The sequence below is a fragment of the Paracidovorax sp. genome, assembly GCF_057642795.1.
The window spans coordinates 57,672-169,906 of the sequence record NZ_JBXYZY010000027.1; the positions used below are offsets into that span (position 1 = coordinate 57,672).

The window sequence follows — 112,235 nt, forward strand, 5'->3', positions numbered from 1 at the left end:
ACGGCGCGCGCCAGAGGCTCGGCCAGCGATAGATTGGAAAAGGAACTTGTCATTTGAGCCTTCTATTGTCGCACCAGGGCGTGACACGGCAGTTTTTTACTGCAAAAGGCAGTGTCAAGCTGTGGCGAGGACGATGCAAAGGGGTTGACGTCCTGCGCCATCAGCTATCAAATCAAGAGCATCTACCTGTTGACCCACAAGGACTACAGGATGATGGGCATACCCCACCTTGATGCGATGCGAGCGCTGATCCCACTACAGGGTGCGCGTCGAGAAGGTGTCGCAGCTCTTGACGGCGCCGGTCTGCAGGCCGGCCTGGAACCAACGCTGGCGCTGGGCGCTGGTCCCGTGGGTAAAGCTGTCGGGCACCACGGCTCCGCCGCTGGCGCGCTGCAGTGCGTCGTCGCCAATCTTGGCGGCGGCATTCATCGCCTCTTCGACATCGCCCTGCTCCAGGATCTGGCGGGCGTTCTGCGCATGGTGCGCCCAAACGCCAGCGAAGCAGTCCGCCTGCAGTTCGAGGCGCACCGACAGGTGGTTGTATTCGACCTGGCTGACGCGCCCGCGCATCTGGTCCACCTTCTCGCTGATACCCAGCAGGTTCTGCACATGGTGCCCCACCTCATGGGCGATGACGTAGGCCTGGGCGAAGTCGCCCGGGGCACCCAACTGGTTCTTCAGGGTTTGATAGAAGGCCAGGTCGATATAGACCTTGTGGTCCGCCGGGCAGTAAAACGGCCCCATGGCCGCTTGCCCCTGGCCGCAGGCCGTGGGAGTGCGGCCCCGGAACAGCACGAGCCGCGGCTGCTCGTAGGCGCCACCGCCCTTGCGGAAGATGTCGCCCCAGACGTCCTCCGTGTCCGCAAGCACGGTGGAGACAAAGCGCGCCATGGTGTCGTCTGCCGGAGGCTTGTGGGCCGGCGCCTGCGGCTGTTGCGGCTGCACCTGAGCGGGCGAACCGCCGCTCAGCAAATTCAGAAGCGTGATCGGGTTGATGCCCAAGACCCACCCGCCCAGGAGCGCCACCACGATGGTGCCGATGCCGATGGTGCGTCCTCCGAAAACGGGCGAGCCACCGCCGCCGCCCCCGTCGCGCCGGTCTTCCACGTTGTCCGATTCCCGATTGCCTTCCCACCGCATGCCGTCGCTCCGTTCATTCGCTGATGGTGCGGATATTAAGCCCGCCGGCGCAACGGCCATCCCATACCACTTGACGCCCTGACACTGAACCAGCGGCGCCTTATTGCGCGAGATTGCCAGGACGCAAGTCGGACGTTGAAGTCACCTGGATGGACGGGGACTTGGCGGAGGCCAGAGCCGCCTGACGTGCGCCGGCCTGCTCCACCTGACCATTCAGCACCGAACCCAGCACGGCGAGTTGTACCGCGATGATGATGCCCCCGATCGCCATGACCCATTTGCGGGCTGTGGAGGGAGCCTGAGACTGCTCGATGGATTCGGAGGACGTGTCGATCGTCGGCATGAAAGGCTCCTCGTGAGCTGTGTTGTGACGAGGAGAATGCTAGACGCCGCTTGTTACACGATCTTGCGGCCCCGATCCCATGCGTTCGTAGGATGAGGGCGCAGACGCCACGCAGCCCACTCCTGCAGATCGCCCCGCCGCATCCCGTTGCGGGTCCCCGCCGGCATTCAGCAATGGCATCGGTGTGAAATACGAAGACAACTGCGAGACCAGCGCCTGCAGCGCCATATCCCCAGGAATTGCCTTCGCCCGCTCAAGCTGCAGCGCCGCATAGCTGCAGTCACCCAGCATCATGGCGGCGCTGACACACCGGCCGTGAGAAGCCATGCGAAGAAGGAACTCATTCAAGGCGTGAGCCGGCCAGTAGGCTCGCGTACATCGGGCATGGCCCCATCCCGCATCGGCAACGCTGGCTGCCTGCGCCTGCAAGGCATAAGACGAATCAGACCGAGGAGGAGACTCCAGGGGGGCGAGCATGGCGACGACCTCGAAAAAATCTGGAAACGGGCTGCTTTCAGATGGTGTGTGCAACCCTTGGACGCGTCATGTTATGCCGCATGCTGGTCGCAGCTGATCCGGCGGGACCCCGTCGCGATGTAGGACGCCGGAGGCCTTCAGGCCCTTTAGGCCTTGGGCAACGTGACGCCGACCTGGCCCTGGTACTTGCCGCCACGGTCCTTGTAGCTGACCTCGCAGACTTCGTCGCTTTCGAAGAACAGCACCTGGGCGCAGCCTTCGCCCGCATAGATGCGCGCAGGCAGCGGCGTGGTGTTGCTGAATTCGAGCGTCACATAGCCCTCCCACTCAGGCTCGAACGGCGTGACGTTCACGATGATGCCGCAGCGCGCATAGGTGCTCTTGCCCAGGCAGATGGTCAGCACGTTGCGCGGAATGCGGAAGTACTCCACCGTGCGCGCCAGCGCGAAGCTGTTGGGCGGAATGATGCAGCTGTCGCCATGGAAATCGACGAAGCTCTTTTCGTCGAAATGCTTGGGGTCCACCACCGTGCTGTGGATATTCGTGAACACCTTGAATTCCGGCGCGCAGCGGATGTCGTAGCCGTAGCTGCTGGTGCCGTAGCTGATGATCTTGCGGCCCTCGCGCTCACGGATCTGGCCGGGCTCGAAGGGCTCGATCATCCCGTGCTGCTCCGCCATGCGGCGGATCCACTTGTCGCTTTTAATGGTCATTGCTTTACTCCTGCAGCCTATTCTAGGGTGGGGGCTTGCGCCGGCCCCCACCGCCCATACCCTCAAGATGCTATTACAAAAATAGCATCAGGCCCTTGATTCACCTACGCTGCGGGGACAATCAGGCAATGACCGTGCGCTCGATGACCCGGTCGTCGCCCAGCACGATCAGCGCAAACAGCAGCTCTTTCAGGCTGGCAGCCTGCGAGGTCTTGCGTGCCAGCAAGGGCGTGGCCTGCGGGTTCAGCACGACGAAGTCGGCTTCGGTGCCGGGCTGCAGCGTGCCGACCACGCCCTCCAGCCCCAGTGCCCGTGCGGCCCCGCCGGTGTGGCGCCACCACAGCTGCTGAGGGCTCAGGCTCACGCCGGGCTTGGTCTGGCCCTCACGCCCCACGTAATAGGCCGCCAGCATGGTATGGAACGGGCTGAAGCTCGTGCCGCCGCCCACGTCGCTGGCCAGGCCATGCTCGAAACCGATGCGGGCCGCGCCCTCGTAATCGAAGAAGCCGCTGCCCAGAAACAGGTTGCTGGTGGGGCTCACGGCCGCAGCCGTACCTGTATCGCGCATCAAGGCCCTGTCTTCATCGTCGAAGTGGATGCAATGGGCATAGACGGCACGCTGGCGCATCAGCCCAAAATCGTCATAGACCGACAGATAGCTGCGCGCCGCCGGGAACAGCTCGCGCACCCAGCGCACCTCGTCCAGGTTCTCGGCTACGTGCGACTGGATCCACACATCGGGATACTGCGCCGCCAGCCCCCCCGCACCGCGCAGTTGCGCCTCACTGCAGGTGGGCACGAAACGCGGCGTGATGGCGTAGCCCAGCCGGCCTTGCCCATGCCAGCGCTGGATGAGCGCCTCGGTATCCCTCAGTGATTGCCGCGTCTCGTCGCGCACACCGTCGGGCGAATGCTGATCCTGCAACACCTTGCCGGCGATGAGCCGCATTCCGCGCCGCTGCGCCCCGGCCATGAGGGCATCGACGGAGGCGGGGTGCGAGGTAGCGAAGGTCAGCGCGGTGGTCACGCCATTGCGAAGCAACTCGTCCAGGAAGACCTCTGCAACCTCCGTCGCGTAGGACGGATCAGCGAAGCGCGACTCGTGCGGGAAGGTGTAGTTCTCCAGCCAGGGCAGCAATCCGTCCGCCGGCGATCCGATGACGTCGGTCTGCGGGAAGTGGATGTGCATGTCGATGAAACCGGGGGCGATGATGCGGCCGGGCCAGTGGGTGCAAGCTTCGGCCTCGAGGCCAAACTGAGGTGCCAACGCGTGCCAGGGCCCAGCCGCCTTTACGCAGGACACCCCGCGAGGGCCTTGGTGAACCGCCAGCAATGCGTCTTCGTCGTACAGCGCGCGACCATCGGGCGTAAATCTCAGCAACGCGGAGCGGTATATCGGCATGGCGAGAGCTTACAAGCTTCTGAGTGGTTCCAAAGGCAGGATGGACGGCAGTGTGGTTACAGCCCGATGCACTTACCATAAGACAGAAACTCCGCCCCCCTCCATGCCTACCCTGCAGTCACAAAGAGGCTTTTCCCTCATCGAGATACTGATCTCAATCGTCGTACTGTGCTTCGGCGTCCTCGGTATGGTCGGCCTACAGGCCGCCTCGCTGCAGGCCAATCGAGAGGCTCGGCTCCAATCCACAGCCGTCCGGCTGGCCGAGGAAATGGCAGAGCTGATGCGCGGCAACAAGGACACCGCACTGAAAACCACGAACAATCCATATCTTTTCGACGTGAACAGCAGTTCCTCAATAACCGCGGTCACCTGCGGGCTACCCGGGGACTCCTCCGATTGCACCACCGGCGATTTGGTCGGCCAGCGCGATGTCTACGAGTGGCTGATCCGCACGGTCACGGGCACGAAGAATTCCTCTGGTGCCTGGCTCACCCGCCCGGAGCTACCCGGTGCGCGGGTGGTAATCTGCCAGGACAGCACTCCTTACGACGCGTCCGGGCTGCCGCAATGGGCGTGCAGCGGAACCGGCGGCACGCTGGTGCTGAAGATGGGGTGGACCCGGGCCAACACTTTGCGCGGCGCGACGGGCACGGACGCCAGCGATACCTCGTCGGCCAACACCGGCGCGTTCGACAAAGCGTTGCGGCCTGCGGTCACCTTCACCGTCACGCCAGGGAGCACGTCGTGATGGCCCAGCTCCATTGCCCCAAAGCCTCACGGCAGCACGGACTGACGCTGGTCGAACTCATGGTCGCGCTTGCGCTCGGCCTCCTGATTACCTTGGCAGCGATAGCAGCACTGACAGTATCGCGGCAAGGCTTTGCCACCGTGGATGCATCAGCGCAGTTACGGGACAACGCCCGCTTCGCCACCACCATGATTCGCAGGCTGGTGGTTCAGGCAGGCTACCTGGACACCCAATACGGAGCCAACACGGCAGCCCCATCCTTCAAGATGGGGGATGCATCCGCGTCACTCGCAGAACCCAACATCAAGGGATTCAACAACGCGACCTTCGACGCAGCCTTGGTCACGGGAACCACCAACACGGTCAGTTCAAGCAAGCAAGGCTTGAACAACAGCGATCTGCTGGTGATCCGCTATCAGGTAGGCACCATCACGAAAGCTGATGGCTCGCAAATGAGCGACCAATCCATGATCGACTGCAGAGGCAACAGGCCCTCGGATGCACCGATCAAACCTACGGACCGTATCGTGAGCGTTTTCTATGTTGACAACAGCATGGGGGAGCCTTCCTTGATGTGCGGCTGGGGCACAACCGACGGAATCGTCGGCCAGCAGCCTATCGTGGAGGGGGTAGAGAGCCTGCAAATCCTGTACGGCATGACCACTGGTGCTATTCCCACGACATCGAAGGAAGGAGTCCCGGAGCGCTACATGCGGGCCGATCAGCTGGTCGCGAGCACCGAAGCAGCGACCAACGCCAACTGGGAAAATGTACGGTCCATCCGCATCGGCATGGTGCTCAGGGGCCCGCCGGGATCGGCACCCGAAAGAAACGTCCCCGCGCAGTACCCCTTAGGCGCCAAGGACCTAATGAACTTGACCGCAGACGCCGGCAGCACTTTCGCAGAGCGGTCCGATGGCAGGCTTCGCCATACGGTCACATTCACCATCCACCTTCGCAACCGGCAGAAGCTCCTGTGATGCGTCACCGCCCCCCTCGTTTCCCGCGTCCCGCTGATCGCCTGCGCTCGCCCTGCTTCGGGCATGCCCGGCAACAGCGCGGGGTATCCCTTATCGTGGTGCTGATCTTGCTGGTCATCATTTCGCTCCTGGGCATCAGCGCCGCTCAGCTCTCGATGATGAGCGAACGGGGCTCACGCAATGAACGTGATCTGCAAATTGCATGGCAAGGGGCTGAGGCAGGACTGATGGATGCAGAGTTCGACATACGCGGTCCCGGAACGTCGAGCCGCATGGGCGTCTTCACGAAGAACGACTCCTCGGCCTTCGTCACGGGCAGCTGCGGCGCCAGCGAGAGCGGCAACAGCGTTGGACTGTGCGATCCATCCACCGTGACCGGCAAACCTCTGTGGCTGAGCACGGACCTGGCCGCCGACACCCCTGCAGCCACACTCTACGGAACGTTCACGAACCGCGCCTTCACCGCAGGAGCTTCCGGACTGCAGCCGGCTAAGCAGCCCCGTTACATCATCGAGGTTCTGCCTGACAAAAATGCGTTTGGAGACGCCAGTGGACAGGCAGAAAAAAAATTCGTCTATCGCGTCACGGCCATGGGCTTTGGTCCGCGCGCCGACATCCAGGCCGTCACGCAAATGCTCTTTCGCAAAGAATGACCGAACCCGGACCGACCATGAAGTTCCTGCCGCACTCCCGGGCCGCCCGCTGGCTCATCGCCATCCTTGCACCTTCCGTTCTCACCTACGGGCTGTACTCGCTGAGCCAAAGTGCCCCGGCCACACCGCCCAATATCACACCCGTACAACTCAGCGCAGACCCACTCTACGCCCAGGGCTCCGGCCAAAAGCCGACCCTTACCCTGGCTTTGTCGGTGGAGTTTCCGACCGTAGGTGCGCAATATCGCCAGAACTACGATATTTCCACCACCTACCCGGGCTATTTCAACCCGGCCATGTGCTATCAGTACGTGAATAACGTCACCACCAAGCACTTCGCCATATCGGGCGCCGCCACTGGCAATAGCTGCAACGGAGCAGGTTTCAGCGGCAATTTCATGAATTGGGCCACCGGTTCCGCCATCGACATCTTGCGCTTGGGGCTGACGGGCGGAGACCGCATTGAAGACACGGCCACCAGCAGCATCCTGCAACGCGCAGTGATTCCCAGCAACTTCTACGACAACGGCTCCTATTTCCCGCAGAAAAATGTAGCGAACGATATCGCGAAGCAGTCCTTGCCGAGCAGCCTTTTCGCTGCGAACGACACCACGGGCGTTCGGATCAGCAATTGCCTGAACAAGGTCCACATCTTTACCAACGGCATCGTGCCCCAATACAGCGGAAGCGATGCATGCGACAACCCTGACATTCTGATGGGCCCGATTCTCGAACAACGCAATGGCACGAACCGCCCGAGCGGCTACAGCGACTGCGCAGGCGAGAACGGCACTTGCAGCTTCACCGGCTACCGCGAAATGGTGTTCGGAACGACCACCAAGTGGCAGCGACGTCTGGTCAAGAGCGGCGTCAATTGCGATTACCGCGTGCTGGGTGATCCTGCCCCCAACGAGGGGAAGAGGTGCTACATCAAAACGACCACACTGACTTTTCCTGCAGATCAGAATGCGTTGGCGGGTGATTCGTTCTTCTATGCCCGTGCCAAAGTTTGCAACTCCAGCGGGGGGAACCTGCAGGACACACGGGATATGTGCCAACGATACCCGAACGGCAATTTCAAGCCCGTGGGCAACATGCAGCGCTACAGCGACCGGCTGCGCCTGGCCGCCTTCGGCTACCTGATGGACAACAGCCGATCGAGGTACGGTGGCGTGCTGCGTGCGCCTATGACATACGTGGGCACCACGTCATATGACGCCAACGGCAACCTGGTGAGCGGAACGAACCCCTATGCAGAATGGGATGCGAATACAGGGGTTTTCAACCAGAACCCACGCAATGCTAGCGAGGGAATCAGCGGGGTGATCAATTACCTCAACCGGTTTGGTCGCACGGGAACCCCAGGCACTTACAAGGGTCTGGATCCGATCAGTGAGCTCTATTACGAGAGCCTGCGCTACCTGCAGGGGCTGCAACCGACGGCAGGAGCCGTGATCAACCTGACAACCGCCAACAAGGATGGCTATCCGGTGTACAGCAGCTGGACGGACCCGTTTGCAGGTAGCTCCAGCACGAAGAGCTACGCCTGCCTGCGCAACAGCATTCTGACCATCGGCGACAAGAACACCCACTCGGACAAGTCGCTTCCGGGCAATACGCGCACAGCCAATGAAGACTACGACCGCAGCAGCGACGTGAACGTGGCTGCCGATGTTCCGAACTTCGTGGATTGGACACGTGTCGTGGGTGGATTTGAGTCCAACAACAGCGTCACCTATACGGATGGTCGCGGCGCCTCTCGGACCACCAGCAATCCGACCAGCACGACGAATACGGCCCTTTGGGGCATGGAAAACCAGGACACGGGCGCGGGCGGCACCTCCGCCTACTACATGGCGGGCGCAGCCTACTGGGCGCACACCCACGACATCCGCACCGCAGAGGACCGGCGGCGCCCCGGTATGCGCGTCACCACCTATGTGCTGGATGTCAACGAAGGTGGAGCCAGCAGCGACGCCAATACCCGCCGCCGCACGCAGTTGTTTCTGACAGCCAAGTATGGCGGATTCAGCGATCCTGACAACGACGGCAACCCCTTCACGCCTGCGAATGAGCAAGGTGCGTTCAACAGCCGCTACTGGGAAAAGGACACCGAACCAGGGGAAGCCAAGACCTACTTCCTGGCCAGCGATGCCACAGCGGTATTGCGCGCCCTGGATGGCATCTTCGCTTCCGCAGCCAAGGTCAGCAGCACCATCTCTGCGCCGGCCGCCTCGACCAACACATTGTCCACCAGCGATGGGTTCTACTACACCGCCAGTTTCAATCCGGAATACTGGTCGGGCGATCTGAAGCGCAACACCATACGGATCAGCGCCAGTGGCGCCGTCCAGCTGGGAAATATCCAGAACGCTGTTTCTGCCGCGGCGCGACTCGATCAGCTGACGGACGCGCAAACCGACAACCGCAACATCATCGTGGGGCTGGAGGGCTCCAGCAGCACGGGCGGCACAGCCGCGGCCTTCACCTGGGCTGCCATCAACGATACGCTTCGCAGCAACCTCAATAAAGCGAATCCCACGGCAACAGCGGACAACGACGGCACGAACCGCCTGAATTTCATTCGCGGATACCGCGCCCGGGAGGGGGTTTCCTATCGCCAGCGAGCTTCACGACTGGGAGACATTGTGAATTCCGGCGCCGCCTATTCCGGCGCACCCACCACCCGCTACAACGGCATCAGCGCTTACAAGACCTTCTACAACGCCAATGTGAACCGGACCAAGGCGGTTTTCATCGGCGCCAACGACGGCATGCTCCACGCCTTCAATGCGGACACGATGGAGGAGCTGTTTGCCTATATCCCCAGTTGGCTGGGCACCAAGCTGTCCCAGCTGTCCAATAGCAACTACAACTCGTCGGGCCACACCAGCTACGTGGACGCCCAGCCCGTGGTGGCGGAGGCCCAGGTAGGTTCAGACTGGAAGACCGTGCTGGTCTCCGGCACGGGGGGCGGTGGACAGGGCGTGTTCGCCCTGGACGTGTCCAATCCCGGCAGCTTCGCTGCCAACAAGGTACTGTGGGAGTTCACGGACCAGAACGACCCAGACCTGGGCAATGTCATAGGACAGCCCCGCATCGTGAAGCTGCGGACCAGCGCTCCTACCGCGACCACGCCGACCTATAAATGGTTCGCGGCCGTGGCCAGTGGCGTCAACAACTACGTGAACGACGGAAGTGACCGGTTCAGCACCACAGGCAGCCCCGCACTGTTCCTGCTGGATCTGTCAAAGCCGTCGCGCGATGCCTGGTCGCTGGGCACCAACTATTTCAAGATCAGCCTCCCCATCAGCAATGATTTGACGACGGGAACGCAGGAGGTCAACACGTCGGGCCAGGGCACCGGAGTGGGCAAGGCCACCGGCTTGCTGAACGTCAACTTCACTGCAAATTCGGTTGATGCCGTGGAATTCTTCTATCTCGGCGATCTTCACGGACAGTTCTGGAAGCTCGACATGAGCAAGGCGAACTTCTCCAGTTCGACGAATACCTCCTGGAACCTGGCCAAGGTCTCGGGGTACGTCAACAGCAGCAGTGCACCCATCCCCATGTACATCGCGAAAGACAGCGCGGGCAAGGTCCAGCCCATCACGATGGTGCCGACCATAGCCTTCGGCCCCTCATCGGGCAGCTACATCGTGGCTTTCGGCACGGGCAAGTATCTGGAGGCACGTGACAACAACATAGACAGCAGCACGCAGACGCAGTCGTTCTACGTTCTCTACGACAGCGGAAGCTCGTACACCGTGGATGTGCAGCCAGACACTGGCAGCCTGGCCCGCTTCAACGGCAGAGCGCGACTTCAGCAGGGCAGTATCACTTCCGGTGTGATCTCCGTCCCCAGTTTCTACTGGAACGTGCCGCGCAACACCAATGACACCGACAAGAAAGCGGGTTGGTTCATCGATTTCCCCCTCGGCGGAAGCTCGGGTGGCGAGCGCCAGATCACCTCCGCGACCCTGTTCGGGCAGGACATCCTGTTCACCAGCCTGTTGCCTCCCAGTGCATCCACTGACGCCTGCGGCGGCGGTTCCAGCTACGCCTACCAGGCCAATCTGGCCTCAGGTCAGGGCACAGCCGTGGCCTTATCCAGCGGGGCCCAGGGTGCTCCCATGGTGTTCAACACAGGATCAACGCTCTCTGGTAGTGACTCCGTAGGCTCTCGCACCAGAACGGACAGGGCCGTGATCATGCGCCCAGGGGCGACCGCCAACGAGGGGGTGACCATCTCGGACACGATAACAACGCCCCCGACGGATGTTGGACGGCTGAGCTGGCGACAGCTTAACAATTACCGCGAACTCCGAAACAAGACATGGGACTGAGCATGGCAGCAGGAAAGCAATCGAGGGGTTTCACCCTCATCGAACTCATGATCGTGGTCGCAGTGGTCGGGATTCTCGCCACCATCGCGTACCCCTCATACCAGGAGTACATGCGCAAGGCCAAGCGGGCCGAAGGGCGCACCGCGCTGATGGAGCTACTGCAGCAGCAGGAGCGCTACATGACGCAAAACAACACGTATCTGGCGGTCGCGACTGCGGGAGCCACCTCTACGCCGTTCAAGACCTTTTCAGGCGACAGACGCGACGTCGCCGCCTATTGGCTGGGCGCACGGGCTTGCACAGGGCAGACCATCGACAACTGTGTCCAAGTCTTCGGAGTCCCCAAGTACACCGATCCTGCCATCACCGAGCTGAACATCACCAGCACGGGCGTGAAGAGTTGCACGGGCAGCAATACCTCGGTCTGCTGGAAATGAAGCTGCGCTCCCGCCCTCACGAAGGCAGATTGAACGCCGCAAAGGGGTTCACCCTCATCGAGCTCATGGTGACCATCGCACTGATGGCCATCATGCTGGGTATGGCCGCTCCCAACTTCGTGAGCTTCAAGCGCAATTCCGAACTGACGAGCATCTCCAACAATTTCCTGGCTGCGTTGAACACCGCGCGCACCGAAGCCATGAAGCGGAACATGTTTGCCATGGTGATGCCAGCCAACAACGACAGCGACTGGTCCAAGGGGTGGACCGTATTCGTCGACGCGAACGACAACGGACGATTCGACAGCACCGATATCTTGGTCATGCAGCAAGAAGCCCCCCCGTCCTACATCACGCTGACGGGCAACAACAGCACGGCCGCCAACCCCAGCTACGTACGGTACGACGGCTCTGGCTTCTCCCGCCCTCTGAACAGCGACTTGGCCAACACCACGTTGAGCATCGCACGCAGCGACGCGGGCTCCGATCCGCGGCAGATCCGCCGCATCAAGATCAGCATTACGGGACGCGCTCGGATCTGCACCCCACAATCCAGCTCCGATACCAACTGCCCCGCCTCCGGCTGACTTGAAATGACCGCTAAGCAGATGCAGCGCGCACTCGCGCTTGCAGCACAGGCGCTGCGCCTGTCCAATCCCAACCCCCGCGTCGGCTGCGTGATCACGTCAGCGGGAGGCGAGGTGCTGGGGGAGGGATTCACCCAGCAGGCTGGTGGACCGCATGCCGAGGTCATGGCACTGCGCCAGGCAGCGGAAAGGGGCATCGACGTCAGCGGCGCAACAGCCTACGTTACCCTCGAGCCCTGCTCGCACCACGGACGCACGGGACCGTGCTGCGATGCGCTGATCCAGGCGGGCATCCGGCGGGTTGTGGCCTCGCTCGCCGATCCTAATCCACTGGTAGCAGGCCAGGGCTTCGCGCGCCTGCAGGCGGCAGGCATGCAAGTCGAGGTAGGCCCGGGCGCCGAGGCGTCGCGGGAGCTCAACATCGGTTTCTTCAGCCGCATGCAGCGCGGCCGCCCCTGGGTGCGCATGAAAGCGGCCACGTCGCTGGACGGGTTCACTGCACTGCCCAACGGTGCCAGCCAGTGGATTACCTCGCCCGAAGCGCGTGCCGACGGACACGCCTGGCGCGCCCGCGCCTGTGCCGTGCTCACCGGCATCGGCACCATACTCGCGGACGATCCGCATCTGAACGTGCGGCACATCGCAACACGGCGCCAGCCCCATCTGGCCATCGTCGACAGTCAGTTGCAGACACCACCAAGCGCCCGCCTCTTCGAAGTGCGCCAGCGCCAGGTGCTGATCTACACGGCCAGCGGCGACGCAACGAAGGCTGCTGCGCTACGGGACCGAGGCGCTCAGGTCATCGCCACGCCGACCGCCGACAACGGGCACGTCAACCTGCGCTGGGTGCTACAGGATCTGGCTTGCCAGCGCAGCGTGAACGAAGTGCATGTGGAAGCAGGCGCCCGACTCAACGGTGCCCTCGTGCGCGACCAACTGGTGGACGAGGTTCTTCTATACATGGCTCCCACGCTGCTCGGAGCTGGCCTTGGCATGGCGCAGTGGGGCCCGCTAAGCACGCTGGACGGCGCCCATACGATGGCATGGCACGCCGTAGACCAAGTCGGCGTTGATCTTCGCATCGTCGCGCGAGGCGTCGGGCGAGACGTTTTTTGAGAGCCTTCTAAGGTTTTGAATGGCGACCCGGTAGCGGAGCGAGTCGGCCTCGGCGTCCATTAATCTCGCACCTTTGTCCGACGTGAGAAGCGTGCATGGTCGGATATACCCATATCGCCATGCACACCGCCCACCATTCCGACCGCCCCCGCACCCCGCCTCCATGATTGCCGCATCCGCCCACAAGCCGCTGCGGCATCTCCAGCAGACCGGAAACGCTGCCTACCGTTGGCTGCTGCTCATCGCCCTGTCCTGGGGACTGACAGCCTGCGGCGGCCTGCCGCAGCACGTGGAGCGTCCCACGTCTTTCGCCCTGCCGGCGGGCGTGCCCACCACGCTGCGCCAAATCACGCTGGACCATGCCAACAGCCACTCGCGGCCGCCAGGCGCATCCAGCTTTATGCTGCTGAGCAGCCCTCAGGACGCCTTCACCAGCCGCCTCGCGCTCGTCCAGCAAGCCCAGAAGACCCTCGACCTGCAGTACTACGCCATCCACGCCGACGCGAGCAGCGAGCGGCTGCTGCGCGGGATCGTGGCAGCCGCGCGGCGAGGCGTACGGGTGCGCATCCTGCTGGACGACTTCCACAGCACCGGGCGCAATGCGCTGGTGATGCGTATGGCGTTCGAGCCCCGCATCGAGATGCGCATGTTCAACCCTGTGGCGGGCTCGCGGGCCTCGCCCATCGGACGGCTCTGGAGCTCGCTCACCGACTTCGCCCGGGTGCAGCAACGCATGCACAACAAGCTCTTCCTGGCGGACAACGTGATGGGTGTGACGGGCGGACGCAATCTGGGTGATGCCTATTTCGGCTTCTCCGATGCCGCCAATTTCGTGGACACCGACGTGCTGGTCGCCGGCCCCATCGTGCAGGACATGTCGCGCAGCTTCGACAGCTACTGGAATAACGAGCGGGCCTATCCGGTGCAATCGCTGATCACCCGGGAGGAATTGAACCGCCTTCGCGCACAGGTGCTGCAGGACGACGGAAGCCGTGACGATTCCGGCGCAGAGGACGTTCAAACCGACTCCACCACGCCGGCCCGCAGCAGCGAAAGCCGGGATGTGTGGAGTGCCAGCACTGCCCGCGGCACCGCCGATGACAGGAATGACGGCGCAGGCAGCCGCCCGATGCCGCCCGACGGAGAACCCCGCCCCGCCGCAGGCGGGCCCACGCAGGAGCAGCGCGAGCGCGTGTGGCGCGCCCAGCCGATGGATCTGGCGCAGGCCGCTTTTGTGTGGGCGCCAGCCGTGCTGATGGCGGACAAGCCGACGAAGATTCCGCTGGACGAGCCTGCGCCCCCCTCAAGCGGCGAGGTGCCAGCGCAATCCCCTGCGACGCCCGACTCGGCCACTGCGCCCTCCATGCAGAAGGCGTCGGCTATTCCCAGCGCATCGGATGGCGACACGGTGGTGGATGGCCTGCTCAAGCTGATTGGCCTCACACGCAGCGAGCTGCTCATCATCTCCCCGTACTTCGTTCCCGGCGACGACATGAAGGCCGCCTTCGCGAAGGTGCGGGCCCGGGGCGTGCGGGTACGCATCCTGACGAACTCGCTGGCGTCCAACGATGCGCCCATCGCCCACGTGGGCTATGCGCGGCACCGCGAGGCGCTGCTCGACATGGGCATCGAGCTGTATGAGATGCGCAGCGACGCGGCGGGCCTGCGCTCGGCCTTCGGCAGCAGCGCGGGCGCAGCGAGCAGCGAGCCCGCGCAGGATTCGCGCGCCATGCTGCACTCCAAGGTCATGGTCATCGACCGCCGGCTGCTGGTGATCGGCTCGATGAACCTGGACCTGCGCTCGCAGCTGCAGAACACCGAGATCGCGCTGCTGATCCGCAGCGCCCAACTCTCGGGCCAGGCCAGCGCGCAGATCGAATCGGCGATGCTTCACAACGCCTGGCGGCTGGAGCGCGACGCGCAGGGCGGCCTGCGCTGGATCGCGCCCGAAGGCAGCGGCCTGCCCGATGCCACGACCGACCCGAATACCAGCCTGGGCCTGCGGCTGATCCTCAAGCTGCTGGGCCCGCTGGCGCCTGACCAGCTGCTGTGAGCTGCTGCGCCACCCACTGCGTGATCGCCTGCTGATCGGTCATCGTGCGCACGTGCTGGTAGGCGGCTTCTGCCTCGGGATAGCGGCGGCGCAGCAGGTTGAGCCACTGCTTGAGGCGGCCGGCGCGCTGGCGCGGCTCCAGGTCCTCGCACACCAGCTGCCAGAAATCGGCGATGTGCGGCAGCAGCGCGGCCCAGGGCAGCGCTTCGGCATGCGGCGGGCCTCCCGCGTCGGCTGCGCGAATGGCCAGGGCCAGTCCGGGGTCAGCGACGATGCCGCGCCCCAGCATCAGCGCCTGTCCGCCCGAGACCTCGCGGCAGCGCTGCGCGTCGGCCACCGTCCAGATCTCGCCATTGGCCACCACCGGAATAGCGACGGCGGCCCGGATGGCCGGAATGCGCTCCCAGTAAGCGGGCGGGCGGTAGCCGTCCATCTTGGTCCGCGCATGCACGACCAGCTCGCAGGCACCGCCGTCGGCCATGGCCTGGGCACATTCCAGCGTCAGGCTCGTGTCGTCATAGCCCAGACGCATCTTGGCCGACACCGGCAGGTGCGCCGGGACCGCGCGCCGCACGGCCGACACCAAGGCTGCGATGCGCTCGGGCTCGCGTAGCAGGGCCGCGCCGCCCCCATGGCGGTTCACCACCTTGGCGGGGCAGCCGAAGTTCAGGTCGATGCCTTCGGGGCCCAGCTCGGCCAGTCGGGCCGCGTTCTCGGCCATGCTCACCGGGTCGGAGCCCAGCAGCTGGGCGCGCACCGGCACACCGGCCAGGGTGCGCCCGCCGTGGTTCAGCTCGGGGATGTAACGCAGGAAGACCTTGTCCGGCAGCAGCGAGTCGGTGATGCGGATGAATTCCGACACGCAGCGATCCACGCCCCCCACACGGGTGAGCACGTCGCGCAGAACGAAGTCGAGCAGGCCCTCCATGGGTGCCAGCAGCAACGTCATGGGCTGCCTCTGCGGCACCGGGCCCGCTCGGCCCGCAGCGTTCGCGCCGGAAACCGGCCATCAAAAGAAAACATGGATGAAATTTGCCTTGAGCGCTTGATTATCCTTCGCATCCCGCTATTAAATATGTAGCAAATCCATACCCAGGGAGATCCGACGTCATGCCCGCGTCACGGCTGCCGTGTCCAATAGGCCACAAGCCTCGTTGCAGGCTACCGCTCCATGCTGCTGCAGAAAACCGACAAAGCCCGACTCGAACTCTCCCCCGGCGTTCGCACGCTCAGCCTGCGCGAGCGTTCGCTCCTGTTGCTGGCCGACGGCCGGCCCAAAGTGGAGCTGGACGCGATGTACAACGGCTTGGGCGCCGAGATGGTTCGCGAACTCCTGCGCCAGGGCTATCTGACCGAACTCTCGCTGCCCGGCACGCCAGCGGATGCAGATGCAGATGCAGGCGCAGGTGAAGCGCCGGCCCCGTCGAACGCGCTGCGGTCGCTGGCCGGTGCCCGCATGTACCTCTTCGACATGTGCGAGCGCATGTTCGCACGGCGCGACCCAGAGCTGGCCGAGCAGTTCCGCGAAGCCCTGCGCGCCGCGCGCGACCGCGACAGCATGCTGGAAGTGGGCGAAGGCCTGCTGGCCGAGATCACCGTGCAGGCCGGTGCAGAGCGGGCGGCCTCGGTGCGGGAACGCATGCAGCAACTGCTGCCGGCCTGACGAGGCCGCGCCACGCAGGCACGGGCATCGGCACCGGCCTCGCATCACCTCAGGCCGCAGCGGCCAGCCGCCAGAGCGAAGTCACTTCAGCCGAACGCGCCGCGTGCAGCGGGTCGGACGGGTCCGCCGCCTTGCCGTGGCGCGGGCGCACGTCGTGCCGCTGCAGCACGCGCAGGCCGCCGGCGGCGATCCACTCCAGCAGCTGCGCACGCGGGCGCAGGCCCAGATGCTCGGCCAGATCCGACAGGATCAGCCAGCCCTCCCCGCCAGGCGCCAGATGCTCCGCCAGGCCCGCGAGAAAGCCGCGCAGCATGCGGCTGTCTTCGTCGTACACGGCACGCTCGATGGGCGCATTGGCGCGCGCCGGCACCCAGGGCGGATTGCACACCACCAGCGGCGCGCGGCCTGCGGGAAAGAGGTCCGCCGTCTGCAGTTCCACCTTGCGATGCAGCCCCAGGCGCTGCAGGTTGTCGGCCGCACAGGCCAGCGCGCGCGAGTCCTGGTCGGTCGCCACCACGCGGGCCACGCCGCGCCGGGCCAGCACCGCCGCCAGCACGCCGGTGCCGGTGCCGATGTCGAACGCCAGCGCCTGGGCGCCGGCCGGCAGCGGCGCGGCGGCCACCAGATCGATGTATTCGCCACGCACGGGCGAATACACGCCGTAGTGCGGATGGATGCGCGCGTCCTCGCCCAGGGCGGCGATGGGCACGCCCTTCTTGCGCCACTCGTGCGCGCCGACCAGGCCCAGCACTTCGCGCAGCGACACCACGGCGGGCTCGCCGGAGGGCGGGCCCCAGGCCTCGATCAGCGCCGCGCGCAGGTCGGGCGCGCGCCGCAGCGGAATGCCGTAGTCGGCATCCACCGGCACCAGCACCTGGGCCAACGTGCGCGCACGCTGCGCCTGCGCCTGGCGGTGCAGATGGAAGGCCTGGCCGGGCGCGGTTGTGGCGACGGCCACGGCATCGCTGGCCGGCCTAGCCGCCTTGCGGCCCCGCGAAGGCGCCTTGCGGCTGCGCGCATCGGCGCGGCGCGCCAGCGCCTGCAGCAGCTGCCGGGCGTTGTGGAAGTCCCCCGCCCAGAGCAGCCCGGTGCCTTCGCAGGCCAGGCGATACGCCGTGTCGGCTGCCAGCGTGTCGTCGGCCAGCTGTACGCGGCGCGGCGCGGGCGCACCGTTTTCCGCGCGCCAGGGCGCGCTGCGCTCCTGGCCGGTGGCGTCTTGCCAATGGATGGTGTTCATGCGCGCTCTGCCCGAAAAATGGGGGTTCTGAAAGGCAACATGCGCGCAACCTGAGCGGATGCGCGCATGCCAGAGAGGGAATGCGGCCCGGCCGTGCACCCCACGAAGGGCGCCGGGCCACTGGCCCGGGGATCAGTTCAGCGGGCGCTTCAGACGCACTTCCTCGATCTTCACGCCGCCGACGACGGCCGTCTTGGCGGTGGACATCTCGCGCTTGAAGCCGGCCATTTCATGGAACCGCAGCGCGCGCTCGTTGCGCAGCGGCACCCAGGCGGTGACGTTGGTGCAGCCTTCTTCCTGGAGGCCGTCGCGGGCGGCGTCCCACAGGGCCACGCCCACGCCCTGGTTCCAGTGCGTGGGGGCGGCGTAGATGGCCCAGATCTCACCGGTGGTGGGACGGGACTTCTCATCGCGGGAACGATCGAAACCGACGAAGCCGACGATCTTGTCGCCGTCCACGGCAACCTGCACTTGCGGCTCGCAGTACTCGATGGCCTCGCGCCAGTAAGCCTGGCGCTTCTCGACGGAAGACATGGACTTCAGCTGGTCGTCTGGCAGCAGGCCGCGGTAGGCCTCGGTGGCGGATTGCGTGTGGATCTGGGCAATGGCTTTGGCGTCGCGGAGGGTGGCGGGACGGACCTGGATACTGGACATGGGAACGGAACGGGAACGGGTGGAAAAACGAAAAAGAGCGGCATTGTCGCCGCAAATGGTTTTTCGACTCAATCCTTCAGTTATAGGAGGCCCTCTGCGGCCTGCCCCGCAACCCTTGCACGCAGCCCGCGCGCCCTTCAACCCAAGCGTTTGATCCAGCCCAGGACCTGGTCGAAGCGCGCGCCATAGGGCGGATAGAGCAGACTGCCAAGCGACCAGCGCGACTGCGCCAGCACCGACTTCTGGTGGCAAAAGCGCAGAAAGCCCTGCTCGCCGTGATAGGCGCCCCATCCGCTGTCTCCCACGCCGCCGAAGGGCAGGTTGTCGTGCGCCACGTGCAGGAGCGTGTCGTTCAGCGTCACCCCGCCGCTCACCGTGCCCCGCAGCACGGCGTTGCGCGCCGCCTCGCTGCGGCCAAACCAATAGAGCGCCAGCGGGCGCGGGCCGGCGTTGATATGGGCGATGACGTCGTCCGGGCGCTCATAGGCCAGCACGGGCAGCACGGGGCCGAAGATCTCCTCCTGCATGAGCTGCATGGCCTGCGTGGCCCCGAAGACGAGCACCGGCGGCATCTGCCGGCCCACGCCGTCGCCGATGCTCTGCGGGGGCGGCGGGGGCGAGCCGGGCACCGGCTCCAGCACATGCACTTCGGCGCCCAGCGTCTGCGCCTGCTGCAGCATGGTGCGCAGCCGCGCCAGGTGCCGGGCGTTGATGACCGCCGCGTAGTCGGGATTGCCCTCGAAGTACGGGAACAGGCGCGCCACGGCGGCCCGGTAAGCCTCGGCGAAGGCGGCTTCGCTGCCGCGCGGCAGCAGCACATAGTCGGGCGCGATACAGGTCTGGCCGGCGTTGAGCAGCTTGCCGTGCGCGATCTTCAGCGCGGCCTCGTGCAGGTCGCAGTCGGCATCGATGATGCAGGGCGACTTGCCGCCCAGCTCCAGCGTGGTGGGCGTCAGGTTGGCCGCTGCGGCCAGCGCGACCTTGCGGCCGATGGCGGTGGAGCCGGTGAAGAAGAGGTGATCGAACGGCAGCGAGGCCACCAGCGCCGCCACTGCGGCATCGCCCTGCACCACGCAGAACTCGTCGGGCGAGAAGAACTGCGCCACCAGCAACGCGAGCTGAGCGGAGGTGTGCGGCGTGAGCTCGCTGGGCTTGAGCATGACGCGGTTGCCCGCTGCCAGGGCGGCGATCACCGGGCCCAACGCCAGCTGTACCGGGTAATTCCAGGGTGCGATCACGCCCACCACGCCCAGCGGCTGGCGCTCGATCCAGCCCTGCGCGGGCTGCAGCATGAGCGGCGTGCGCACCTTCTGCGGGCGCGACCAGCGCGCCAGATGCCGCAGCGTATGCCGCAACTGCGAATGCAGCATGAGCAGGTCGGCCACCTCGGTCACGCGCGTGGAGCGCATGCCGAAATCCGCCTGGACGGCCGCCGCCAGCACGGGGCCGTTTTCCTGCAGCAGCTTGCTCAGGCGCAGCAGGCGTTCACGCCGCACCATCAGTGGGACATCGGGCTGCGCGCGGCTGGCCTGGCGCTGGACTTCGAACTGGTGGCGGATATCGGCAGGCGTCATGGGAACATCATAGGCACCGGGCGTGCAACGGGCTGTAAAGCCGGCAAGCGCTGGCGCAGCGCGGCGCGCCGATGCGAGAGCCGCTCAAAAAAGAAAGCGCATGGCAGCCAATGCGGCCCCGGCTGTGCCCGGGCTGCAGTGACCGCCATGCGCTGCGGTGGCGTCAAGCCGGTGGATGCGGCGCTCAGCGGACTTCGCGTGGTTCGACCACGTCCACCACCACGTCGCGCGCACCAGGCAACTCGCGTGCTCGGGCGCCAGGTGTGGCCGGCTCCTCCGCACGGTCGCCACGCGCCGTCCAGCGCGCGGTGCTGCGATAGACCGTGCTCCAGCCTTCGCGGGGGTCCATGCGCATGGTCCAGGGCGTGACGGGCCGGCCGGTGAGCTGGGCCCAGAGGGCGCGCACGCCCCATGCGAGGGCCAGCACGGCGGCGGCGGCGACCAGGCTCAGGAAGAACACCAGCCCCACGACCACCACGAACAAGCGCAGCGTCCACCGGATCAATCCAGCTACGAAATCATTCAAAACCTTGCTCCTTTCTGGCGGTTGCGCGGTGCACATACGCGCCGCGCAACCCATATTGGAACCGGAGCTTCAAGCCCCCACGGGCTGCGGGGTGCCGAACCGGAACACGCCCGGCTCCAGTACCGGATCCACATCGACCGGAATCACGCTCTTGGGCGGGAAACGCCCTTCCAGCAAGAGCTTGGACAGCGGATTTTCGATGCGTTGCTGAATGGCGCGCTTGAGGGGACGCGCCCCGAACACCGGATCGAAACCGACCTTGGCCAGCTCGGCCACGGCGGCAGGCGAGACCTGCAGCGCGAGGTCCATCCTGGCCAGCCGGGCCTCCAGCAATTGCAGCTGAATGCGGGCGATGGCTTCGATGTTCTTCGCGTCGAGCGCGTGGAACACCACGGTCTCGTCGATGCGGTTGAGGAATTCGGGTCGGAAATGGTTCTTGAGTTCCCCCCAGACCGCCTCTTTGATGTCCTGCGAGTCCTGGCCGACCATGGCCTGGATCAGATGCGAGCCGATGTTGCTCGTCATCACGATCACGGTGTTCTTGAAGTCCACGGTGCGGCCCTGGCCGTCGGTCAGGCGGCCGTCGTCCAGCACCTGCAGCAGCACGTTGAACACGTCGGGGTGGGCCTTTTCCACCTCGTCGAGCAGCAGCACGCTGTAGGGCTTGCGGCGCACGGCCTCGGTCAGATAGCCGCCTTCCTCATAGCCCACGTAGCCGGGCGGCGCGCCGATCAGGCGGGCCACGGAATGCTTTTCCATGAACTCGCTCATGTCGATGCGCACCAGGTGGTCTTCGCTGTCAAAGAGAAAGCCCGCGAGCGCCTTGCACAGCTCGGTCTTGCCCACGCCCGTAGGGCCGAGGAACAGGAACGAGCCCGTGGGCCGGTTCGGGTCCGACAGGCCCGAGCGCGAGCGGCGGATGGCGTTGGCCACGGCCGCGATCGCCTCGTCCTGGCCCACCACGCGCTCGTGCAGCTTGTCTTCCATCAGCAGCAGCTTGTCCTTCTCGCCCTGCATCATCTTGGACACGGGAATGCCCGTGGCGCGGCTGACCACCTCGGCAATCTCCTCGGCGCCCACCTGGGTGCGCAGCAGGCGGTTGGGCGTGGCGGCGCCGTCCGTGCCCTCTTCCTTGGCCTGCGCTTCCTTGAGCTGACGCTCCAGGTCAGGCAGCTGGCCGTACTGCAGCTCGGCGACCTTGTTGAAGTCGCCCTTGCGCTTGAGGTCCTCGATCTGCAGCTTCACCTTCTCGACCTGCTCGCGCACGTGCTGGCTGCCCTGGGCCTGGGCCTTCTCGGCGGTCCAGATGTCTTCCAGGTCGGCGATGTCCTTCTGCAGCTTTTCGATCTCTTCTTCGAGCAGCGCCAGGCGCTTCTGCGAAGCCTCGTCCTTTTCCTTCTTCACCGCTTCGCGTTCGATCTGCAACTGGATCAGCCGGCGATCGAGCTTGTCGATGGCTTCGGGCTTGGAGTCGATCTCAATCTTGATCTTGGCCGCGGCCTCGTCGATCAGGTCGATGGCCTTGTCGGGCAGGAAGCGGTCCGTGATGTAGCGGTTCGACAGCTCGGCCGCAGCCACGATGGCCGGGTCGGTGATCTCGACGCCGTGGTGCAGCTCGTACTTTTCCTGCAGGCCGCGCAGGATGGCGATGGTGGCCTCCACCGTGGGCTCGCCCACCAGGATCTTCTGGAAGCGCCGCTCCAGCGCCGCATCTTTTTCGATGTACTTACGGTATTCGTCGAGCGTGGTCGCGCCCACGCAGTGCAGCTCGCCGCGCGCCAGGGCGGGCTTCAGCATGTTGCCCGCATCCATGGCGCCTTCGGCCTTGCCGGCGCCGACCATGGTGTGCAGCTCGTCGATGAAGACGATGGTCTGGCCCTCGTCCTTGGCCAGCTCGCTCAGCACGCTCTTCAGGCGTTCCTCGAACTCGCCGCGGAACTTGGCGCCGGCCAGCAGCGCGGCCATGTCCAGGCTCAGCACGCGCTTGTTCTTGAGCGATTCGGGCACCTCGCCGGCCACGATGCGCTGGGCCAGGCCTTCGACGATGGCGGTCTTGCCCACGCCGGGCTCCCCGATCAGCACGGGGTTGTTCTTGCTGCGGCGCTGCAGCACCTGGATGGCGCGGCGGATCTCGTCGTCGCGGCCGATCACCGGGTCCAGCTTGCCGGCGCGGGCGCGCTCGGTCAGGTCCATGCAGTATTTCTTGAGTGCCTCGCGCTGGCCCTCGGCCTCGGCGCTGTCCATCTTCTGGCCGCCGCGCACGGCTTCGATCGCCGATTCCAGGCTCTTGCGCGTCAGGCCGTTGGAGCGGGCCAGCGTGCCCACGTCGCCCTTGGCGTCGGCCACGGCCAGCAGGAAGAGTTCGCCCGCGATGAACTGGTCGCCGCGTTTGATGGCTTCTTTTTCGGTCGCCTGCAGCAGCCGGCCCAGCTCGGGGCCGACCTGCACGCCGTCGCCGCCCTGCACCTGCGGCAGGCGCTGCATGGCGGCCTCGGCCGCAGTTTCGAGCCCGCGCACGTTGGCGCCGGCACGCTCGAGCAGCGCGCGCGGGCCGCCGTCCTGGCGCAGCATGGCCAGCAGCAGGTGAGGGGCTTCGATGTAGGCGTTGTCATGCCCCAGGGCCAGCGATTGCGCATCGCCCAGGGCTTCTTGGAACTTGGTGGTGAGTTTGTCTTGTCGCATGGTGGAAAAACCTCCGAATTGCCATGGATATGCGGCCGGGCGGATGGGATTCAAGCCGGACAGGGCGCCTGTACCGCGCACCGGCCATGCCGGACAATGTCCAGATCACATCACCCCAGGAGCCCCGCCATGCCCCCGATCGCCTCGCCCCGCGTGCCCGCGTTGTCCCGCCGTGCCTTCACCGCCGCCTCCCTGGCCACGGCGGCCGGCTGGGCCGGCGCACAGCCGCAGGGCGCGCCGGTGCGCCTGCTGGTGGGTTTTCCGGCCGGCGCGGGCAGCGACGCTATCGCACGCCTGCTGGCCGACAAGCTCAAGGACCTGCTGCATGCGCCCGTGGTGGTCGAAAACCGCGCCGGCGCGGGCGGGCAGATCGCCGCGCAGGTGCTGAAGACGGCCGCGCCGGACGGGCACACGCTGCTACTGTCCCACGACCACACCATCTCGATCTTGCCGCAGGTCATACGCAACCCGGGTTTCCTGCCGGCGACCGATTTTGTGCCGGTGGCGGGTCTGGCGACCTTCGCCAACGTGCTGGCCGTATCGGGCGCCACGCCTGCGCGCAACATGGCCGAGTACGTACGCTGGGTGAAGACCCAGCGCGGGGGCAAGGACACGATCGGCGTGCCCGCGCCCGGCTCGATTCCCGAATTCCTCGTGCGGCTGATGGCGCAGCGCTACCAGCTGGATCTGCAGGCCGCGCCCTACCGCGGCAGCGCGCCCATGACGGCCGACATGCTGGGCAACCAGATCGCGGCGGGCATCGCCTCGGTGCCCGACATGATCGAGCTGCAGCGCGCGGGCAAGCTGCGCATCGTGGCCGTCATCGGCGCCCGGCGCCAGCCGCTGCTGCCCCAGGTGCCCACCTTCGGCGAGCTGGGCTTCGACCATCTGGACGACTACCCCTACTACGGCCTGTTCGCGCCGGCCGGCACGCCCCAGGCGGTCATCGACCGCTTCAGCGCCGCGCTGCAGCAGGCGCTGGCCATGCCCGACGTGCGCGAGAAGCTCACCGCGATGGGCCTGAACGTGGGCTTCGAGCCACAGGGCCAGTTCGCCGGGCGGGTGCGGACCTATACGGCAGCCTGGCAACGCATCATCCGGGACAGTGGATTTCAGCCTTTATGAGCCGCAGCGCTTGATGCGCGCGGGCATAATGCTATCGAATCAATAGCAAATCAGTGGGCTGGCGCATTCGCGGCGCGGATGCCCCAGCGCTCCAGCGCTGCATCGTCCGAGACGCGCGCATCCACCCAGCGCGCGCCCTCGGGCGTGGCTTCCTTCTTCCAGAACGGCGCCTGGGTCTTGAGGTAGTCCATGAGGAACTCGCACGCCTGGAAGCTCGCGCCCCGATGGGCCGAACTGACGGCCACCAGCACGATCTGGTCGAGCGGCGCGAGCAGCCCCACGCGGTGGATCACACGGGCGCCGAACACGTCGAAGCGCGCCAGGGCCTCGTCGATCATGGCCTCGATCGACTTCTCGGTCATGCCGGGGTAGTGCTCCAGCTCCATCGACGCGACGCTGTGGCCGTCGCTGCGGTCGCGCACCACGCCCACGAAGCTGCACACGGCGCCCACGCGGGCATCTGCGGCGCGCAGCGCGGCCAGCTCGGCGGCCACGTCGAAGTCGGCGGTCTGGATGGAAACGCGGGGCATGGCGGCACTCATGGCGAACGGTGCAGGCGCGGGGCGGACAGCGCCACGATCTGCTCGGCCACCACCGTCTCCAGCTGGCGGCCAGCCGCGGGAGCGCCGGGCGCGGCCAGTGCGGTCTGCAGGCGCTTGAGGTCGGCTACGGTGGGCGCCACGCGGATCTGCGCGGTGGCACCCGCCACGTTGCCGACCTTGACGAGCGCCATGATCTTCTGGGTCCATTCGTTGGGATTGCGGGCCATGCGGTGATGTCGTCTGCGAAGTGATCGAAAAGGGAAAAAAAGAACGCAGCCAAGGCCACGCCCGCAATGCCGCCCACCGGCGGCGCAGGTTTCGGAAATGCGTTGAAAGGGCCGGCCATGCCATCATCTGCGCCCGATCCTCAGGCCTTTTCGCGCGCGGCAACCGCCGCCCACGGCCTGCAGCCCCGCACTTTAACGCTCCCGACATGGCCACACAGACCATCACCACCGACCGCTACAAGCTTTTTCCGTCGCCCCGCAACCAGCACCGCGTGGTCTTCGAGCACGAGGTCTTCGTGCCCCACCCCTACGCGATCATCGACCTGCCGAGCTTCGATCTGAGCGGCCGCTACAGCCTCTTCGCCGCCTGCCGCCTCTCCGACATGAAGATGGGCCAGCTCGTCACCTTCGAGCTGACGCAGGACATGGAGCGCTTTGAATCGCGCTTCGTGCCAGACTGACCGAACGCGAACGTGAACGCGAACGCGAACGGAGACTGCCGCGCATGTCCGAAGACAACCAGATCCACGTCCCCCCGTCCTTCATCGCCGTCTATAGCGACACCCGCCAGCGTCTGACCGAGCGCAGCGACGTCGTGCGCGCCCGCTACGAGCTCTGCGAAGACCTGGCCTGCCATCTGGTGGAGCACGCGCAGACGCTCTACCACACCCAGGCGCCGTCCGAAGCCGACATCCTGCGCGGCATCCATTCGGGCCTGAACACGGCAGATTCCGGCGTGATCGCAGCAGAAGCGCGCTGGATCACGCTGCGTCTGGCGGAACTACTGGAATGGCGCTGCCCCGAGCTGCCCACCGCCTGAAGCCTCTTCACGCGGGCATGGCTATACTGTCCGCCATGTTTTCGCGCACCCGCTGCCTACCCACCGCCGCCCAGCCGGCGGCAGTGCGCTGCGCGGGCAAAGCCAAAAAACCACAGCTCATCTGACCGGAGCTGCGGTTCCGTCCGGATGAGCGACGGAACCGCCTGGCAGCCCCACCCCCCTCCCCTTGCCTTGATGCCGACCCTGGTCGGACTGCCCGAACGGTCGCTGTGCGCATGCATCCGGCGGTACTCCGAAGCGGTCGTTCTTCCGTCATCAAGGATTCGCCATGCCACATACCTCGCAGCCAGCAGCCCGCGCCACGTCCGATTTTTCCGGGCTCTGGATTCCCCTCGTCACGCCCTTCCAGAGCGGGCACATCGACCATGCCGCGCTGCGGTCGCTGGTGCAGCGCCTGCGCGGCAGCGGCATCGCCGGCCTCGTCGCCTGCGGCTCCACGGGCGAGGCAGCCGCGCTGGAGACCGATTAGCAGGACGCGGTGCTGGACACCGTGACCGCCGCTGCAGACGGACTGCCGGTGGTGATGGGCCTCTCGGGCTACCACCTGGGCCATGTGCTGGAGCGTGTGCGTCAGCTGAACCAGTTCCCGCTCGCCGGCCTGCTGGTGCCGGCGCCGCACTACATCCGCCCTTCGCAGGCCGGACTGCGCCAGTGGTTCGAAGCCATCGCCGAGGCCAGCGCCCGCCCGCTCATCGTCTATGACATTCCCTACCGTACCTGCGCCACGCTGGAGCTGGCTACGCTGCGCGCCCTGGCGGCCCACCCGCGCATCCGGGCGATCAAGGACTGCGGCGGCGATGCGGCCAAGACGCAGGCGCTGATCGCCGATGGCGCGCTGCAGGTGCTCGCAGGCGAGGATGGGCAGATCTTTTCGACCATGGCCCTCGGCGGCGCAGGCGCCATTGCCGCCAGCGCGCACTGGCGGCCCGAGCGGCTGGTGGAATGCATGCAGGCCATCGCCCAAGGTGAGCTGGACCGCGCCCGGCCGCTCTGGCAGGCGCTGGCGCCGCTGATCCCGGCCCTCTTCGCCGAACCCAACCCCGCGCCGGTGAAGGCGCTGCTGGCGCAGCAAGGCTGGATGGACGACGCCCTGCGGTCCCCGATGACGCCTGCATCGCCAGCGCTGGCCAAGCGGCTGCGGGAATTGGTGGCCGCACAGGAAGCGGCGCTCGCGCGGCTGTGAGCAAAAAAAGGAAGGGCGCTCGCTCGCCCTGAGCCGGCCTCAGCCGCCCGTGACGGGCGGGAAGAACGCCACCTCGGCGCCCGCCTTGAGGGCGGCGTCTTCGCCGCTCATGGTCTGGTCGAGCGCCATGCGCACCGCCCGGCCAGGGGCGAGCGCGGTGGCCCAGGGCTCGCCGCGGGCGATGAGTTCGCTCCGCAGTGCGCCCAGGGTGGCGGCGCGGGTCTGCACGGTTTCGCTGCCACGGCCGATGGCTTCGCGGATGGAGGCGAAGTAGCGCACCTCGACGGTGATGGCGGCGGCAGTGGTGTCCTGGCTCATGACAGCAGATCGGCGAAGGAGATGAAACGTACGGTGTCGCCCCGGGCGATGGTCTGGCCCGCAGGGTTGTCCACCACGCCGTCGCCCCACGCGGCGGAGGTGAGCACGCCCGAGCTCTGGTTGCCGAAGCGCTCCAGCCGGCCGTCCGCGCCCCAGCGCACGCGCAGGAATTCGCGGCGCTTGTCGGCGCGGGGCCAGTCGAAGCCGGCGGTGACGGCCATGGCGCGGGGCGCCACGTCGGTCGCGCCCTGCAGCGCCAGCAAAAAGGGGCGCACCAGCAGCGAGAAGGTGACGAAGCTCGACACCGGGTTGCCCGGCAGCCCCATGAAATGCGCGTCGCCGATGCGGCCATAGGCGAAGGGCTTGCCCGGCTTCATGGCGATCTGCCAGAGGTGCAGTTCGCCCAGCGCCTCGACGGCGGGCTTGATGTGGTCTTCCTCGCCCACCGACACGCCGCCGCTGGTCAGGAGGAGGTCGTGCGCGGCACTGGCCGAGCGCAGCGCCTCGATGGTGGCATCGCGCCGGTCGGGCACGATGCCCAGGTCGGTCACTTCGCAGCCCAGCCGGCGCAGCATGGCGCGCAGGAAGAAGCGGTTGCTGTTGTAGATGGCACCGGGCGGCATGCGCTCGGGGGGCACGTCGCCGGGCATGACGAGTTCATCACCCGTGGAGAACAAGGCAACGCGCGGCCGGCGTGACACCGTGAGCCGCGCCAGCCCGATGCTGGCGGCCAGCCCCAGGGAGGCGGGGCTTAGCCGGGTGCCGGCGGAGAGCACCTGGGCGCCCCGCGTGATGTCTTCGCCCGCACGGCGAATCCACTGACCGGACGCAGGCACGGCGTTGATGCGCACGCGCTCGCCCCCCTCCAGCGGCTCGCAGTCTTCCTGCATCACGATGGCATCGGCCCCGGCCGGCACCGGGGCGCCGGTGAAGATGCGAGCGGCGGTGCCGGCCGCCAGCGGCTGGGCGGCGCTGCCGGCGGGAATGCGCTGGGAGACCGGCAGTTCGGCAGCCCTGGCGATGTCGCCTTGCGCGAGATCGGCCACGCGCACGGCGTAGCCATCCATGGAGCTGTTGTCGGCGGGCGGCACCTGCAGCGGCGAGGTGGCGCTTTCGCGCAGCACGCGGCCGTCGGCATCGAAGCAGTCCACGGTCTCCACGCCAAGCAGGGGCACGGCACGGGCCAGCAGTTCGGCGAGCGCGTCGTCCAGCGGCTTCAAAGGGGCTCGCATCAGAGGGCTCCTGCGGGATGAGATGGAACGGCCGCCGCGGGGACTGGCGCGGCCGGACGGGCGTAGTCGAATCGCGCTCCCTGGGCCAGCAGCCAGTTCGCCAGCGCGTGCGGGTCGCGCACGTCGAACACCGGCAGCGTGGTCGGCGCGGGCAGGCCGGCGGGCGCAGCATCGGTGGCGATGGCGACGATGTGCGGGTCCTCGGGGTAGCGCGCGGGGCGCTCGCGGTAATCGGGCGAGGGCATGCGCCACACCTCGACCTTGGGCAGGTCGCTTTCCTTGAAGCCTTCGACCAGCACCCAGTCCACGCCGGCATCGAGCTCGGCCAGCAAAGCATGCACGCTGATGGCGCCGGGCGACTCGAACTCGCGCATCACGGCCAGGCGCCGGTCGGAGGCCACGGCCACCTCGTAAGCCCCGGCCTCACGGTGGCGCCAGGTGTCCTTGCCGACGTGGTCGATATCGAAATTATGGTGCGCGTGCTTGACCACCGACACGCGCAGGCCCTGCAGCCGCAGCTCGGGAATCAATTGCTCGACCAGCGTGGTCTTGCCGCAGCCCGAAAACCCGGCAAAGCCGACCACCTTCATCCTGATTCCTTTTTGCTATTCAAACCATAGCTGCAGGCCCTTGATTTGCAAGGGCTGCAGGCTTCTTTCGCTTCAAACCGTTTCAGACCGCTTCCGGCACATGGCGGCGGATGTAGTCTTTGACCGCCTCGGCATCGGCAGGCATCACCTGCACCCGCTTGGGCAGGGCCTCGATGCCTTCAAACCTCGCAGGCCGCTCGGGCGGCTGGCCCAGGGCCAGGGTGATGGTTTCAGCGAACTTGATGGGCAGCGCCGTCTCCAGCACGATCATCGGCACGGTCCCAGGGCCGCGCTGCTCCAGCGCCACTTTCACGCCGTCGGCGGTGTGGGTGTCGATGGTCACGCCATGGCGCACGAAGTTGTCCTTGATGGTCGCAAGACGATCGGCATGGGTGCTCTTGCCGCTGGAGAATCCGTAGCGCGTGGCGGCATCGGCGAAGTGCGGATCGGCGCTCAGGTCGAAGCGGCCGTCGCGGGCCAGCGCGTCGCCGAACAGCGCCTGGGTGCGCGCGGCGTCGCGGCCCAGCAGGTCGAACACGAAGCGTTCGAAGTTGCTGGCCTTGCTGATGTCCATGGAGGGGCTGGAGGTTTCGTGCGTGTCGGCGCTGCCGCGCACGCGATAGACGCCGGTGCGGAAGAACTCGTCGAGCACGTCGTTCTCGTTGGTGGCTACCACCAGGCGGTCGATCGGCAGCCCCATCATGCGCGCGACATGGCCCGCGCAGACGTTGCCGAAGTTGCCCGAGGGCACGGTGAAGCTGACCTTCTGGTCGTTGGTCTCGGTGGCCTGCACGTAGCCGGCGAAGTAATAGACCACCTGCGCCAGCAGGCGCGCCCAGTTGATCGAGTTGACGGTGCCGATCTTGTACTGGCGCTTGAACTCCAGGTCGTTGCTCACGGCCTTGACGATGTCCTGGCAGTCGTCGAACACGCCTTCGATGGCGATGTTGTGGATGTTCGCGTCCTGCAGGCTGAACATCTGCGCCTGCTGGAAGGGGCTCATCCGCCCGTGCGGGCTGGTCATGAAGACGCGCACGCCCGCCTTGCCCTTCATGGCGTATTCGGCCGCGCTGCCGGTGTCGCCACTGGTCGCGCCGAGGATGTTGAGCTGCTCGCCGCGGCGGGCCAGCTCGTATTCGAACAGGTTGCCCAGCAGCTGCATGGCCATGTCCTTGAAGGCCAGCGTGGGGCCGTTGGACAGGGCTTCGAGCCAGAGGCCGTCTTCAAGGTGGCGCAGCGGCACGATCTCGCCGGTGCCGAAGACTTCGGCCGTATACGTCTTCTCGCACAGGTGCTTCAGGTCGGCGGCGGGAATGTCGTCGATGTAGAGCGAGAGGATCTGGAAGGCGAGTTCCGCGTAGCCCTGCTCGTGGTAGGCCGTGCGCAGGCGGGTGAGCGCGGCGTCGTCGATGTGCGGATAGCGCTCGGGCAGGTACAGACCGCCGTCGGGCGCCAGGCCTTCGAGCAGGATGTCGCAAAAGCGCTTGCGGTCGGGATGGCCGCGCGTGGAGAGGTACAGCATCAGTTCAACTCTTCCTTGCGGATGCGCGTGATGGGCGCGAGCACCGTGGGCAGGGCCTGCATCTGGACGATGGCGTCGTTCATGGTGCCTTCGCGGGTCTCGTGCGTGAGGATGATCAGGTCGGTCTGCGCGGAACCTTCGCCGCCCACTTCGTCGGCCTCGCGCTGCAGCACGGCGTCGATGCTGATGCCAGCGCCGGCCAGCAGGCCCGTGACCTGGGTCAGCACGCCGGCCTGGTCGGCTACGCGCAGGCGCAGATAGTAGCTGGTGATGAATTCGCTGGCGGGCAGCACGGGCAAGGCGGCCTGGGCCTGGTCCAGGGTGTGCGGCTGGAAGGCCAGGTAGGGCACGCGGTGGCCAGGGTCGGCCGAGGCCAGGCGGGCGATGTCCACCAGGTCGGCGATGACGGCGCTGGCCGTGGGCTCGCTGCCCGCGCCCTTGCCGTAGTAGAGCGTGGTCCCCACCGCATCGGCCTGCACCACGACGGCGTTCATGGCGCCTTCGACGTTGGCGATCAGGCGCTTGGCCGGGATCAGCGTGGGGTGTACGCGCAGCTCCACGCCGTCCACGCCCTCGCCCGTGCGGCGCTTGGCGATGCCCAGCAGCTTGATACGGTAGCCCAGCTGCTCGGCGTATTTGATGTCGGCGCCGGCCAGCTGGGTGATGCCTTCGACGTAGGCCTTGTCGAACTGAACCGGGATGCCGAAGGCGATGGCCGACATGATGGTGGCCTTGTGCGCGGCGTCCACGCCTTCGATGTCGAAGGTCGGGTCGGCCTCGGCGTAGCCCAGTCGCTGCGCCTCCTTGAGCACCACGTCGAAGTCCAGGCCCTTGTCGCGCATCTCGGACAGGATGAAGTTCGTGGTGCCGTTGATGATGCCGGCGATCCATTCGATGCGGTTGGCCGTGAGGCCTTCGCGAAGCGCCTTGATGATGGGGATGCCACCGGCCACGGCGGCCTCGAAGGCGACCATCACGCCCTTGGCGGCGGCAGCGGCGAAGATCTCGGTGCCGTGCACGGCCAGCAGCGCCTTGTTGGCGGTGACCACATGCTTGCCGGCGGCGATGGCTTCGAGCACCAGCGCCTTGGCGATGCCGTAGCCGCCGATGAGCTCGACCACGATGTCGATGTCGGGGTTGGCGATGACGGCGCGGGCGTCGCTCACCACCTGCACACCCTCGCCAGCCACGGCGCGGGCACGCTCCACGTCCAGGTCGGCCACCATGGTCACTTCGATGCCGCGGCCGGCGCGGCGGCGGATCTCTTCCTGGTTGCGTTGCAGCACGTTGAAGACGCCACTGCCCACGGTGCCAATGCCCAGCAGGCCTACTTGGATCGGTTTCATATCAAAAATCTCAGGTAAAACGGTCTGGAGCGCTTGATCTATCTGCGCTCACAGCTATCAAAAAAGGAGTGAATTCGCGTCAGGCGGTGGCGTGCCGCTGGCGGTACTGGGCGAGAAAGTCCGCCAGCCGGCCGATGGCCACCCGCAGGTCGCCCTCGTGCGGCAGGAACACGATGCGGAAATGCTGGTTGTCGGGGAAGTTGAAGCCCGAGCCCTGCACCAGCATCACGCGGGTGGCGCGCAGCACTTCCATGAAGAACTGGCGGTCGTCGGCGATGGGGTACATCGCCGGGTCCAGGCGGGGGAACATGTAGAGCGCCGCCTGCGGTTTGACGCAGCTCACGCCCGGGATCGCCGAGATGAGCTCGTAGGCCAGATCGCGCTGGCGGCGCAAGCGCCCGCCTTCGGCCACCAGATCGTTGATGCTCTGGTAGCCGCCCAACGCGGTCTGGATGGCCCACTGGCCGGGCACGTTGGAGCCCAGCTTGAGGTTGGCCAGCATGTTCAGGCCTTCGATGTAGTCGCGCGCATCCTGCTTGGGGCCGGAGACGATCATCCAGCCGGCGCGGAAGCCGCACGAGCGATAGGCCTTGGAGAGCGAATTGAAGGTGAGCGTCAGCACGTCGGTGGAGAGGCTCGCCATCGAGGTGAAGACCGCGCCCTCGTAGAGCACCTTGTCATAGACCTCATCGACCATCAGCACCAGGCCGTGCTCGCGGGCGATGGCAACGATGCCGCGCAGCAGCTCCGGCGGATAGAGCACGCCGGTGGGGTTGTTCGGGTTGATGACGACGATGCCACGGGTGCGCGGCGTGATCTTGGCGCGGATGTCGTCCAGGCTGGGCAGCCAGCCGTCGTCCTCGTCGCAGAGGTAATGCACGGGCTTGCCGCCCGAAAGCGAGACCGCCGCCGTCCAGAGCGGGTAATCGGGCATGGGCACCAGCAGCTCGTCGCCGTCATCGAGCAGCGCATTGGTGGCCATCACGATCAGTTCGCTGGCGCCGTTGCCGAGATAGATGTCGTCCAGCGTGACGCCGGCGATGCCCAGCTGCTGCGAGTAGTGCATCACCGCCTTGCGCGCGGCGAAGATGCCCTTGCTGTCCGAATAGCCTGCCGAGTCGGGCAGGTTGCGGATCATGTCCTGCTGAATCTCTTCGGGCGGATCGAAGCCGAACGGCGCCATGTTGCCGATATTCAGCTTGATGATCTTCTGGCCCTCGTCCTCCATCTGCTTGGCCGCATCCACGATCGGGCCTCGCACATCGTAGAGAACGTTATTGAGCTTGGCGGATTTGTGGACGGTCTTCATGCTGCGCGGTTGGCGGCGCCAAAGGCCGCCAGGAGAAGGGGAATCGGTCCTGCGGGGCACGGCGCACCCCCGGTGAAACCTATAATTTGACCACAGTTCTACACGACGGAACCGGGCCCGCGCCCTGCGGCACGCAGGGCCCCTGCACGGGGCCACCCACCCGGACATCCCCATGAAATTCCAGCCCGACCGATCCGACGCCCAGAGCATCAACGCCTACGGGCCCGGCTGGATCGGCATCGACGCCGAGCGCATCACGCACAGCGTGGTCATCACCTCCGGCGGCGTTCGCACCGAATGGCACTGCGCTCGCTATGAAGACCTGACCCCCGCGCACTTCGCGCAACTGGCCGAGCTGGACTGCGAACTGGTCATCTTCGGCAGCGGCGGGCGCAACCGTTTCCCGCCACCGGCCTGGCTGCAGCCGCTCATGGCGCGGCGCATCGGCCTGGAAACCATGGACACCCAGGCTGCCTGCCGCACCTACAACATCCTGGCCGGCGAGGGCCGCAACGTGGCGGCAGCCCTTCTGCTCGAGAGTGCAGAACCGGCATGATTCGTGCATTTTGGTTACAGACTGCGACCGGCGAAAGAGTGCGTTTCAGGGTAAAATACCGGGTTGCGGTCGGGGGCCTAGTCCAGCTGCAACCTCACACCCGCACCCCCGATTTTCCAACGACTACCCTCCTGAGAGACTGAGTGCCATGGCGATCGTTGTCAACAAACCCCTCCCTGAATTTGAAGCCAACGCGACCGGCGGGATCAAGGTCTCCAACACCTCGCATCTGGGCCAGGTTCTGATCCTGTACTTCTACCCAAAGGACAACACGCCCGGCTGCACCACCGAAGCCATGCAGTTCCGCGACAAGTACAAGGACTTCGCCAAGGCCGGTGCCGCCGTGTTCGGCGTGTCGCGCGACAACATGAAGTCGCACGACGACTTCAAGGAAAAGCTCGAACTGCCCTTCGAGCTGATCGCCGACACCGAAGAGAAGATGTGCCACATGTTCGGCGTGGTCAAGAACAAGATCATGTACGGCAAGAAGGTCAAGGGCATCGAGCGCAGCACCTTCCTCATCGGCCCCGATGGCGTGCTGGTGCAAGAGTGGCGCGGCCTGAAAGTGCCGGGCCACGTGGACGAAGTGCTCAAGGCCGTCAAGTCCATCAAGGCCCTGAAAAAGGCCGCCTGAAAGGCAGCGGCGACTTGCCGAGCCGTTCACCGGGAATATGCATAATGGGTCAATGCCTCTGAGTGACGCAACGCCCCCTTCCCCCTCCAAAGCCGTCTGGGTCTCCAGGCGGCTTTTTGCTTTCTGACGCACGCCGTCCCACACCCTTCCCTTCCCCCAAGCGAGGCCACCGCCCCATGCCCCTGCCCCCCGCCCCCGCCAAGCGCGCCGCGCTGCTGTCCCCGGATGCGTACCTGCAGAACGCCCCCGCGTCTTCCGACGCGGTAACGCCCGCCCGCACATCCGAAGAAGCCTCGACCGCCGTTGCAGCGCCCTCCACCCGGCGCAGCCGCAAGGCAGCGGCCACCAGCCGCCGCAATGCCGCAGAAGCTGCGGCCGCAACCAGCTCGGTGTCGGCGGCACCCGCCGTGGAAGCCGCGCCGGCACCGCAGCCTGCGGCCCGGAGCCGCACACGCAAGGCACCAGCAACCATCACCCCGGCGAGCGCACCCGTGGCCGCCCAGCGCACCACCGCCACGGCAGCGCCCAAGCCCGCCGTGGCCGAGCGCCCGCGCAAGGCACGCAGCACCGGCCCGAAGAAGATGTTCGTGCTGGACACCAACGTGCTGCTGCACGATCCCACCTGCCTGTTCCGCTTCGAGGAGCACGACATCTTCCTGCCGATGATCGTGCTGGAAGAGCTCGACGGCCACAAGAAGGGCATGACCGAAGTCGCCCGCAACGGCCGCCAGGCCAGCCGCACGCTGGACGCCCTGGTGGGCGTGCAGGGCGCCGACATCGGCAAGGGCATCGCGCTCGATTCCACGGGCCAGCGCGCCGCCGGCGGCTGCCTGCACTTCCAGACCGAGCCGCTCGACTACCAGCTGCCCACCAGCCTGCCGCAGGGCAAGGCCGACAACCAGATCCTTGGCGTGGTCGAGGCCCTGCGCCAGCGCTATGCGCCGCGCGAGGTGGTGCTGGTGTCCAAGGACATCAACATGCGCGTCAAGGCGCGTGCTCTGGGCCTGAACGCCGAGGACTACCAGAACGACAAGACGCTCGAAGACGGCGACCTGCTCTATTCAGGCGTGCTGGCCCTGCCCGCGGACTTCTGGACCAAGACCGGCAAGAACGTCGAGAGCTGGCAGCAAGGCGCGCACACCTACTACCGCATCGGCGGTCCGGTAGTGCCGCAGCTCATGATCAACCAGTTCGTGTATTTCGAGGCGCCCGGCGAGCCCAGCCTGTTCGCGCGCGTCACCGAGATCCGCGACAAGACCGCCGTGCTGCAGACCCTCAAGGACTACGGCTCGGCCAAGAACGCGGTCTGGGGCGTGAACACCCGCAACCGGGAGCAGAACTTCGCCATGAACCTGCTCATGGACCCGGAAGTGGACTTCGTGACCCTGGCCGGCACCGCCGGCACCGGCAAGACGCTGATGGCCCTGGCCGCCGGCCTCACCCAGGTGCTGGACGACCGCCGCTACACCGAGATCATCATGACCCGGGCCACGGTGAGCGTGGGCGAGGACATCGGCTTCCTGCCGGGCACTGAAGAGGAAAAGATGGGCCCCTGGATGGGGGCGCTGGATGACAACCTCGAATTCCTCGCCAAGGGCGACGGCGGCAACGCCGGCGAATGGGGCCGCGCCGCGACCAACGAGCTGATCCGCAGCCGCATCAAGATCAAGAGCATGAACTTCATGCGCGGGCGTACGTTCATGAACAAGTACGTCATCATCGACGAGGCGCAGAACCTGACGCCCAAGCAGATGAAGACGCTGATCACGCGCGCAGGCCCCGGCACCAAGATCATCTGCATGGGCAACCTCGCGCAGATCGACACACCCTACCTGACCGAAGGCTCCTCCGGACTGACCTACGCGGTGGACCGCTTCAAGGGCTGGCCGCACAGCGGCCACATCACGCTGGCGCGCGGCGAACGCTCGCGCCTGGCCGATTTCGCCAGCGAGGTGCTCTGAGTATGGCCATCGGTTGGATGACGGCCCTCAAGCTCGTCCCCTGGGGCGACGTGATCGAGGCGACGCCTCAGATCCTGCAGGCAGCCCGCCGCCTCATGGGATCGACCCGCAAGGGTGCCGCCGAAGACGTGCAGGCCGCAGGCGGAGAGGCTGGCGGCGCGATCGCCATGAGCACCGCCGACCAGCTGGCGGTGATGCGCGACGCCCTGGTGCAGCTGCAGGACGAGCAGCGCGCCTCAGCCCAGCTGATCGAGTCGCTGGCCGAGCAGAACGCCCTGCTGGTGCGCGCCGTCGATGCGCTGCGCCAGCGCCAGCAGCGGCTGGTGTGGGCCGCCTGGGTGCTGTGCGTCTCCACGGCCGGGCTGCTGGTCTGGGCCTTCACCCGCTGAGCGCCGCCGCGGCAACGCTATCAAAAAGAGAGCCCCTGGCGCTTGTGCATCAAGCGCCAGGGGCTCTTTTCATGCCCACGCCTGCAGGCGACGGGCCGCGTCAGTAGTCGTCGCCGCCGTAGCCCACGGCCAGGTTCTCGAAGCGCGTCTGGTTCTTCTGGAAGAAGAGCTTCACCGTGCCCGTCGGGCCGTTCCGCTGCTTGCCGATGATGACCTCGGCCACGTTGGGCTCCTTGGAGTCCTTGTTGTAGTAGTCGTCGCGGTAGATGAACATGATGATGTCCGCATCCTGCTCGATGGCGCCGGATTCGCGCAGGTCGGACATCATGGGCCGCTTGTCGGTGCGCTGCTCCACCGAGCGGTTGAGCTGCGAGAGCGCGATCACCGGGCACTGCAGCTCCTTGGCCAGCATCTTCAGGCCCCGCGAGATCTCGCCCAGTTCGGTGGCGCGGTTGTCGGAGCTGTTCGAGCCCGAGCCGCTCATGAGCTGCAGGTAGTCCACCACGATGAGGCCGAGCTTGCCGCACTGCCGCGCCAGCCGCCGAGCGTTGGCCCGCAGTTCGCCCGGAGAGAGACCCGGCGTCTCGTCGATGTGCAGCGACACGGTGCGCAGGCGCTCAATGGCTTCGGTCAGGCGCGGCCATTCCTCGTCGGTCAGCTTGCCGGTCCGCAGATTGCCCTGGTTCACGCGGCCGATCGAGCCCACGATACGCACCGCGAGCTGGGCCGCGCCCATTTCCATCGAGAAGATGGCCACGGGCAGGCCTTCGTTGAGCGCCACGTGCTCGGCGATGTTCACCGCGAACGAGGTCTTGCCCATGGAAGGACGCGCGGCCAGCACGATCATGTCGCCGGCCTGCAGGCCCGAAGTCATGCGGTCCAGATCGGCGAAGCCCGTGGGCACGCCGGTCACGTCCATCGGGTTGTCGGCCATCTCCTGGACCTGGTCCAGCAGGTCGATCACCAGGGTGTCCAGCGACTGGAAGCCCTGCTTGCTGCGCGAGCCTTCTTCACCGATGGCGAAAATCTTGGCCTCGGCTTCGTCGAGGATCTTCTCGACCGTCTTGCCCATGGGGTTGAAGGCGTTGGTCGAGATCTCGTCGCTGGCCGTGACCAGCTTGCGCAGGATGGACCGCTCGCGCACGATTTCGGCGTAGCGGCGGATATTGCTCGCGCTGGGTACGTACTGCGCCAGGCTGTTGAGATAGGCGATCCCGCCCACCTCCTCGGCTTTGCCCAGGCTCTGCAGTTCCTCGAAGACCGTGATCACGTCGGCCGGCTTGCTGGCGTTGATCAGCTTGCCGATGGCGGCGTAGATCTGCTGGTGCTCGTGCCGGTAGAAGTCGCTGTCCACCAGGAGGTCACCCACCCGGTCCCAGGCGTTGTTGTCCAGCAGCAGACCGCCCAGCACGCTGGACTCCGCCTCGATGGAGTGCGGCGGCACGCGCAGCTTGGCCACCTCCTTGTCGACCGGGTGCGGCAAGGTGAAATCGTCGTCCAGGGGGGGCATCACGGCAGACATGGGAGGAACTCCTTGAACGTCAGGGACGGCAGCCGCCAGAGGCAGCGGCTGGGGACAATGCTGTGGACAAGCCGTTGACAGGCGGTGGATTCAGCAGGCGCCAGAAAACGCAAAAGCCGCCCAGGGGCGGCCTTCGCTGCGCTCTGCATTTTCATGCAGAGTGAGTGGATGGTCAGGCGGTTTCGCCGTACACCGAGATGGTGACTTCCACGACCACGTCGGTGTGGAGCGCCACGCTGACCGTGCTGTCGCCGACGGTCTTGATCGGGCCGTTGGGCAGGCGGATCTGAGCCTTGAGCACAGAGTAGCCTTGCTTGTTCAGCTCTTCGGCAATGTCGTGGTTGGTGACGGAACCGAACAGACGGCCGTCCACGCCAGCCTTTTGCGTCAGCTTGACGGTCGTGCCGCCCAGCTTTTCGCCTTGCGCCTGGGCTTCAGCCAGCTTGGCGGCAGCAGCCTTTTCCAGTTCGGCGCGCTTGGCTTCGAACTCGGCCTTGTTGGCTTCCGTGGCGCGGCGGGCGCGGCCCGACGGGATCAGGAAGTTGCGTGCGTAGCCGTCCTTGACCTTGACGATTTCGCCCAGGTTACCGAGGTTCACGACCTTGTCGAGCAGGATGATTTGCATGGTCGGGCTCCTTAGATCTTGTGCTGGTCGCTGTACGGAACCAGGGCCAGGAAGCGAGCGCGCTTGATGGCGGTGTTCAGCTGACGCTGGTAGATGGCGCGCGTGCCGGTCAGGCGCGCAGGGATGATCTTGCCGTTTTCGGCGATGAAGTCACGCAGGGTGTCGACATCCTTGTAGTCGATCTCTTCCACACCAGCGACCGTGAAGCGGCAGAAGCGCTTGCGCTTGAACAGCAGGGACTGGGTGTTGCGCTTCGGGCGCTTGTCTTTGTTGAACTTCTTGAACGTGGCCATTTTCGGACCCCTTGAAAATTAATCTTGTTGAATATCCTGGATGTGGAAGACCAGACCCTTGCCGTTGCGCGGCGTGGCGAGGAAACCCTGAAACTTCCAGCGGCTCCCCAGAGCCTGCCGAGCCAGCCGCTCCGCCAGGGCGCCGAACGCCACGGCCTTCACGGCTGCACGGACCTCACGCTGCGCACCTGCTTCCTGCTGCTGCGACTCGTGCTCGAGCCGCAAGTCCAGCGCAGGCAATCCGGCCGGCGTGTAGCGCAAGGCTTTCGCCTCGCCGATACAGGCCGTCAGCGCAACGCGGTTTTCCACATGTCCCGGCTTGAAGCTGCTGATCAGCGCGATTCGCGCTCGGCAGCTGCGAATTCAGCCTGGCTGGCCTTGCGCGCTTCTTCGCGTTCGACGGTCTTCATCATGGAGGAAGCGCCGGTTTCGGCCTTCTTCTTCTGAACCGTCAGGTGGCGCAGCACGGCGTCGTTGAACTTGAAGGCGTGCTCCAGTTCAGCCATCACGGCCTGGTCGGCTTCGATGTTCACGCACAGGTAGTGGGCCTTGGCCAGCTTGTTGATCAGGTACGCCAGTTGACGGCGGCCCCAGTCTTCCACGCGGTGGACCTTGCCGCCGCCGGCAGTGATCATGCCCTTGTAGCGCTCCAGCATGGCTGGAACCTGTTCGCTTTGATCCGGGTGGATCAACAAGATGATTTCGTAATGACGCATGCAAACTCCTTCTGGATGACACCACCTGCTGCGTCTCTTGAAGCAGTGTGGCAAGGCAAAGCCGGCGATTATAGCGCGCACCTCCCAGCTTGTACACTCGCAGGCTGACTGGAGGGCCGGGCATGCCGCCCGGGGCACACGCCGGAAGCCGGATTGTGGCAGTAGCGCTTGAAATCCTCCGGCCCGCACCGATCTCCGCGCATATCGTTTCTTTTTCTTCCCCCAACCATCGACCGACATGTCCGACAACCATCCAGCCAACGCCCCTGCGCCCCAGCAGCCCGCGCCCGAAGAAGTCGAAGCCGCGATGGCGGCCCATGCCTCCGATGAACTGAGCCGCCTGCAGAACGAGCTGGCCGAGCTCAAGGCCAAGAGCGCCGACCTGGCCGACCAGTTCCTGCGCGCCAAGGCCGAGGCAGAAAACGCCCGCCGCCGCGCCGAGGAAGAAGTCTCCAAGGCCCGCAAGTTCGGCATCGAGAGCTTCGCCGAAAGCCTGCTGCCGGTGGCCGACAGCCTGGCAGCCGCCCTGGCCATCAAGGACGCCACGCCCGAGCAGCTGCGCGAAGGCTCCGACGCCACGCTGCGCCAGCTCACCGCCGCGCTCGAACGCAACAAGGTGCTGGCCATCAACCCGGCCGCCGGCGAGAAGTTCGACCCGCACAAGCATCAGGCCATCAGCGTGGTGCCGGCCGAACAGGAGCCCAACACCGTGGTCTCGGTGCTGCAAAAGGGCTACGTGATCGCCGAGCGCGTGCTGCGCCCCGCCCTGGTCACGGTGACGGCGCCCAAATAAGGCCCAAACGCTCCATGGCTCGCCAAGGTCCGCATGAGCGGGCCGCCCGCCAGGCACAACGCCGGGCTGGACCACCTAAATTTTTCTGATGCGCCGGCTTGAACCACGACAAGTTATCCACAAGTTACGGTCATCCACTTTTTTCAGATTCTGAGGAGAACAACATGGGAAAAATCATCGGCATCGACCTGGGCACCACCAATAGCTGCGTCGCGATCATGGAGGGCAACACGACCCGCGTGATCGAGAACAGCGAAGGTGCCCGCACCACCCCGTCCATCATCGCCTACCAGGAAGACGGCGAGATCCTCGTCGGCGCCTCGGCCAAGCGCCAGGCCGTGACCAACCCCAAGAACACGATCTACGCCGCCAAGCGCCTGATCGGCCGCAAGTTCGAGGAAAAGGAAGTCCAGAAGGACATCGACCTGATGCCCTACTCCATCGCCCGTGCCGACAACGGCGACGCCTGGGTGGAAGTGCGCGGCAACAAGCTGGCTCCCCCGCAGATTTCCGCCGAAGTGCTGCGCAAGATGAAGAAGACCGCCGAGGACTACCTGGGCGAGCCCGTGACCGAAGCCGTGATCACGGTGCCGGCCTACTTCAACGACGCCCAGCGCCAGGCCACCAAGGACGCCGGCCGCATCGCGGGCCTGGATGTCAAGCGCATCATCAACGAGCCCACCGCTGCGGCCCTGGCCTTCGGCCTGGACAAGCAGGACAAGGCCGACCGCAAGATCGCCGTGTATGACCTGGGCGGCGGCACGTTCGACGTGTCCATCATCGAGATCGCGGACGTCGATGGCGAAAAGCAGTTCGAAGTGCTGTCCACCAACGGCGACACCTTCCTGGGCGGCGAAGACTTCGACCAGCGCATCATCGACTTCATCATCGCCGAGTTCAAGAAAGAGCAAGGCGTGGACCTGTCCAAGGACGTGCTGGCCCTGCAGCGCCTGAAGGAAGCCGCCGAGAAGGCCAAGATCGAGCTGTCCTCGTCCTCCGCGACCGACATCAACCTGCCCTACATCACGGCCGATGCCTCGGGCCCGAAGCACCTGAACATCAAGCTGACCCGCGCCAAGCTGGAAAGCCTGGTGGACGAGCTGATCGAGCGCACCATCGCCCCCTGCCGCACGGCCATCAAGGACGCCGGCATCAACGTCGCCGACATCAACGACGTGATCCTGGTCGGCGGCATGACCCGCATGCCCAAGGTGCAGGACAAGGTCAAGGAATTCTTCGGCAAGGAACCCCGCAAGGACGTGAACCCTGACGAAGCCGTGGCCGTGGGCGCCGCCATCCAGGGCCAGGTGCTGTCGGGCGACCGCAAGGACGTGCTGCTGCTGGACGTGACTCCGCTGTCGCTGGGCATCGAGACCCTGGGCGGCGTGATGACCAAGATGATCAGCAAGAACACCACGATCCCGACGAAGTTCGCGCAGACCTTCTCGACCGCCGACGACAACCAGCCGGCCGTGACCATCAAGGTGTTCCAGGGCGAGCGCGAGATCGCCAGCGCCAACAAGCTGCTGGGCGAGTTCAACCTGGAGGGCATCCCGCCGGCAGGCCGCGGCGTGCCGCAGATCGAGGTGAGCTTCGACATCGACGCCAACGGCATCCTGCACGTGGGCGCCAAGGACAAGGGCACCGGCAAGGAAAACAAGATCACCATCAAGGCGAACTCGGGCCTGTCGGAAGAAGAGATCCAGAAGATGGTCAAGGACGCCGAACTGAACGCGGCCGACGACAAGAAGAAGCTGGAGCTGGTGCAGGCCCGCAACCAGGGCGAGGCGGCCGTCCACAGCGTGACCAAGAGCCTGTCCGAGCACGGCGACAAGCTGGACGCCGGCGAGAAGGAACAGATCGAAGCCGCCGTGAAGGCCCTGGAAGAAGCCCTCAAGGGTGAAGACAAGGCCGCCATCGACGAGAAGACGACCGCGCTGATGGCCGCCAGCCAGAAGCTGGGCGAGAAGATGTACGCCGACGCCCAGGCCGCGCAAGCCGCTGCGGCCGGTGGTGCCGAAGCCGCCGGCGGCCCCTCGGCCGGTGGTGCATCGTCCGCCGGTGCCGCCGCCCACGACGACAACGTGGTGGACGCCGAAGTCAAGGAAGTGAAGAAGGGCTGATCCTCCGCGCGAGCGCAGTGATCCGCTAGCCGCCGCGCCAGGCCCCGCCACGGGGGCCAGCGCGGCGTTCCTGTTCCAACGAGGCTGGAAAAGACATGTCCAAGAGAGACTATTACGAAGTGCTGGGCGTTCCCAAGAACGCCTCGGACGAAGAGATCAAGAAGGCGTATCGCAAGCTGGCGATGAAGCACCACCCTGACCGCAACCAGGGTGAAGCCGCCAAGCCGGCCGAAGAGAAGTTCAAGGAGGCCAAGGAGGCCTACGAGATGCTCTCGGACGCGCAAAAGCGCGCGGCCTACGACCAGTACGGCCATGCCGGCGTGGACCCGAACATGCGCGGCCCGGGCGGCGGCGCGGAAGGCTTTGGCGGCTTCGCCGAGGCGTTCGGCGACATCTTCGGCGACATGTTCGGCCAGCAGCGCGGCGGCGGACGCGGCGCGGGCGGCCGGCAGGTCTATCGCGGCAGCGACCTGAGCTACGCGATGGACATCACGCTGGAAGAGGCCGCCAAGGGCAAGGAAGCGCAGATCCGCATCCCGTCGTGGGAGTCGTGCGACACCTGCCATGGCAGCGGCGCCAAGCCGGGCACCAGCGCCAAGACCTGCGGCACCTGCCAGGGCACGGGCACGGTGCAGATGCGCCAGGGCTTCTTCAGCGTGCAGCAGACCTGCCCGCACTGCCGCGGCACGGGCAAGATCATTCCCGAGCCCTGCACCACCTGCCACGGCCAGGGCCGGGTCAAGAAGCAGAAGACGCTGGAAGTGAAGATCCCCGCCGGCATCGACGACGGCATGCGCATCCGCAGCACGGGCAACGGCGAGCCGGGCACCAACGGCGGACCGCCGGGCGACCTGTATATCGAGATCCGCATCAAGAAGCACGACATCTTCGAGCGCGACGGCGACGACCTGCACTGCCAGGTGCCGGTGAGCTTCATCACCGCCGCGCTGGGCGGCGAGATCGAGGTGCCCACGCTGCAGGGCAAGGCGGCCATCGACATTCCCGAAGGCACCCAGGCCGGCAAGCAGTTCCGCCTGCGCGGCAAGGGCATCAAGGGCGTGCGCTCCAGCTACCCGGGCGACCTGTACTGCCACATCGCGGTCGAAACGCCCGTCAAGCTGACCGAGCATCAGCGCAAGCTGCTGCGCGAGCTGGAAGATTCGCTGAAGAAGGGTGGAGCCAAGCATTCACCCAGCGGCGAGAGCTGGACCGACCGGCTGAAGAATCTGTTCACCTGAGCGGGCCCGCCCCCGCTTCCCCCGCACAAACCGCTCCGCGCCCCCGGCCCGGAGCGGTTTTTTTTGCCCGTGCCGCGAACTGGCTTGAACGCTATTCTTTTCATAGCTGCATGCGCATATTCCACGAGGGCAAGACGCTCTTTTGAACCCTAAAGAGTGGCAGAACGAGGCAAGCGGCGCCCCGCTCCATAACGCTGGCCAGCGCGCAATCTCCATCCCATCGCGATGGACGACATCTCGATCCACGATGGCAGACGGCATTTCCTTGATAGAAAATACCTTCCTCTTCTCCGAACGAGAAGAATCCATACCCCGCACCCCGATGAAAAGCTCCGAGCGCAGTTTTGCGCGCCGCATCGATCTGACCTCCCTGCAACTGTTCGTGGCCGTCTGCGAACTGGGCAGCATCGGGCGTGCGGCCGAGCGGGAATTCATCGCCGCCTCGGCCGTGAGCAAACGGCTCTCGGACCTGGAAACCGCCGTCGATACCGCCCTGCTCTACCGCCACAGCCGGGGTGTGACGCTCACGCCGGCCGGCGAGAGCCTGCTGCACCACGCCCGCACGGTGCTCTTCGGCCTGGAGCGCATGCAGGGCGAACTCAGCGAATACGCGGGCGGCGTGCGCGGCCATGTGCGTATGCACTCCAACATCTCGGCCATCGTGCAGTTCCTGCCCGAGGACCTGGGCGCCTTCTCGCGCCTGCACGGCCAGATCAAGATCGACCTGCAGGAGCACCTGAGCCCCGCCGTGCTGCACGCCGTGCGCGAGGGCGCGGCCGACCTGGGCGTGTGCCACACGGGCGCCGCCGCCGGTACGGCCGACGGCCTGCAGATGCGCCCCTACCGCAGCGACCGGCTGGTGGTGGTCGTGCCCCACGGCCATCCGCTGGCCTCGCGCGAGGCCGTGGCCTTCGGCGAGGTGCTGGACTGGGACATCGTCGGCCTGCACGGCGGCAGCAGCATCAGCCTGGCGATGCGCCAGGCCGCCGCCCATGCCGCACGCCCGCTGCGCCAGCGCATCCAGGTCACGGGGCTGGACGCCATGTGCCGCATGATCGACAACGGCCTGGGCGTGGGTCTGCTGCCCGACCGGGCCTTCACCCTGATGCAGGGCGTGGGCCGGCTGCAGTCCGTGCCGCTTCATGAACCCTGGGCCGAGCGCCAGCTGCAGCTGGTGGCCCGCGATTTCGACGCCCTGCCCGTCACCGCCCGGCTGCTGGCCGAGCACCTGACCGCGCAGCAACAACACGCACTGCAATCGGCTGACGGCCCCGGCGAGGCGCTCCTAGAATCCGCCCCGACCGGCCTGTAGGCCCGCGCTTTCCTTTCCGTTTCTCCCCCCTTCCCCACGCCAAGAAAAGAGACCGCCATGGGACGCACCCTGTACGACAAGATCTGGGACGAGCACGTCGTCCACACCGAAGAGGACGGCACTGCCATCCTCTACATCGACCGCCATCTGGTGCACGAGGTGACCAGCCCCCAGGCGTTCGAAGGCATCCGCCAGGCGGGCCGCAAGGTCTGGCGCGTGAGCTCCATCGTCGCCACGGCCGACCACAACACGCCCACCACCGGCTGGGAGCGGGGCTATGACGGCATCGAAGACCCGATCAGCAAGGAACAGATCACCACGCTGGACAAGAACATCGCGGAAGTGGGCGCCGCCGCCTTCTTCCCGTTCATGAGCAAACGCCAGGGCATCGTCCACGTGATCGGCCCCGAGAACGGCGCCACCCTGCCCGGCATGACCGTGGTCTGCGGCGACAGCCACACCAGCACGCACGGCGCCTTCGGCGCGCTGGCGCACGGCATCGGCACCAGCGAGGTCGAGCACGTGATGGCCACCCAGACCCTGCTGGCCAAGAAGGCCAGGAACATGCTGATCCGCGTGGACGGCCAGGTCGCGCCCGGCGTGACGGCCAAGGACATCGTGCTGGCCATCATCGGCAAGATCGGCACGGCCGGCGGCACGGGCTACACCATCGAATTCGCAGGCCCCGCTATCCGCGCGCTCAGCATGGAAGGCCGCATGACGGTCTGCAACATGGCCATCGAGGCCGGCGCCCGCGCGGGCCTCGTGGCGGTGGACGACAAGACCATCGACTACGTCAAGGGCCGCCCGCTCTCGCCCACCGGCGTGGAATGGGACCAGGCCGTGGCCTACTGGAAGACGCTGCACTCCGATGCCGACGCGCAGTTCGACACCGTGGTCACGCTCAACGGCGCCGACATCGTGCCGCAGGTCACCTGGGGCACCTCGCCCGAGATGGTGCTGGGCGTGGACGCCATCGTGCCCGATCCCGACAAGGAAAAGGATCCGAACAAGCGCGGCGCCATCGAGCGCGCGCTGACCTACATGGCCCTGGAACCCGGCAAGCCGCTGGCCGACATCTTCGTGGACAAGGTCTTCATCGGCAGCTGCACCAACAGCCGCATCGAAGACATGCGCGAAGCCGCCGCCGTGGTGAAGAAGCTGGGCCAAAAGGTCGCCAAGAACATCAAGGTCGCGATGGTCGTGCCCGGCTCGGGCCTCGTGAAGGAACAGGCCGAACGCGAAGGCCTGGACCTGGTCTTCAAGGCCGCGGGCTTCGAATGGCGCGAGCCCGGCTGCTCCATGTGCCTGGCCATGAACGCCGACCGCCTGGAGCCCGGCGAGCGCTGCGCCTCCACCAGCAACCGCAACTTCGAAGGCCGCCAGGGCGCGGGCGGGCGCACCCATCTGGTCAGCCCCGCCATGGCCGCCGCGGCGGCCGTGCACGGGCACTTCGTGGACATCCGCAAGTTCGCCTGAACGCCAGCCACCATCCGCAGGAATCCGCCGTGAAGACCTTCACCATCTTGTTCGCGCTGGCCCTGGCCACGCTGCTGGCCGGCTGCAACACCGTCAAGGGCATGGGCCAGGACGTGCAGCGCGCCGGCAGCGCCATCGAGCGCGCCGCCAAGTAATCCGATCCGAACGAACCGCAACGGACACCCGCCATGCAGAAATTCACCCTCCACAAAGGCCTCGTGGCCCCCATGGACCGCGAGAACGTCGACACCGACGCCATCATCCCCAAGCAGTTCCTCAAGTCGATCAAGAAGACCGGCTTCGGCCCCAACCTGTTCGACGAATGGCGCTACCTGGACCAGCCCGGCCAGCCCGGCGTGCCGGAATCGGCCCGCAAGCCCAACCCGGACTTCGTGCTGAACCAGCCGCGCTACGAGGGCGCCTCCATCCTGCTGGCGCGCAAGAACTTCGGCTGCGGCTCCAGCCGCGAGCACGCGCCCTGGGCGCTGGACCAGTATGGCTTTCGCGCCATCATCGCGCCGAGCTTCGCCGACATCTTCTTCAACAACAGCTTCAAGAACGGCCTGCTGCCCATCGTGCTGCCCGAGGCCACGGTCTCCGAGCTGTTCGACGCAGTGCACGCCTTCCCCGGCTACGAGCTGACGGTGGACCTGGAGCGCCAGGTCATCGTGCGCCCGCAGGGCGAGGAGATCCCCTTCGAGGTGAACGCCTTCCGCAAGTACTGCCTGCTCAACGGCTTCGACGACATCGGCCTCACTCTGCGCCAGTCCGAGAAGATCAAGGCCTTCGAGGCCGAGCGCCTGGCCACCAAGCCCTGGCTGGCCCACACCATGGCGAGCTGACACCACCGCCATCCACAGGCCAAAACGGCCCTGAGCGCCCGCCAGACGGGTGCAACCAGCTATAGAAAGAGAAGCAAAACATGAAAATCGCAGTTCTGCCGGGCGACGGCATTGGCACCGAAATCGTCGCGGAGGCCGTCAAGGTGCTCGAAGCGCTCGACCTGCCCTTCGAGATGGAATCCGCCCTGGTCGGCGGCGCCGCCTACGAGGCCCACGGCCACCCGCTGCCCGAATCGACCCTGAAGCTCGCCCAGCAGTCCGACGCCATCCTGTTCGGCGCCGTGGGCGACTGGAAGTACGACAAGCTCGACCGCCCGCTGCGCCCCGAGCAGGCCATCCTGGGCCTGCGCAAGCACCTGGGCCTCTTCGCCAACTTCCGCCCCGCCATCTGCTACGAGCAGCTGGTGGGCGCCTCCAGCCTCAAGCCCGAGCTGATCGCAGGCCTGGACATCCTCATCATCCGCGAGCTGACGGGCGACATCTACTTCGGCCAGCCGCGCGGCCGCCGCACGGCCGTGGACGGCCACTTCCCCGGTGCCGAGGAAGCCTTCGACACCATGCGCTACAGCCGCCCGGAGATCGAGCGCATCGCCCATGTCGCCTTCCAGGCCGCCCGCAAGCGCAGCAAGAAGGTCACCAGCGTGGACAAGGCCAACGTGCTGGAAACCTTCCAGTTCTGGAAGGACGTGGTCACCGACGTGCACAAGGAATACCCCGACGTGGAGCTGGAGCACATGTACGTGGACAACGCCGCCATGCAGCTGGTGAAGAAGCCCAAAGCGTTCGACGTGGTGGTGACGGGCAACATGTTCGGCGACATCCTGTCTGACGAAGCCTCCATGCTCACGGGCTCCATCGGCATGCTGCCCTCGGCCAGCCTGAACAGCAAGAATCAGGGCCTGTACGAGCCCAGCCACGGCAGCGCGCCCGACATCGCCGGCAAGGGCGTGGCCAATCCGCTGGCCACCATCCTCAGCGCCGCGATGATGCTGCGCTTCAGCCTGAATCAGGAAGCAGCCGCCCAGCGCATCGAAGCCGCCGTGCAGAAGGTGCTGCAGCAAGGCCTGCGCACGCCCGACATCTGGAGCGAAGGCACGACCAAGGTCGGCACCGCGCAAATGGGCGATGCCGTGGTGAAGGCGCTGGCCGCCTGAGGCTGCGCCGCCGGTGGCGCCACGGCGCATGTCGCAACGGAACGGCCCTTCGGGGCCGTTTTTGCTGGGCCGTGTTCTGAGCAGCTCCGCGCCCGGACGCCCGCATCGACGGAGCAGCGCACGCGACGGGGGCGCAGGTCTCGCCCGCTATAATCCGCACCCATGTTTGCCGCCCGCTCGTTCACCCTGAACTTCGCCACCGCCGCCCTGGCTGGCGTGGCCGTGCGCGCAATCACCACCAAAACCACGACCATTAAGGGCTGATCCAGCTCCGGTATCGTCGTGCGCCCCTCCTGGCCCAGACGAGCCGGGCAGGAACAGTCCCCGGTCGGGCATTGTTTCTTCGTAACTGAGTAGGGGTGTTGAAAATGAGCAAGTTGGTAGGTCTGGTCGGCTGGCGCGGCATGGTCGGCTCTGTTCTCATGGATCGCATGCAGGCCGAGGGCGACTTCGCGCTGATCGAGCCCATGTTCTTCTCCACGTCCAACGCCGGCGGCAAGGCCCCCGCACAGGCGAAGAACGAAACCACGCTGCAGGACGCCTTCGACATCGAGGCCCTCAAGCGCTGCGACATCATCCTGACCGCTCAGGGCGGCGACTACACCACCGAAGTCTTCCCCAAGCTGCGCGCCGCCGGCTGGAACGGCCACTGGATCGACGCTGCCTCCACCCTGCGCATGAACGGCGACGCCGTCATCGTGCTCGACCCGGTCAACATGCCCGTCATCAAGGACGCGCTGGCCAACGGCGGCAAGAACTGGATCGGCGGCAACTGCACCGTCAGCTGCATGCTGATGGGCGTGGGCGCGCTCTACAAGGCGGGCCTGGTCGAATGGATGAGCACCCAGACCTACCAGGCCGCCAGCGGCGGCGGCGCGCAGCACATGCGCGAGTTGCTCACGCAATACGGCACGCTGAACGCCGAAGTGCGCGCCCTGCTGGACGACCCCAAGAGCGCCATCCTGGAGATCGACCGCAAGGTCATCGCCAAGCAGCGCAGCCTCTCGGCCAGCGAAACCGCCAACTTCGGCGTGCCCCTGGGCGGCAGCCTGATCCCCTGGATCGACAAGGATCTGGGCAACGGCATGTCCAAGGAAGAATGGAAGGGCATGGCCGAAACCAACAAGATCCTCGGCCAGGGCGAAGGCTTCGGCTCGCAGGCCGTGCCGGTCGATGGCTTTTGCGTGCGCGTGGGCGCCATGCGCTGCCACAGCCAGGCGCTGACGTTCAAGCTGAAGAAGGCCGTGCCCGTGGCCGACATCGAAGCCATGATCGCCGCCGACAACGAGTGGGTGAAGGTCGTGCCCAACACGCGCGAAGCCACGCTCAAGGACCTCACGCCCGTGGCCGTCACCGGCACCATGACCATCCCGGTCGGCCGCATCCGCGAACTGGCGATGGGCCCCGAGTACATCGGCGCTTTCACCATCGGCGACCAGCTGCTCTGGGGCGCTGCCGAGCCGCTGCGCCGCATGCTGCGCATCCTGCTGGACGCCTGACCCCCGCTGCTGCCCTGCTGCCGCGGCACCGTGCGCCGCAGGGCACCGCCAGCGCAGATGCAGGCCAGGCGGAGATAGCGCTTGCGGCCCGTCGCCCCCGCCACGCGGGGTGGCGGCTTGTCACTGCGAGGCATTGATGCTATGGTATTTTTCACACTTTTCACGTGTCCGTGAGGGCGCTTAGCGCCTCGCGGCCGAGCCCTTGCCTGCCGGCATGGGCGCCAACCTCATCGCTAGAGCCCCCATGCATCGTTGGAAACTCCCCGCCCTGGCCGCTGCGGCTATCTGCTTTGCCGGCCTGCATGCCCCCGATGCCTCCGCTCTGACGCTGGGCCGCGTCAACGTTCAGTCCGCATTGGGCGAACCCCTGCGGGCCGACATCGACCTGCCACAGATCACGCCCGCCGAAGCCGAATCGCTGCGCGCCACCCTGGCCACGCCGGATGTCTTCCGCGCTCAGGGCCTGGAATATTCGCCGACGCTCAACGGCCTGAACGTGTCCCTTCAGCGGCGCTCCGACGGCAGCATGGCGCTGCGCCTGAGCAGCGACCGCCCCATCAACGACCCCTTCGTCGATCTGGTGATCGACGCCTCGTGGAACGCAGGCCGCATCGTGCGCAGCTACACGATGCTGTTCGATCCACCATCGCTGCGGCGTCCGGCGCCGGCCGTGACGGCTGCGGCCCAAGTCACGCCCCCGCCCACCGCCAGCGCAGCGCCGGCGGCACGCCCCACCGCGACACTCCCGGCACCGCAGCGGAACGAAACAGCAACCGCATCGACCCCGGCTTCAGCCCCGGCGGCGCGCCCTCAGCCCTCCGCTGCACCGCGCCAGGCTGCGAGCCCCCCCTCCGACGAAGTGGTCGTGCGCCCCGGCGACACGGCCGGCCGCATCGCCAGTGCCAACCGTCCCGCAGGCGTGTCGCTCGACCAGATGCTGGTGGCCATGATGCGCGCCAACCCCGATGCGTTCATCCGCGGCAACGTGAACCGCGTACGCGCCGGCGCCGTGCTTCAGCTGCCCGACGAGGCCCAGGCGCAGGCCACCCCGCCCGCCGAAGCGCGTCAGATCATCGCGGCGCAAAGCCGTGACTTCAACGAATTCCGACGCCGTCTGGCCGCGGCAGCACCCCGCGCCGAAGTGGCCGCCGCCGATCGTTCGGCCAGCGGTTCGGTGCAGACGCAGGTCGAAGACCGCAAGACCACCACGGCCGCGCCCGACAAGCTCACCCTCTCCAAGGGTGGCGTGCAGGCCAGCCGGGCCGAGGAGGAGCTCGCCAAGGACAAGCAGGCCCATGAGGCATCGGCCCGCATGGCAGAGCTCTCCAAGAACATCTCCGACCTGAACAAGCTGAGCGCAGCCTCTCCCGCAGCCAGCGCTGCCAGTGCGGCTACCGCTGCCCCCGCAGCATCGGCCTCGGCTCCGCAAGACGATGCCAAGGCCCAGACAGGTCTGGCCACCGCCGGGCCGCAGCCTGCCGCCAGCGCAGCAGCCGCTGCCGCCTCTGCGGCCGCGGATTCCGCGTCGGCTCCGGCCAGCGCGGCCGCCGCAACCCAGACGCCTGCATCGGCGCCAGCCAGCAGCCCCGCGGCAGCAGCGCCCCCCGCCGATGCGGTGCAGCAGCCCAGCTTTCTCTCAACCCTGCTGGAAGAACCCCTCGTGCCCGGCGCGGCGCTGGCCATCATCCTGGCGCTGCTGGGCTACGGGGGCTGGCGCGCCGCGAAGCGGCGCCGTGCCCAGGCGGCCGACAGCGCCTTCATGGAAAGCCGGGTGCCTCCGGATTCGTTTTTCGGCGCCAGCGGTGGCGAGCGTGTGGACACCTCCAACGGCGGGGGCACCAATTCCTCGCTGGCCTATTCGCACAGCCAGCTCGATGCCGGCGGCGACGTGGACCCGGTGGCCGAAGCCGACGTGTACCTGGCCTACGGGCGCGACCTGCAGGCCGAAGAAATCCTCAAGGAAGCAGCCCGCCACCATCCCGAGCGCGTCGCCATTCCCGCGAAGCTGGCCGACATCTATTCCAAGCGCCAGGACCGCAAGGCGTTCGAGAGCGTGGCGCGCGACGTGCTGCGCCTGACGAACGGGCAGGGCCCCGACTGGAACCGAGTGGCAGATCAGGGCCGCAGCCTGGACCCGGGCAATAGCCTCTACGAGGCAGACAGCTCCACGGCGGCCGAGGCCAGCACCCCCCCGGCACCGGAGGCCGTCGCACCGGGCGCCTTCGCCAGCGCTCTTGCAGGCGCGGCGGCGGCTGCCGGGCTGGCTCAGGCGGGATCGCCCGCCCCAGCACCCGCCGCCCCAGACCCAACTCCCACCTCGGCAGACACCTCCGGCGAGGATCTGGACATCGACCTCGACCTGAGCGGCGACGCGCTGAGCGAAGCACCGCCCGCAGTGGAAGCGCCCACTGCCCCGCCGCCAGCCTCCTCCTTTGCGCAGGCCGCTGCAGCGGCAGCCGGCGCCTCGGCCGATCCGGAAACCCCGCCCGCCCCGCCGCCTCTGCCCGATCTGGATCTGAGTGGCTTCGAGATGCCGCCCAAACCACAGGACAATGCAGCGGCCGGCACCGCAGCGGAAGACGAGCACCTCGAACCGCTCGACTTCTCGGCCAGCGATCTGAACATGCTCGACGAGGCGCCCGGCACGGCGCCTGATGCCGACACACCGCCGCAGGAGCCGCGCGAATTCGATCTGGGCGATCTGTCGCTGGACCTCGACCTGCCGAACGCGGACACCTTGGCCGACGCCGCACCCGCCAGCGAGTCCGCCGCGCCGGCCGCTGACGGTGAAGCGGCGGCGGACGACCCGCTGGCGACCAAGCTGGCGCTGGCGGAAGAGTTCAACGCCATCGGCGACAGCGAAGGCGCGCGCACCCTGATCGAGGAAGTGATCGCCGAATCGTCGGGCGAACTCAAGGCCCGGGCACAACGCCTGCTGGCAGATATCGGCTGATGGGCCCGCTCGCGAGCGGCGCCCGCTCCCCGCGTGCGGGAGCCGCGCCATGAGGATCGCCCTGGGAGTGGGCTACAACGGGCAGGCCTACAACGGCTGGCAGAGCCAGCCTTCGGGCAACACGGTGCAGGACAGGCTGGAGGACGCGCTCACCCGCTTCGCCACCCAGCCGGTGGCGACGATGTGTGCCGGCCGCACCGACGCCGGCGTGCACGGCTTGATGCAGGTTGTGCACTTCGACACGCCGCTGGACCGCACACCCTTTTCCTGGGTGCGCGGCACCAACACTTTCCTGCCCCCCGACATCTCCGTGCAATGGGCGCAGCCCGTGCCCGACACCTTCCATGCCCGTGCCAGCGCCATCGCGCGGCGCTATGCCTACGTGCTGCTGCAGTCGCCCGTCAAACCCGGCGTGGAGACCGGCCGCGTGGGCTGGGTGTTCCACCCGCTCGACGGCGACGCCATGCGGGAGGCCGCGCAGCACCTGCTGGGCGAGCACGACTTCACCTCGTTCCGCGCCTCGGCATGCCAGGCCAAGTCGCCCATCAAGACACTGCGCCGCATCGACATCACCTGCCGCAGCACGGCGCCCGCGCAGGGCACTGCGGGCTCCGTCAGCGGTCCGCACGGCTGGGCGCCCGGCTACTGGCGCTTCGAGTTCGAGGGCAACGCCTTCCTGCACCACATGATTCGCAACATCATGGGCTGCCTGATCGCCATCGGCCGCGGCGACCGCCCGCCGGAGTGGATGCGCAGCGTGCGCGACGCGCTCTCACGCGATGCGGCGGCGCCGACGTTCTCGCCAGACGGGCTGTATTTCGTCGGGCCGTCGTACGACGCCGCATGGGGCCTGCCCTCGCATGCGGCTGCGTATGATTGGCTGCCATGACCTCTGCCGGCAGCCCGTTTTCCCACGCCCCCGCCCATCCCGAACCCCCATCACCGATCCCTGCCCCGCCCGCAGCGCGCACCCGCGTCAAGATCTGCGGGCTGACGCGCGAGGAGGACGTCGATGCCGCCGTAGCGGCCGGGGCCGATGCCGTCGGCTTCGTGCTCTACGCACCCAGCCCCCGGGCCGTCACGCCCGAACGCGCCGCGCAGCTGGCCCGGCGGCTACCGCCCTTCGTCACGCCGGTGCTGCTGTTCGTGAACGAATCCGCTCCCAAAATCATAGCTACCAGCGCAATGATTCCGGGCGCTACGCTGCAATTCCATGGCGATGAAACGCCCGAAGACTGCCTTGCGGCCACCGGCGGCGGTGCCCGCCCCTACCTGCGCGCGGCACGTATTCCGCTGGGCGACGGCGCGACGCGCTTCGACCTCGTAAAATATGCGCTCGATCACTCTCACGCCCAGGCCATATTGCTCGACGCCCACGTCGAAGGCTATGGCGGCGGCGGCAAGGCATTCAATTGGTCACTCCTGCCTCCAAGCGTCGACTCTCACCTCGTTTTGTCTGGTGGACTCACGCCTGCAAACGTGACCGATGGCATCTGGCAGGTACGGCCGCGCTGCAAGACGCTGGCCGTTGACGTCTCCTCCGGCGTCGAAGCCGACGGCCCCGACGGCAAGCCCATCCGGGGCGTCAAGGACGCCGACAAGATCCACCGCTTCATCGCCGCCGTGCGCGCGGCCGATGCAGCCCCTGCACCTTCCATTCTCTGATGTCCGACTATTCCTTTCCCGATGCCGCGGGCCATTTCGGCACCTACGGCGGCAGCTTCGTCAGCGAGACGCTGACGCATGCCATCAACGAGCTGAAGGACGCCTACGCGCAGTATCAGCACGACCCGGAATTCCTCGCCGAATTCCACTACGAGCTGGCGCACTTCGTCGGCCGGCCCTCGCCCGTCTATCACGCGGCCCGCACCAGCCGGGAGCTGGGCGGCGCGCAGATCTTCCTCAAGCGCGAAGACCTCAACCACACGGGCGCGCACAAGATCAACAACGTGATCGGCCAGGCCATGCTCGCCAAGCGCATGGGCAAGCCGCGCGTGATCGCCGAAACCGGCGCCGGCCAGCATGGCGTGGCCACGGCCACCATCTGCGCCCGCTACGGACTGGAATGCGTTGTCTATATGGGTGCTGAAGACGTCAAGCGCCAGAGCCCCAACGTCTACCGCATGAAGCTGCTGGGCGCCACGGTGGTGCCGGTCGAATCGGGCAGCCGCACGCTCAAGGACGCGCTCAACGAGGCCATGCGCGACTGGGTGGCCAACGTGGACAACACCTTCTACATCATCGGCACGGTGGCCGGACCGCACCCCTACCCGATGATGGTGCGCGACTTCCAGAGCGTGATCGGCAAGGAGTGCATCACGCAGATGCCCGAGCTGCTGGCCGCCCAGCGCATCGCCTCCGAACAGCCCGACGTGGTGGTCGCCTGCGTAGGCGGCGGCAGCAATGCCATGGGCATCTTCCACCCCTACATCCCGTACCCGAAGACGCGCCTGATCGGCGTGGAGGCGGCCGGCGAAGGGCTGGACAGCGGCAAGCACTCCGCCTCGCTGCAGCGCGGCAGCCCCGGCGTGCTGCACGGCAACCGCACCTTCATCCTGCAGGACGACAACGGCCAGATCACCGAGACGCACAGCATCAGCGCCGGCCTCGACTACCCCGGCGTGGGCCCCGAGCACGCCTGGCTGCAGGAGCTCGGCCGCGCCGAATACGTGGGCGTGACCGACCGCCAGGCGCTGGAGGCCTTCCACGCCCTCTGCCGCACCGAAGGCATCATCCCCGCGCTCGAATCCAGCCACGCCATGGCCTACGCCATGCAGCTGGCGCCCACCATGCGGCCCGACCAGTCCATCCTGGTGAACCTCTCCGGCCGTGGCGACAAGGACATCGGCACGGTGGCCGATCTATCCGGCGTGGATTTCTACGATCGCCCCTCCATGCGGGGCCATACCGTCAAGGGAGGGCCCGCAGCATGAACGCCCCCGCCAACAGCACCGCCAGCGCAGCCCCGGCCGCGCCGCGCAACCGCATCGCCACCACCTTCGCCGCCCTACGCCAGCAGGGCCGCAAGGCGCTGATCCCCTACGTCACGGCCGGATTTCCGTTCGCCGACATCACGCCCGCATTGATGCACGGCATGGTCGAGGCCGGTGCCGACGTGATCGAGCTGGGCGTGCCCTTCTCCGACCCCATGGCCGACGGCCCTGTCATCCAGAAGGCCGGCGAAAAGGCGCTGGCGCTGGGCATCGGCATGGCGCAGGTGCTCGAGCACGTGCGCGTCTTCCGCCAGCGCAACCAGGCCACGCCGGTGGTGCTGATGGGCTACGCCAACCCGGTGGAGCGCTATGACCAGCGCCACGGCGCGGGTGCCTTCGTGCGCGATGCAGCGGCGGCCGGCGTCGATGGCGTGCTCATCGTCGATTACCCGCCCGAGGAATGCGAAGCCTTTGCCGCCAGCCTGCGCGCGCACGGCATGGACCTGATCTTCCTCTTGGCCCCCACCAGCACCGACGAACGCATGCGGCAGGTGGCGCGCGTGGCCAGCGGCTACGTCTATTACGTCTCGCTCAAGGGCGTGACGGGCTCGGGCGCGCTGGACACCGCCGCCGTCGAGGCCATGCTGCCGCGCATCCGCCAACAGCTGGGCGACGACATTCCGGTGGGCGTGGGCTTCGGCATCCGCGATGCGGCCACGGCCCAGGCCATTGGCCGCGTGGCCGATGCGGTGGTCATCGGTAGCCGCATCATCCAGCTGATCGAGGATCAGCCCCACGAGAAGGTGGTCGCCGTGACGGTGGACTTCCTGCGCGGCATCCGCAAGGCGCTCGACGCATAGAATACGGCGCATCCCCCTGAGCGGCTTCGCCGCTTCCCCCTTCTCTCGCGCAAAAGCGCGGGAAGGGGGACGCCGCCAGCGCGGCGGGGCGGCCCTTGCGCGGCGGCCTGCGCCTGGTCCGCGCCCCAATCGAACGCTGCGCTCGCTGGCCCATTCATACCCAGTCAAAGGAATTCTCATGTCCTGGCTCGAAAAACTCCTGCCGTCCAAAATCCAGCAAACCGATCCGACCGAGCGGCGCCAGATGCCCGAGGGGCTGTGGACCAAGTGCCCCAGCTGCGAGACGGTGCTCTACAAGACCGATCTGGAGCAGAACCAAAATGTCTGCCCGCATTGCGGCCATCATCACCGCATCGGCGCGCGCGCCCGGCTCAACGCCTTCCTCGACCCGGAAGGCCGCTACGAGATCGGCCAGGAAGTGCTGCCGGTCGATGCGCTGAAGTTCAAGGACAGCCGCAAATACACCGAACGCCTGAAGGAAGCGCTGGAACACACTGGCGAGACCGATGCGCTCATCGTCATGGGCGGCGCGATCAAGAGCATCAACGTGGTGGTCGCCTGCTTTGAATTCGAGTTCATGGGCGGCTCCATGGGCAGCGTGGTGGGCGAGCGCTTCGTGCGCGGCGTCGAAGCCGCCATCGAGCAAAAGGTGCCCTTCATCTGCTTTACCGCCACCGGCGGCGCACGCATGCAGGAAGGCCTGCTCTCGCTCATGCAGATGGCCAAGACCAACGCCGCGCTGACCCGCCTGGCCAAGAAAGGCCTGCCCTACATCAGCGTGCTGACCGACCCGACCATGGGCGGTGTGTCGGCCGGCTTCGCCTTCGTGGGCGACATCGTGGTGGCCGAGCCCAAGGCGCTGATCGGCTTCGCCGGCCCGCGCGTGATCGAATCCACCGTGCGCGTGAAGCTGCCCGAGGGCTTCCAGCGCGCAGAGTTCCTGCAGACCAAGGGTGCCGTGGACTTCATCTGCGACCGCCGCGAGCTGCGCGACACGCTGGCCCGCAGCCTCGCCATGCTGCAGCGCCTGCCTGCCGACGCCGTGGCCTGAAACACGCGGGAAGGGCAAGGACGGCGCCCGCGAGGCGCTATCAAAAAAAGAGCCCCTGGCGCTTGTGGATCAAGCGCCAGGGGCTTTTTCAATCGGCAATACGTTGGTACTGCCGGCTCAGAACATCACCGCTCCCTGGATATGCCCCAGCACGATGGTCAGCACCTGCAGCAGGATCAGCGCCACCAGCGGCGACAGGTCCACCCCGCCCAGCAGCGGCACCACGCGCCGGAGGGGCCGCAGCAGGGGCTCGCACAGCCGGGCCACCACGTCGCCGATCAGCGAGCGGGCCTGCACCCACGACAGCACGGCATAGACGATCAGCAGGCCCATCAGCCCCGACACCGCCACGCGGGCCACGCCGAAAACCGCCAGCCAGATCAGCCAGACCACGCCCGGGCCCATGCCACCCAGCAGCCAGAGAATGAGGAACTGCGCCAGCTGCACCAGAAATGCGGCCACCAGGCTCGCCCAGTCCATGCCGCCAGCGGGGGGCAGCACGCGCCGCAGCGGCAGCACCAGCCAGTCGCTCAGCGCAAAGACCAGCCGGCCGACCGGATTGGAGAACGGCACGCGCTGCAGCTGCATGTAGAACCGCAACAGGCAGGCCCCGGTGACCAGCCCGGCCACGACGTTGAGCAGAAAGGAAAGAATCTCGTAGAACATGGAGGGCATTCGATGGGATGACTGGGGCCGGCAGACGCGCCGCCCGATGGCGTGGGATGATAGCGGCCACACTTTGCTGTCTTGGCCCATGACCCGCCCTCTTGCGCTGTCTTCGCTGCCGCTCTTTCCGCTGGGCACCGTGCTCTTTCCCGGTGGCCAGCTGTCGCTGCGCGTGTTCGAGGTGCGCTACCTCGACATGGTGCGCAAGTGCCAGCAGGCCGGCGCGCCCTTCGGCGTAGTCGCGCTGCGTAGCGGCGACGAGGTGCAGCGGCCCGGCGCACCGCAGGAACAGTTCCACGACATGGGCACGCTGGCCGTGATCGAGCAGCTCGCCTCGCCACAGTCCGGCCTGATCCACCTGCAATGCCGGGGCGCGGAGCGCTTCCGCATCCAGTCGCGCAGCCAGCTGACGCACGGCCTCTGGGTGGCCGACGTGGAACAGTGCGCGCCCGACCAGCCCGTGCCCGTGCCGCCCGACCTGGAGCGCATCGCCACGGCGCTCGCCCAGGTCATCGCGCAGCTGCGTCAGCGCGATCCGGAGTTCGCGCAAGCCCTGCCCGTGCCCGAACAACTGGCCGACTGCGGCTGGGTGGCCAATCGCTGGTGCGAGCTGCTCCCGGTGCCGCCCGAACTCAAGCAGCAGCTGATGACGCTGGACAACCCCCTGCTGCGCCTGGAACTGGTGGGCGACGTGCTGGACCGCACCGGCATCGCGCCATGACGGCGTGCTGAATCCCGCTTTCTGAGCGACTCTCCGGCACGCCGCCACCAGGTCGCCGCAGCCTGCGGCGGTCGGCAAACTTAGAATCGAGGCTTTTGGCCTTCCCACCAGGCTGCGCCACTGCGCGCCGCCCTCATTGCCCTTTGCAGTCCATGTCCGAACACAACACGCCTTCCACCGCACCTGACGACAACCAGCTCATCGCCGAGCGCCGCGAGAAACTCAAGGCGCTGCGCGAGGCCCAGGCGCAGGGCAAGGGCGTGGCCTTCCCCAACGACTTCCATCCGGCCCACCACGCGGCTGATCTGCAGGCGCAGTACGCCGACGCTACCGCCGAGTCGCTCGAAGCCACGCCCGTCACCGTCAGCGTGGCAGGCCGCATGATGCTCAAGCGCGTGATGGGCAAGGCCAGCTTCGCCACGCTGCAGGACGGCTCGCTGGGCACCACCGGCGGCCGGCTGCAGATCTACGTCACGCGGGATGCGCTCGGCGAAGAGCTCTACGCCGCGTTCAAGCACTGGGACCTGGGCGACATCCTGGGCGCCGAAGGCACGCTGATGAAGACCAAGACCGGCGAGCTGTCGGTCAAGGTCACCACGCTGCGCCTGCTCACCAAGAGCCTGCGCCCCATGCCCGACAAGTTCCACGGCATGGCCGACCTGGAGCAGAAGGTGCGCCAGCGCTACGTCGATCTGATGACCGACGAGCAGGCCCGCCGCCGCTTCATCGCGCGCAGCAAGGCCGTCTCGGGCATTCGCGAATTCATGGTCGAGCACGGCTTCCTCGAAGTCGAAACGCCCATGCTGCACCCCATTCCCGGCGGTGCGAATGCCAAGCCCTTCGTCACGCACCACAACGCGCTGGACCAGGAGATGTACCTGCGCATCGCGCCCGAGCTCTACCTCAAGCGCCTGCTGGTGGGCGGCTTCGAGCGCGTGTTCGAGATCAACCGCAATTTCCGCAACGAAGGGGTGTCGGTGCGCCACAACCCCGAGTTCACGATGATGGAGTTCTACGCGGCCTACTGGAACTACCGCGACCTGATGGACTTCACCGAGCAGCTGGTGCGCGACGCCGCCGTGAAGGCCGCCGGCACGCTCGAACTGACCTACGGCGGACGCGCCGTTGATCTGTCCAAGCCCTTCCAGCGCCTGACGATCCGCGAAGCGATTTTCCAGCACACCGAAGCTGGCGCGCATGTGGACGACGCCGCCTGGCTGACCAGCGCGCTCAAGAAGCTGGGCCTGAGCGAAGAGAAGGACCGCCTCTCCAGCCGCACGCTGGCCGGCCTGCAGGTGCTCTACTTCGAGGAACTGGTGGAAGACAAGCTCTGGGAGCCCACTTTCATCATGGAGCACCCGACCGAGATCAGCCCGCTGGCGCGCGCCAACGACTTGCGCCCCGAGGTCACCGAACGCTTCGAGCTCTACATCACCGGCCGCGAATTCGGCAACGGCTTCTCCGAGCTGAACGACGCCGAGGACCAGGCCGCCCGCTTCAACGCGCAGGTGTCGGCCAAGGATGCCGGCGACGACGAGGCCATGTACTTCGACCACGACTTCGTGCGTGCGCTGGAATACGGGATGCCGCCGGCCGGTGGCTGCGGCATCGGCATCGACCGGCTCATGATGCTGTTGACTGACAGCGCCAGCATCCGCGACGTGATCCTATTTCCGGCCCTGCGCCGGGAACATTGAAAACACTCAGAATCGCGAACGGCGGGTGGATCACCTCGCGAAACCGGACGTCCCCCCTCCCTCATATTGCGTCGCGGCGCATCGGAGCCTCTCATGACATCCCAGCTCAGCTCCCCGGCCAGCCCCGCCAGCCGTTATCTGCCTGCCGGAGACACCTTCTCGGTCCTGGTGGTCGAGGACCAGCCTTCCGTGCGGGCCGTCACCGTGGCCGAACTGCAGCGTGCCAAGGTGCCGGTCATCCATGAGGCCGATTCGGCCGAGTCGGCGCTGGGCCAGTTCGTTGCGCACCGGCCCGATCTGGTGCTGCTGGACATCCGCCTGCCCGGCCACGACGGGTACTGGGTGGCCCAGCAGATGCGCGAGGCCGAGCCGGGCGGCTGGACGCCGATCATCTTCCTCTCGAGTCTCGACAACGAAGTGGACGTCTGGCGCGGCATCGAATCCGGCGGGGACGACTACATCGTCAAGCCCGTGAGGCCCATCGTGCTGGTGGCCAAGCTGCGCGCCATGCGCCGGCTGCTGGACATGCGCCGCCGTCTGGTCGCGCTGACAGAAGAGCTGCACCAGGCGAACCAGCAGCTCAACGCCATGGTGGAGGCAGATGCACTCACCGGCCTGGTGAACCGGCGCGGCTTCGACCGCATCCTGCACCAGGAGTTGGTGGCCTCCCGCCGCGAGCGCACGCCGCTCACGCTGATGCTGTGCGACCTGGACCATTTCAAACGCTACAACGACGCGGCCGGCCATGTGCAGGGCGACCGCTGCCTGCAGCAGGTGGGCGGCCTGCTTCGCGAAGTGTGCGCGCGTCCGCGCGACATGGCGGCACGCTATGGGGGCGAAGAATTCGCGCTGATCCTGCCCAACACGCCCCGCTCGGGCGCCATGACCTTCGCCCGCGCGTTGGGCCAGCTGCTCAAGGCCCGCGCCATCCCGCACCCCGACTCGCCGCTGGGCAACCTGCTCACCCTCTCGGGCGGGATCACCACCTGCATGCCCGACGAGAGCACCAGCGCAGAGAGCATGCTGATGCGTGCCGACCAGGCGCTCTACGCCGCCAAGGAACAGGGCCGCAACCGTTTCTTCAGCTTCGAGATGCAGATGGACACCGTGGAGCAGCGCCTCTACTGAAGCGCGTGCCGCCGCACGGCGGCGTGCCGACACTTTTTCGCCCCGCATGAACAGCCAACAACTGCATCTCCGAATCCACCAGATGCTGCCCGCCTGGGTTCAGGAGTGGCTCGACATCATCGTTCCGGCCGTGCAGATCGTGGCCATCGCCGTCGTGGCCCTCTTGCTGCAGCGGGCGCTGCGCCGCCTGGTCCGCCGCGCTGGCCAGCACTACCACTGGCCGCTGGAACTGCTGGTGCCCATCAATGGGGTGCTGCGCTGGATCATTGTGGGCAGCGCATTGCTGCTGATGCTCGAGCGACTGGGCGTGTCGGCCACCGTGCTGTGGACGGCCTTCACCGGCTTCGCTGCGGTGGGCGCAGTCGCCTTCTTCGCCGCGTGGAGCGTCCTGTCCAATCTGTTCTGCGCACTGCTGATCTTCACCGTGGGCCCGTTCCGGCTGGGCGACTACATCGAGGTGCTGGACACCGCCGAAAAGCCCGGCGCCAAGGGCCGCGTGGTGGACATCAACCTGCTCTACACCACGCTGGAAGACTACGACGGGGAGCAGGGCCACCCCGCACTGCTGCAGATTCCGAACACGCTGATGTTCCAGCGCGTGGTACGCCGCTGGCGGGGCGGACCGCCACCGCCCAGGCCCCAGCCCAGCGCAGCGGACGAAGCCACTGCGTCGCAAGCGCCGGAAACGCCGCCTGCGCTGGCAGCCTCTTCGCACAGCCCCGCCACCACCTGAGCGGCCGTCGGGCACGCGGCTACCCGCCTTGCCACCTCATGCTGGGGCGGCCCCAGACGGCCTGGCCCCGACCCGTTCAGCCGCGTTCATGCGCGTGGTGGCGCCCTGGCTCCTGGGGCTGCGATTCCCGGCGCGGAGCCTCACGATGCAGCTCCGGTGCCGCGGCGTGCTGAGCCTGCGACGGCGGGCGATGCGGCGCTGACGGCATCTCGGCGCGACGTGGGTGCGGGGCCAGGGGTGTGTCCTGCATCGCGGCATGCGGAACATGCTGCGGCGACCGCATCGCCGCCTCCTCGGCCCGCTGCGCGTGGGCGGGAGCTGCATCCTGCCAGCGCTGGCGCATCGCGTCCCCGCGCTCTCGCTCTCCAGCTCGTCCCCTGTCATGCCCCGCCGGCGCCGCCATCAGCGCCTCGCGCGCATCATCCCGGGGTGCAGCCGCCCTCGCCGGGGCCGGCAACGTTGCCTGCGGCTGGGGATGCTGCGCTGTGTGCGCGTCCTGACCGGGTCCCTGGCCCTGCGCCTGCCGGGCCGAGACATCCACGGCCCGCCTCTCGCGCTCCTGCGGCACGCGGTGCGGCCGTGCCGGTACGCCGCCCGTCGTCAGGAACTGAGCCGACGGCTGCATGTGCGTGGCCGGCATTGCATGCTCCTGCGCCGGGCGTTGGACAGGCGACAGCGCCGTGGCCAGGGAGAGCGCCTTGGGCGGCACCATCGCAGGCGCGTGCCCCGCCTGGGGCTGCGCCGGGGCCGAGCGCTGCGGCGCAGCGAAGGCCGCCACGGGCGCAGCGAGCGCGGCCGGAGCGACCGCGGCGGCGCCCGCGGAAGCCCCCGGCGCCCCGCCCTGGTAGTTGTTGTTGACGGTGGTGTAGTGCTGGTTGTTGTTGACCGTGACGTTGCGGATGTTCTCGATCACGGTGCGCGAGTGCGAGACATAGGTCGCGCCCTGGTACACCACGACCGGCGGCACGGGGGGCGGCGGCGGTGGCGCGCCCACCACCCAGGCCGGCGGGCGCGGCGCGCCCCAGTGCACGTTCCAGGCGTTCCAGCCCCAGGAGGGCGGATGCGCCGCCCATCCGGCCACCGCACCCACCACCACGCCCGCGCCGAAGGCGAGCCAGGTCTGCGGCGGATCGGGCTGGGCCGCGACCAGCACCGGCGCCGGCGCAGCCCAGCGGTAGCCCGGATAGACCGGCACCGGCGTGCCATAGACCACCTGCGGGTCGTAGTGCGGCACATAGACAGTGGTGTGTTCCGCCGGCTCGATGGCGATCACGCGGGGCGGCGGCGCCACCACAGCCGGGCCAGCATAGAGCGGCACGGCCGGCGTCACCGTGGCCGGCATGGGCTGCGGCGCCGGCGCGGCGGCGGTGACCACCCGCAGCTTGGGCGAGCTGCGCAGCGTGCCGGCCTGGGTAGCGCGCTCGCGCATCACCTGGATGGCGTTCATCACGTCGGACGGGTCATGGTAGTAGGCCTGGCCCAGCGCGGTCGTCCACGGCAGGTTGGCAGCGAGCTGCTCCAGCACGTTGGGGAAGGCGGTGAGCGCCTTCACGCTCGGGTCCCAGGGCTGGTCGTTGACGGCGCGCACCAGCGCATCGCCACGCAGGCCGGGGTTGCGTCCCAGCCAGCCTGCGGCGTCGGTGATCTGCTCGGGATAGGTGGAGGCCGCCAGCACCTGGGCCACCAGCCGGTCCGGGTAGAGGGCGATGGGCGCCACCATCTGGTAGAGGTTCTGCGCCGAGGGCGGCGTATAGGCCACCGGCGTGGCGGCCGGGGCCGATGCGGCGGCGGAAGGGGCCTGTGGGGCTGCCTGCGGCGCGGCCGCGTCGGGGCTGGGCCGCTGGCAGGCACTGAGCACGGCGGCGGCCAGCAGGGCCAGCGCATAGCGTGGAGTGTTGCGGCGCAGGGTTCGGCGGTGCCCCCCCAGGCGCACGGGGCGGTCCGTCAGGGCTTGATCATCGCCGCGCAGGGCGGCGGAAGCGAGGGGCTGCGGCATGAAGAAGGACTCCGGCGAAGCGGGAGCCGCGGATGCATGCCTCCCGCTCCTCCAACGCGCCGGGACCAGGGCCGCGTTGACCCCGGCCGGCCGGCAAGCCCCGAACGCTTGCCACCCCACACCGCCGTCACGTCCGCTTACGTTTGGTTGACCGGGCCGATACCTGATCGCCGCCGGCCTCCATGCCCCACCGCTGGGGCCTTCACGCCGACGGGAGCAGGCAGCCCGCTCAGGGCAAGCAGTCCAGCGCGGCCATGTAGGCCGGCTGCAGCATGAGTTCGTCCCACGGCTGGGGCAGGGTTTCGGGCAGCAGGGCCAGGCGGCGCGATTCGCTGTCGGCGCTGGGCTGCCAGCGGCCGTCGGCAGCGGCGGCTTCGAGGCCGTCCAGCACCTCGTCGAGCACGCGGCTGTCACCCAGGCTCTGGTTGCACAGCAGCACCAGGTCGCAGCCGGCATCGAGCGCGGCCAGGGCCGCTTCGGTGTAGCCCACGGGCCGCCCGTCGATGCGGCGGGCGCCTTCCATGCTCAGGTCGTCGCTGAAGATGGCGCCGTCGAAGCGCAGCTGCCCGCGCAGGATCTCCTGCAGCCAGCGGCGCGAGAAGCCCGCGGGCCGCGCATCCACCTTGGGGTAGATGACGTGGGCCGGCATGACGCTGGCGAGCGTGCTGGAGAGCCACGGATACGGCGCCGCGTCGTCGGCCAGGATGGCCTTGAGGCTGCGGCGGTCCACCGGAACGTCGGTGTGCGAATCGGCCTGGACGAAGCCGTGCCCCGGGAAGTGCTTGCCGCAGTGCGCCATGCCGGCCTGCAGCAGGCCGTGCATCAGGCTCTTGGCCAGCAGCGCGACCACGCGCGGGTCGCGGTGGAAGCTCCGGTCGCCGATGACGCTGCTCTCACCGTGATCCAGGTCCAGCACCGGCGTGAAGCTGAAATCGACGCCGCAGGCGCGCAGCTCGCTGCCCAGCACATAGCCTGCCGCCGTGGCGGCATTGGTGGCCCGCATGGCGCCCGCGCCTTCGCGTGCCCGGGCGCCCTGGCCGTCGTCGTCCCACAGCTGGCCGAAGGCGCGCATGGGCGGCAGATGGGTGAAGCCGTCGGTGCGAAAGCGCTGCACGCGGCCGCCTTCGTGGTCCACGCAGATCAGCAGGTCGCTGCGCACGGCCTTGATGGCGGCGGTGAGCGCCAGCAGCTGCGCGCGGCTTTCCCAGTTGCGCGCAAAGAGGATGACGCCGCCCGCCAGCGGGTGCGCCAGGCGGCGTCGGTCGTCGGCCGTGAGTGCCGTACCGGCGACGTCGAGGATGAGGGGGGCGTGTTCCGTCATGTTGATTTGCTACCTTATCAATAGCAGCCAGCCCTTGTTTTACAAGCGCTGACCGCTGGTTTCATCCGATCCGTCAGGCCTTCTTCTCGACCACGCAGAAGCTGGCCGCGTAGTCGCTCTCGTCGGTCAAGGTGATGTGGCAGTGCAGGCCGCGCGCCTCGAACCATTCCTTGAGCGCGCCGTGCAGTACCACCTGCGGCTGGCCGCTGGGCAGGTTGGCGATCTCGCAGTGGCGCCAGGTCATGGGCATGCGCATGCCCAGCCCAATGGCTTTGCTGAAAGACTCCTTGGCCGAAAAGCGCGTGGCCAGGTAACGCAGGCCCCGGTCGGGCCAGCGCTCGCTGCGGCGGCGCCAGATGGCGAGTTCGCCCTCGGCCAGCACCTTTTCGGCGAAGCGCTCACCGTGGCGCTCCAGGCTGGCGCGGATGCGGCGCACGTCGCAGATGTCGGTGCCTATGCCGTAGATCATGGAATGGGTTGATGTGCCATTTCGACCGCTGGCCATGGATTCAAGCGGGCCAGCAGCTATCGAAAAGTGAGTAAGTTATTGGTGGGCCGACACGGAGCCGCGTCAGCGCCGCGCCATGCCCTCGTCGATACAGCGTTGGTAGGCCTGCACGGTGGCGGCATAGCCCAGCTCCAGCGCATCGGCGATCAGGGCGTGGCCGATGGAGACTTCGAGCAGCCCCGGAACGCCCTGCACGAAGGCGGCGAGGTTGTCCCGGTTGAGGTCGTGCCCGGCGTTCACGCCCAGGCCCGCATCCAGCGCGGCCTGCGCGGCGGCGGCGTAGCGGGCCAGCTGGGCGGCGGCCTCGGGGGTGCCCCAAGCGGCGGCGTAGGGTTCGGTGTAGAGCTCGACGCGGTCGGCGCCCACGGCACGGGCGGCGGCCATCTGCTCGGGCACCGGGTCCATGAAGAGGCTCACGCGCACGCCCAGGGCGCGGCATTCGGCCACCAGGGGCGCGAGGCGCTCGGCATCCTGCGGAAAGCTCCAGCCGTGGTCGCTGGTGAACTGGTCTTCGCTGTCGGGCACGAAGGTGGCCTGCTGGGGCCGCACCGTGCGGATGAACTCCATCAGGTTCTGCGAGGGGTTGCCCTCGATGTTGAATTCACGGCCAGGCCAGGCCTGTAGCAGCTCGGCCAGCGCATGCACGTCGCTGGCGCGGATGTGGCGCTCGTCGGGACGCGGATGCACGGTGATGCCCTGCGCGCCCGCCTGCAGGCACAGCTCGGCCGCGCGCGTGACGCTGGGAATGCCCAGATGCCGGGTGTTGCGCACCAGCGCCACCTTGTTCACGTTGACCGAAAGGGCCGTGCGGCCGGGAGCGTCGTGGGCGGTGGCGTGGGGGGCGGGAGTGGTCGTGGTCATAGCAGTTGCAGATCCATCATGAGCTGGCGCGTGCGCAGCATGGGACTGCCGCAATGGTATTGCAGCAGGGTACGCAGCTGGGGCTTCAGGTCGGAGGTCATGGGCGCGTCGGTGGGGGCGGCGATCGCGCGCAGCGTGGCGGTGTAGCTGCCCGCGCCACCGGGCTCCAGCGCACGCTGCAGCGCCAGCCATTGCGCGCCGGGCAGCGTGGCGCGGTCGCCCGGTAAAGCGGCGCGCAGGCCGGCCTCGGGCACCAGCGCATAGCGGGCGGCGGGCTGCAGCCGGGTGAGGGTCATGGTTTCGGCATCGAGCGCGGGCAGCAGGCCGATCTCGCGCAGCAGCAGCAGCTCGAAGCTGCGCAGCACCGGCTCCAGCGCATCGCCGTGGCTGCCACTGCCCAGCACGCGCACCACGCCGGCGTAGGCGTCGAAGAGCGGCGCATGGGCATCTTCGCGCGCCACCAGGCGCATCAGCAGTTCGTTGAGATAGAGCCCGGCCAGCAGCGCGTCGCCCGTGGGCATGACGTGGCCGCCCACCCATTCCGCGCCCTTGAGCGGATGCACCTCGCCCAGCCCTTCGGCGGTGACGGTGTAGCCCACGCGCAGGGGCTGCAGCGGCAGCAGCACGGGGCGGAAGTTGGAGGTCGGCTTCTTCGCCCCCTTGGCCACCAGCGCCACCCGGCCATAGTGGCGGGTGAACACGTCCAGGATCAGGCTGGACTCACTCCAGTCGTAGCGGTGCAGCACATAGGCAGGCTCTTCGGCAATGCGGCGCGCAGGCATGGTTTGCTATGCAATCAATAGCTGCTTGCGCAGGCGGCAAGCGCGCAAGAGGCCGAATCGCTTGAAAGAAGATGACTCATGCATGCCGGATGCACGGCGCTGGAACCACAAGCAGCCTCAAACCATCAGAAGGCCGCGGAGCAGGCCATGCCGGCAGACGCCGCGGAACGGGCTTCGCCCGGCCGCTGGCGTCGTCCCCCTGGGGGGAAGGCGCCGAAGGCGACTCAGGGGGGAATCACTCATACCCGAACGACCGCACCCGCGCCTCGTCGTCCGCCCAGCCCGAGCGCACCTTCACCCAGACTTCGAGGAACACCTTGGCGTCCATGAGCTTTTCCATCTCCTGGCGGGCTTCGGTGCTGATGCGCTTGAGGCGCTCGCCCTTCTCGCCGATCACCATGGCCTTGTGGCCGTCGCGCTCGACCACGATGGTGGCCGCCACGCGCAGGAAGCGCTTGTGGGTCTTGCTGGGCTCTTCGTCGAACTTGTCGATGACGACGGTGGAGGTGTAGGGCAGCTCGTCGCCCGTGAAGCGGAAGAGCTTCTCGCGCACGGTCTCGCTGGCGAGGAATTTCTCGCTGCGGTCGGTCAGCTCGTCCTCGGAATACCAGAAGGGCTGCTCGGGCAGGTACTTCTCGCAGATGCCGAACAGGCGCTCGATGTCGCCCTTGTTCTTGGCCGACATGGGAACGAACTCGGCAAACGGGTGGCGTTCCTGCATGCCCTTGAGCCAGGGCGCGATCTCAGCGCGGCGATGCACTTCGTCGAGCTTGTTGGCGATCAGCAGCGTCGGAATGCCGGGCTTGAAGAGCGACAGCACCTTGGCGTCGGCCAGCGTGAAGCTGCCGGCCTCCACCACGAAAAGGATCAGGTCCACGTCGCCGATGGCGCCCATCACCGTCTTGTTGAGCGACTTGTTCAGCGCCGTGCTGTGCTTGGTCTGGAAGCCCGGCGTATCGACGAAGACGAACTGCGTGGCCTCGCGCGTGCGGATACCCGTGATGCGGTGGCGCGTGGTCTGCGCCTTGCGCGAGGTGATGGAGATCTTCTGCCCCACCAGCGCGTTCATCAGCGTGGACTTGCCCACGTTGGGCTTGCCCACGATGGCGATCAGGCCGCAGCGCTGGCCGGCCGTGCTGGCAGCAGCAGCAGCAGCGCCGGGCGCGGTGGCGCCGGCCAGCACCGGGCCTGCGCCCGGCTTGGCGGCGGCGAGCATCGCGTCCAGATCATTCTGGCCGGCAGCGCCCGTGTTCTCTGCGCCACCAGCTACGTTTTTGGTAGCGTCCTGGGAATTCATGCTTGCTTCTTCGCTTTCTTGAGGGCGGCCAGCAGCGCGGCGGCTGCAGCCTGTTCGCCGGCCCGGCGCGAACCGCCGGTGCCGCGTTCGGTCAGACCCAATTCAGGGATGGTGCACTCGACATCGAAGGTCTGGCTGTGCGCTGCGCCCACGGTGCCCACCACGCGGTAGACGGGCAGCTTCATTTTGCGGCCCTGCAGCCACTCCTGCAACGCGGTCTTCGGGTCCTTGGCGGCGGCCTGCATCTGCGGGTTCACGTCCATGCCCTCGAAGAGCCGGTGCACCAGCGCCTCGGCGGGGGCATAACCGGCGTCGAGATAGACGGCGCCGATCACGGCCTCCAGCGCATCGGCCAGGATGGAGGGCCGCTGCTTGCCGCCGGACTTGGATTCGCCCTCGCCCAGGCGCAGCACCTCGGGCAGCTTCAGCCGCAGCGCCAGGCCGTGCAGGCTCTCCTGCCGCACGAGGTTGGCGCGCACGCGGGAGAGGTCGCCCTCGGGCTGGTCGGCCAGCCGGCGGTAGAGCAGGCTGGAGACGGCCAGGTTCAGCACCGAATCGCCCAGGAATTCCAGGCGCTCGTTGTGGTCGGCGGAAAAGCTGCGGTGCGTGATGGCGCGCTGCAGCAGGGAGGCGTCGGAGAACGTGTGTTGCAGGCGGTCCTGCAGCTGGGAAAGAAGGGGTGGCAGCACTGAGTGGGGGGAGCTAGGTCGGGGTGCGTTGACAACAGAAGGCGGGGATGGAGCCGGTGGGTATCCGGCGTGTCGGGGGCATCAGGGCGGGCCGCAAAAGCGCGGTCCGCCCGGGTGTCGAGCGCGGCCTGGGCCGCGCGATCTGCTTTCAGGGTGCCGTCGAATTCTGGAAGCGATAGACCAGATAGGCCGGGCCGAACAGGTGGATCTCGCGCGAATAGCTGTACGAGACGACCAGGCGGTCGTTGGCCTTGGTCACTTGCAGGTCGTTGGCCTTGACCGATTCGATGCTGTCGATGGCCGCTGCGCGATCGAAGGCCGCACGCGCTTCGGCCACGGTGCTCTCGCGGGCCGCCTTGGCCGCCGCCTTGTGGATGGCCTGGCTCTCCAGGAAGATCGGCACGGACTGCGATCCGATCGCGAACAGCGCCACCACGATCACCCCCAGCAGCACGACGCTGATGAAGGACATGCCGCGCTGGCGTGAACGCAGCGTGCGACGTGGCAAGGCGGCAGAGATGGGCATGGTCATGTCGTGGACTCCCTAAGTGCTGGAACGGTGAAAGGACGGCAGGCGCGGTGGGGGGGCTACCCGTGGCAGTGCATCTGGAACGAGCCCGACATCGGCCCGCACAGCGCCGAAGCGGCTGCACGCACGCAACACGTCAGCTGAACGAACCGATGCGGCGCGGATTGCTGAAGTTCATCCAGATGAAGAAGGCCTTGCCGACGATGTTGGCGTCGGGCACGAAGCCCCAGTAGCGCGAGTCGAGCGAATTATCGCGGTTGTCGCCCATCATGAAGTAGTAGCCCTCGGGCACCTTGCAGGTCACGCCTTCGACGCTGTAGCGGCAGTTTTCGCGGAACTTGAAGTTGCTCGCGCCCTGCACGAAAGCCGGCACCTGCGGGTTGTTCAGGATGCCGTGGCGGTGATCGCCGAGTTGCTCCTCGAACTGCTTGAAGTACGCCATCGCGTCTTCGTCGAAGTAATCGGGCAGCGCGGTGGTGGGCACGGGCTTGCCGTTGATGGTCAGCCGCTTGTTGAGGTAGGCCACCTCGTCGCCCGGCACGCCGACCACGCGCTTGATGTAATCCACGCTGGGCTGCGGCGGAAAGCGGAACACCATCACGTCGCCACGCTCGGGCGCATGGCCTTCGGTGATCTTCTTGTTGATGACCGGCAGGCGGATGCCATAGACGAACTTGTTCACCAGGATCAGGTCGCCCACGTGCAGCGTCGGGATCATGGAGCCCGAGGGAATCTTGAACGGCTCGAAAAGGAACGAGCGCAGCAGGAACACCATGGCGATCACCGGAAAGAGCCCGGCCGTCCAGTCCAGCCACCAGGGCTGCATGAGGATGCGGCCCTTGGCCTCTTGCACGTCCACATCGACCTTGGCGATGCCCATGCGGTCGAGCTCGGCGCGGCGCTGGACGGCGGCGTCCTCGATGGCCTGGGCCGCACGGCGGCGCCGGGGCAGGAAGTAGAAGCGCTCGGCAAGCCAGTAGCAGCCCGTGACCACGGTGGCCAGGAATAGCAGCAGCGCGAAATTGCCTTCGATGGCGCCCAGGTACCAGGCGCCCACGTAGCCGACGAACGCCGCCAGCACCAGGGATGTGATGATTTGCATCGTTTTTCTTCTCAGTCTTCGACCTGAAGGATGGCCAGGAACGCTTCTTGGGGCACTTCGACGGAGCCGATCTGCTTCATGCGCTTCTTGCCGGCCTTCTGCTTTTCGAGCAGCTTGCGCTTGCGGGTGATGTCGCCGCCATAGCACTTGGCCAGCACGTTCTTGCGCAGGGCCTTGATGGTTTCGCGGGCGATGATGTTGGCGCCGATGGCCGCCTGGATCGCCACGTCGAACATCTGGCGGCTGATGATCTCGCGCATCTTGGCCGCCACGGCGCGGCCGCGGTAGGCCGACTGGCTGCGGTGGACGATGATGGACAGCGCATCGACCTTCTCGCCGTTGAGCAGGATGTCCACCTTCACCACGTCGGAGGCGCGGTATTCCTTGAACTCGTAGTCCATGGACGCGTAGCCGCGCGACACGGATTTGAGCTTGTCGAAGAAGTCCAGCACGATCTCGCCCAGCGGCAGCTCATAGGTGAGCATCACCTGGCGGCCGTGGTAGGCCATGTTGAGCTGCACGCCGCGCTTCTGGTTGGCGAGCGTCATCACGGGGCCGACGTAGTCCTGCGGCATGTAGAGATGCACCGTCACGATGGGCTCGCGGATCTCCTGGATGCGGCCCTGGTCGGGCATCTTGGAGGGGTTCTCCACCATGATGACCTCGCCGTCGCCCTTGACCACTTCATAGACCACGCTGGGCGCGGTGGTGATCAGGTCCTGGTCGAACTCGCGCTCCAGGCGCTCCTGCACGATCTCCATGTGCAACAGGCCCAGGAAGCCGCAGCGGAAGCCGAAGCCCAGCGCCTGCGACACCTCGGGCTCGAAATGCAGCGACGCATCGTTGAGCTGGAGCTTTTCCAGCGCGTCGCGCAGCTGGTCGTACTCGCTAGCCTCGGTCGGGTAGAGGCCGGCGAACACCTGCGGCTGGATTTCCTTGAAGCCAGGCAGCGCCTGCTCGGCCGGGCCCAGGTTGTTGGGCAGCTTCTTTTCGAGCGTGATGGTGTCACCCACCTTGGCAGCCTTCAGCTCCTTGATGCCCGCGATGATGAAGCCCACCTCGCCGGCGTTCAGCGCATTGCGCGGCTCGTTGGCGGGGGTGAAGACGCCCAGGTTGTCGGCGTTGTACACCGCGCCCGAGGCCATCATCTTGAAGCGCTCGCCCTTGAGCAGCCGGCCATCGACCACGCGGACCAGCATCACCACGCCCACGTACGGATCGAACCAGCTGTCGATGATCATGGCCCGCAGCGGCGCATCGGGGTTGCCGCGCGGCGCGGGCACCTTTGCGACGATCAGCTCCAGGATCTCCTCGATACCCATACCGGTCTTGGCGGAGCACGGAATGGCGTCGCCCGCGTCGATGCCGATCACGTCCTCGATCTCGGCCTTGGCGTTGTCCGGGTCGGCCTGCGGCAGGTCCATCTTGTTGAGCACCGGCAGCACTTCCACGCCCAGGTCGAGCGCGGTGTAGCAATTGGCGACGGTCTGGGCCTCCACGCCCTGGGACGCATCGACCACCAGCAGCGCGCCCTCGCAGGCGGAGAGCGAGCGCGAGACCTCGTAGGAGAAGTCCACATGGCCGGGTGTGTCGATCAGATTCAGGTTGTAGACCTGCCCATCCTTGGCCTTGTACTGCAGCGCGGCCGTCTGGGCCTTGATGGTTATCCCACGCTCTTTTTCGATGTCCATCGAATCGAGCACCTGCGCCTCCATCTGGCGCTCCTCAAGGCCGCCGCAACGCTGGATGAGGCGGTCGGCAAGGGTCGACTTGCCATGGTCGATGTGCGCGATGATGGAAAAATTTCTGATGTGATTCATCAACGGAAAGCGTCAAGTGATTGAATTAAAACGGCGCGCACAAGAAAAAAGGGCGCGTCAAATGGCGACGCGCCCTGAACCAACAATCATTGGCAACTGCGATAGTTGGGACTTCATTGTAGGCAAAAAGGACTTTCGGGAAAGCCCGGCCAGCGGTGCCACCCAGGCGTTGCCGGCTCGCAACGAGAATTTTATCAACAGCTTATTCACAGAGCTGCCGACAACTTGATGAACAACTTGTGGGCGATCTGTGGAACACCTGTGCATGAAAACGACGCGTCCCACATCATGGTGTATCGCATCGGTTTTATGCACCCAGGCGGGTAAGGGCGCCCCGCATTCTACCGAAAACCATACATAGCCCACCCACGCCTCACATCGTGCGGCCGCGGTACGACGGCCGGGCGAATTTGTAACACCCGTCATCGTCCGGTCGGGGGCATCCACTATCCCGAGCACACACCAGGGTCTTGGCATGGACTCGGCGCGGGGGCTCTGAGGCAATCACCGCCCGGGACGAATCAGGGCGTACTGCGCCCACTCCCCGCGACGGAACAGCACGTTGATCGGCTTGGCCTTGTCGGCCTTGGCCAACACCGCGTCGAACTCCTTGACGCTGCCCACTTCGGTGTTGGCGATGGAAACGATCACATCGCCCTCTCGCAGTCCGGCGCGCGCAGCGGCCTCGGCTGCCGCCACCACCCGCACGCCGCCCTTGACCTTCAGCTCCTTCTTTTGCGCATCGGTGAGCTCTGCCACGCTCAGGCCGACCTGTTTGGCAGCAGCGGAGGACTTGGGTCCTGCCTCCTTGTCAGCCGCCTTGGCCACCGGCTTGTCATCGGGCTCGACCTCGGCGATGGTGATCGGGAAATCGCGCGTGACGCCGCGCCGGAACACGCTCACCGTGCTCCTGCTGCCCGGCTTGGTGTTGCCCACCAGGCGCGGCAGATCAGCCGCCTTCTCCACAGCCTTGCCGTCGAAGCGCATGATCACGTCGCCGGCCTCCACCCCGGCCTTGTCGGCGGGCGAGCCCGCTTCCACGCCGCGCACCAGAGCGCCCTGCGGCTTGCCCAGGCCGATGGATTCGGCCACGTCCTTGGCCACGGACTCGATCTGCACGCCGATGCGGCCGCGGCTCACCCGGCCGGTGGCGCGCAGCTGGTCGCTCACGCGGATCGCCTCATCAATGGGAATGGCGAAAGAAATGCCCATGAACCCGCCCGAGCGCGAATAGATCTGGCTGTTGATGCCGATCACCTCGCCGCGCATATTGATCAGGGGGCCGCCGGAATTGCCGGGGTTGATGGCCACATCGGTCTGGATGAAGGGCAGGTAATCGCCCGTGTCGCGCTGCTTGGCACTGACGATGCCTGCCGTGACGCTGTTGTCCAGCCCGAAGGGCGAGCCGATGGCCATCACCCACTCGCCCACGCGCAGGCGGCCCACGTCGCCGATCTTCACGGCAGGCAGGCCGGTGGCATCGATCTTGACCACGGCCACGTCGGTGCGCTTGTCGGAACCGACGATCCTGGCCTTGAATTCGCGCTTGTCGGTCAGCGTGACGATGACCTCTTCGGCGCCGTCCACCACATGGTGGTTGGTCATGATGTAGCCATCGGCAGTCAGGATGAAGCCCGACCCTACGCCGCGCGGCTGCTCTTCAGGCTGCGGTACGCGCTGCTGCGGCGACTGCTGGCGCGGCAGATTGGGAATGGGCACGCCGAAACGGCGGAAGAACTCGAGCATCTCCTCGTCCATCGCATTGCCGCCGGAGCGATCGGAGACCTTCTCGATCGTGCGAATGTTGACCACGGAGGGCCCCACCTGGTCCACCAGATCGGTGAAGTCCGGCAGTCCGCGCACGGACGTGGCAGGCTGCGCACGGGCCGCCTGTACCGGAAGCACCGCCAGGCTGCCAGACAGAGCCATCGCGCCCGCCAGGGTCAGGGCATGCAGGTTCTTCCAATCGATCAGGGGCATCTTCGACCTTTCTAATTGCGACATTCGGTGCGGGGAGGAAAGTGAAAACGATAGCGCGAACGCGCCAAGTGCGGTGACCGCCCTCAAGGGCGGCAATGCCGTGGGGACATGCCCGGCCGACATGATGCCGCGAGAAAGGGCCGCATCGCAGACACGGCCAGCCAGCGGTGCGTGACGGCTTCGATGCAGCGCCATACACCGCAGGCGGCGCTGGATGCGGCCGGTATGGCAGGCCGGCGTCAGGCGCCGTGGGCCCTGCCCTGCACAGGCTCAGCGTGCCGGGGCATCGAAACTGGCGTTGCGCAGGAATCCGGCCGGCATCTGCAGCGACGACGTGCTACCGAACTGGCGGTGGGCGGCCAGCAGTTCATCCAGGCGCGGATCGCGCAACATGACCTGCTGCGAACTGCCGTTGCTGCCGTCAGCCACCGCCAGCGTGGACGAGGAGGCCGATGCCAGCTGCGCACCACCGTCCTGCGGGGCCGCGGTGCCGGCATAGGTACCCCAGCCGATTGCAGCCACAGCGGCCACAGAGGCGAGTCCTGCCACCATCTTCCAATGGAACACCCCGGAGTTGGCGACCCTGGCATCGGCCAGGGCGGGCGACTCCGGCGCCACCTGGGTCAACTCGCCGGCAGCCAGGGCTTGGGGCAGCGGCTCCTGGGCCAACTGTTCGCGCAAGCGGTCGAGCAGCAGTGGCCTGGAAGGCGCAGCCAGCTCGGCCGAGCGCAGCACGTCTCCCACCATATGGTGCATGTGCCACTGTTCGCGACCGGCCTCGATGCAGGCGAACGCCACCGCCCGCGCAAATTCTTCGCCCTGCAGTTGCCCATCCGCCAGAGCGGACAACTGCTCGCGCATCATCACATCGTCATTCGTCTTCATGTCCATCACCCTGCTGCTTGTACCCACCCACCATTCACCATCCGCCGGCTGCTGCCCCGCACCTCACCAGCGCTTGCCCGTCTGCTTGTCCAGCAGCGGCTTGACGCGCGCCGAGATCGCCTCGCGCGCACGGAAGATCCGCGACCGCACCGTGCCGATCGGGCAGCTCATCGCTGCCGCGATCTCGTCGTAGCTCAGGCCCTCGATCTCGCGCAGCGTCACGGCCTGGCGCAGATCCTCGGGCAACGCCTCCATCGCCGCATTCACGGCTTCTGCAATCTCTCGGGCAGCGAGCACCGTTTCGGGCGTTTCTTCGGTGGTTAGTTCGTTGCCGACGCGGGAAGTTTCATCGTCATCGTCACTGCCGCGCAGCGCGCTGTCGGTGATGACGGGGTTGCGCTTCATGTCCACCAGCGCCTTCTTGGCAGTGTTGACCGCGATGCGGTAGAGCCAGGTATAGAACTGGGCCTCTCCGCGGAACTGGTGCAGCGCGCGATAGGCGCGGATGAAGGTTTCCTGTGCGATGTCCTGCACCAGATCGACGTCGCGCACCATGCGGCCGATCAGGCGCTCGATCCGGCGCTGATACTTGATGACCAGCAGTTCGTAGGCGCGCTGATCGCCCGCCACCGTGCGCTCGACGAGCTGCAGATCGCTGTCATTGCCGTTGGGCGGAAGCGGAGATGCTGTCATTTTGGAGAAGGAAGGGCCGCCCGGACGTCGGCAAGCGGAAATGGAACAAAGACGGGCCACACCCGTGCCGCAAGGGCTGGACAGGTGCGTGAGCGGCGGCCACGCGAAGGGGTCTGACACCTCGCCTGCACATTCAGGATTCCGATTCGGAGCGTGCGGAGGCCGTGCTGCCAGCCATCCGGGCGCGCGAATATAACGCCCGCCGCAATGCCGGCCACCCCTGCGCATCTGCATCCCGCTCCAGGCACAGCCAGACACGCGGCGCATCGCACAACGGCAGGCACACCAAAACGAAACGCTGGAGATCCAGATGCACTTCGGGCGCAGTCCGGGCGGCCAGAGGCCGCACCTGGCCCGTAGGAAGGAACCACCATTGCGCCCCATCCCATTGCAGGGCACCGCGCGGGCTGCGCCGCCAGGCCATCGCCGCCAGCCCGGCTGTCACCGCCCAGAGAGCCCAGCCCAGAAGTTGGGCCCAAGGATGGGGCGGCGCCCCCGCCATGCCCCAACCCACCAGCACCAGCCCGCTGGCAGCGATCAGGACAGTGAGGGCGAGCCCAGCACGTACGCTGCGCTCCACAGGAAAGCGCACCGCCGGCGGGTGGTGATAGGAAGACGATGCGGAGTGTGAAGCGTCCATCGCAGCGGCACGGGTCAAGGGCCGAGCGATGGAAGACAGTCTGTGGGACGCGGCGGCAGCGGTACTGCCCGCGTCAGACGCGCTTGAAGACCAGCGTGCCGTTGGTGCCGCCAAAACCGAAGTTGTTCTTCACCGCCACGTCCATCTTCATGTCGCGGGCAGTGTTGGCGCAGTAGTCCAGATCGCAGTCCGGGTCCTGCTCCACCAGGTTGATGGTGGGAGGAGCCTTCTGGTCGCGCAGCGCGAGCACGGTGAAAACGCTCTCGATGCCGCCGGCGCCACCCAGCAGGTGGCCCGTCATGGATTTGGTGGAGCTCACCACCGTCTTGTAGGCGTGGTCGCCCAGCGCCGCCTTGATGGCGTTGGTCTCGTTCAGGTCGCCCAGCGGCGTGGAGGTGCCGTGCGCGTTCAGGTAGTCCACCTGATCGGCGTTCACACCCGCATTGCGCAGAGCGGCCTGCATGGCACGGCGGGGGCCGTCCATGCTGGGCGCCGTCATGTGGCCGGCGTCGGCACTCATGCCATAGCCAGCGACTTCAGCATAGATCTTCGCCCCACGTGCCTTGGCGTGTTCGTACTCTTCGAGCACCAGTACGCCGGCGCCTTCACCCAGGACGAAGCCGTCACGGCCCTTGTCCCAGGGACGCGAAGCGGCCTGCGGATCGTCGTTGCGGGTGGAAAGCGCACGCATGGCGGCGAAACCGCCTACGCCCAATGGGGATACGGTGGCTTCGCTGCCGCCGGCCACGATGACGTCGGCGTCACCGTATTCGATCTTGCGCGCAGCTTCGCCGATGCAGTGCAGGCCCGTCGTGCAGGCCGTCACCACGGAAAGATTGGGGCCCTTGAAGCCGAACCGCATCGACACGTGGCCTGCCACCATGTTGATGATGGAAGCCGGCACGAAGAACGGCGTGATGCGGCGGGGACCACGGCTGGACAGCTCGGCATGCGTGTTCTCGATCAGCGGCAAACCGCCAATACCCGAACCGATGATGCAGCCGATGCGCGTGGCCAGTTCCTCGCTCAGTGCCTCGCCCGTGGGCAGGCCGGAGTCCTGGATGGCTTCCTGCGCGGCAGCGATGCCGTAGTGGATGAAGGTGTCCATCGTGCGCGCATCCTTGGCGCTGATGAACGAATTCAGGTCGAAATCCTTGACCTCGCCCGCGATCTTGCAGGCGAAGTTCGACGCATCGAACTTGGTGATGAGGTCAATGCCGGACTTTCCGGCGAGGATGTTGGCCCAGGCATCAGCCACCGTGTTGCCCACGGGGCTGACGCATCCCAGGCCGGTCACGACGACGCGACGACGGCTCATGCGTTCAAACTTTCTAGGGGTTCACAGCGCCCGGCCGGGCGCCATCGCGCAAAAAGGATCAGGCTTTTTGGTGGGTGTTCGCGTAGTCGATGGCGTTCTGCACCGTCGTGATCTTCTCTGCGTCTTCGTCAGGGATCTCGATGCCGAATTCGTCTTCCAGCGCCATCACCAGCTCGACCGTGTCCAGCGAGTCAGCGCCCAGGTCGGCCACGAAGGCCTTTTCGTTGGTCACTTGGGACTCTTCAACGCCGAGTTGTTCGGCAATGATTTTTTTGACACGTGCTTCGATATCGCTCATGGTTTCCCTCAGGGGGTTGTGAATGAATCCGCGATTCTAGCCGCTTAAGGGGAAAGCCCCTGAACGACCCGCCGCACGGAGAACCGGCGTCAACTTTCTTCAATTACATGTACATGCCGCCATTGACGTGCAATTCCTGCCCCGTCACATAGCCGGCACCCGCCGAGGCCAGATAGGCGACCGCGTTAGCGATGTCGGAAGGACGGCCCAGATGGCCCAGCGCGATCTGCGATTGCAGCGCTTTTTGCTGTTCTTCCGGCAATTTGGCGGTCATGTCGGTCTCGATGAAACCGGGCGCCACGCAGTTCACGGTGATGTTGCGACTACCCAGTTCGCGTGCCAGGGCGCGCGTCATGCCCGCCACGCCGGCCTTGGAGGCGGCGTAGTTGGCCTGGCCGGGATTGCCTGAGGCACCCACCACGCTGGTGATGCTGATGATGCGGCCGTAGCGCTGCTTCATCATGGGGCGAATGGCCGCGCGGCTGCAGCGGAACACGGCCTTGAGGTTGGTGTCGATCACCGAATCCCAGTCGTCATCCTTCATGCGCATGGCCAGGGTGTCGCGTGTGATGCCGGCGTTGTTGACCAGCACGTGCAGTCCCCCGTATTCCTTGACGATGGCATCGACCAGCGCATCGACGGCAGCGCCGTCGGTCACATTCAGGGCCACGCCCTTGCCGCCGTGGGCCGACAGGGCCTGCTGGATGCGGGATGCACCGTCTGCGGTCGTGGCCGTGCCGATCACGCGCATGCCGCGTGCAGACAGCTCAGCAGCGATGGCCGCACCGATGCCGCGCGTGGCACCGGTCACCAGAGCGATTTGTGGGGAGGAAGCGGTATTGTCTTGGATGCTCATGCCAGAAGCTCTCGGGTTTCGGCCAGCGTGGCCGGATCATAGATGGAGGCAGCGACCAGCTCGGGATCGATGCGCTTGGCGAGACCCGCCAGCACTTTGCCCGGGCCGCATTCGACCAGGTGGGTGGCGCCACGGGCCTTCAGGGCCTGCACGCATTCCACCCAGCGCACGGGGCCGAAGGCCTGGCGGTAGAGGGCGTCGCGGATGGCATCAGCATCCTGCTGCACGGCCACGTCCACGTTGTTGACCACGGGAATGCGCGGCACGGCGAGCTCCAGGCCGGCCAGGGCCGCGCGCAGCTTCTCGGCCGCGGGCTTCATCAGGCTGGAGTGGAACGGCGCGGACACGGGCAGCAGCAGCGCGCGCTTGGCGCCGGCCGCCTTCAGCACTTCGCAGGCCTTGTCCACCGCCGCTTTGGTGCCGGCGATCACGGTCTGAATGGGGTCGTTGAAATTGACCGCCTCGACGACTTCGGGCGAACCCGCGCCGAACGCGGCGGCGGCTTCGGCGCAGCCGGCGATGACCTTGGCGGCATCCATGCCCAGGATCGCGGCCATGGCACCCGTGCCGACGGGCACGGCCTCCTGCATGGCGGCAGCGCGCAGGCGCACCAGCGGCGCGGCCTGGGCGAGGCTCAGCACCTCGGCGGCCACCAGCGCGGAATATTCGCCCAGCGAATGGCCGGCCAGCACGGCAGGCGCAGCGCCGCCCTCGGCGCGCCAGACGCGCCATGCGGCAACGGCCGCCACCAGCATCACCGGCTGGGTGTTGGTGGTCAGGGCCAGCGCCTCCTTGGGGCCTTCATGGATCAGGCGGGCGACGTCTTCGCCCAGCGCGTCGGAGGCTTCCTGCAGCGTCTGCACCACGACCGGGTGATCGCCCCAGCCGTCCAGCATGCCGACGGACTGCGAGCCCTGGCCCGGAAAAACGAAAGCAAAGGTTTTCGACATGTTCACTTGGGTTTTTCGAAAAAGAAAGTGGCTGCAGCGCTTGCCTGGCAAGCGCGTGCCGCTACATTTTGAGGAGCACCGCGCCCCAGGTGAAGCCACCGCCCACCCCTTCGAGCAACACGTGCTGGCCCGGCTGGACCTGCCCCGAGCGCACGCCGTGGTCGAGCGCCAGCGGAATGGACGCGGCCGAGGTGTTGCCATGCTGGTCCACCGTGACCACCACCTTGTCCATCGACAGCTTCAGCTTGCGGGCCGTGCTCTGCATGATGCGGATGTTGGCCTGGTGCGGGATCAACCAGTCGATGTCGGCTTCGGTCAGGCCGGCCTTGTCGAGCGCGGCGCGGGCAGCCTTCTCCAGCACGCCGACGGCGAGCTTGAAGACGGCCTGGCCATCCATCTTGAGCAGCGGATCACCCAGCACCTGGCCGCCGGAGACATTGCCCGGCACGCAGAGGATGCCGACATGACTGCCATCGGCATGCAGGTCGCTGGCGAGGATGCCGGGCTGCTCAGAGGCCTCCAGCACCACGGCGCCGGCGCCGTCGCCGAACAGCACGCAGGTCGTGCGGTCATTGAAGTCCAGGATGCGGCTGAACACCTCGGCCCCCACCACCAGCGCGCGGCTGGCGGCACCGGACTGGATCATGGCGTCGGCCACGGTCAGCGCATAGACGAAGCCGCTGCACACAGCCTGCACGTCGAAGGCAGGGCAGCCGTTGGCGCCCAGCTTGTTCTGCAGAATGCAGGCGGTGGAGGGGAACACCATGTCCGGCGTGGACGTGGCGACGATGATCAGGTCGATGTCCTGCGGCTGCAAGCCGGCGGCCTCGATGGCACGGCGAGAAGCCTCCAGACCGAGGTCGCTGCTGCAGACATCGGGCTCGGCGAAATGTCGCGCACGGATGCCGGTGCGCTCCACGATCCATTCGTCCGAGGTTTCGATACCACGCTGGGCCAGTTCGGCCACCAGATCTTGATTGGACAGGCGGCGCGGAGGCAGATAGCTGCCGGTGCCTGTGATGCGGGAATAGCGTCTCATCAATGTGTGGCCGCGGCCATTCCGGGCACTGGCGGCGTCTCGGCAGGGGCCAGAAGCGGCGCTGCGTGCGCCACCCGCGTCCGGACGCGGTCAAGCAAGTTGTTGCGGGCCGCATCATACGCCCGGCCCAGAGCCTGCTCGAAAGCTAACGCATCGGCCGAACCGTGGCTCTTGAACACCAGCCCGCGCAGGCCCAGCAGCGCCGCGCCGTTGTAACGCCTGTGATCCATGCGCCGCATCAGAGCAGATAGCACCGGATAAGCCACGATGGCCGCGATTTTCGTGAAGATATTGCGTTTGAACTCTTGCTTGAGGCCGCCGACGATCATCGACGCCACGCCCTCGCTGGCCTTGAGCGCCACATTGCCCACGAAACCGTCACACACCACGATATCGACAACACCCTTGAAGATGTCGTTGCCTTCTACGTTGCCATAGAAATTCAGATCGCCGCTCTTGCCGGCGGTTCGCAGCAATTCGCCCGCCTTCTTGATGACTTCGCTGCCCTTGATGATCTCTTCGCCGATATTGAGAAGGCCGACGGAGGGTTCACCCCCCTCCTGCAGCGCCGACACCAGGGCCGACCCCATGACGGCGAACTGCAGCAGGTGCTCGGCCGTGCAATCAACGTTGGCACCCAGGTCGAGCACCGTGGTGGCGCCCCCTTTGGCGTTGGGCATCTGCGTGGCGATGGCCGGCCGGTCGATGCCGTCCAGCGTCTTGAGGAGGTAGCGGGCGATGGCCATCAGGGCGCCGGTGTTGCCGGCGGAAACCGCTGCCTGCGCCGCGCCATCCTTGACCTGCTGGATGGCCACGCGCATGGACGAATCCTTCTTGCGGCGCAACGCCACTTCGACGGGGTCGTCCATGGCTACCACTTCGGTCGCCAGGACAGGCGTGGCGCGCTCGTGCTCCAGCCCCTTGAGGCCGTCGGCAGTGCCGACCAACAGCAGGCGGGCATCGGAGTGTTGTTCGAGGAATCGGCGGCACGCCGCCAGCGTGACGCTGGGGCCGTGGTCACCCCCCATGCAGTCAACAGCCAGTGTGATCATGGGCGACTTGTCTGGATCGGCGTAGCGATCCGTTGATGAAATGAATGGAAGGCAGAAAAGAGAAAGGCCCGCGCTACGCTGAATGTAGCAACGGGCCTCAGGCCGCCTGCAAGGCGCCTAGTCCGGTCAGGCTTCGGACTTATTCTTCAGCACTTGGCGGCCACGGTAGAAGCCGTTGGGGCTGATGTGGTGACGCAGATGGATTTCGCCGGTGGTGGTTTCCACGGCAGTGCCCGGCGTCGTCAGGGCGTTGTGCGAACGGTGCATGCCGCGCTTGGAGGGAGATTTCTTGTTTTGCTGAACAGCCATGGTCGGCTCCTGAGTCTTGGAGAGGGTTGGTAAAACGCGACCCAGCCACCCAGCCCATCTTCTTGAATAGACACGAGGGGATTCGCGCGAAGCCCTCGATTATAGCCGACTTGCTTTTTCGCGGCCAGAGGCGGGCTCAGCCGCCCGTTTTGTCGTTCTTGAGCGACGCCAGCGCAGCGAAAGGATTGGGTTTCTGCGCGTTGGCTTCTTCGAAGTCTTCGTCGCTGGATGCCAGCGGCACACGTGTGGGACAGACATCGTGGCGCGGCACCACGGGCAGAGCCATCAGCAGCTCGTCCTCGATGAGTTCGTGCAGATCGAACTCGCGGCTGAGCGCGAGCAGGTCTTCCTCGCTCTCATCGTCCAGCGCTTCGGCCGTAGCCTCATCGGCGACGAAGCGGAACTCGCGGTCCACCTCCAGCGGCACATCGACGGGCGTCAAGCAGCGCTGGCACACCATGGGCACCGTGGCCCGCACCTTCAGGCGCAGCCACACCTGGCCGCCGATTCCATGGGTGCTGCGCACTTCGCCGTGAGCGTCCCACTCCACCATCAGATCAGGATGTAGCCCCTGTGCCTCCTCGGCCAGGCGCTCGTATTTCAATAGCGAATCGCGGTGAGAAAGATGCCCGCCCGCGAGGGCGAAAGCCTTCACATCCAGACGGTTCGGGGAGTATTCCTTGGTCATGGATGCAGTGTAAGAGAATCGCCCGCATGCCTGACCTCACCCCCTCTTCCCGCACGCTCATCCTGGGCTCCACCTCGCGCTACCGGCGCGAATTGCTGGGCCGGCTGCGCCTGCCCTTCGACGTTGCCGCCCCGGACGTGGACGAAACCCCACTCACCGGCGAAGCGCCGCGCGATCTGGCCCTGCGCCTGGCGTTGGCCAAAGCCCGCGCGGTGGCCGCGCTGCACCCACAGGCGGTGGTCATCGGCTCCGACCAGGTGGCGGACCTGGCGGGCGAGCCCCTGGGCAAGCCCGGCGACCACGAACGCGCCATCGCCCAGCTGCGCCGCATGCGCGGCCAAACGGTGATCTTCCAGACCGCCGTGGCAGTGATCTGCCAGGCCAGCGGCTTCGAACAGGTGGAGCTGGCCGAGGTGCGTGTGCGCTTCCGCGACCTGGACGATGCCGAGATCGAGCGCTATCTGCGGGCCGAAGAACCCTACGACTGCGCGGGCAGCGCCAAGAGCGAGGGCTTGGGCATCGCCTTGCTCGACGCGATCGAAAGCGACGACCCCACTGCGCTGATCGGGCTGCCGCTGATCCGCACCTGCCGCATGCTGCGGGCCGCCGGCCTGGTGCTGCCATGAACGCGGCGACCACCGCCAAGGGCACGCTCTATCTGGTGCCGGCACCGCTGGACTTCGGCTGCGACACACAGGCCGAACTGGGCTCCGCCCTGCCCGACGCCACGCTGCGCACTGCATCCGGCCTCACACACTGGATCTGCGAGAACGCCAAGAGCACCCGCGCCTATCTGAAGCGGGTGGATGCCCTCCACCCCCTGGCAGCGCCGCTGCAGGCGCAACAGATCACCGAGTTGCCACGCGAAGTCCACAAGAAGGGCGACCACGGCGCGGCCGGCCATGCACCCTTCGACGCCCGCCCGCTGCTGGCGCCGGCACTGCAAGGCCATGACATCGGCTTGGTGAGCGAAGCCGGCATGCCGGCCGTGGCCGACCCGGGCAGCTCGGTGGTGCGCGCCGCACACGATCTGGGGGTGCGCGTGGTACCGCTGGTGGGACCCGTGTCGCTGCTCCTGGCGCTGGCGGCGAGCGGCCTCAACGGCCAGGGTTTCGCCTTCACCGGTTATCTGCCGCAGGACGGCGGTGAGCGCGCCCAACGCATCCGCGAACTCGAATCCCTGGCGCTCAAGCAGGGCCAGACCCAGCTCTTCATCGAAACACCCTACCGCAACGCCGCCCTCTGGCAGGCGCTGCTGCAGACGCTGCAGCCCAACACACGGCTGGCGATTGCCAGCGGCCTCACGCTGGCGACGGCGCGCACCGCCAGTCAGCTGGTGCGGCAGTGGCGCCAGCAGCCGGAGCCGCCGGACAACCGCACGCCGGCCGTGTTCCTCATCGGGCGATAGCGTCCCGGACAACAAAAAAGCGTGGCAGCCTCGAAAGGCTCCACGCTTTTTTTGATGCGATTTGCGTGCAGGGCATGCACCCTGCTCCGGCCCTCAGCGGATGGCCGGCACGGCCTGCAGTGCGCGCACCGCCGTCTCGCCCATGGCCGCGCCGAACTTCTTGGCCAGCCGCTCGGCGACATTGTCGCGGCGGGTGTAGTCGATCACGTCTTCGGCCTTGACCACTTCGCGGGCCACGTAGTCCAGGTTGCCCAGATGGTCGGCCAAGCCCATTTCCACGGCCTGCTGGCCGGTCCAGAACAGGCCGCTGAAGGTTTCGTCGCTCACCTTCAGGCGCGTGCCGCGGCCCTTCTTGACCACGGCGATGAACTGCTCGTGGATCTGATCGAGCATCTGCTGAGCGAAAGCGCGCTGCTTTTCCGACATGGGGCTGAAGGGATCGAGGAAGCCCTTGTTCGCGCCGGAGGTGATGAGCCGTCGCTCCACGCCCAGCTTGTCCATGGCGCCGGTGAAGCCGAAGCCGTCCATCAGCACGCCGATGCTGCCGACGATGCTGGCCTTGTCCACGTAGATCTCATCGGCCGCCGAGGCAATGTAGTAAGCGGCCGAGGCGCAGCTTTCTTCCACCACGGCATAGACCGGCTTGTTGTATTTGGCCTTGAGGCGCACGATCTCATCATTGATGATGCCCGCCTGAACCGGGCTGCCGCCCGGCGAATTGATGAGCAGCACCACGGCCTGCGAGCCGGAATCCTCGAAGGCACTACGCATGGCGGCCACGACGAATTCGGCGCTGGCATCAGCACCGGCAGCGATCTCGCCCTTGATGTCCACCACGGCCGTGTGGGGCGTGGACTTGCTGACGGTGGCCGTATCGCGCTGCAGCACCACCCAGGCAATGGCGATGGCGAAGACCAGCCAGGCCAGCCGAGAGAAGGTGCGCCAGCGGCGCGCCGAGCGCTGCTCCGACAGCGTGGCGAAGACGAGCTTTTCGAGCACGCCACGTTCCCAGCCGGGGCGGTCGGCGACGGCAGCAGCGGTTTCCGCTACTTTTTCAGGAGCACCCTGCGCCCACAGATCGGGCGTGGGGGACGGATTCTCCGCGGGACCCGTTGGATCGGTGCGGGTGGGATCGGTCATGAATCAGAACTCTACGGGTTGGAGGTGGGGCGCAGTATGCCAGCGGACCATGCCGCCGCTTTCAGAGAGGGCGATTTTCACCAGCCCGCCACGGCAGGGGCCGCCTGCGCAATGACCCGTGTCGGGCCGGTAAGCGGCGCCGTGGGTGGCGCAGAGCAGCCAGTTGCCGGTGTCGTCGAAGATGCGGCCGGGCTGGTAGTCCAGCTCGATCGGCACATGGGTGCAGCGGTTCAGGTAGGCATGCACGCGGCCCTGGTAGCGCACCGCGAAGGCGCGGCTGACCTGGCCGTAGCGGATCACGTCGAACGCCACGGCGAGGCCGCCCTCGACCAGATCGGCCGACGGGCAGAGCTCGATCTCGCGCGGCGCGGGCTCGGCGTCGGGGCCTGCACCGGGCGGCAGCGGAGCGGGGGCGGGAGTGGACGGGTCCACGGCTGCTTCCTTCTGTTCTATCTTGCTCGATGGGCCGCGCCCGCTCAGGCCCGCTGCAGCAGGCATTCGTGCAGTTCGCGAAGGTCGTGGGCCACGAACAACGGATTCAGCGGCTCGAAGCTCGCGGGCTCGTGCGCGCCGTAGCTCACACCCACGCTGGCGCAGCCGGCGTTCAGCGCCATCTGCAGGTCGTGCGTGGTGTCGCCGATCATCAGCGTGCGCTCGGGCGGCACATCGAATTCGGCCATCAGCTCCTGCAGCATCAGTGGATGGGGCTTGCCAGCGGTCTCGTCGGCGGTGCGCGAAGCATCGAAGACGCCGCGCAGCGCGTCGGTGTGCAGCAGCTCATCCAGACCCCGGCGGCTCTTGCCGGTGGCCACGGCCAGCAAATGGCCGCGCTCGCGCAGCGCCTGCAGCATGGGCATCACGCCCTCGAAGAGGCTCAGGTCGTCCTGGTGCTTCAGATAGTGGTAACGGTAGCGATTGCCCAGTTCGGCATGCTTGGCAGGCGGCACGTCGGGCGCGGCATGCGCCAGCGCCTGGGACAGACTCATGCCGATCACCCAGGCAGCGGCCTGGTCGCTGGGCACGGTGCCGCCCACGTCGCGCACCGCTTCCTGAATGCAGCGCACGATGATGGCGGTGGAGTCGTAGAGCGTGCCGTCCCAATCGAAGGCGATCAGGTCGAAGCGGCGGGGGCGGGAAGTGTTCATCAAGCAGGTCCGGAAACGTAGTCGGCCAGTTCGGGCGGCAGTTCGGCGCGCAGTTCCACGCGCTCGGCACTGGCCGGATGGGTGAACTGTAGCCGCCATGCATGAAGGAACATGCGCTTGAGGCCCAGCTTCTGCAGCCGCCGGTTGAGGTCGAAATCGCCGTATTTGTCGTCGCCCACGATGCCGTGCCCCTGGCTGGAGAGGTGGACACGGATCTGGTGCGTGCGGCCGGTCTTGATGGTGACCTCGAGCAGGCTCATGGCGGGCAGCCCCTGCTGCGGGCGCGGCGGCAGCACCGAGCGCACTTTGACCAGGGTGATCGAGCGCATGCCGTCCGGGTCGTCGGCCGTGGTGGTACGCACGCGCCGCTCGCCATCGGCCTGCAGGTATTTGTGCAGGGGCGTGTCGATCACCTTCTTGTTGGCCGGCCAGGTGCCAGCCACCAGGGCCAGATAGGTCTTGCCCGTCTCGCGCTCGCGGAACTGGTCCTGCAGCGCCACCAGCGACGAGCGCCGCTTGGCCACCAACAAAATGCCCGAGGTCTCGCGGTCCAGCCGGTGCACGAGTTCCAGGAATTTCGCCTGCGGCCGGGCCTGGCGCAGTTGCTCGATCACGCCGAAGCTCACGCCGCTGCCGCCATGTACGGCCGTGCCCGCGGGCTTGTCGATGGCGATGAGATGGTCGTCTTCGAGCAGCACCGGGAACTCGCGCGCGGGCGCCGGGCGCTCGGCCTTCTCGGCCACCTTGTCGGACACGCGCACCGGCGGCAGGCGCACCTGGTCGCCGTCCTCCACGCGGGTGTCGGCGCTGGCGCGGCCCTTGTTGATGCGCACTTCGCCGCTGCGGATGATGCGATAGACGTGGGTCTTGGGAACGCCCTTCAAATGGCGTATCAAAAAGTTGTCGAGCCGCTGGCCGGCCGACTCCGCATCGACCTGCACGATGCGGGCCGACGGTGCTGTCGCGGCCGGGGCAGAGTCTGGGACCGATTTGCCCCCTATAATGTGTTTCACCTGCGCTACGTTGTGTAAGTGGTTGATTTGTCTGGAGTTTAGTCCACCCAACCCGGCATGCTGCGCAGGAGGTCGATTGCCCACGGGCGTCGTGTGCGCGGATTGCAGGCCCGGATGCCTGTGCAGCCCACATGCCGCGCGGCAGGCTGACGAATTGAAACACTGAACACGGAATCCCCAAGCCGGCCGGTTGCCCCACACGGGCACCACAGGTCGGCGGATCGAAGCGACAACTATGTGGGCATTGCTGGCTTGGATTGCGACCCTTTGGCAGAGGCATGCGCCTCTGGCATGGGTGCGCGACATGCCCGCAGCGCCCGTCCGGCAAGTGCCAGCCGCTATACCTTTCGTAGCGGTTCTCTGCGCAGCCCGGCTCGCCCCCATCCACGCGCCACCACCTCGCCTGCGAAGCTAGACGCTTTGCAGCCGCGCGGCATCCGGCCATTCCTCCCTTCGTTTCGATGCGTCAGTCCAGGCAATCACGGCTCCTCTAGAGCCCGTCATTGGTTTGGAAATCCGCGGCACGCGCGGCCAGCAGCTTGAGCACGACAAGCCAGCAGCTGCCGGGCGCGCCGCAACGACAACGAAAAGGAATCGCATCATGAAGCGGATGCTCATCAACGCCACGCAGCCCGAAGAACGGCGTCTTGCCATCGTGGACGGCCAGAAGCTGCTGGACTATGAGATCGAGATCGAGGGGCGCGAACAACGCAAGGGCAACATCTACAAGGCGGTGGTGACGCGCGTCGAGCCGTCGCTGGAAGCCTGCTTCGTCGATTACGGCGAAGACCGCCACGGCTTCCTGCCGTTCAAGGAAATCTCCCGCCAGTACTTCGCCGAAGGCGTCTCGCCCAACCAGGCGCGCATCAACGACGTGATCCGCGAAGGCCAGGAACTGCTGGTGCAGGTCGAGAAGGAAGAGCGCGGCAACAAGGGCGCAGCCCTCACCACCTTCGTGAGCCTGGCCGGCCGCTACGTGGTGCTGATGCCCAACAACCCGCGCGGCGGCGGCGTCTCGCGCCGCATCGAGGGCGAGGACCGTGCCGAGCTCAAGGAGGCGATGGATCAGCTCGAGTACCCCAAGGGCATGAGCATCATCGCGCGCACCGCCGGCATCGGCCGCTCGGCGCCCGAACTGCAGTGGGACCTGAACTACCTGCTCAAGCTCTGGACCGCCATCGACGGCGCGGCCAAGGGCGGCAAGGGCGCCTTCCTGATCTATCAGGAATCGTCGCTGGTCATCCGCGCCATCCGCGACTACTTCAACAACGACATCGGTGACATCCTCATCGACACCGACGACATCTACGAGCAGGCGCACCAGTTCATGGCGCACGTCATGCCCGAGCATGCCTCCAAGGTCAAGCGCTACCGCGACGACGCGGCGCTCTTCAGCCGCTTCCAGATCGAGCACCAGATCGAGTCGGCCTACGCCCGCACCGTGACCCTGCCCTCGGGCGGCGCCATCGTGATCGATCACACCGAAGCGCTGGTCTCCGTGGACGTGAACTCGGCCCGCGCCATCAAGGGCGGCGACATCGAGGAAACCGCCACCCGCACCAACCTGGAAGCCGCCGACGAAGTCGCCCGCCAGATGCGCCTGCGCGACCTGGGCGGCCTGATCGTGATCGACTTCATCGACATGGAAGAGTCGAAGAACCGCCGCGAAGTGGAAAACCGCCTGCGCGACGCGCTGCGCCAGGACCGCGCCCGCGTGCAGTTCGGCACCATCAGCAAGTTCGGCCTGATGGAAATGAGCCGCCAGCGCCTCAAGCCCGCGCTGTCGGAAGGCTCGTCCATCCCCTGCCCGCGCTGCGGCGGCTCCGGCCACATCCGCGACACGGAAAGCTCCGCCCTGCAGATCCTGCGGATCATCCAGGAAGAGTCCATGAAGGACAACACGGCCGCCGTGCACTGCCAGGTGCCCGTGGAAGTGGCATCGTTCCTGCTGAACGAAAAGCGCACCGAGATCGCCAAGATCGAACTCAAGCAGCGCGTGGCCGTCCTGATGGTGCCCAACAAGACGCTGGAAACGCCGAACTACAAGCTCGAGCGCCTCAAGCACGACGACCCGCGCCTGGACCATATCGAAGCCAGCTACAAGCTCGCCGAGGAAGTCGAGGACCCGACCGCCGTCACGCGCCGCTCGCAGGAACCCACGAACCGCCAGACCCCGGTGATCAAGGGCGTGCTGCCCGACGCGCCCGCTCCGGTGGCCGAACCCCGCCCCGAAGGCGCCACCCGCGCACCGCGCAACGGCGCTGCAGCCCCTGCGCAGCCTGCCGCCGCAGCCCGCCCGGCCCAGGCACCGGCCGCACCCGTGCGCCCGGCGCCGGTGCAGGAGCAAGGCTTCCTCGCCTGGCTCAAGAGCCTGTTCGGCTTCGGCCCGGCGCCTGCGCCGGTCGCAGCCCCCGCCCCGGCACCCGCTGCCTCGCCCGAAGCCGGTAACGGCCAACGTGGCGAAGCCCGCCGCGATGGCCGCGGCCGCCGCAACGAAGGCCGCGATGGCCGTCCAGGCCAGCGCGACCCCGCCGGCAACGGCAACGGCAACGGCACCGGCGAAGGCCGCGGCCGCCGCAACGAAGGCCGTGACGGCCGCTCCGCCGAGGGCCGTGAAGGTCGTGAAGCCCGCGAGGGACGCGAGAGCCGCCCGCCCCGCGACGGCATGGAAGGCCGCGAGGGCCGCGAAAGCCGCAATGGCCGCGAAGGCCGTGAGAGCCGTGGCGACCGCCCCGAAGGCGACGCCCGCCGCGAGGGCCGTGAAGGCCGAGGCGGCCGCGAACGCGGCGAACGCGGTGAACCGCGCAGCGCATCGGCTGCCCTGTCAGCCGACGGCATGCCCGCAGCAGCGGTGGCCGCTGCCGCTGGCGTAGCACTGGACGACGTGACCGGCGAAGCCCGCACCGAGCGCGCGCCGCGCAATGGCGAACGCAACGGCGAGCGCGGCCCACGCGGCGAGCGTGGCGGCGAAGGCCGTGAACGCGGCGAGCGCGGCAGCCGAGGCGAACGCGGTGGACGCGGCGAGCGCGCACCACGCCAAGGCGACGCTGCAGCCCCCGCTGCAGGCGACTTCGTAGAAGCCGCATCGCCCTTGGCTGCCCTGCCCGATCTGGACCTGAACAGTCCCGACTCCACAACGGCAGCCCCCAGCGCCGGCCCCGCCAACGGCGGCGAGGAAGGCCGCCAGCGCCGCTCCCGCGACCGCTACGGCCGTGACCGCCGCGATCGAGCCGACCGAGCCGACCGAGGCGACCGCGCCCCGCGCGACGCCGAGGCCGCAGCCGGCGAAGGCCCGCAGGCACCGGTAGAAGCCGCCGCAGCGCAAGCCTTCGATGCACCCGCCGCAGCCGCACAGCCGCAGGCAGGCGCCGACGCCGCGCAGGACGCACCGCGCCGCAGCTACTTCAATGCAGCGGCCGCTGCAGCTGCACCGGCAGCGCAGGCCACAGCAGAAGTGGCAGCGCCTGCTCCAGTAGCCGAAGCTCAGCCGTCCGAGCCCGCAGCCGCTCCGGTTGCCGCCGCTCCTGTGGCAGCTGCGCCAGTCGCGACAGCTCCGGTCGCACCGGCGCCTGCACCGGCTCCGGCCGTGGCGGCAGCGCCAGCACCGGTTGCCGCAGCACCGGCTCCCGCAGCCGCTGCTCCGGCCGCGAGCTCGATGCCCCGCGTGCAGACCTTCGAGCTGCCCGTGCAGGAGCTGATCTCGGTGGCCCAAGGCTCCGGCCTGGAATGGGTCAATTCCGACGCCGAGAAGATCGCTGCCGCACAGGCCGCCATCGCCGCCGAACCCCGCCCGGTGCATGTGCCGCGCGAACGCCCCCCCGTGGTGGTGCTGGACGAAGGCCCACTGGTGCTGGTGGAAACCCGCCGCGACCTGCGCGACCTGACGCTGCCGTTCGAGCAGCAACAGCAAGCGCCGCATCAGCCCTCCACCACGGCGTGATGCCGCGGTAGTGGCCGCGCAGGCGGCCAGCAGCCGGGGGCAAGCCCCCCCGCCCTGCTGGCCGGCCCGCGCTTGAGGCACACTGCCTCCTCGTTCCCTTTCTGCGGCCCTTCACGGGCCGCAGCCCATTGTGCGGGGCGCCTCCATCGCCCGCCCCCACCACTCACTCACGACAGGCCCGCACCGCCATGCTGTTTCTGCTGTCCCCCGCCAAATTGCTGGATTACGACACGCCGCTGCCCGACGGCCTGCCGCACACGCAGCCGCAGTTCGTGGGCGACTCCACCCGGCTGATCGAGGTGCTGCGCGAACAATCGCCGCAGCAGATCGCATCGCTCATGCACATCAGCGATGCGCTGGCCGCGCTGAACGTGGGCCGCTATGCCGCCTGGGAGCCGAAGTTCACGGCCGCCAATTCGCGCCAGGCCGTGATGGCCTTCAATGGCGACGTCTATGAAGGCCTGCAGGCGCAAAGCCTCACGCCCGACGAGCTGGACTGGGCGCAGCAGCACCTGGGCATCCTGAGCGGCCTCTACGGCGTGCTGCGCCCACTGGACCGCATGCAGCCCTACCGGCTGGAGATGGGCACGCGCCTGGCCACCGACGCCGGCGCCAACCTCTACCAGTTCTGGGGCTCGCGCATCGCCGAGCACCTCAACACCCGGCTGCAGGCCGACGCCACGCCGGTGGTGGTCAACCTGGCGTCGCAGGAATACTTCAAGTCGGTGGACCGCAAGGTGCTCAAGGCCCGCGTGATCGAATGCGTGTTCGAGGACTGGAAAGGCGGCGCCTACAAGATCATCAGCTTCCACGCCAAGCGCGCGCGCGGGCTGATGGCGCGCCACGCCATCCAGCACCGTGTGGCAACCCCGCGCCAGCTCGAGGGTTTTGATGCGGAGGGCTATGCTTTTGCCCCTGCCGTGTCCACGCCCGACCGCCTGGTGTTCCGCCGCAAGACCACCGGCTGAGCGCCGGGGCACGAGCCGCCTCCGATCCACGCCAACGCACGCACGACGACCGCCATGTCTTCCCACTCCCGTTCTGCCTCTGCCACCACCGTGCGCCAGCCCGTCACGCCCGAACTGCGCGCCTGGATCATCGAACAGGCCGAGGCCGGTTTCACCGGCCCGGTGGTGCTGCAATCCATGCTGGACGCAGGCTGGGACGAGGCCGTCGCCGTGCACGCCATGGAAACGGCGCTGGCCGATGAGATGAGAAAGAAGACGCAGCTTCCCCCCGCCACGGCAACAGCGCCGAGCACCGCGCAACGCCCCCACCCCATCCCCGAGCCCGACCTGAGCCAGTCGCCCGCCCGCATCGACGTGGGCGACCGCGAGGTCGAGGTGCTGATGTCGCTGCACGCGCCGCGGGTCGTGCTGTTCGGCAACCTGCTCTCGCCCGAGGAATGCGATGCGCTCATCGCCGCCGCCGAGCCGCGCATGGCGCGCTCGCTGACCGTGGCGACGCGCACCGGCGGCGAAGAGGTCAACGACGACCGCACCAGCGACGGCATGTTCTTCCAGCGGGGCGAGAACGACGTCGTCGCGCGGCTGGAGGCCCGCATCGCGCAGCTGGTGCGCTGGCCTGTCGAGAACGGCGAAGGCCTGCAGGTGCTGCACTACCGCCCGGGCGCCGAGTACAAGCCGCACTACGATTATTTCGACCCCGAAGAGCCCGGCACGCCCACCATCCTGCGGCGCGGCGGCCAGCGCGTGGCCACGCTGGTGATCTACCTGAACGACCCCGAGCAAGGCGGCGGCACCACCTTCCCCGACGTACAGCTGGAAGTGGCCCCGCGCCGCGGCAATGCCGTGTTCTTCAGCTACGACCGGCCCCACCCCGCCACCCGCAGCCTGCATGGCGGCGCGCCCGTCATCCGCGGCGAGAAATGGATCGCCACCAAGTGGCTGCGCGAGCGGGAATTCCACTGAAGCCTTGCGGCCTGCGGCTCCCCCAGCCATGGACCCGCATCAAAACAGCCTGCAGCCCGCCAAGAACCTGCGCATTCCGCTATCAAATTGATACCAAGCCCCACCCCACCGCAGACGGTCGCCCAGGCGCTCGCCCAAGCCCAGGCACAAGGTCTGGCCCGCATCGACGCGCAACTGCTGCTGCTGCACACGCTGGGCCGCCCGCACGGCGACCGCGCCTGGCTGCTGGCGCACGACACCGATCCGCTCGGCTCCGCAGCCCAGGAGGGCTTCGAACGCCTGTGCCGCCGCCGCGCGGCCGGCGAGCCCGTGGCCTACCTCACCGGCACCAAGGAGTTCTACGGCCTGCCCCTGCAGGTGGACGCGCGCGTGCTCGACCCGCGCCCCGATACCGAAACCCTGGTGGACTGGGCGCTCGAAGCGATCGCCCTGCTGCCCGCCCCCCGTGTAGTGGACCTGGGCACCGGCAGCGGCGCCATCGCCCTGGCCCTGCAGCGGCAGCGCCCCACGGCACAGGTGACGGCGGTGGACGCCAGCGCCGATGCGCTGGACGTGGCCCGGGGCAACGCCCAGCGCCTGGGCCTGCCCGTGCAGATGCGCCAAGGCCACTGGCTGGACGGCATCGAGGGCCCCTTCGATCTGATCGTGAGCAACCCGCCCTACATCGCCGAGGGCGATCCGCACCTGGCCGCCCTCACGCACGAGCCCGCCCAGGCCCTGGCCAGCGGCGCCGACGGCCTGGACGACATCCGCACCATCGTGCAGCAGGCCCCGGCCCGGCTCGCCGCGGGCGGCTGGCTGCTGCTGGAGCACGGCTGGGACCAGGCCGCAGCCGTGCAGGCGCTGCTGCGCACGGCCGGCTTCGCGCAGGTGCAAAGCCGCGCTGACCTGGCGGGCGTGGCGCGCTGCACGGGCGCCATGCGCCCCCAGTGACAAGACGCCCCGGCCGTGCGCCGCACGCCGCGCCGCAGACAGTGAAATAATCACGCATTCGCTGCGGCGCCCTGGCCACAGCCCATTCCTTCAGGAGATTCCCCCATGAGCGACGCACAGCAACGCATCGACGCCCTCGTCAAATCCAACGACATCCTGCTGTTCATGAAGGGCAGCGCCAGCTTCCCGATGTGCGGCTTCTCCGGCCGTGCCATCCAGATCCTGAAGGCCTGCGGCGTGGACCCCAAGAGCGTGGCCACCGTGAACGTGCTGGAAGATCCGGAAATCCGCCAGGGCATCAAGGAATACAGCAACTGGCCCACCATCCCGCAGCTCTACGTCAAGGGCGAATTCATCGGCGGATCGGACATCATGATGGAGATGTACGAGTCGGGCGAACTCAAGCAGGTGCTCGGTACGCCCCAATAAGGCGCACGTCGCCCGGCTTGCCAGCCAGCCGCCTCCGGGCGGCTTTTTCATGCCCGGCCGACAGGGCAGGCAATGCGGTCAACACCGATAGGTTGACCGGGTTTATCCAGCGTTCACTGCCGGCATGTTGTGTGCTTGAATGACTCCGTGTCTTCTTCAACCGGGAGCAGCGCGACATGAGCACCAGCAGCAGTAACTCTTCCTCGCACAGCCTCGTCCCGCAGCCTTCGGCACTGAGCCTGCCGGTGGCCCGGGTCCGCAACGTGTTCCAGCCCGGCGACGTGGAGCGGCGCCTGAGGCGCCTGAACGATGCCGGCAACCAGCGCGACCACGACGGCCTGCGCGCCGTCTATGAACGCATGCTCGAGCGCGGGCCCGAACGCTTCCAGGTCAAACCGGCGGGCGTGCCCGACATGGCCGGCCTCTACGAGCAGCTGCCCAACTTCACCGAGGTGCTGGACGACGTCAAGCGCCACGTCGCCCTGGCGCAGGACTGCAGCGACGGCCTGGAAGTGACGCCCATGTTGCTGCTGGGCGTGCCCGGCATCGGCAAGACGCACTTCGCCCGCCAGTTGGCCCAGCTGCTGGGCACGGGCATGAACCTGGTGCCGATGAGCTCCATGACCGCGGGCTGGCTGCTCTCGGGCTCGTCCTCGCAATGGAAGGGCGCACGTCCCGGCAAGGTATTCGAGGCGCTGGTGGAAGGCGAATACGCCAACCCCGTCATCGTCATCGACGAGATCGACAAGGCCGCGGGCGACGCGCAGTACGACCCCCTGGGCGCGCTCTACAGCCTGCTGGAGCACGACACGGCGCAGAGCTTCACCGACGAATTCGCCGAGGTCGCCATCGACGCCAGCCAGGTCATCTGGATCACCACGGCCAACGACGAGCGCTGCATCCCCGACCCCATCCTCAACCGCATGAACGTGTTCGAGGTGCCCGCGCCCACGCCCGAACAGGCCCGCTCCATCGCCCGGCAGCTCTACCAGGAGATCCGCGCCAGCCACGACTGGGGCCGCCTGCTGGACCCCGAGCCCGAAGCGGACGTGCTGGACGCCCTCGCCCACATGCCGCCGCGCGAGATGCGGCGCGCCTGGATGACCGCCTTCGGCAATGCCCGCCTGGCCCGGCGCGGCGCCGTGGAGGTAGCGGACCTGCCTCCGGGCACGGCACGCAAGACGCGTATCGGCTTCGTGCAGTAGCCAGCCGCCCTGCGCAGCGAGCGGACTGCCCGCTGCGCACCGCTACACTCGGGCTCGCCGTGCGACACCGCACGCAGCCCGCCCGCTTTACATGAATTTTTCCCAAAGCCTCTTCGTCATCGGTTTGCTGATCGTCGCCAGCGCGTTCTTTTCGCTGGCAGAAATCTCCCTCGCGGCATCGCGCCGCCTGCGGTTGCGGCAGATGGCGGATGAGGGCGATCCCCGCGCAGAACGGGTCATGCGGATCCAGGAGCAGCCAGGCGACTACTTCACCGTGGTGCAGGTCGGACAGAACGCCGTCGCCATCCTGGGCGGTATCGTGGGTGAAGGCGCACTGAGCCCGCATTTCACCAGCCTGCTGGGGATCTGGCTGGACGATGCGCAGGCGCAGACGCTGGGCTTTCTGGCCTCTTTCACCATCATCACCTCGCTCTTCATCCTGTTCGCCGACTTGTTCCCCAAACGGCTGGGCATGGCCAACCCCGAAATGCTCGCACTGCGCGTGGCGCGGCCCATGAAGGTGCTGATGGCCATTCTGCAGCCGCTGGTCTGGCTGTACAGCCGCAGCGCCGACCTGCTCTTTCGCGTGCTGGGCCTGTCGTCGCTGCGGGACGACCGCGTTACGGCGGACGACATCCTGGCCATGATGGAAGCCGGCGCGCGCTCCGGCGTGCTGGCAGCGCGTGAGCAGCAGGTGATCGAGAACGTGATCGAACTCGACACCCGCACGGTCTCCAGCGCCATGTCGCAACGCGACCGCATCGCCTACTTCCTGCGTGACGACCCCGACACCGTGATCCGTGCGCGCATCGCGGAAGAACCGTTCTCGACCTATCCGGTGTGCGATGGCGACATCGACCACGTGGTGGGCTATGTCGATGCCAAGGATCTCTTCCAGCGCGTGTTGAACAACCAGCCCATCTCGCTGGCCGACGAGGGCCTGGTGCGCAAGGTGCTCATCGTGCCTGACCGTCTCTCGCTGGGCGAGGTGCTCGAGCAGTTCCGCCAGGTGCATGAGGACTTCGCGGTCATCGTGAACGAATACAGCCTGGTGGTGGGCGTGGTCACGCTCAACGACGTGATGAGCACCGTCATGGGCGACCTCATCAGCCCTACCGACGAAGAACAGATCGTGCGGCGCGACGAAAACTCCTGGCTCATCGACGGCGTGACGCCCGTCGAGGACGTGCTGCGCGCCCTGAACCTCGACAGCCTCCCCCATGCGGGCGAATACGAGACGCTCGCCGGCTTCCTGATGGTCATGCTGCGCCGGGTGCCCCGCCGCACGGACAGCGTGAATTGGGACGGATACAAGTTCGAGGTGCTGGACGTGGACAGCTATCGCATCGACCAGGTGATGGTCTCGCGGCTGGTGGACGGCGCCCCCGCGCCTGGCAACGCACCCTGAGCCTGGGAAGCCGCCGCACAACGGTGCGGCACGCCTCGCAGCTCACGCCGCCGAGGCGCCGCCGTGGGCCAGGCGCTCCTGGAAGAACCAGTTGCGCTGCGCCGAGAACACCGCATTCGGATACGCAGGCTTGCCCCGGCTGCCGTTGTAGCGGCCCAGCGTCATGTAGAGATCGCCCTGCTCGCGGTCCAGGTAGTGGCGCAGGATGACGCAGCCGAAGCGCAGATTGGTCTGCATCTGGAACAGCTTGCTCGCATCCCCATCGCCGATCACGCGGGTCCAGAACGGCATGACCTGCATGTAGCCACGGGCACCGACGCTGGAGACGGCGAATTTGCGGAACGCGCTCTCGACCTGGATCAGCCCCAGCACCAGGGAAACATCGAGCCCCGCGCGCTTGGACTCGTACCAGACGGTCTGCAGGAAATCCCGGCGGACCTGCCCATCAGGCTTGCGCACGCGCAGACGGTCGCTCATGGCGGCCATCCAGCGCAGGTAGCCGAGCCGGGCCTCGGTGGAGGCGAAGGTGGGCTCCAGCGGCTCCTGGGAGGCAACCGCGAAGCTGAGTGCCGAGCGCACGGAGTCCGCCAGCGGCTCTTCGATCTGCCCGCCGGCATGGGCCGCCTGCGGCAGGCCCAGCCAGATGGCCGGCCCGGCAGCGGATACGGATGCCATGCGCAGCAGCTTGCGGCGGCTCACGCCCGCCTCAGCGGGCTCCGGCCCCACACATCGAGGGGCCAGCGGGCTCATACCGCCACTCGCCCCTTCACGTGGGCCAGGATGTCGGCCACGGCCACCTTGGTCGCAGCAGCGTCACGGCGCTGCTGGTATTCGACCACGCCTTCCTTCAGGCTCTTGTCGCCGATGGTCACGCGATGCGGCACGCCGATCAATTCCCAGTCGGCGAACATGGCGCCGGGGCGCTCGCCACGGTCGTCCAGGATCACGTCCACACCAGCAGCCAGCAGGTCGGCATAGATCTGCTCGGCCGTGGCCTTCACCGCCTCGCTGCGGTCCATGCCCACCGGGCAGACCACCACGGTGAACGGCGCGATCGCATCGGGCCAGATGATGCCGCGCTCGTCATGGTTCTGCTCAATAGCGGCCGCGGGCAGGCGCGTGATGCCGATGCCGTAGCAGCCCATCTCGAAGAAGGCGGGCTTGCCGTCTTCGCCGAGAAAGGTGGCGTTCATCGCGCGGCTGTACTTGGTGCCCAGATAGAACACGTGACCCACTTCGATGCCGCGCTCGATGGCCAGCTCGCCCTTGCCGTCCGGCGATGGATCGCCCGCGACAACGTTGCGCAGGTCGGCCACCAACTCGGGCTCGGGCAGGTCGCGACCCCAGTTCACGCCGGTGATGTGGAAATCAGGCTGGTTCGCGCCGCAGATCCAGTCGGCCATCACGGCCACTTCGCGGTCCACCACCAGCTTGACGGGCTGCTTGAGCTCCAGCGGGCCCAGGTAGCCGGGCTTGCAGCCGAAGTGGGCTTCGATTTCGGACAGGGTGGCGAAACGGAAGCCCGCCTCCAGCCCCGGCACCTTGGACACCTTGATCTCGTTCATGTCATGGTCGCCGCGCAGCAGCAGCAGCCACACCTGACTCTTGACGATCTCGCCCTCGGCATTGGTCTCGTCGGTGGCCAGCACCAGCGACTTGACCGTGCTCTGGAGCGGCACGCCCAGCAGCGCGGCCACATCGGCGCAGGTGCTCTTACCCGGCGTAGGGGTCAGCGTGCGCGGCTGCGTGGCGCCGGGGCGCGGGCCGGCAGGCGGCAGGGCCTCGGCCTTTTCCATGTTGGCGGCGTAGTCGCTGGTCGGGCAATAGACGATGGCGTCCTCGCCCGTCGCCGCGATCACCTGGAACTCCTCGCTCAGGTCGCCGCCGATGGCGCCGCTGTCCGCCGCCACGGCGCGGTAGGTCAGGCCGAAGCGGTCGAAGATGCGGCGGTAGGCCTGGGCCATGACCTGGTAGCTGGCCTTGGCGCCGGCCATGTCGCGGTCGAAGCTGTAGGCGTCCTTCATGGTGAATTCGCGACCCCGCATCAGGCCAAAGCGCGGGCGCCGTTCATCGCGGAACTTGGTCTGGATCTGGTAGAGGTTCTTGGGCAGCTGCTTGTAGCTGCGCAGTTCCTGCCGGGCGATGTCAGTGACCACTTCCTCGCTGGTCGGCTGGATCACGAAGTCACGCCCATGGCGGTCCTTGATGCGCAGCAACTCAGGGCCCATCTTGTCGAAGCGGCCGGTCTCCTGCCAAAGCTCGGCCGGTTGCACCACAGGCATGGTGCATTCCACGGCACCGGCTCGGTTCATCTCTTCACGCACGATGGCCTCCACCTTGCGCACCACGCGCAGGCCCATGGGCATGTAGTTGTAGATGCCGGCCCCCAGCTTCTTGATGAGGCCTGCGCGCATCATGAGCTTGTGGCTCATCACCTCGGCGTCCGCAGGTGCTTCTTTGAGGGTGGAAACGAAAAATTGGGAAGCTTTCATCGGGCGATTTCAGGCAGCCGGGACCACTCCGCTTGTCGCTCGTAAAGCGACGTGCATAATGGACACAGTTTAAAAATTTGGGGTTAGATTATGCTTGACCGGGACGGCTTTAGGCCGAACGTCGGCATCATCCTGCTCAACCAGAAAAACCAGGTATTTTGGGGCAAGCGCATTCGCACCCACAGCTGGCAGTTCCCGCAAGGGGGCATCGACAGGGGCGAAACGCCCGAGCAGGCGATGTTCCGGGAACTGCACGAAGAGGTGGGTTTGCAGCCGAATCACGTTCGCGTGGTCGCCCGAACCCGGGACTGGTTGCGCTACGAGGTGCCTGACCGGTATATACGGCGCGATGCGCGCGGCCATTACAAGGGCCAAAAGCAGATCTGGTATTTGCTGCAGCTCGTCGGCCACGACTGGGATCTGAATCTGCGCGCCACCAATCATCCGGAATTCGATGCCTGGCGTTGGAACGATTACTGGGTGCCGCTGGACGTGGTGGTCGAATTCAAGCGGGGCGTCTATGAAATGGCGCTGACCGAATTGGCTCGCTTCCTGCCACGCCAGGAACAGCGCAATCGCTACTTGCGTAGCGGCATGCGATCCCGCGATGGTGCGGATGCCGGCAACACCGGCGGCGCCATGCATCGTGCAGGCTCACTGCTGCTGAGTCCCGGCGTTGAGTTGCCACCCGGTGCCAGCTTCGATCCGGACCCGCAGGGCGAACACACCTGAACTGCCATCTGCCTCAGCGACGAGGCAGGCACTTTCGACACCAGCCCGAACGCACCGCAAGGCATCCCGTTCGGGCAACTTTCTTCAGACAGCCATCACTCCCAAGAGCCCGCCAAGGGCTCTTTTCCTTTCAGCCCTGCAGGGCTGCGGCCGCCACGGCAGCCTGGGGCTTCGCTCTGCCGGTCAGCACCAGGTTATCCCGGTGCATCATTTCCGGCTCGGCGATGTAGCCCAGCAGGCGCTCGATTTCCGCCGAAGGCTTACGGCAGAGCAAGCGCGCCTCAGCGCTTGCGTAGTTGGCGAGGCCGCGTGCGATCTCCAGCCCTTCCATATCGCGCACGGCGATCACGTCTCCCCGGGAGAACTCCCCCTCCACCGCCACCATTCCGATCGGCAACAAGCTCTTTCCCTCGTCGCGCACCTTGGCGGCCGCGCCCGCATCGACGGACACCGAGCCGCGTAGCTGCAGGTGATCGGCCATCCATTGCTTGCGTGCCTGCTGCTTGGCCGTCTGAGCGACCAGCAGCGTGCCGATGGCCTCGCCCTGCGCCAGCCGTATGAGCACATCCGGCTCGCGCCCCCAGGCGATCACGGTCGAAGCCCCCGAGCCGGCCGCCCGCTTGGCCGCCAGGATCTTGGTGATCATGCCGCCCTTGCCGATACTCGAACCCGCTCCGCCAGCCATCGCCTCCAGCGCCACATCGCCCGCGCGGGCTTCGTGCACGAACTGCGCAGCCGGGTCGCGGCGCGGATCGGCGGTGTAGAGGCCCTTCTGGTCGGTCAGGATGACGAGCGCATCCGCTTCCACCAGATTGGCCACCAGCGCACCCAGCGTATCGTTGTCACCGAACTTGATCTCGTCGGTGACGACGGTGTCGTTTTCGTTGATGACGGGCACTACGCCCAGGCGCAGCAGCGTCAGCAGCGTGGAACGCGCGTTGAGGTAGCGCTCCCGATGGGCCAGATCGCCATGGGTCAGCAGCACCTGCGCGCTGCCCATGCCTTGCTCGCGCAGCTTGGTTTCGTACATCTGCGCCAGTCCCATCTGGCCAACGGCGGCTGCCGCCTGCAGTTCGTGGATCTCGCTCGGGCGGGCGGTCCAGCCCAGTCGCTTCATGCCTTCGGCAATGGCGCCGCTGGAGACCATCACCACCTCGCGGCGCGTGGCGCCGTCGCCCCGCACCAGCGCGGCGAGCTGCCGGCTCCACTCGCCAATCGCCTGCTCGTCGAGCCCCCGGCCCTCGTCGGTCACCAGGCTGGAACCCACCTTGACCACAATCCGGCGGGCATCACGCAATACATTGGGCAGCATTTTCAGGGTCATCCAGGCATGTGGCGCTTGCTGGACAAGCGCATATAGCTACTATTTCAATAGCAAAACTCAAGAGCATGGCGAAGGGATCACCCTCCGCCGCCCGCCCTACTCGGGCACGTCGCCCGCAAACCGGGGGTCGATCTCGACCGGCGCCATCAGCGCCTGCTGCTCGGCTCGCACATGCTTGTAGATGGCGTGGATCAGGGCCTCACAACCTTCGCGGGTCAGCGCGGAGATCTCGAACACAGGCCCCTTCCACTTGAAGCGCTTGACGAAATCCTTGACCCGCGCGGCACGGTCTTGCTCCGGCACCATGTCGAGCTTGTTGAGCACCAACCAGCGCGGCTTGGCGTGCAGCTCGGCATCGTACTTGCGCAGCTCTTCCACGATGGCCTTGGCCTGCGCCACCGGGTCCACCGAGTCATCGAAAGGTGCCATGTCGATGACATGCAGCAGCAGGCGGGTGCGCTGCAGATGGCGCAGGAACTGATGGCCCAGTCCGGCACCTTCGGAGGCACCTTCGATCAGACCGGGAATGTCGGCGATGACAAAGCTCTGCTCGGGGCCCACGCGCACCACGCCCAGATTGGGGTGCAGGGTCGTGAACGGGTAGTCGGCGATCTTCGGGCGGGCATTCGACACGGCCGAAATGAGGGTGGACTTGCCGGCATTGGGCATGCCCAGCAGACCCACGTCCGCCAGCACCTTCAGTTCGAGCTTCAAACTCTTGCGCTCGCCAGGCCAGCCGGGCGTCTTCTGGCGCGGAGCGCGGTTGATGGCGCTCTTGAACCGCATGTTGCCAAAACCGCCGTCACCGCCCTTGGCAATGGTGATCACGTCGCCTGGATTGAGCAACTCATAGAGCACTTCGCCCGTTTCGGCATCGGAAATGATGGTGCCCACCGGCATCTTGAGCGTGATGTCGTCGCCCGCGGCGCCGAACATGTCCGAGCCCATGCCGTGCTCTCCGCGCTTGGCTTCATGCCGGCGCGAATAGCGAAAATCCACCAAAGTATTGAGGTTGGGATCGGCGACCGCGAAGACGTGGCCGCCCCGTCCGCCATCGCCACCATTCGGCCCTCCGAATTCCTTGTACTTCTCGTGGCGGAACGAGACACAGCCATTGCCGCCGTCTCCGGCGGCAATGTCGATAAAGGCTTCGTCAACGAACTTCATGGCATCCAGTTTACAAAAGGCGCCTTCGGGCAGTCACATGCCGAAAACGCAAGAGCCCCGCAGCGCGGGGCATCGAGGAACGCTGGCGCATGACACCCCAGCATTCCCGAAAACGACAAAGCCCCGACCTGCGGGGCTTTGTACAGCGTCAGATGACTTGCGCTCAGGCGGCAGTCACGTTGACCGTGTGCTTGGACATCGCACCCTTCGTGCCGAAGGAAACGTGGCCGTCCACCAGGGCGAACAGCGTGTGGTCCTTGCCCACGCCGACGTTCGTGCCGGGGTGGAAGCGCGTGCCGCGCTGGCGCACGATGATGGAGCCAGCGCTGATCAGTTCACCGCCGAAAGCCTTCACACCGAGCATCTTGGGCTTGGAATCGCGCCCGTTTCGCGTAGAGCCGCCGCCTTTTTTCTGTGCCATGAGATCAGCTCCTGTTAACCGGCGATCGCACCGATTTGCAGTTCGGTGAACTGCTGGCGATGGCCTTGGCGTTTCTGATAGTGCTTGCGACGGCGCATCTTGAAGATGTGCACCTTGTCGTGCTTGCCGTGGGCGACGACCGTAGCCGTCACCGTAGCGCCGGACACCAGGGGCGTGCCAACCTTGAGTTCAGCGCCGTTGCCGACTGCCAGAACCTGGTCGATCACGATCTCCTGGCCTACGTCCGCAGCAATCTGTTCTACTTTAATTTTTTCGCCAGCAGCAACGCGATATTGCTTGCCACCGGTTTTTATGACCGCGTACATGTAAACCTCTTGAGTGTGAGTCCCGCAAACGAATTTTTGCAGAGCCGGCGAATGTAGCACGAACCGTAAGACCAGGCAAGCCCCACCCCAGCCACCGACCCGACGCCTTCGCGGAACCCCGCCCAGCACTCTGTGCCCCCGCCTGCACGACACCCAGCCGCCTCAGCACCGACGGGGCCTCCTGCTCTTTCTATAATCGCCGCTTACATCCAGAACCCATCGAACGCTTTGGCCGCCAACTCACACAGCACCGCATCCGCCCTTGCACTCATTGCCGACGACATGTCGCAAGTGGACGAAGTGATTGCCCAAAGGCTCGACTCCTCTGTCCCCCTGGTGGGCCAGGTCGCCCGGTACATCATCTCCGCCGGGGGCAAACGACTCAGGCCGGCGCTGCTGCTGCTGGCCTGCGGCGCGCTCGGCTACACAGGAGCGCAGCGCTTCAATATCGCTGCGGTGATCGAGTTCATCCACACGGCGACGCTGCTGCACGACGACGTGGTGGACGAATCCACGCTGCGTCGCGGCCGCCCCACCGCCAACGAGAGCTTCGGCAACCCGGCCAGCGTGCTCGTGGGCGACTTCCTGCATTCGCGCGCCTTCCAGATGATGGTGGACGCTGACGACATGCGCATCATGCAGATCCTGTCCGAGGCCACCAACATCATCGCGGAGGGCGAAGTGCTGCAGCTGATGAACACGCATGACGCCTCCTTGAGCGAAGCAGGCTATCTGCAGGTCATCCGCTCCAAGACCGCCAAGCTCTTCGAGGCCAGTACGCGGCTGGCGGCCGTGCTCTCGCAAAGCACACCGGAGATCGAAGCGGCGTGTGCCGACTACGGGCAAGCCCTGGGTACGGCCTTTCAGGTGATCGACGACGTTCTCGACTACGACGGCGATGCCGGCGAAATGGGCAAGAATCTGGGCGACGACCTGCGCGAAGGCAAGGTGACGCTGCCGCTGATCATCGCCATGCAGCGCGGCTCTGAAGACCAGCGCGAATTGATCCGCCAGGCCATCGAGGCCGGCGCCACCGACGAACTCTCCAAAGTCATCGACATCGTGCGGCAAACCGGCGCGCTCGAAGCCACCAGGCAGGCAGCCGCAGAGCAGGCCCAGCAGGCCATTGACGCGGCAAGACGCCTGCCTGCCAATAACCACTCTGAAGCGCTGCTACAATTGGCGTCTCAGCTACTTGAGCGCCGCGTCTGATACGCACGCTCCAGACCATCGGGGTGTAGCTTAGCCTGGTAGAGCGCTACGTTCGGGACGTAGAGGCCGGAGGTTCGAATCCTCTCACCCCGACCAGACAAAAAACGGAAAAGCCCAAGTGAATCAGGCACTTGGGCTTTTTTGCTTTGGATCGTCATGAATGACGATTCAGAGTAAATCTCGCCCCTCGATGGCCCAAGAATGGCCCAGCAAGTCGATGTGGTTTTGACTGGCAACCCGTCCCGCGCGTAGCGCAAGCCAAGCTTACGACTTGACGCTGCTGGGAATTTCCCCATACTGTCATTCACGGGTGAGCACACAGTGGACCTGCCAGACACCCTCGTAAAAACTGTGTGGGCTACGGTCACGGGCAGGTGCGGTTCGGGCGAACGAGAGATAGCCGAACCAAGAGAGCAACTCAACGCTCGGCGTGTACCCGCCGGGGTGTAGATGCAGGTGCGCAAGCGCAACCGACACCTGTCATCAAGCCCAAGTGAAACAAGCCCCGTGAGGTGCGGCGAATCAACTTCAAGTCCCAGTACTTGATGCGCCTCCACCAACAGCATCGGCTCTCGCAAGCGCGCTTGCTTGTGAGACCCCTATGCCGAGATCATTTCCGGTCGCCCGTACTGGCGACTCATCACGCCCCGCAAGGTCAAAAAGCGCAACCAAGCCGGTCGCGCAAGCTGTGGCAGAGGGATTCGCCCCCGTCTGCATCGCTCCGTCGTTGCCGCCTGTGGCCCCGCCTGCCGATCTGCCACGGATTCTGTTCATCGAGCAACTTGCCTCCCTCATCGGCAAGACAGAAACGACCATCAGGACGTGCGCTACCAACGCCAAGTACGCGCACCTGATCCCCCGGCCATTCAAGCTTCCGAATAGCCGCCGTCTGTGCTGGTACGAGCGCGATGTTCTTCAGTGGATCGAGTCCACCCGCCCCGCCGAGCCACCACCGCCGCGCCGCCCCCGTGGCCGCCCAACGAAAGCCGAGCAGATGTCGCGGGCTCGATGGGCGCAAAACAACACAGCGCAGCCGTCAGCCAAGGGAGGTGAGCAATGAGCTCCCTTGACGGCTCCCCTATCGACGGCGACGCGGCCCTCCGTGCCGAGTATGTCGCTGCGTTGATCGCACGCGGCGTCTCCAGGGAAGATGCTCAGGCGCTTGCGGCTAGAACGCAGTACTTGCCGCAAGCGGCTCGGGCGGCAAAGCCCTCGCCGCGAGCAGATGGCCTTCTGTTATCAGATACGCCACCAAAGGCGCTCAGCGCTCGTGACGCCAAGCTGCTTGAAGCAGGGGTCTCCATCGCGCAAGACCCACCAGATTGGAATGAGTTGATCTTCCATCACTCCATCCTTTGTCAGACCGGCCTGCCGCGTCGGAAAGTGAAGGAGCGGGAGTTCCAGCGTCGTGTCGGTTCGGCATGGCTGCACGTGCAGGCAGGCATCCTCAGCATTGCCGGCGTCCCGGTTCCTCAGCCCATCCCGTACGGCGCTACCCCGCGCCTTGCTTTGGCATGTATCGCCACGTTGGCCCTGCGAAGCAGTTCACCGGCCATCGAAATTGGTCGTACGCCCGCTGACTTCATGCGCTTGATTGGCCTCGCTGACACGCAAGGGGGGCGCTACAAGACTCTGCGCTGCCAGCTCAACGCCATGGCTGCCTGTCGGCTTCAGATGGGCTTCGCCGACCATACCTTCAACAGCATGGCCGTGAAGCAGTACGAAGCTTGGCTGCCGCGTTCTGCCGGTGAACTCAACAAGTGGCCCAATGTTCTTGTTCTCACCGACGACTTCTACAAAGAGTTGCGCGCACACGGCGTTCCACTGGATCGTCGTGCGCTTCACGCTTTGACCGGGTCCGCCCTGTGCATCGACATCTACACATGGCTGGCCTACCGGCTTCACCTCATCAAGGGGCCACCCGTGACCGTCCCGTGGGCGGCGCTGCGCCTGCAATTCGGGCAAGAGTACTGCGGCGTTCGTGCCGAGGACGATTTCCGCACGAGTTTCTTGCTTGCCCTACCCAAAGTGCTGGCGGAATACCCGCAAGCGAAAGTTACCCGATACCCAGGCGGGCTGGAGCTGCACGCCTCGCCTCCGCCCGTGCAACCACGAGTCTTTGCGGTGAATACGCCCCGCCGTCCGCGATGCGAGAGGAGCGGTGCATGAGCAAGCTCATACAAAGCCTAAAAGCCAAGATGCTTCAAAGCACCAACCTTCTACAGCAGCTTGCGTCCGACCGCTCGCGCAATGCCGGTCGCTCGCCCGACACGGAGCACGACTACCTGCGGCTCGGGCAATCGTTGCTCACCCGAGCCAAGGTGGCGCAGGACGGGTTGATTGGCGTGGTGTCTAACACCCGACGCCCCTCCACGTTTCAGAAGCGCATGTCCGCCCTGCGGTTCACCCTGCAGCAAAGGCAGCTGGAACTGCTGGGCAGCATCATCGAACCCGTTTCGGATGAGCAGGCACAAAGACACATCGCTGCGTTCGACGAACAAATCGCGTGCGTGCAGGCCCTGCTCGAACTTAGGCGAAGAGGCCTGGGCGGTTTGCGAGCGCTACGCAACAGCAAACGGCGAGCCCTCCGCGGGCTTCCCCCTGACTGGCGCGTCCAACTCTGCATGCGCGGCCGTGCGGGACGGTACGGCGCTGCATTGTTGGTCGCAGCGCTGACGGGATGCCGCCCCGGCGAACTGGAGAGAGGTGTCAAGGTTTGGCAAACGCAGGATGCAGCGACGCAGGAGATCGAGATCCACTTTGAGGTCGCTGGTGCGAAGGTCAAACGGGAACAAGGGCAGCCGCATCGCCGCCTGACGTACGCGGCGGGAGACACGCATCCGTTGTTGTCGATGATCAAGGCGCTGTTGCCCGGCACGGCCGAGACCCCTGTCGTCGTTCAGGTCGCGAGCGCCATGAACTTCTCTGCAGAGGTACAGCGCTTAGCTGGCTGCTTGTGGCCTTCGCACCCGGACACCGTGACGGCGTATTGCCTCAGGCACCAGTGGGGGGCGGATGCCAAGCGGAGCGGAGACGCAGACGCGGTCAGCCGGGGGCTGGGCCACCTATCCCGAAAAACTCAGAGGGTCTACGGCACCGCATCACAAGGCAAACCGGCGCATCGGCTGAAGCCACTGCGTATCGAGGCAGAGAGACCGGTCAAAGGCACAGCGCCTGAAGTGGCGCCTACCGATCCCGACGAACCGGAGTCCGCAAGCTGATCCGACAGGGCCAATTGGGGTAAACATCGAGTTATTGGGGCAATGAAGATCAAACATACCCCAATTTGCAGTAGTATTACCCCATTCTTCCTTGTCCGGATGCTGCTGCATGCAATCACTCTCGCCAGACTACCTCGCCAAGCTGCGCTTCGACGCGCAGCAGCTGGCGACCCTGCGCGCCCTGGGTGAGTTCAGGGGCAAGCAGCAGCTCTTCGTGGCGCAGTCGCCGGAGGTCTTGAGCGACCTGCGGCAAGTGGCAGTGGTCGAGTCCACCGAGTCGTCGAACCGCCTGGAAGGCGTGGTCGTCGCCGCGCACCGGCTCAAGTCATTGGTGCTCAAAAATGCCACGCCGCAAAGCCGTTCAGAGCAAGAGGTGGCAGGCTACCGCGACGCCCTCGGTCTGATCCATGAGAGCGGCGAGCAGATGCCGTTTTCCGAAGGCACGGTCCTGCAGCTGCACGGCATGCTGTACCGCTACATGCCCCAACCAGGCGGGCACTGGAAGGCCACCAACAACGACATCGTCGAGCGCCACCGCGATAGCAGCTCACGCATCCGCTTTCGTCCGGTTGCCGCGCACCTCACGCCCATCGCGATGGCGGACCTGATCGCGCGCTACCGCTTGGCCTTGGATCAGCACTTGGCCGACCCTTTGGTGCTAGTGCCGCTGGCCGTCCTCGACTTCCTGTGCATCCACCCCTTCCCGGATGGCAACGGCCGCATGGCACGTCTGCTCACCCTGCAGCTGCTCTATCACTTCGACTATGCGGTGGGCCGCTTCATCAGCCTGGAGCGCATCTTCGAAGAATCGAAGGAGAGCTACTACGAAACGCTGGAGGCCAGCTCCCAGGGCTGGCACGAGGCCGCACACGACATCGCCCCGTGGCTCGATTACTTCTGGGGCGCTCTCCTGCGTGCCTACAAGGAATTTGAAGAGCGCGTGGGCACCATTGAGCGCGGCCGGGGCGCCAAGGGCGACCGCGTTCGCTCTGAAATTCTCAAACGCCAACTGCCGTTCTCGATCTCGGAGATTGAGGAGGCCTGCCCCGGCATCAGCCGCGACATGGTGCGCGTGATCCTTCGCGCCATGAAGGCCGAGGGGGTGATCGCCCCAACGGGAAAGGGACGCGGCGCGAAATGGCTACAGATCGACGCTGCAGCCAAAGCAAATACTGGAGATGTGACATGAAAAAGAAGATCGCTTGCGTCGATCTGTTCTGCGGTGCAGGCGGACTGACCCATGGCTTCATCCTGGAGGGCGTGCCCGTCGTAGCCGGCATTGACCTTGATCCCGCCTGCAGCTTTCCGTACGCAGCAAACAATTGTGGCGCCCGATTCCTAGAGAGAGATATCAGCAAGGTCACGACGGCTGAACTGGAGGAACTGTTCGGTGACGCGGAGGTGACGATCCTGGCTGGTTGCGCACCTTGTCAGCCCTTTTCGACCTATGCCCAGCGTTACGAGTTGGATGGGAAGGACGGAAAGTGGGGCTTGCTCTATCAGTTCGCGCGCCTCGCTCAAGGCGCCATGCCCGACGTCATCACGATGGAAAACGTGCCAACTGTCGCCAAGCACGAGGTGTTTCACGACTTCGTAGATTCGCTAGAGCGACTCGGCTACACGGTCTGGTACGACGTCGTCGATAGCTCCCGCTATGGCGTCCCACAAATGCGTCGACGCATGGTTCTGCTCGCATCCAAGCACGGCGACATCCAGATGATCGCGCCGACA

Annotated in this window: 108 protein-coding genes, 1 tRNA gene and 1 pseudogene (2 of these 110 cut by a window edge); 53 read left to right on the top strand and 57 right to left on the bottom strand. The window is 66.6% G+C overall.

Annotated features, from left to right (window positions below; translation table 11 throughout):
* From AC3A84_RS09600 to guaD, 5 genes are all read right to left on the bottom strand, one after another.
* Positions 1-53, bottom strand: partial view of a DEAD/DEAH box helicase gene (locus tag AC3A84_RS09600; RefSeq protein WP_487969426.1) — the start only. 1,399 nt of this gene lie to the left of the window's left edge; only the first 53 of its 1,452 coding nucleotides appear in the window; its start codon is at positions 51-53; its stop codon lies beyond the left edge, outside the window.
* A 202-nt stretch (positions 54-255) separates the two neighbouring features.
* A complete protein-coding gene (gene ypfJ / locus AC3A84_RS09605) occupies positions 256-1,140 on the bottom strand; it encodes a KPN_02809 family neutral zinc metallopeptidase (RefSeq protein ID WP_487969428.1) in 885 nt (294 codons plus the stop codon).
* Between the two features lie 100 nt (positions 1,141-1,240).
* Positions 1,241-1,483 (bottom strand): hypothetical protein, encoded by a 243-nt coding sequence (locus AC3A84_RS09610; RefSeq protein ID WP_487969430.1) that lies wholly within the window; start codon positions 1,481-1,483, stop codon positions 1,241-1,243.
* A gap of 623 nt (positions 1,484-2,106) precedes the next feature.
* Entirely contained in the window at positions 2,107-2,673 is a 567-nt protein-coding gene (gene dcd, locus AC3A84_RS09615) for a dCTP deaminase (RefSeq protein WP_487969432.1), read from the bottom strand.
* Between the two features lie 121 nt (positions 2,674-2,794).
* Entirely contained in the window at positions 2,795-4,075 is a 1,281-nt protein-coding gene (gene guaD / locus AC3A84_RS09620; protein WP_487969434.1) for a guanine deaminase, read from the bottom strand.
* A gap of 103 nt (positions 4,076-4,178) precedes the next feature.
* Here guaD and pilV point away from each other — a divergent pair, with 103 nt between their 5' ends.
* The 8 genes from pilV to AC3A84_RS09660 all read left to right on the top strand — a co-directional run bounded on the left by pilV (position 4,179) and on the right by AC3A84_RS09660 (position 14,995).
* Positions 4,179-4,823 (top strand): type IV pilus modification protein PilV, encoded by a 645-nt coding sequence (gene pilV, locus AC3A84_RS09625; protein WP_487969436.1) that lies wholly within the window; start codon positions 4,179-4,181, stop codon positions 4,821-4,823.
* A complete protein-coding gene (locus AC3A84_RS09630; RefSeq protein WP_487969696.1) occupies positions 4,823-5,803 on the top strand; it encodes a PilW family protein in 981 nt (326 codons plus the stop codon). The genes pilV and AC3A84_RS09630 overlap by 1 nt, the downstream gene beginning before the upstream one ends.
* Positions 5,803-6,456, top strand: coding sequence for a pilus assembly PilX family protein (locus tag AC3A84_RS09635; RefSeq protein WP_487969438.1), 654 nt, complete (start codon positions 5,803-5,805; stop codon positions 6,454-6,456). Before AC3A84_RS09630 ends, AC3A84_RS09635 begins: the two co-directional genes overlap by 1 nt.
* A 17-nt stretch (positions 6,457-6,473) precedes the next feature.
* Positions 6,474-10,802 carry a pilus assembly protein gene (locus tag AC3A84_RS09640; protein ID WP_487969440.1) on the top strand — a complete coding sequence of 1,443 codons (4,329 nt, stop codon included), beginning with the start codon at positions 6,474-6,476 and terminating at the stop codon, positions 10,800-10,802.
* Entirely contained in the window at positions 10,793-11,239 is a 447-nt protein-coding gene (locus tag AC3A84_RS09645) for a type IV pilin protein (RefSeq protein ID WP_487969441.1), read from the top strand. The genes AC3A84_RS09640 and AC3A84_RS09645 overlap by 10 nt, the downstream gene beginning before the upstream one ends.
* Positions 11,236-11,826, top strand: a complete 591-nt coding sequence (locus AC3A84_RS09650; RefSeq protein ID WP_487969442.1) for a GspH/FimT family pseudopilin — start codon at positions 11,236-11,238, stop codon at positions 11,824-11,826. The genes AC3A84_RS09645 and AC3A84_RS09650 overlap by 4 nt, the downstream gene beginning before the upstream one ends.
* A 6-nt stretch (positions 11,827-11,832) precedes the next feature.
* A complete protein-coding gene (ribD, locus tag AC3A84_RS09655) occupies positions 11,833-12,942 on the top strand; it encodes a bifunctional diaminohydroxyphosphoribosylaminopyrimidine deaminase/5-amino-6-(5-phosphoribosylamino)uracil reductase RibD (protein WP_487969443.1) in 1,110 nt (369 codons plus the stop codon).
* A 163-nt stretch (positions 12,943-13,105) separates the two neighbouring features.
* The gene (locus AC3A84_RS09660) at positions 13,106-14,995 is read left to right on the top strand and encodes a phospholipase D family protein (protein ID WP_487969444.1); all 1,890 of its coding nucleotides are present in this window, start codon (positions 13,106-13,108) and stop codon (positions 14,993-14,995) included.
* On the opposite strand, the gene AC3A84_RS09665 is transcribed toward AC3A84_RS09660, so the two are convergent.
* Complete coding sequence (locus tag AC3A84_RS09665; RefSeq protein WP_487969445.1) at positions 14,955-15,944, bottom strand: tRNA dihydrouridine synthase; 990 nt, start codon at positions 15,942-15,944, stop codon at positions 14,955-14,957. The two genes, AC3A84_RS09660 and AC3A84_RS09665, sit on opposite strands and share 41 nt — an antisense overlap.
* Before the next feature lie 222 nt (positions 15,945-16,166).
* On the opposite strand from AC3A84_RS09665, the gene AC3A84_RS09670 reads away from it, so the two are divergent.
* Positions 16,167-16,658 carry a hypothetical protein gene (locus AC3A84_RS09670; RefSeq protein ID WP_487969446.1) on the top strand — a complete coding sequence of 164 codons (492 nt, stop codon included), beginning with the start codon at positions 16,167-16,169 and terminating at the stop codon, positions 16,656-16,658.
* A gap of 49 nt (positions 16,659-16,707) precedes the next feature.
* Here AC3A84_RS09670 and AC3A84_RS09675 read toward each other — a convergent pair whose 3' ends face one another.
* The 5 genes from AC3A84_RS09675 to clpB form a co-directional block, all read right to left on the bottom strand.
* The gene (locus tag AC3A84_RS09675) at positions 16,708-17,895 is read right to left on the bottom strand and encodes a methyltransferase (protein WP_487969447.1); all 1,188 of its coding nucleotides are present in this window, start codon (positions 17,893-17,895) and stop codon (positions 16,708-16,710) included.
* Positions 17,896-18,027: 132 nt separating this feature from the next.
* The gene (locus AC3A84_RS09680; RefSeq protein ID WP_092939127.1) at positions 18,028-18,549 is read right to left on the bottom strand and encodes a GNAT family N-acetyltransferase; all 522 of its coding nucleotides are present in this window, start codon (positions 18,547-18,549) and stop codon (positions 18,028-18,030) included.
* A 137-nt stretch (positions 18,550-18,686) separates the two neighbouring features.
* Positions 18,687-20,123, bottom strand: coding sequence for a coniferyl aldehyde dehydrogenase (locus AC3A84_RS09685; protein ID WP_487969448.1), 1,437 nt, complete (start codon positions 20,121-20,123; stop codon positions 18,687-18,689).
* Between the two features lie 184 nt (positions 20,124-20,307).
* Complete coding sequence (locus AC3A84_RS09690; protein ID WP_487969449.1) at positions 20,308-20,649, bottom strand: hypothetical protein; 342 nt, start codon at positions 20,647-20,649, stop codon at positions 20,308-20,310.
* 69 nt (positions 20,650-20,718) lie between these two features.
* Complete coding sequence (clpB, locus tag AC3A84_RS09695) at positions 20,719-23,331, bottom strand: ATP-dependent chaperone ClpB (RefSeq protein WP_487969450.1); 2,613 nt, start codon at positions 23,329-23,331, stop codon at positions 20,719-20,721.
* A 129-nt stretch (positions 23,332-23,460) separates the two neighbouring features.
* Here clpB and AC3A84_RS09700 point away from each other — a divergent pair, with 129 nt between their 5' ends.
* Positions 23,461-24,456, top strand: a complete 996-nt coding sequence (locus AC3A84_RS09700; protein ID WP_487969451.1) for a Bug family tripartite tricarboxylate transporter substrate binding protein — start codon at positions 23,461-23,463, stop codon at positions 24,454-24,456.
* A 50-nt stretch (positions 24,457-24,506) separates the two neighbouring features.
* Here AC3A84_RS09700 and AC3A84_RS09705 read toward each other — a convergent pair whose 3' ends face one another.
* Both AC3A84_RS09705 and AC3A84_RS09710 read right to left on the bottom strand, forming a co-directional pair.
* On the bottom strand, positions 24,507-24,986 hold the full coding sequence (locus tag AC3A84_RS09705; RefSeq protein ID WP_487969452.1) for a molybdenum cofactor biosynthesis protein MoaE: 480 nt from the start codon (positions 24,984-24,986) through the stop codon (positions 24,507-24,509).
* Positions 24,987-24,994: 8 nt separating this feature from the next.
* Entirely contained in the window at positions 24,995-25,225 is a 231-nt protein-coding gene (locus tag AC3A84_RS09710) for a hypothetical protein (protein ID WP_487969453.1), read from the bottom strand.
* A 206-nt stretch (positions 25,226-25,431) separates the two neighbouring features.
* On the opposite strand from AC3A84_RS09710, the gene AC3A84_RS09715 reads away from it, so the two are divergent.
* From AC3A84_RS09715 to dapA, 3 genes and pseudogenes are all read left to right on the top strand, one after another.
* Positions 25,432-25,686 carry a hypothetical protein gene (locus tag AC3A84_RS09715; protein WP_092939132.1) on the top strand — a complete coding sequence of 85 codons (255 nt, stop codon included), beginning with the start codon at positions 25,432-25,434 and terminating at the stop codon, positions 25,684-25,686.
* A gap of 44 nt (positions 25,687-25,730) precedes the next feature.
* On the top strand, positions 25,731-26,045 hold the full coding sequence (locus AC3A84_RS09720; RefSeq protein WP_487969454.1) for a hypothetical protein: 315 nt from the start codon (positions 25,731-25,733) through the stop codon (positions 26,043-26,045).
* Between the two features lie 289 nt (positions 26,046-26,334).
* A pseudogene (dapA, locus tag AC3A84_RS09725) lies at positions 26,335-27,249 on the top strand (4-hydroxy-tetrahydrodipicolinate synthase).
* 39 nt (positions 27,250-27,288) lie between these two features.
* Here dapA and moaD read toward each other — a convergent pair.
* The 6 genes from moaD to AC3A84_RS09755 form a co-directional block, all read right to left on the bottom strand.
* Entirely contained in the window at positions 27,289-27,567 is a 279-nt protein-coding gene (gene moaD, locus AC3A84_RS09730; protein WP_487969455.1) for a molybdopterin converting factor subunit 1, read from the bottom strand.
* Positions 27,564-28,799: a molybdopterin molybdotransferase MoeA gene (locus tag AC3A84_RS09735; RefSeq protein WP_487969456.1), complete on the bottom strand. Its 1,236-nt coding sequence runs from the start codon at positions 28,797-28,799 to the stop codon at positions 27,564-27,566. Before AC3A84_RS09735 ends, moaD begins: the two co-directional genes overlap by 4 nt.
* Complete coding sequence (gene mobB, locus AC3A84_RS09740; protein WP_487969457.1) at positions 28,799-29,389, bottom strand: molybdopterin-guanine dinucleotide biosynthesis protein B; 591 nt, start codon at positions 29,387-29,389, stop codon at positions 28,799-28,801. Before mobB ends, AC3A84_RS09735 begins: the two co-directional genes overlap by 1 nt.
* An 82-nt stretch (positions 29,390-29,471) precedes the next feature.
* Positions 29,472-30,911 (bottom strand): threonine synthase, encoded by a 1,440-nt coding sequence (thrC, locus tag AC3A84_RS09745; protein WP_487969458.1) that lies wholly within the window; start codon positions 30,909-30,911, stop codon positions 29,472-29,474.
* Positions 30,911-32,257 (bottom strand): homoserine dehydrogenase, encoded by a 1,347-nt coding sequence (locus AC3A84_RS09750; protein WP_487969459.1) that lies wholly within the window; start codon positions 32,255-32,257, stop codon positions 30,911-30,913. Before AC3A84_RS09750 ends, thrC begins: the two co-directional genes overlap by 1 nt.
* Positions 32,258-32,336: 79 nt before the next feature.
* On the bottom strand, positions 32,337-33,566 hold the full coding sequence (locus AC3A84_RS09755) for a pyridoxal phosphate-dependent aminotransferase (RefSeq protein ID WP_487969460.1): 1,230 nt from the start codon (positions 33,564-33,566) through the stop codon (positions 32,337-32,339).
* A 172-nt stretch (positions 33,567-33,738) separates the two neighbouring features.
* Here AC3A84_RS09755 and AC3A84_RS09760 point away from each other — a divergent pair, with 172 nt between their 5' ends.
* The 4 genes from AC3A84_RS09760 to AC3A84_RS09775 all read left to right on the top strand — a co-directional run bounded on the left by AC3A84_RS09760 (position 33,739) and on the right by AC3A84_RS09775 (position 37,106).
* A complete protein-coding gene (locus AC3A84_RS09760; protein ID WP_288509755.1) occupies positions 33,739-34,122 on the top strand; it encodes an Mth938-like domain-containing protein in 384 nt (127 codons plus the stop codon).
* Between the two features lie 148 nt (positions 34,123-34,270).
* Positions 34,271-34,756, top strand: coding sequence for a peroxiredoxin (locus tag AC3A84_RS09765; RefSeq protein WP_092939142.1), 486 nt, complete (start codon positions 34,271-34,273; stop codon positions 34,754-34,756).
* 176 nt (positions 34,757-34,932) lie between these two features.
* Entirely contained in the window at positions 34,933-36,717 is a 1,785-nt protein-coding gene (locus AC3A84_RS09770) for a PhoH family protein (protein ID WP_487969461.1), read from the top strand.
* A gap of 2 nt (positions 36,718-36,719) precedes the next feature.
* Complete coding sequence (locus AC3A84_RS09775; protein ID WP_487969462.1) at positions 36,720-37,106, top strand: hypothetical protein; 387 nt, start codon at positions 36,720-36,722, stop codon at positions 37,104-37,106.
* Between the two features lie 100 nt (positions 37,107-37,206).
* On the opposite strand, the gene dnaB is transcribed toward AC3A84_RS09775, so the two are convergent.
* The 5 genes from dnaB to rpsF form a co-directional block, all read right to left on the bottom strand.
* The gene (gene dnaB, locus AC3A84_RS09780; protein ID WP_288510632.1) at positions 37,207-38,628 is read right to left on the bottom strand and encodes a replicative DNA helicase; all 1,422 of its coding nucleotides are present in this window, start codon (positions 38,626-38,628) and stop codon (positions 37,207-37,209) included.
* A gap of 172 nt (positions 38,629-38,800) precedes the next feature.
* On the bottom strand, positions 38,801-39,253 hold the full coding sequence (gene rplI / locus AC3A84_RS09785) for a 50S ribosomal protein L9 (protein ID WP_487969463.1): 453 nt from the start codon (positions 39,251-39,253) through the stop codon (positions 38,801-38,803).
* Positions 39,254-39,264: 11 nt separating this feature from the next.
* Complete coding sequence (gene rpsR / locus AC3A84_RS09790) at positions 39,265-39,546, bottom strand: 30S ribosomal protein S18 (RefSeq protein WP_011794373.1); 282 nt, start codon at positions 39,544-39,546, stop codon at positions 39,265-39,267.
* 18 nt (positions 39,547-39,564) lie between these two features.
* Positions 39,565-39,855: a primosomal replication protein N gene (priB, locus tag AC3A84_RS09795; protein ID WP_092939172.1), complete on the bottom strand. Its 291-nt coding sequence runs from the start codon at positions 39,853-39,855 to the stop codon at positions 39,565-39,567.
* Positions 39,856-39,878: 23 nt separating this feature from the next.
* Positions 39,879-40,262: a 30S ribosomal protein S6 gene (rpsF, locus tag AC3A84_RS09800; protein WP_092939173.1), complete on the bottom strand. Its 384-nt coding sequence runs from the start codon at positions 40,260-40,262 to the stop codon at positions 39,879-39,881.
* A 238-nt stretch (positions 40,263-40,500) separates the two neighbouring features.
* On the opposite strand from rpsF, the gene grpE reads away from it, so the two are divergent.
* The 15 genes from grpE to accD all read left to right on the top strand — a co-directional run bounded on the left by grpE (position 40,501) and on the right by accD (position 58,499).
* Positions 40,501-41,055, top strand: coding sequence for a nucleotide exchange factor GrpE (grpE, locus tag AC3A84_RS09805; protein WP_092939174.1), 555 nt, complete (start codon positions 40,501-40,503; stop codon positions 41,053-41,055).
* A gap of 164 nt (positions 41,056-41,219) precedes the next feature.
* Positions 41,220-43,178 (top strand): molecular chaperone DnaK, encoded by a 1,959-nt coding sequence (gene dnaK, locus AC3A84_RS09810; protein ID WP_487969464.1) that lies wholly within the window; start codon positions 41,220-41,222, stop codon positions 43,176-43,178.
* A gap of 95 nt (positions 43,179-43,273) precedes the next feature.
* Positions 43,274-44,416, top strand: coding sequence for a molecular chaperone DnaJ (dnaJ, locus tag AC3A84_RS09815; RefSeq protein ID WP_487969465.1), 1,143 nt, complete (start codon positions 43,274-43,276; stop codon positions 44,414-44,416).
* A 322-nt stretch (positions 44,417-44,738) separates the two neighbouring features.
* The gene (locus AC3A84_RS09820) at positions 44,739-45,728 is read left to right on the top strand and encodes a LysR family transcriptional regulator (protein WP_487969466.1); all 990 of its coding nucleotides are present in this window, start codon (positions 44,739-44,741) and stop codon (positions 45,726-45,728) included.
* A 57-nt stretch (positions 45,729-45,785) separates the two neighbouring features.
* Positions 45,786-47,207 (top strand): 3-isopropylmalate dehydratase large subunit, encoded by a 1,422-nt coding sequence (gene leuC, locus AC3A84_RS09825; protein WP_487969467.1) that lies wholly within the window; start codon positions 45,786-45,788, stop codon positions 47,205-47,207.
* Positions 47,208-47,236: 29 nt separating this feature from the next.
* Complete coding sequence (locus tag AC3A84_RS09830) at positions 47,237-47,362, top strand: entericidin A/B family lipoprotein (protein ID WP_487969468.1); 126 nt, start codon at positions 47,237-47,239, stop codon at positions 47,360-47,362.
* A gap of 33 nt (positions 47,363-47,395) precedes the next feature.
* Positions 47,396-48,049 (top strand): 3-isopropylmalate dehydratase small subunit, encoded by a 654-nt coding sequence (leuD, locus tag AC3A84_RS09835; protein ID WP_487969469.1) that lies wholly within the window; start codon positions 47,396-47,398, stop codon positions 48,047-48,049.
* An 80-nt stretch (positions 48,050-48,129) separates the two neighbouring features.
* The gene (gene leuB, locus AC3A84_RS09840) at positions 48,130-49,203 is read left to right on the top strand and encodes a 3-isopropylmalate dehydrogenase (RefSeq protein WP_487969470.1); all 1,074 of its coding nucleotides are present in this window, start codon (positions 48,130-48,132) and stop codon (positions 49,201-49,203) included.
* A gap of 368 nt (positions 49,204-49,571) precedes the next feature.
* Positions 49,572-50,702: an aspartate-semialdehyde dehydrogenase gene (gene asd / locus AC3A84_RS09845; RefSeq protein ID WP_487969471.1), complete on the top strand. Its 1,131-nt coding sequence runs from the start codon at positions 49,572-49,574 to the stop codon at positions 50,700-50,702.
* Positions 50,703-50,946: 244 nt separating this feature from the next.
* Positions 50,947-53,655 (top strand): motility hub landmark protein FimV, encoded by a 2,709-nt coding sequence (locus tag AC3A84_RS09850; protein WP_487969472.1) that lies wholly within the window; start codon positions 50,947-50,949, stop codon positions 53,653-53,655.
* A gap of 49 nt (positions 53,656-53,704) precedes the next feature.
* The gene (gene truA / locus AC3A84_RS09855; RefSeq protein ID WP_487969473.1) at positions 53,705-54,544 is read left to right on the top strand and encodes a tRNA pseudouridine(38-40) synthase TruA; all 840 of its coding nucleotides are present in this window, start codon (positions 53,705-53,707) and stop codon (positions 54,542-54,544) included.
* Entirely contained in the window at positions 54,541-55,320 is a 780-nt protein-coding gene (locus AC3A84_RS09860) for a phosphoribosylanthranilate isomerase (RefSeq protein ID WP_487969474.1), read from the top strand. The genes truA and AC3A84_RS09860 overlap by 4 nt, the downstream gene beginning before the upstream one ends.
* A complete protein-coding gene (gene trpB, locus AC3A84_RS09865; RefSeq protein ID WP_487969475.1) occupies positions 55,320-56,588 on the top strand; it encodes a tryptophan synthase subunit beta in 1,269 nt (422 codons plus the stop codon). The genes AC3A84_RS09860 and trpB overlap by 1 nt, the downstream gene beginning before the upstream one ends.
* On the top strand, positions 56,585-57,448 hold the full coding sequence (gene trpA, locus AC3A84_RS09870; protein WP_487969476.1) for a tryptophan synthase subunit alpha: 864 nt from the start codon (positions 56,585-56,587) through the stop codon (positions 57,446-57,448). The genes trpB and trpA overlap by 4 nt, the downstream gene beginning before the upstream one ends.
* A 178-nt stretch (positions 57,449-57,626) precedes the next feature.
* Complete coding sequence (gene accD / locus AC3A84_RS09875) at positions 57,627-58,499, top strand: acetyl-CoA carboxylase, carboxyltransferase subunit beta (protein WP_487969477.1); 873 nt, start codon at positions 57,627-57,629, stop codon at positions 58,497-58,499.
* Positions 58,500-58,616: 117 nt separating this feature from the next.
* Here accD and AC3A84_RS09880 read toward each other — a convergent pair whose 3' ends face one another.
* Positions 58,617-59,165 carry a YggT family protein gene (locus AC3A84_RS09880; RefSeq protein ID WP_487969478.1) on the bottom strand — a complete coding sequence of 183 codons (549 nt, stop codon included), beginning with the start codon at positions 59,163-59,165 and terminating at the stop codon, positions 58,617-58,619.
* Between the two features lie 88 nt (positions 59,166-59,253).
* On the opposite strand from AC3A84_RS09880, the gene AC3A84_RS09885 reads away from it, so the two are divergent.
* From AC3A84_RS09885 to AC3A84_RS09900, 4 genes are all read left to right on the top strand, one after another.
* A complete protein-coding gene (locus AC3A84_RS09885; RefSeq protein ID WP_487969479.1) occupies positions 59,254-59,886 on the top strand; it encodes an LON peptidase substrate-binding domain-containing protein in 633 nt (210 codons plus the stop codon).
* Positions 59,887-60,038: 152 nt separating this feature from the next.
* Positions 60,039-61,583, top strand: coding sequence for a lysine--tRNA ligase (gene lysS, locus AC3A84_RS09890; protein ID WP_487969480.1), 1,545 nt, complete (start codon positions 60,039-60,041; stop codon positions 61,581-61,583).
* A 93-nt stretch (positions 61,584-61,676) separates the two neighbouring features.
* Complete coding sequence (locus AC3A84_RS09895; RefSeq protein ID WP_487969481.1) at positions 61,677-62,711, top strand: GGDEF domain-containing response regulator; 1,035 nt, start codon at positions 61,677-61,679, stop codon at positions 62,709-62,711.
* A gap of 46 nt (positions 62,712-62,757) precedes the next feature.
* Positions 62,758-63,444 carry a mechanosensitive ion channel domain-containing protein gene (locus AC3A84_RS09900; protein WP_487969482.1) on the top strand — a complete coding sequence of 229 codons (687 nt, stop codon included), beginning with the start codon at positions 62,758-62,760 and terminating at the stop codon, positions 63,442-63,444.
* 76 nt (positions 63,445-63,520) lie between these two features.
* Here AC3A84_RS09900 and AC3A84_RS09905 read toward each other — a convergent pair whose 3' ends face one another.
* The 10 genes from AC3A84_RS09905 to lepA all read right to left on the bottom strand — a co-directional run bounded on the left by AC3A84_RS09905 (position 63,521) and on the right by lepA (position 74,349).
* The gene (locus AC3A84_RS09905) at positions 63,521-65,440 is read right to left on the bottom strand and encodes a DUF3300 domain-containing protein (RefSeq protein ID WP_487969483.1); all 1,920 of its coding nucleotides are present in this window, start codon (positions 65,438-65,440) and stop codon (positions 63,521-63,523) included.
* Positions 65,441-65,669: 229 nt separating this feature from the next.
* Positions 65,670-66,761 carry a beta-N-acetylhexosaminidase gene (gene nagZ, locus AC3A84_RS09910; protein ID WP_487969484.1) on the bottom strand — a complete coding sequence of 364 codons (1,092 nt, stop codon included), beginning with the start codon at positions 66,759-66,761 and terminating at the stop codon, positions 65,670-65,672.
* A gap of 73 nt (positions 66,762-66,834) precedes the next feature.
* Positions 66,835-67,230: a holo-ACP synthase gene (gene acpS / locus AC3A84_RS09915; RefSeq protein WP_487969485.1), complete on the bottom strand. Its 396-nt coding sequence runs from the start codon at positions 67,228-67,230 to the stop codon at positions 66,835-66,837.
* A gap of 102 nt (positions 67,231-67,332) precedes the next feature.
* On the bottom strand, positions 67,333-68,130 hold the full coding sequence (locus AC3A84_RS09920) for a pyridoxine 5'-phosphate synthase (protein WP_487969486.1): 798 nt from the start codon (positions 68,128-68,130) through the stop codon (positions 67,333-67,335).
* A complete protein-coding gene (gene recO / locus AC3A84_RS09925; RefSeq protein ID WP_487969487.1) occupies positions 68,127-68,912 on the bottom strand; it encodes a DNA repair protein RecO in 786 nt (261 codons plus the stop codon). Before recO ends, AC3A84_RS09920 begins: the two co-directional genes overlap by 4 nt.
* Positions 68,913-69,147: 235 nt before the next feature.
* Complete coding sequence (era, locus tag AC3A84_RS09930; protein ID WP_487969488.1) at positions 69,148-70,209, bottom strand: GTPase Era; 1,062 nt, start codon at positions 70,207-70,209, stop codon at positions 69,148-69,150.
* The gene (gene rnc / locus AC3A84_RS09935) at positions 70,206-70,895 is read right to left on the bottom strand and encodes a ribonuclease III (RefSeq protein ID WP_092939254.1); all 690 of its coding nucleotides are present in this window, start codon (positions 70,893-70,895) and stop codon (positions 70,206-70,208) included. Before rnc ends, era begins: the two co-directional genes overlap by 4 nt.
* A 151-nt stretch (positions 70,896-71,046) precedes the next feature.
* Entirely contained in the window at positions 71,047-71,430 is a 384-nt protein-coding gene (locus AC3A84_RS09940) for a DUF4845 domain-containing protein (RefSeq protein WP_487969489.1), read from the bottom strand.
* A gap of 133 nt (positions 71,431-71,563) precedes the next feature.
* Positions 71,564-72,529, bottom strand: coding sequence for a signal peptidase I (gene lepB, locus AC3A84_RS09945; protein WP_487969490.1), 966 nt, complete (start codon positions 72,527-72,529; stop codon positions 71,564-71,566).
* Between the two features lie 11 nt (positions 72,530-72,540).
* Positions 72,541-74,349, bottom strand: a complete 1,809-nt coding sequence (gene lepA / locus AC3A84_RS09950; protein WP_487969491.1) for a translation elongation factor 4 — start codon at positions 74,347-74,349, stop codon at positions 72,541-72,543.
* 16 nt (positions 74,350-74,365) lie between these two features.
* Between lepA and AC3A84_RS09955 the strand changes: the two genes are divergently transcribed.
* Positions 74,366-74,578, top strand: coding sequence for a hypothetical protein (locus AC3A84_RS09955; protein WP_487969492.1), 213 nt, complete (start codon positions 74,366-74,368; stop codon positions 74,576-74,578).
* A gap of 275 nt (positions 74,579-74,853) precedes the next feature.
* On the opposite strand, the gene AC3A84_RS09960 is transcribed toward AC3A84_RS09955, so the two are convergent.
* The 12 genes from AC3A84_RS09960 to AC3A84_RS10015 form a co-directional block, all read right to left on the bottom strand.
* Positions 74,854-76,278, bottom strand: coding sequence for a DegQ family serine endoprotease (locus tag AC3A84_RS09960; RefSeq protein ID WP_487969697.1), 1,425 nt, complete (start codon positions 76,276-76,278; stop codon positions 74,854-74,856).
* Between the two features lie 321 nt (positions 76,279-76,599).
* On the bottom strand, positions 76,600-77,214 hold the full coding sequence (locus AC3A84_RS09965; protein ID WP_487969493.1) for a sigma-E factor negative regulatory protein: 615 nt from the start codon (positions 77,212-77,214) through the stop codon (positions 76,600-76,602).
* A 63-nt stretch (positions 77,215-77,277) separates the two neighbouring features.
* Positions 77,278-77,907, bottom strand: coding sequence for an RNA polymerase sigma factor RpoE (gene rpoE / locus AC3A84_RS09970; protein WP_343590023.1), 630 nt, complete (start codon positions 77,905-77,907; stop codon positions 77,278-77,280).
* A gap of 133 nt (positions 77,908-78,040) precedes the next feature.
* On the bottom strand, positions 78,041-78,565 hold the full coding sequence (locus AC3A84_RS09975; RefSeq protein WP_487969494.1) for a hypothetical protein: 525 nt from the start codon (positions 78,563-78,565) through the stop codon (positions 78,041-78,043).
* A gap of 55 nt (positions 78,566-78,620) precedes the next feature.
* Positions 78,621-79,865 (bottom strand): beta-ketoacyl-ACP synthase II, encoded by a 1,245-nt coding sequence (gene fabF / locus AC3A84_RS09980; protein ID WP_487969495.1) that lies wholly within the window; start codon positions 79,863-79,865, stop codon positions 78,621-78,623.
* 58 nt (positions 79,866-79,923) lie between these two features.
* Positions 79,924-80,163 (bottom strand): acyl carrier protein, encoded by a 240-nt coding sequence (acpP, locus tag AC3A84_RS09985; RefSeq protein WP_003058049.1) that lies wholly within the window; start codon positions 80,161-80,163, stop codon positions 79,924-79,926.
* 103 nt (positions 80,164-80,266) lie between these two features.
* Positions 80,267-81,019: a 3-oxoacyl-ACP reductase FabG gene (gene fabG, locus AC3A84_RS09990; RefSeq protein WP_487969496.1), complete on the bottom strand. Its 753-nt coding sequence runs from the start codon at positions 81,017-81,019 to the stop codon at positions 80,267-80,269.
* Positions 81,016-81,969 carry an ACP S-malonyltransferase gene (gene fabD, locus AC3A84_RS09995; protein WP_487969497.1) on the bottom strand — a complete coding sequence of 318 codons (954 nt, stop codon included), beginning with the start codon at positions 81,967-81,969 and terminating at the stop codon, positions 81,016-81,018. Before fabD ends, fabG begins: the two co-directional genes overlap by 4 nt.
* Positions 81,970-82,030: 61 nt before the next feature.
* Positions 82,031-83,008 (bottom strand): beta-ketoacyl-ACP synthase III, encoded by a 978-nt coding sequence (locus tag AC3A84_RS10000; RefSeq protein WP_487969498.1) that lies wholly within the window; start codon positions 83,006-83,008, stop codon positions 82,031-82,033.
* On the bottom strand, positions 83,008-84,060 hold the full coding sequence (gene plsX, locus AC3A84_RS10005) for a phosphate acyltransferase PlsX (protein WP_487969499.1): 1,053 nt from the start codon (positions 84,058-84,060) through the stop codon (positions 83,008-83,010). The genes AC3A84_RS10000 and plsX overlap by 1 nt, the downstream gene beginning before the upstream one ends.
* 126 nt (positions 84,061-84,186) lie before the next feature.
* A complete protein-coding gene (gene rpmF, locus AC3A84_RS10010; protein WP_092939210.1) occupies positions 84,187-84,369 on the bottom strand; it encodes a 50S ribosomal protein L32 in 183 nt (60 codons plus the stop codon).
* A 136-nt stretch (positions 84,370-84,505) separates the two neighbouring features.
* Positions 84,506-85,057, bottom strand: coding sequence for a YceD family protein (locus AC3A84_RS10015; RefSeq protein ID WP_487969500.1), 552 nt, complete (start codon positions 85,055-85,057; stop codon positions 84,506-84,508).
* Positions 85,058-85,083: 26 nt separating this feature from the next.
* On the opposite strand from AC3A84_RS10015, the gene AC3A84_RS10020 reads away from it, so the two are divergent.
* Both AC3A84_RS10020 and AC3A84_RS10025 read left to right on the top strand, forming a co-directional pair.
* The gene (locus tag AC3A84_RS10020; protein ID WP_487969501.1) at positions 85,084-85,683 is read left to right on the top strand and encodes a Maf family nucleotide pyrophosphatase; all 600 of its coding nucleotides are present in this window, start codon (positions 85,084-85,086) and stop codon (positions 85,681-85,683) included.
* Positions 85,680-86,465, top strand: a complete 786-nt coding sequence (locus AC3A84_RS10025; RefSeq protein ID WP_487969502.1) for an SAM-dependent methyltransferase — start codon at positions 85,680-85,682, stop codon at positions 86,463-86,465. Before AC3A84_RS10020 ends, AC3A84_RS10025 begins: the two co-directional genes overlap by 4 nt.
* Positions 86,466-86,558: 93 nt before the next feature.
* Here the strand turns inward: AC3A84_RS10025 and AC3A84_RS10030 are convergent, their stop codons facing one another.
* The 4 genes from AC3A84_RS10030 to AC3A84_RS10045 form a co-directional block, all read right to left on the bottom strand.
* The gene (locus tag AC3A84_RS10030; RefSeq protein ID WP_487969503.1) at positions 86,559-87,605 is read right to left on the bottom strand and encodes a S49 family peptidase; all 1,047 of its coding nucleotides are present in this window, start codon (positions 87,603-87,605) and stop codon (positions 86,559-86,561) included.
* A 3-nt stretch (positions 87,606-87,608) separates the two neighbouring features.
* The gene (locus tag AC3A84_RS10035) at positions 87,609-88,007 is read right to left on the bottom strand and encodes a Rieske (2Fe-2S) protein (RefSeq protein ID WP_487969698.1); all 399 of its coding nucleotides are present in this window, start codon (positions 88,005-88,007) and stop codon (positions 87,609-87,611) included.
* 74 nt (positions 88,008-88,081) lie between these two features.
* Positions 88,082-88,750, bottom strand: coding sequence for an HAD family hydrolase (locus tag AC3A84_RS10040; protein WP_487969504.1), 669 nt, complete (start codon positions 88,748-88,750; stop codon positions 88,082-88,084).
* A complete protein-coding gene (locus AC3A84_RS10045; RefSeq protein ID WP_487969505.1) occupies positions 88,750-89,763 on the bottom strand; it encodes an RluA family pseudouridine synthase in 1,014 nt (337 codons plus the stop codon). Before AC3A84_RS10045 ends, AC3A84_RS10040 begins: the two co-directional genes overlap by 1 nt.
* Before the next feature lie 601 nt (positions 89,764-90,364).
* Between AC3A84_RS10045 and AC3A84_RS10050 the strand changes: the two genes are divergently transcribed.
* The 7 genes from AC3A84_RS10050 (at position 90,365) to paeA (ending at position 99,609) form a co-directional block, all read left to right on the top strand.
* Complete coding sequence (locus AC3A84_RS10050) at positions 90,365-93,703, top strand: Rne/Rng family ribonuclease (protein ID WP_487969506.1); 3,339 nt, start codon at positions 90,365-90,367, stop codon at positions 93,701-93,703.
* Between the two features lie 188 nt (positions 93,704-93,891).
* Positions 93,892-94,671 carry a peroxide stress protein YaaA gene (gene yaaA, locus AC3A84_RS10055; protein ID WP_487969507.1) on the top strand — a complete coding sequence of 260 codons (780 nt, stop codon included), beginning with the start codon at positions 93,892-93,894 and terminating at the stop codon, positions 94,669-94,671.
* Between the two features lie 54 nt (positions 94,672-94,725).
* Positions 94,726-95,634 (top strand): prolyl hydroxylase family protein, encoded by a 909-nt coding sequence (locus AC3A84_RS10060; protein ID WP_487969508.1) that lies wholly within the window; start codon positions 94,726-94,728, stop codon positions 95,632-95,634.
* Positions 95,635-95,721: 87 nt separating this feature from the next.
* Positions 95,722-96,567, top strand: a complete 846-nt coding sequence (gene prmC, locus AC3A84_RS10065) for a peptide chain release factor N(5)-glutamine methyltransferase (RefSeq protein WP_487969509.1) — start codon at positions 95,722-95,724, stop codon at positions 96,565-96,567.
* A gap of 105 nt (positions 96,568-96,672) precedes the next feature.
* The gene (gene grxD, locus AC3A84_RS10070; protein WP_092939222.1) at positions 96,673-96,996 is read left to right on the top strand and encodes a Grx4 family monothiol glutaredoxin; all 324 of its coding nucleotides are present in this window, start codon (positions 96,673-96,675) and stop codon (positions 96,994-96,996) included.
* 176 nt (positions 96,997-97,172) lie between these two features.
* Positions 97,173-98,201: an AAA family ATPase gene (locus AC3A84_RS10075; protein WP_487969510.1), complete on the top strand. Its 1,029-nt coding sequence runs from the start codon at positions 97,173-97,175 to the stop codon at positions 98,199-98,201.
* 91 nt (positions 98,202-98,292) lie between these two features.
* Positions 98,293-99,609: a polyamine export protein PaeA gene (gene paeA / locus AC3A84_RS10080; RefSeq protein WP_487969511.1), complete on the top strand. Its 1,317-nt coding sequence runs from the start codon at positions 98,293-98,295 to the stop codon at positions 99,607-99,609.
* Positions 99,610-99,651: 42 nt separating this feature from the next.
* Here paeA and AC3A84_RS10085 read toward each other — a convergent pair whose 3' ends face one another.
* Positions 99,652-100,359 (bottom strand): lytic transglycosylase domain-containing protein, encoded by a 708-nt coding sequence (locus AC3A84_RS10085; RefSeq protein WP_487969512.1) that lies wholly within the window; start codon positions 100,357-100,359, stop codon positions 99,652-99,654.
* Positions 100,356-102,101, bottom strand: coding sequence for a proline--tRNA ligase (locus tag AC3A84_RS10090; RefSeq protein ID WP_487969513.1), 1,746 nt, complete (start codon positions 102,099-102,101; stop codon positions 100,356-100,358). The genes AC3A84_RS10085 and AC3A84_RS10090 overlap by 4 nt, the downstream gene beginning before the upstream one ends.
* A gap of 90 nt (positions 102,102-102,191) precedes the next feature.
* On the opposite strand from AC3A84_RS10090, the gene AC3A84_RS10095 reads away from it, so the two are divergent.
* Positions 102,192-102,833 carry an RNA pyrophosphohydrolase gene (locus AC3A84_RS10095; protein WP_487969514.1) on the top strand — a complete coding sequence of 214 codons (642 nt, stop codon included), beginning with the start codon at positions 102,192-102,194 and terminating at the stop codon, positions 102,831-102,833.
* A 130-nt stretch (positions 102,834-102,963) separates the two neighbouring features.
* Here AC3A84_RS10095 and proB read toward each other — a convergent pair whose 3' ends face one another.
* The 4 genes from proB to rplU form a co-directional block, all read right to left on the bottom strand.
* Positions 102,964-104,145, bottom strand: a complete 1,182-nt coding sequence (gene proB / locus AC3A84_RS10100; RefSeq protein WP_487969699.1) for a glutamate 5-kinase — start codon at positions 104,143-104,145, stop codon at positions 102,964-102,966.
* A 108-nt stretch (positions 104,146-104,253) separates the two neighbouring features.
* Positions 104,254-105,324 (bottom strand): Obg family GTPase CgtA, encoded by a 1,071-nt coding sequence (gene cgtA / locus AC3A84_RS10105; RefSeq protein ID WP_487969515.1) that lies wholly within the window; start codon positions 105,322-105,324, stop codon positions 104,254-104,256.
* A 163-nt stretch (positions 105,325-105,487) separates the two neighbouring features.
* Complete coding sequence (gene rpmA, locus AC3A84_RS10110; protein ID WP_092939229.1) at positions 105,488-105,745, bottom strand: 50S ribosomal protein L27; 258 nt, start codon at positions 105,743-105,745, stop codon at positions 105,488-105,490.
* Between the two features lie 14 nt (positions 105,746-105,759).
* On the bottom strand, positions 105,760-106,071 hold the full coding sequence (gene rplU / locus AC3A84_RS10115; protein ID WP_092939230.1) for a 50S ribosomal protein L21: 312 nt from the start codon (positions 106,069-106,071) through the stop codon (positions 105,760-105,762).
* 282 nt (positions 106,072-106,353) lie between these two features.
* On the opposite strand from rplU, the gene AC3A84_RS10120 reads away from it, so the two are divergent.
* The 6 genes from AC3A84_RS10120 to AC3A84_RS10145 all read left to right on the top strand — a co-directional run.
* A complete protein-coding gene (locus AC3A84_RS10120; protein WP_487969516.1) occupies positions 106,354-107,283 on the top strand; it encodes a polyprenyl synthetase family protein in 930 nt (309 codons plus the stop codon).
* A 19-nt stretch (positions 107,284-107,302) separates the two neighbouring features.
* Positions 107,303-107,379 (top strand) — tRNA-Pro (locus AC3A84_RS10125).
* Positions 107,380-108,339: 960 nt separating this feature from the next.
* Positions 108,340-109,452, top strand: a complete 1,113-nt coding sequence (locus AC3A84_RS10130; RefSeq protein WP_487969517.1) for a replication protein RepA — start codon at positions 108,340-108,342, stop codon at positions 109,450-109,452.
* A complete protein-coding gene (locus AC3A84_RS10135; RefSeq protein WP_487969518.1) occupies positions 109,449-110,504 on the top strand; it encodes an integrase in 1,056 nt (351 codons plus the stop codon). Before AC3A84_RS10130 ends, AC3A84_RS10135 begins: the two co-directional genes overlap by 4 nt.
* Before the next feature lie 109 nt (positions 110,505-110,613).
* Positions 110,614-111,693 (top strand): Fic family protein, encoded by a 1,080-nt coding sequence (locus tag AC3A84_RS10140; protein WP_487969519.1) that lies wholly within the window; start codon positions 110,614-110,616, stop codon positions 111,691-111,693.
* A protein-coding gene (locus AC3A84_RS10145) for a DNA cytosine methyltransferase (RefSeq protein WP_487969520.1) crosses the window boundary here: on the top strand, positions 111,690-112,235 show its 5' portion. Its footprint extends 504 nt past the window's final position; 546 of the gene's 1,050 nt are visible here — the first part of the coding sequence; it begins with the start codon at positions 111,690-111,692; its stop codon lies beyond the right edge, outside the window. The genes AC3A84_RS10140 and AC3A84_RS10145 overlap by 4 nt, the downstream gene beginning before the upstream one ends.

Bases quoted from the DNA above. Each gene is read 5' to 3' on its own strand.
- ypfJ (WP_487969428.1), bottom strand. From the start codon at position 1,140: ATGCGGTGGGAAGGCAATCGGGAATCGGACAACGTGGAAGACCGGCGC.
- AC3A84_RS09610 (WP_487969430.1), bottom strand. From the start codon at position 1,483: ATGCCGACGATCGACACGTCCTCCGAATCCATCGAGCAGTCTCAGGCT.
- dcd (WP_487969432.1), bottom strand. From the start codon at position 2,673: ATGACCATTAAAAGCGACAAGTGGATCCGCCGCATGGCGGAGCAGCAC.
- guaD (WP_487969434.1), bottom strand. From the start codon at position 4,075: ATGCCGATATACCGCTCCGCGTTGCTGAGATTTACGCCCGATGGTCGC.
- pilV (WP_487969436.1), top strand. From the start codon at position 4,179: ATGCCTACCCTGCAGTCACAAAGAGGCTTTTCCCTCATCGAGATACTG.
- AC3A84_RS09630 (WP_487969696.1), top strand. From the start codon at position 4,823: ATGGCCCAGCTCCATTGCCCCAAAGCCTCACGGCAGCACGGACTGACG.
- AC3A84_RS09635 (WP_487969438.1), top strand. From the start codon at position 5,803: ATGCGTCACCGCCCCCCTCGTTTCCCGCGTCCCGCTGATCGCCTGCGC.
- AC3A84_RS09640 (WP_487969440.1), top strand. From the start codon at position 6,474: ATGAAGTTCCTGCCGCACTCCCGGGCCGCCCGCTGGCTCATCGCCATC.
- AC3A84_RS09645 (WP_487969441.1), top strand. From the start codon at position 10,793: ATGGGACTGAGCATGGCAGCAGGAAAGCAATCGAGGGGTTTCACCCTC.
- AC3A84_RS09650 (WP_487969442.1), top strand. From the start codon at position 11,236: ATGAAGCTGCGCTCCCGCCCTCACGAAGGCAGATTGAACGCCGCAAAG.
- ribD (WP_487969443.1), top strand. From the start codon at position 11,833: ATGACCGCTAAGCAGATGCAGCGCGCACTCGCGCTTGCAGCACAGGCG.
- AC3A84_RS09660 (WP_487969444.1), top strand. From the start codon at position 13,106: ATGATTGCCGCATCCGCCCACAAGCCGCTGCGGCATCTCCAGCAGACC.
- AC3A84_RS09665 (WP_487969445.1), bottom strand. From the start codon at position 15,944: ATGACGTTGCTGCTGGCACCCATGGAGGGCCTGCTCGACTTCGTTCTG.
- AC3A84_RS09670 (WP_487969446.1), top strand. From the start codon at position 16,167: ATGCTGCTGCAGAAAACCGACAAAGCCCGACTCGAACTCTCCCCCGGC.
- AC3A84_RS09675 (WP_487969447.1), bottom strand. From the start codon at position 17,895: ATGAACACCATCCATTGGCAAGACGCCACCGGCCAGGAGCGCAGCGCG.
- AC3A84_RS09680 (WP_092939127.1), bottom strand. From the start codon at position 18,549: ATGTCCAGTATCCAGGTCCGTCCCGCCACCCTCCGCGACGCCAAAGCC.
- AC3A84_RS09685 (WP_487969448.1), bottom strand. From the start codon at position 20,123: ATGACGCCTGCCGATATCCGCCACCAGTTCGAAGTCCAGCGCCAGGCC.
- clpB (WP_487969450.1), bottom strand. From the start codon at position 23,331: ATGCGACAAGACAAACTCACCACCAAGTTCCAAGAAGCCCTGGGCGAT.
- AC3A84_RS09700 (WP_487969451.1), top strand. From the start codon at position 23,461: ATGCCCCCGATCGCCTCGCCCCGCGTGCCCGCGTTGTCCCGCCGTGCC.
- AC3A84_RS09705 (WP_487969452.1), bottom strand. From the start codon at position 24,986: ATGCCCCGCGTTTCCATCCAGACCGCCGACTTCGACGTGGCCGCCGAG.
- AC3A84_RS09710 (WP_487969453.1), bottom strand. From the start codon at position 25,225: ATGGCCCGCAATCCCAACGAATGGACCCAGAAGATCATGGCGCTCGTC.
- AC3A84_RS09715 (WP_092939132.1), top strand. From the start codon at position 25,432: ATGGCCACACAGACCATCACCACCGACCGCTACAAGCTTTTTCCGTCG.
- AC3A84_RS09720 (WP_487969454.1), top strand. From the start codon at position 25,731: ATGTCCGAAGACAACCAGATCCACGTCCCCCCGTCCTTCATCGCCGTC.
- moaD (WP_487969455.1), bottom strand. From the start codon at position 27,567: ATGAGCCAGGACACCACTGCCGCCGCCATCACCGTCGAGGTGCGCTAC.
- AC3A84_RS09735 (WP_487969456.1), bottom strand. From the start codon at position 28,799: ATGCGAGCCCCTTTGAAGCCGCTGGACGACGCGCTCGCCGAACTGCTG.
- mobB (WP_487969457.1), bottom strand. From the start codon at position 29,389: ATGAAGGTGGTCGGCTTTGCCGGGTTTTCGGGCTGCGGCAAGACCACG.
- thrC (WP_487969458.1), bottom strand. From the start codon at position 30,911: ATGCTGTACCTCTCCACGCGCGGCCATCCCGACCGCAAGCGCTTTTGC.
- AC3A84_RS09750 (WP_487969459.1), bottom strand. From the start codon at position 32,257: ATGAAACCGATCCAAGTAGGCCTGCTGGGCATTGGCACCGTGGGCAGT.
- AC3A84_RS09755 (WP_487969460.1), bottom strand. From the start codon at position 33,566: ATGAAGACCGTCCACAAATCCGCCAAGCTCAATAACGTTCTCTACGAT.
- AC3A84_RS09760 (WP_288509755.1), top strand. From the start codon at position 33,739: ATGAAATTCCAGCCCGACCGATCCGACGCCCAGAGCATCAACGCCTAC.
- AC3A84_RS09765 (WP_092939142.1), top strand. From the start codon at position 34,271: ATGGCGATCGTTGTCAACAAACCCCTCCCTGAATTTGAAGCCAACGCG.
- AC3A84_RS09770 (WP_487969461.1), top strand. From the start codon at position 34,933: ATGCCCCTGCCCCCCGCCCCCGCCAAGCGCGCCGCGCTGCTGTCCCCG.
- AC3A84_RS09775 (WP_487969462.1), top strand. From the start codon at position 36,720: ATGGCCATCGGTTGGATGACGGCCCTCAAGCTCGTCCCCTGGGGCGAC.
- dnaB (WP_288510632.1), bottom strand. From the start codon at position 38,628: ATGTCTGCCGTGATGCCCCCCCTGGACGACGATTTCACCTTGCCGCAC.
- rplI (WP_487969463.1), bottom strand. From the start codon at position 39,253: ATGCAAATCATCCTGCTCGACAAGGTCGTGAACCTCGGTAACCTGGGC.
- rpsR (WP_011794373.1), bottom strand. From the start codon at position 39,546: ATGGCCACGTTCAAGAAGTTCAACAAAGACAAGCGCCCGAAGCGCAAC.
- rpsF (WP_092939173.1), bottom strand. From the start codon at position 40,262: ATGCGTCATTACGAAATCATCTTGTTGATCCACCCGGATCAAAGCGAA.
- grpE (WP_092939174.1), top strand. From the start codon at position 40,501: ATGTCCGACAACCATCCAGCCAACGCCCCTGCGCCCCAGCAGCCCGCG.
- dnaK (WP_487969464.1), top strand. From the start codon at position 41,220: ATGGGAAAAATCATCGGCATCGACCTGGGCACCACCAATAGCTGCGTC.
- dnaJ (WP_487969465.1), top strand. From the start codon at position 43,274: ATGTCCAAGAGAGACTATTACGAAGTGCTGGGCGTTCCCAAGAACGCC.
- AC3A84_RS09820 (WP_487969466.1), top strand. From the start codon at position 44,739: ATGAAAAGCTCCGAGCGCAGTTTTGCGCGCCGCATCGATCTGACCTCC.
- leuC (WP_487969467.1), top strand. From the start codon at position 45,786: ATGGGACGCACCCTGTACGACAAGATCTGGGACGAGCACGTCGTCCAC.
- leuD (WP_487969469.1), top strand. From the start codon at position 47,396: ATGCAGAAATTCACCCTCCACAAAGGCCTCGTGGCCCCCATGGACCGC.
- leuB (WP_487969470.1), top strand. From the start codon at position 48,130: ATGAAAATCGCAGTTCTGCCGGGCGACGGCATTGGCACCGAAATCGTC.
- asd (WP_487969471.1), top strand. From the start codon at position 49,572: ATGAGCAAGTTGGTAGGTCTGGTCGGCTGGCGCGGCATGGTCGGCTCT.
- AC3A84_RS09850 (WP_487969472.1), top strand. From the start codon at position 50,947: ATGCATCGTTGGAAACTCCCCGCCCTGGCCGCTGCGGCTATCTGCTTT.
- truA (WP_487969473.1), top strand. From the start codon at position 53,705: ATGAGGATCGCCCTGGGAGTGGGCTACAACGGGCAGGCCTACAACGGC.
- AC3A84_RS09860 (WP_487969474.1), top strand. From the start codon at position 54,541: ATGACCTCTGCCGGCAGCCCGTTTTCCCACGCCCCCGCCCATCCCGAA.
- trpB (WP_487969475.1), top strand. From the start codon at position 55,320: ATGTCCGACTATTCCTTTCCCGATGCCGCGGGCCATTTCGGCACCTAC.
- trpA (WP_487969476.1), top strand. From the start codon at position 56,585: ATGAACGCCCCCGCCAACAGCACCGCCAGCGCAGCCCCGGCCGCGCCG.
- accD (WP_487969477.1), top strand. From the start codon at position 57,627: ATGTCCTGGCTCGAAAAACTCCTGCCGTCCAAAATCCAGCAAACCGAT.
- AC3A84_RS09880 (WP_487969478.1), bottom strand. From the start codon at position 59,165: ATGTTCTACGAGATTCTTTCCTTTCTGCTCAACGTCGTGGCCGGGCTG.
- AC3A84_RS09885 (WP_487969479.1), top strand. From the start codon at position 59,254: ATGACCCGCCCTCTTGCGCTGTCTTCGCTGCCGCTCTTTCCGCTGGGC.
- lysS (WP_487969480.1), top strand. From the start codon at position 60,039: ATGTCCGAACACAACACGCCTTCCACCGCACCTGACGACAACCAGCTC.
- AC3A84_RS09895 (WP_487969481.1), top strand. From the start codon at position 61,677: ATGACATCCCAGCTCAGCTCCCCGGCCAGCCCCGCCAGCCGTTATCTG.
- AC3A84_RS09900 (WP_487969482.1), top strand. From the start codon at position 62,758: ATGAACAGCCAACAACTGCATCTCCGAATCCACCAGATGCTGCCCGCC.
- AC3A84_RS09905 (WP_487969483.1), bottom strand. From the start codon at position 65,440: ATGCCGCAGCCCCTCGCTTCCGCCGCCCTGCGCGGCGATGATCAAGCC.
- nagZ (WP_487969484.1), bottom strand. From the start codon at position 66,761: ATGACGGAACACGCCCCCCTCATCCTCGACGTCGCCGGTACGGCACTC.
- acpS (WP_487969485.1), bottom strand. From the start codon at position 67,230: ATGATCTACGGCATAGGCACCGACATCTGCGACGTGCGCCGCATCCGC.
- AC3A84_RS09920 (WP_487969486.1), bottom strand. From the start codon at position 68,130: ATGACCACGACCACTCCCGCCCCCCACGCCACCGCCCACGACGCTCCC.
- recO (WP_487969487.1), bottom strand. From the start codon at position 68,912: ATGCCTGCGCGCCGCATTGCCGAAGAGCCTGCCTATGTGCTGCACCGC.
- era (WP_487969488.1), bottom strand. From the start codon at position 70,209: ATGAATTCCCAGGACGCTACCAAAAACGTAGCTGGTGGCGCAGAGAAC.
- AC3A84_RS09940 (WP_487969489.1), bottom strand. From the start codon at position 71,430: ATGACCATGCCCATCTCTGCCGCCTTGCCACGTCGCACGCTGCGTTCA.
- lepB (WP_487969490.1), bottom strand. From the start codon at position 72,529: ATGCAAATCATCACATCCCTGGTGCTGGCGGCGTTCGTCGGCTACGTG.
- lepA (WP_487969491.1), bottom strand. From the start codon at position 74,349: ATGAATCACATCAGAAATTTTTCCATCATCGCGCACATCGACCATGGC.
- AC3A84_RS09960 (WP_487969697.1), bottom strand. From the start codon at position 76,278: ATGGCTCTGTCTGGCAGCCTGGCGGTGCTTCCGGTACAGGCGGCCCGT.
- AC3A84_RS09965 (WP_487969493.1), bottom strand. From the start codon at position 77,214: ATGAAGACGAATGACGATGTGATGATGCGCGAGCAGTTGTCCGCTCTG.
- rpoE (WP_343590023.1), bottom strand. From the start codon at position 77,907: ATGACAGCATCTCCGCTTCCGCCCAACGGCAATGACAGCGATCTGCAG.
- fabF (WP_487969495.1), bottom strand. From the start codon at position 79,865: ATGAGCCGTCGTCGCGTCGTCGTGACCGGCCTGGGATGCGTCAGCCCC.
- acpP (WP_003058049.1), bottom strand. From the start codon at position 80,163: ATGAGCGATATCGAAGCACGTGTCAAAAAAATCATTGCCGAACAACTC.
- fabG (WP_487969496.1), bottom strand. From the start codon at position 81,019: ATGAGCATCCAAGACAATACCGCTTCCTCCCCACAAATCGCTCTGGTG.
- fabD (WP_487969497.1), bottom strand. From the start codon at position 81,969: ATGTCGAAAACCTTTGCTTTCGTTTTTCCGGGCCAGGGCTCGCAGTCC.
- AC3A84_RS10000 (WP_487969498.1), bottom strand. From the start codon at position 83,008: ATGAGACGCTATTCCCGCATCACAGGCACCGGCAGCTATCTGCCTCCG.
- plsX (WP_487969499.1), bottom strand. From the start codon at position 84,060: ATGATCACACTGGCTGTTGACTGCATGGGGGGTGACCACGGCCCCAGC.
- rpmF (WP_092939210.1), bottom strand. From the start codon at position 84,369: ATGGCTGTTCAGCAAAACAAGAAATCTCCCTCCAAGCGCGGCATGCAC.
- AC3A84_RS10015 (WP_487969500.1), bottom strand. From the start codon at position 85,057: ATGACCAAGGAATACTCCCCGAACCGTCTGGATGTGAAGGCTTTCGCC.
- AC3A84_RS10020 (WP_487969501.1), top strand. From the start codon at position 85,084: ATGCCTGACCTCACCCCCTCTTCCCGCACGCTCATCCTGGGCTCCACC.
- AC3A84_RS10025 (WP_487969502.1), top strand. From the start codon at position 85,680: ATGAACGCGGCGACCACCGCCAAGGGCACGCTCTATCTGGTGCCGGCA.
- AC3A84_RS10030 (WP_487969503.1), bottom strand. From the start codon at position 87,605: ATGACCGATCCCACCCGCACCGATCCAACGGGTCCCGCGGAGAATCCG.
- AC3A84_RS10040 (WP_487969504.1), bottom strand. From the start codon at position 88,750: ATGAACACTTCCCGCCCCCGCCGCTTCGACCTGATCGCCTTCGATTGG.
- AC3A84_RS10050 (WP_487969506.1), top strand. From the start codon at position 90,365: ATGAAGCGGATGCTCATCAACGCCACGCAGCCCGAAGAACGGCGTCTT.
- yaaA (WP_487969507.1), top strand. From the start codon at position 93,892: ATGCTGTTTCTGCTGTCCCCCGCCAAATTGCTGGATTACGACACGCCG.
- AC3A84_RS10060 (WP_487969508.1), top strand. From the start codon at position 94,726: ATGTCTTCCCACTCCCGTTCTGCCTCTGCCACCACCGTGCGCCAGCCC.
- grxD (WP_092939222.1), top strand. From the start codon at position 96,673: ATGAGCGACGCACAGCAACGCATCGACGCCCTCGTCAAATCCAACGAC.
- AC3A84_RS10075 (WP_487969510.1), top strand. From the start codon at position 97,173: ATGAGCACCAGCAGCAGTAACTCTTCCTCGCACAGCCTCGTCCCGCAG.
- paeA (WP_487969511.1), top strand. From the start codon at position 98,293: ATGAATTTTTCCCAAAGCCTCTTCGTCATCGGTTTGCTGATCGTCGCC.
- AC3A84_RS10085 (WP_487969512.1), bottom strand. From the start codon at position 100,359: ATGAGCCCGCTGGCCCCTCGATGTGTGGGGCCGGAGCCCGCTGAGGCG.
- AC3A84_RS10090 (WP_487969513.1), bottom strand. From the start codon at position 102,101: ATGAAAGCTTCCCAATTTTTCGTTTCCACCCTCAAAGAAGCACCTGCG.
- AC3A84_RS10095 (WP_487969514.1), top strand. From the start codon at position 102,192: ATGCTTGACCGGGACGGCTTTAGGCCGAACGTCGGCATCATCCTGCTC.
- proB (WP_487969699.1), bottom strand. From the start codon at position 104,145: ATGCTGCCCAATGTATTGCGTGATGCCCGCCGGATTGTGGTCAAGGTG.
- cgtA (WP_487969515.1), bottom strand. From the start codon at position 105,324: ATGAAGTTCGTTGACGAAGCCTTTATCGACATTGCCGCCGGAGACGGC.
- rpmA (WP_092939229.1), bottom strand. From the start codon at position 105,745: ATGGCACAGAAAAAAGGCGGCGGCTCTACGCGAAACGGGCGCGATTCC.
- rplU (WP_092939230.1), bottom strand. From the start codon at position 106,071: ATGTACGCGGTCATAAAAACCGGTGGCAAGCAATATCGCGTTGCTGCT.
- AC3A84_RS10120 (WP_487969516.1), top strand. From the start codon at position 106,354: ATGTCGCAAGTGGACGAAGTGATTGCCCAAAGGCTCGACTCCTCTGTC.
- AC3A84_RS10130 (WP_487969517.1), top strand. From the start codon at position 108,340: ATGAGCTCCCTTGACGGCTCCCCTATCGACGGCGACGCGGCCCTCCGT.
- AC3A84_RS10135 (WP_487969518.1), top strand. From the start codon at position 109,449: ATGAGCAAGCTCATACAAAGCCTAAAAGCCAAGATGCTTCAAAGCACC.
- AC3A84_RS10140 (WP_487969519.1), top strand. From the start codon at position 110,614: ATGCAATCACTCTCGCCAGACTACCTCGCCAAGCTGCGCTTCGACGCG.